At 63.1% G+C, this 113,271-nt stretch carries 100 protein-coding genes and 1 other RNA gene (2 of these 101 only partly in view); 69 read left to right on the forward strand and 32 right to left on the reverse strand.

The annotated features are described in order from the left end of the window. Positions 1–299, forward strand: the 3' portion of a protein-coding gene (locus tag ACK2SD_RS05500) for a four helix bundle protein (protein WP_029612122.1). 43 nt of this gene lie to the left of the window's left edge; only the last 299 of its 342 coding nucleotides appear in the window; its start codon lies off the left edge, out of view; its stop codon occupies positions 297–299. A 53-nt stretch (positions 300–352) separates the two neighbouring features. Further along, the gene (cysN, locus tag ACK2SD_RS05505) at positions 353–2,254 is read left to right on the forward strand and encodes a sulfate adenylyltransferase subunit CysN (RefSeq protein ID WP_295487469.1); all 1,902 of its coding nucleotides are present in this window, start codon (positions 353–355) and stop codon (positions 2,252–2,254) included. Positions 2,255–2,449: 195 nt separating this feature from the next. Here cysN and ACK2SD_RS05510 read toward each other — a convergent pair whose 3' ends face one another. Then, positions 2,450–2,929 carry an Lrp/AsnC family transcriptional regulator gene (locus tag ACK2SD_RS05510; RefSeq protein ID WP_412461573.1) on the reverse strand — a complete coding sequence of 160 codons (480 nt, stop codon included), beginning with the start codon at positions 2,927–2,929 and terminating at the stop codon, positions 2,450–2,452. 127 nt (positions 2,930–3,056) lie between these two features. Between ACK2SD_RS05510 and ACK2SD_RS05515 the strand changes: the two genes are divergently transcribed. Then, positions 3,057–4,253: a methionine gamma-lyase gene (locus tag ACK2SD_RS05515; RefSeq protein ID WP_412461574.1), complete on the forward strand. Its 1,197-nt coding sequence runs from the start codon at positions 3,057–3,059 to the stop codon at positions 4,251–4,253. Between the two features lie 63 nt (positions 4,254–4,316). On the opposite strand, the gene ACK2SD_RS05520 is transcribed toward ACK2SD_RS05515, so the two are convergent. After that, complete coding sequence (locus ACK2SD_RS05520) at positions 4,317–4,754, reverse strand: YhcB family protein (RefSeq protein ID WP_029612124.1); 438 nt, start codon at positions 4,752–4,754, stop codon at positions 4,317–4,319. A 135-nt stretch (positions 4,755–4,889) separates the two neighbouring features. Between ACK2SD_RS05520 and ACK2SD_RS05525 the strand changes: the two genes are divergently transcribed. From ACK2SD_RS05525 to zapE, 3 genes are all read left to right on the forward strand, one after another. Next, positions 4,890–5,525, forward strand: coding sequence for an alpha/beta fold hydrolase (locus tag ACK2SD_RS05525; protein WP_029612125.1), 636 nt, complete (start codon positions 4,890–4,892; stop codon positions 5,523–5,525). A 25-nt stretch (positions 5,526–5,550) separates the two neighbouring features. Next, positions 5,551–6,900 (forward strand): tryptophan--tRNA ligase, encoded by a 1,350-nt coding sequence (locus ACK2SD_RS05530; protein ID WP_412461575.1) that lies wholly within the window; start codon positions 5,551–5,553, stop codon positions 6,898–6,900. Positions 6,901–7,056: 156 nt separating this feature from the next. Further along, positions 7,057–8,151 (forward strand): cell division protein ZapE, encoded by a 1,095-nt coding sequence (gene zapE / locus ACK2SD_RS05535; protein ID WP_029612127.1) that lies wholly within the window; start codon positions 7,057–7,059, stop codon positions 8,149–8,151. Positions 8,152–8,270: 119 nt separating this feature from the next. Here the strand turns inward: zapE and ACK2SD_RS05540 are convergent, their stop codons facing one another. Together ACK2SD_RS05540 and ACK2SD_RS05545 are read right to left on the reverse strand one after the other, a co-directional pair. Next, positions 8,271–9,167: a GlxA family transcriptional regulator gene (locus ACK2SD_RS05540; RefSeq protein ID WP_162889598.1), complete on the reverse strand. Its 897-nt coding sequence runs from the start codon at positions 9,165–9,167 to the stop codon at positions 8,271–8,273. 322 nt (positions 9,168–9,489) lie between these two features. Then, positions 9,490–10,530, reverse strand: a complete 1,041-nt coding sequence (locus tag ACK2SD_RS05545; RefSeq protein ID WP_412461576.1) for an NADP(H)-dependent aldo-keto reductase — start codon at positions 10,528–10,530, stop codon at positions 9,490–9,492. A 261-nt stretch (positions 10,531–10,791) separates the two neighbouring features. Here ACK2SD_RS05545 and rplM point away from each other — a divergent pair, with 261 nt between their 5' ends. The 7 genes from rplM to ACK2SD_RS05580 all read left to right on the forward strand — a co-directional run bounded on the left by rplM (position 10,792) and on the right by ACK2SD_RS05580 (position 15,663). After that, complete coding sequence (gene rplM / locus ACK2SD_RS05550; RefSeq protein WP_029612130.1) at positions 10,792–11,220, forward strand: 50S ribosomal protein L13; 429 nt, start codon at positions 10,792–10,794, stop codon at positions 11,218–11,220. 14 nt (positions 11,221–11,234) lie between these two features. Then, the gene (rpsI, locus tag ACK2SD_RS05555; RefSeq protein WP_029612131.1) at positions 11,235–11,627 is read left to right on the forward strand and encodes a 30S ribosomal protein S9; all 393 of its coding nucleotides are present in this window, start codon (positions 11,235–11,237) and stop codon (positions 11,625–11,627) included. Positions 11,628–11,888: 261 nt separating this feature from the next. Then, positions 11,889–12,482 (forward strand): ubiquinol-cytochrome c reductase iron-sulfur subunit, encoded by a 594-nt coding sequence (gene petA, locus ACK2SD_RS05560; RefSeq protein WP_412461577.1) that lies wholly within the window; start codon positions 11,889–11,891, stop codon positions 12,480–12,482. Beyond that, on the forward strand, positions 12,482–13,693 hold the full coding sequence (locus ACK2SD_RS05565; RefSeq protein ID WP_029612133.1) for a cytochrome b: 1,212 nt from the start codon (positions 12,482–12,484) through the stop codon (positions 13,691–13,693). Before petA ends, ACK2SD_RS05565 begins: the two co-directional genes overlap by 1 nt. Continuing rightward, on the forward strand, positions 13,693–14,472 hold the full coding sequence (locus ACK2SD_RS05570; protein ID WP_039579871.1) for a cytochrome c1: 780 nt from the start codon (positions 13,693–13,695) through the stop codon (positions 14,470–14,472). The genes ACK2SD_RS05565 and ACK2SD_RS05570 overlap by 1 nt, the downstream gene beginning before the upstream one ends. Before the next feature lie 122 nt (positions 14,473–14,594). Next, positions 14,595–15,218 carry a glutathione S-transferase N-terminal domain-containing protein gene (locus tag ACK2SD_RS05575; RefSeq protein ID WP_029612134.1) on the forward strand — a complete coding sequence of 208 codons (624 nt, stop codon included), beginning with the start codon at positions 14,595–14,597 and terminating at the stop codon, positions 15,216–15,218. 10 nt (positions 15,219–15,228) lie between these two features. After that, positions 15,229–15,663 (forward strand): ClpXP protease specificity-enhancing factor, encoded by a 435-nt coding sequence (locus tag ACK2SD_RS05580; protein ID WP_029612135.1) that lies wholly within the window; start codon positions 15,229–15,231, stop codon positions 15,661–15,663. Between the two features lie 47 nt (positions 15,664–15,710). Here the strand turns inward: ACK2SD_RS05580 and ACK2SD_RS05585 are convergent, their stop codons facing one another. The 5 genes from ACK2SD_RS05585 to ACK2SD_RS05605 all read right to left on the reverse strand — a co-directional run bounded on the left by ACK2SD_RS05585 (position 15,711) and on the right by ACK2SD_RS05605 (position 19,453). Then, the gene (locus ACK2SD_RS05585) at positions 15,711–15,929 is read right to left on the reverse strand and encodes a YgdI/YgdR family lipoprotein (protein WP_029612136.1); all 219 of its coding nucleotides are present in this window, start codon (positions 15,927–15,929) and stop codon (positions 15,711–15,713) included. A gap of 78 nt (positions 15,930–16,007) precedes the next feature. Then, complete coding sequence (locus tag ACK2SD_RS05590) at positions 16,008–16,586, reverse strand: BON domain-containing protein (RefSeq protein WP_039579865.1); 579 nt, start codon at positions 16,584–16,586, stop codon at positions 16,008–16,010. Continuing rightward, the gene (locus ACK2SD_RS05595; protein WP_029612137.1) at positions 16,583–17,176 is read right to left on the reverse strand and encodes a phosphoheptose isomerase; all 594 of its coding nucleotides are present in this window, start codon (positions 17,174–17,176) and stop codon (positions 16,583–16,585) included. Before ACK2SD_RS05595 ends, ACK2SD_RS05590 begins: the two co-directional genes overlap by 4 nt. 88 nt (positions 17,177–17,264) lie before the next feature. Then, the gene (locus ACK2SD_RS05600; RefSeq protein WP_029612138.1) at positions 17,265–17,636 is read right to left on the reverse strand and encodes a YraN family protein; all 372 of its coding nucleotides are present in this window, start codon (positions 17,634–17,636) and stop codon (positions 17,265–17,267) included. Then, a complete protein-coding gene (locus tag ACK2SD_RS05605) occupies positions 17,636–19,453 on the reverse strand; it encodes a penicillin-binding protein activator (RefSeq protein ID WP_412461578.1) in 1,818 nt (605 codons plus the stop codon). The genes ACK2SD_RS05600 and ACK2SD_RS05605 overlap by 1 nt, the downstream gene beginning before the upstream one ends. Positions 19,454–19,721: 268 nt before the next feature. Here ACK2SD_RS05605 and rsmI point away from each other — a divergent pair, with 268 nt between their 5' ends. The 18 genes from rsmI to lpxC all read left to right on the forward strand — a co-directional run bounded on the left by rsmI (position 19,722) and on the right by lpxC (position 39,059). Beyond that, a complete protein-coding gene (rsmI, locus tag ACK2SD_RS05610; RefSeq protein ID WP_412462271.1) occupies positions 19,722–20,516 on the forward strand; it encodes a 16S rRNA (cytidine(1402)-2'-O)-methyltransferase in 795 nt (264 codons plus the stop codon). Between the two features lie 67 nt (positions 20,517–20,583). Continuing rightward, an RNA gene (rnpB, locus tag ACK2SD_RS05615) (RNase P RNA component class A) lies at positions 20,584–20,943 on the forward strand. Positions 20,944–21,253: 310 nt separating this feature from the next. Next, positions 21,254–21,709, forward strand: a complete 456-nt coding sequence (mraZ, locus tag ACK2SD_RS05620) for a division/cell wall cluster transcriptional repressor MraZ (RefSeq protein WP_029612140.1) — start codon at positions 21,254–21,256, stop codon at positions 21,707–21,709. Then, positions 21,706–22,653 (forward strand): 16S rRNA (cytosine(1402)-N(4))-methyltransferase RsmH, encoded by a 948-nt coding sequence (rsmH, locus tag ACK2SD_RS05625; protein WP_412461579.1) that lies wholly within the window; start codon positions 21,706–21,708, stop codon positions 22,651–22,653. Before mraZ ends, rsmH begins: the two co-directional genes overlap by 4 nt. After that, positions 22,650–22,943, forward strand: a complete 294-nt coding sequence (gene ftsL, locus ACK2SD_RS05630) for a cell division protein FtsL (RefSeq protein WP_029612141.1) — start codon at positions 22,650–22,652, stop codon at positions 22,941–22,943. The genes rsmH and ftsL overlap by 4 nt, the downstream gene beginning before the upstream one ends. Then, positions 22,943–24,673, forward strand: a complete 1,731-nt coding sequence (locus tag ACK2SD_RS05635) for a peptidoglycan D,D-transpeptidase FtsI family protein (protein ID WP_162889597.1) — start codon at positions 22,943–22,945, stop codon at positions 24,671–24,673. Before ftsL ends, ACK2SD_RS05635 begins: the two co-directional genes overlap by 1 nt. Beyond that, entirely contained in the window at positions 24,673–26,160 is a 1,488-nt protein-coding gene (locus ACK2SD_RS05640) for a UDP-N-acetylmuramoyl-L-alanyl-D-glutamate--2,6-diaminopimelate ligase (RefSeq protein WP_039579853.1), read from the forward strand. The genes ACK2SD_RS05635 and ACK2SD_RS05640 overlap by 1 nt, the downstream gene beginning before the upstream one ends. After that, positions 26,153–27,520 (forward strand): UDP-N-acetylmuramoyl-tripeptide--D-alanyl-D-alanine ligase, encoded by a 1,368-nt coding sequence (locus ACK2SD_RS05645; RefSeq protein WP_412461580.1) that lies wholly within the window; start codon positions 26,153–26,155, stop codon positions 27,518–27,520. The genes ACK2SD_RS05640 and ACK2SD_RS05645 overlap by 8 nt, the downstream gene beginning before the upstream one ends. Next, positions 27,520–28,602 (forward strand): phospho-N-acetylmuramoyl-pentapeptide-transferase, encoded by a 1,083-nt coding sequence (mraY, locus tag ACK2SD_RS05650; RefSeq protein WP_342650641.1) that lies wholly within the window; start codon positions 27,520–27,522, stop codon positions 28,600–28,602. Before ACK2SD_RS05645 ends, mraY begins: the two co-directional genes overlap by 1 nt. Positions 28,603–28,608: 6 nt before the next feature. Beyond that, on the forward strand, positions 28,609–29,955 hold the full coding sequence (murD, locus tag ACK2SD_RS05655) for a UDP-N-acetylmuramoyl-L-alanine--D-glutamate ligase (RefSeq protein ID WP_412461581.1): 1,347 nt from the start codon (positions 28,609–28,611) through the stop codon (positions 29,953–29,955). After that, positions 29,952–31,166, forward strand: a complete 1,215-nt coding sequence (ftsW, locus tag ACK2SD_RS05660) for a putative lipid II flippase FtsW (RefSeq protein ID WP_039579846.1) — start codon at positions 29,952–29,954, stop codon at positions 31,164–31,166. The genes murD and ftsW overlap by 4 nt, the downstream gene beginning before the upstream one ends. Further along, on the forward strand, positions 31,156–32,235 hold the full coding sequence (murG, locus tag ACK2SD_RS05665; RefSeq protein ID WP_412461582.1) for an undecaprenyldiphospho-muramoylpentapeptide beta-N-acetylglucosaminyltransferase: 1,080 nt from the start codon (positions 31,156–31,158) through the stop codon (positions 32,233–32,235). Before ftsW ends, murG begins: the two co-directional genes overlap by 11 nt. Further along, complete coding sequence (gene murC, locus ACK2SD_RS05670; protein ID WP_412461583.1) at positions 32,228–33,682, forward strand: UDP-N-acetylmuramate--L-alanine ligase; 1,455 nt, start codon at positions 32,228–32,230, stop codon at positions 33,680–33,682. Before murG ends, murC begins: the two co-directional genes overlap by 8 nt. Continuing rightward, on the forward strand, positions 33,679–34,635 hold the full coding sequence (locus ACK2SD_RS05675; protein ID WP_412461584.1) for a D-alanine--D-alanine ligase: 957 nt from the start codon (positions 33,679–33,681) through the stop codon (positions 34,633–34,635). The genes murC and ACK2SD_RS05675 overlap by 4 nt, the downstream gene beginning before the upstream one ends. A gap of 5 nt (positions 34,636–34,640) precedes the next feature. Further along, complete coding sequence (locus tag ACK2SD_RS05680) at positions 34,641–35,510, forward strand: cell division protein FtsQ/DivIB (RefSeq protein ID WP_412461585.1); 870 nt, start codon at positions 34,641–34,643, stop codon at positions 35,508–35,510. 14 nt (positions 35,511–35,524) lie between these two features. Further along, positions 35,525–36,781, forward strand: coding sequence for a cell division protein FtsA (gene ftsA, locus ACK2SD_RS05685; RefSeq protein WP_039579839.1), 1,257 nt, complete (start codon positions 35,525–35,527; stop codon positions 36,779–36,781). 57 nt (positions 36,782–36,838) lie between these two features. Beyond that, a complete protein-coding gene (ftsZ, locus tag ACK2SD_RS05690) occupies positions 36,839–38,035 on the forward strand; it encodes a cell division protein FtsZ (protein ID WP_029612151.1) in 1,197 nt (398 codons plus the stop codon). Positions 38,036–38,147: 112 nt separating this feature from the next. Further along, a complete protein-coding gene (lpxC, locus tag ACK2SD_RS05695) occupies positions 38,148–39,059 on the forward strand; it encodes a UDP-3-O-acyl-N-acetylglucosamine deacetylase (RefSeq protein WP_412461586.1) in 912 nt (303 codons plus the stop codon). Between the two features lie 59 nt (positions 39,060–39,118). Here lpxC and ACK2SD_RS05700 read toward each other — a convergent pair whose 3' ends face one another. After that, positions 39,119–39,574 (reverse strand): DUF721 domain-containing protein, encoded by a 456-nt coding sequence (locus ACK2SD_RS05700; RefSeq protein ID WP_412461587.1) that lies wholly within the window; start codon positions 39,572–39,574, stop codon positions 39,119–39,121. 313 nt (positions 39,575–39,887) lie between these two features. Here ACK2SD_RS05700 and secA point away from each other — a divergent pair, with 313 nt between their 5' ends. From secA to ACK2SD_RS05720, 4 genes are all read left to right on the forward strand, one after another. Further along, positions 39,888–42,623 carry a preprotein translocase subunit SecA gene (secA, locus tag ACK2SD_RS05705; protein WP_412461588.1) on the forward strand — a complete coding sequence of 912 codons (2,736 nt, stop codon included), beginning with the start codon at positions 39,888–39,890 and terminating at the stop codon, positions 42,621–42,623. A 168-nt stretch (positions 42,624–42,791) separates the two neighbouring features. Further along, a complete protein-coding gene (gene argJ / locus ACK2SD_RS05710) occupies positions 42,792–44,009 on the forward strand; it encodes a bifunctional glutamate N-acetyltransferase/amino-acid acetyltransferase ArgJ (RefSeq protein ID WP_412461589.1) in 1,218 nt (405 codons plus the stop codon). Between the two features lie 54 nt (positions 44,010–44,063). Next, on the forward strand, positions 44,064–44,696 hold the full coding sequence (locus ACK2SD_RS05715; RefSeq protein ID WP_412461590.1) for a glutathione S-transferase family protein: 633 nt from the start codon (positions 44,064–44,066) through the stop codon (positions 44,694–44,696). Then, positions 44,693–45,637 carry a Nudix family hydrolase gene (locus tag ACK2SD_RS05720; RefSeq protein ID WP_039579828.1) on the forward strand — a complete coding sequence of 315 codons (945 nt, stop codon included), beginning with the start codon at positions 44,693–44,695 and terminating at the stop codon, positions 45,635–45,637. The genes ACK2SD_RS05715 and ACK2SD_RS05720 overlap by 4 nt, the downstream gene beginning before the upstream one ends. A gap of 63 nt (positions 45,638–45,700) precedes the next feature. Here ACK2SD_RS05720 and ACK2SD_RS05725 read toward each other — a convergent pair whose 3' ends face one another. The 3 genes from ACK2SD_RS05725 to ACK2SD_RS05735 are packed head-to-tail and all read right to left on the reverse strand — an operon-like array spanning position 45,701 to position 49,247. Beyond that, positions 45,701–46,267 carry a cob(I)yrinic acid a,c-diamide adenosyltransferase gene (locus ACK2SD_RS05725; RefSeq protein ID WP_039579825.1) on the reverse strand — a complete coding sequence of 189 codons (567 nt, stop codon included), beginning with the start codon at positions 46,265–46,267 and terminating at the stop codon, positions 45,701–45,703. Between the two features lies 1 nt (position 46,268). After that, positions 46,269–48,299, reverse strand: a complete 2,031-nt coding sequence (locus ACK2SD_RS05730; protein WP_412461591.1) for an ATP-binding protein — start codon at positions 48,297–48,299, stop codon at positions 46,269–46,271. Positions 48,300–48,329: 30 nt separating this feature from the next. Further along, positions 48,330–49,247: a putative 2-dehydropantoate 2-reductase gene (locus ACK2SD_RS05735; RefSeq protein ID WP_412461592.1), complete on the reverse strand. Its 918-nt coding sequence runs from the start codon at positions 49,245–49,247 to the stop codon at positions 48,330–48,332. A 98-nt stretch (positions 49,248–49,345) separates the two neighbouring features. Here ACK2SD_RS05735 and ACK2SD_RS05740 point away from each other — a divergent pair, with 98 nt between their 5' ends. The 3 genes from ACK2SD_RS05740 to ACK2SD_RS05750 all read left to right on the forward strand — a co-directional run bounded on the left by ACK2SD_RS05740 (position 49,346) and on the right by ACK2SD_RS05750 (position 52,232). After that, positions 49,346–49,831, forward strand: coding sequence for a YajQ family cyclic di-GMP-binding protein (locus ACK2SD_RS05740; protein ID WP_039579816.1), 486 nt, complete (start codon positions 49,346–49,348; stop codon positions 49,829–49,831). Positions 49,832–49,946: 115 nt separating this feature from the next. Next, a complete protein-coding gene (locus ACK2SD_RS05745; RefSeq protein ID WP_295481178.1) occupies positions 49,947–50,789 on the forward strand; it encodes a mechanosensitive ion channel family protein in 843 nt (280 codons plus the stop codon). A gap of 198 nt (positions 50,790–50,987) precedes the next feature. After that, positions 50,988–52,232: an MFS transporter gene (locus tag ACK2SD_RS05750; RefSeq protein ID WP_412461593.1), complete on the forward strand. Its 1,245-nt coding sequence runs from the start codon at positions 50,988–50,990 to the stop codon at positions 52,230–52,232. Between the two features lie 63 nt (positions 52,233–52,295). On the opposite strand, the gene ACK2SD_RS05755 is transcribed toward ACK2SD_RS05750, so the two are convergent. Next, positions 52,296–53,843, reverse strand: a complete 1,548-nt coding sequence (locus tag ACK2SD_RS05755) for an AmpG family muropeptide MFS transporter (protein WP_039579807.1) — start codon at positions 53,841–53,843, stop codon at positions 52,296–52,298. A 43-nt stretch (positions 53,844–53,886) separates the two neighbouring features. Beyond that, positions 53,887–54,240, reverse strand: coding sequence for an MGMT family protein (locus ACK2SD_RS05760; protein ID WP_029614819.1), 354 nt, complete (start codon positions 54,238–54,240; stop codon positions 53,887–53,889). A gap of 151 nt (positions 54,241–54,391) precedes the next feature. Here ACK2SD_RS05760 and ACK2SD_RS05765 point away from each other — a divergent pair, with 151 nt between their 5' ends. The 5 genes from ACK2SD_RS05765 to groL all read left to right on the forward strand — a co-directional run bounded on the left by ACK2SD_RS05765 (position 54,392) and on the right by groL (position 59,044). Beyond that, positions 54,392–55,399 carry a DUF481 domain-containing protein gene (locus tag ACK2SD_RS05765; RefSeq protein WP_412462272.1) on the forward strand — a complete coding sequence of 336 codons (1,008 nt, stop codon included), beginning with the start codon at positions 54,392–54,394 and terminating at the stop codon, positions 55,397–55,399. A 135-nt stretch (positions 55,400–55,534) separates the two neighbouring features. Continuing rightward, positions 55,535–56,266, forward strand: a complete 732-nt coding sequence (locus tag ACK2SD_RS05770) for a DUF2470 domain-containing protein (protein WP_029614821.1) — start codon at positions 55,535–55,537, stop codon at positions 56,264–56,266. Between the two features lie 66 nt (positions 56,267–56,332). After that, positions 56,333–56,794 (forward strand): FxsA family protein, encoded by a 462-nt coding sequence (locus ACK2SD_RS05775; protein ID WP_029614822.1) that lies wholly within the window; start codon positions 56,333–56,335, stop codon positions 56,792–56,794. A 264-nt stretch (positions 56,795–57,058) separates the two neighbouring features. Continuing rightward, a complete protein-coding gene (locus ACK2SD_RS05780) occupies positions 57,059–57,352 on the forward strand; it encodes a co-chaperone GroES (protein WP_029614823.1) in 294 nt (97 codons plus the stop codon). 48 nt (positions 57,353–57,400) lie between these two features. Then, positions 57,401–59,044 carry a chaperonin GroEL gene (gene groL / locus ACK2SD_RS05785; RefSeq protein WP_029614824.1) on the forward strand — a complete coding sequence of 548 codons (1,644 nt, stop codon included), beginning with the start codon at positions 57,401–57,403 and terminating at the stop codon, positions 59,042–59,044. Between the two features lie 377 nt (positions 59,045–59,421). On the opposite strand, the gene ACK2SD_RS05790 is transcribed toward groL, so the two are convergent. Further along, on the reverse strand, positions 59,422–59,577 hold the full coding sequence (locus ACK2SD_RS05790) for a hypothetical protein (RefSeq protein ID WP_412461594.1): 156 nt from the start codon (positions 59,575–59,577) through the stop codon (positions 59,422–59,424). Positions 59,578–59,874: 297 nt separating this feature from the next. Next, entirely contained in the window at positions 59,875–61,938 is a 2,064-nt protein-coding gene (locus ACK2SD_RS05795; protein WP_304483770.1) for a PhoX family protein, read from the reverse strand. Positions 61,939–62,162: 224 nt separating this feature from the next. Between ACK2SD_RS05795 and ACK2SD_RS05800 the strand changes: the two genes are divergently transcribed. From ACK2SD_RS05800 to gspN, 12 genes are read left to right on the forward strand one after another with little or no spacing between them, the layout of a single operon-like run. Next, a complete protein-coding gene (locus ACK2SD_RS05800) occupies positions 62,163–63,803 on the forward strand; it encodes a lipoprotein UxpA (protein WP_412461595.1) in 1,641 nt (546 codons plus the stop codon). Then, a complete protein-coding gene (locus ACK2SD_RS05805; protein ID WP_412461596.1) occupies positions 63,800–64,225 on the forward strand; it encodes a pilus assembly protein PilZ in 426 nt (141 codons plus the stop codon). The genes ACK2SD_RS05800 and ACK2SD_RS05805 overlap by 4 nt, the downstream gene beginning before the upstream one ends. 3 nt (positions 64,226–64,228) lie before the next feature. Beyond that, the gene (gene gspD / locus ACK2SD_RS05810; protein WP_412461597.1) at positions 64,229–66,184 is read left to right on the forward strand and encodes a type II secretion system secretin GspD; all 1,956 of its coding nucleotides are present in this window, start codon (positions 64,229–64,231) and stop codon (positions 66,182–66,184) included. Between the two features lie 38 nt (positions 66,185–66,222). Beyond that, positions 66,223–67,632 carry a GspE/PulE family protein gene (locus ACK2SD_RS05815; protein WP_295485956.1) on the forward strand — a complete coding sequence of 470 codons (1,410 nt, stop codon included), beginning with the start codon at positions 66,223–66,225 and terminating at the stop codon, positions 67,630–67,632. Positions 67,633–67,634: 2 nt separating this feature from the next. Further along, on the forward strand, positions 67,635–68,837 hold the full coding sequence (gspF, locus tag ACK2SD_RS05820; protein ID WP_412461598.1) for a type II secretion system inner membrane protein GspF: 1,203 nt from the start codon (positions 67,635–67,637) through the stop codon (positions 68,835–68,837). Positions 68,838–68,851: 14 nt separating this feature from the next. Beyond that, positions 68,852–69,286: a type II secretion system major pseudopilin GspG gene (gene gspG / locus ACK2SD_RS05825; RefSeq protein ID WP_412461599.1), complete on the forward strand. Its 435-nt coding sequence runs from the start codon at positions 68,852–68,854 to the stop codon at positions 69,284–69,286. Position 69,287: 1 nt separating this feature from the next. Beyond that, positions 69,288–69,725, forward strand: a complete 438-nt coding sequence (gspH, locus tag ACK2SD_RS05830; RefSeq protein ID WP_412461600.1) for a type II secretion system minor pseudopilin GspH — start codon at positions 69,288–69,290, stop codon at positions 69,723–69,725. Then, the gene (locus ACK2SD_RS05835) at positions 69,722–70,090 is read left to right on the forward strand and encodes a type II secretion system protein (RefSeq protein ID WP_029613812.1); all 369 of its coding nucleotides are present in this window, start codon (positions 69,722–69,724) and stop codon (positions 70,088–70,090) included. The genes gspH and ACK2SD_RS05835 overlap by 4 nt, the downstream gene beginning before the upstream one ends. Then, positions 70,087–70,677 (forward strand): prepilin-type N-terminal cleavage/methylation domain-containing protein, encoded by a 591-nt coding sequence (locus ACK2SD_RS05840; RefSeq protein WP_029613811.1) that lies wholly within the window; start codon positions 70,087–70,089, stop codon positions 70,675–70,677. Before ACK2SD_RS05835 ends, ACK2SD_RS05840 begins: the two co-directional genes overlap by 4 nt. Further along, positions 70,674–71,738: a type II secretion system protein GspL gene (locus tag ACK2SD_RS05845; RefSeq protein ID WP_412461601.1), complete on the forward strand. Its 1,065-nt coding sequence runs from the start codon at positions 70,674–70,676 to the stop codon at positions 71,736–71,738. Before ACK2SD_RS05840 ends, ACK2SD_RS05845 begins: the two co-directional genes overlap by 4 nt. Then, entirely contained in the window at positions 71,735–72,121 is a 387-nt protein-coding gene (gene gspM, locus ACK2SD_RS05850; RefSeq protein ID WP_412461602.1) for a type II secretion system protein GspM, read from the forward strand. Before ACK2SD_RS05845 ends, gspM begins: the two co-directional genes overlap by 4 nt. Then, a complete protein-coding gene (gspN, locus tag ACK2SD_RS05855; protein WP_412461603.1) occupies positions 72,118–72,777 on the forward strand; it encodes a type II secretion system protein N in 660 nt (219 codons plus the stop codon). Before gspM ends, gspN begins: the two co-directional genes overlap by 4 nt. 12 nt (positions 72,778–72,789) lie before the next feature. Here gspN and mltF read toward each other — a convergent pair whose 3' ends face one another. After that, complete coding sequence (gene mltF / locus ACK2SD_RS05860) at positions 72,790–74,247, reverse strand: membrane-bound lytic murein transglycosylase MltF (RefSeq protein WP_295485519.1); 1,458 nt, start codon at positions 74,245–74,247, stop codon at positions 72,790–72,792. A 303-nt stretch (positions 74,248–74,550) separates the two neighbouring features. Between mltF and purL the strand changes: the two genes are divergently transcribed. Both purL and ACK2SD_RS05870 read left to right on the forward strand, forming a co-directional pair. Beyond that, entirely contained in the window at positions 74,551–78,450 is a 3,900-nt protein-coding gene (gene purL, locus ACK2SD_RS05865; RefSeq protein WP_412461604.1) for a phosphoribosylformylglycinamidine synthase, read from the forward strand. Beyond that, a complete protein-coding gene (locus ACK2SD_RS05870; protein ID WP_039579771.1) occupies positions 78,451–78,762 on the forward strand; it encodes a YqfO family protein in 312 nt (103 codons plus the stop codon). It abuts the gene before it with no gap. A 90-nt stretch (positions 78,763–78,852) separates the two neighbouring features. Here the strand turns inward: ACK2SD_RS05870 and tatC are convergent, their stop codons facing one another. From tatC to tatA, 3 genes are read right to left on the reverse strand one after another with little or no spacing between them, the layout of a single operon-like run. Beyond that, positions 78,853–79,599: a twin-arginine translocase subunit TatC gene (gene tatC / locus ACK2SD_RS05875; protein ID WP_412461605.1), complete on the reverse strand. Its 747-nt coding sequence runs from the start codon at positions 79,597–79,599 to the stop codon at positions 78,853–78,855. Beyond that, the gene (gene tatB / locus ACK2SD_RS05880) at positions 79,596–79,859 is read right to left on the reverse strand and encodes a Sec-independent protein translocase protein TatB (protein ID WP_029613805.1); all 264 of its coding nucleotides are present in this window, start codon (positions 79,857–79,859) and stop codon (positions 79,596–79,598) included. Before tatB ends, tatC begins: the two co-directional genes overlap by 4 nt. Continuing rightward, positions 79,859–80,062 (reverse strand): twin-arginine translocase TatA/TatE family subunit, encoded by a 204-nt coding sequence (gene tatA, locus ACK2SD_RS05885; RefSeq protein WP_412461606.1) that lies wholly within the window; start codon positions 80,060–80,062, stop codon positions 79,859–79,861. The genes tatB and tatA overlap by 1 nt, the downstream gene beginning before the upstream one ends. 172 nt (positions 80,063–80,234) lie before the next feature. Here tatA and gspK point away from each other — a divergent pair, with 172 nt between their 5' ends. Then, positions 80,235–81,161, forward strand: a complete 927-nt coding sequence (gene gspK, locus ACK2SD_RS05890) for a type II secretion system minor pseudopilin GspK (protein ID WP_412462273.1) — start codon at positions 80,235–80,237, stop codon at positions 81,159–81,161. Between the two features lie 16 nt (positions 81,162–81,177). On the opposite strand, the gene ACK2SD_RS05895 is transcribed toward gspK, so the two are convergent. Continuing rightward, entirely contained in the window at positions 81,178–81,903 is a 726-nt protein-coding gene (locus ACK2SD_RS05895) for a phosphatase PAP2 family protein (RefSeq protein WP_412461607.1), read from the reverse strand. Positions 81,904–82,091: 188 nt separating this feature from the next. Between ACK2SD_RS05895 and colR the strand changes: the two genes are divergently transcribed. The 5 genes from colR (at position 82,092) to ACK2SD_RS05920 (ending at position 85,847) form a co-directional block, all read left to right on the forward strand. Next, complete coding sequence (gene colR, locus ACK2SD_RS05900) at positions 82,092–82,775, forward strand: two-component system response regulator ColR (protein ID WP_039579755.1); 684 nt, start codon at positions 82,092–82,094, stop codon at positions 82,773–82,775. Continuing rightward, positions 82,765–84,075, forward strand: coding sequence for a sensor histidine kinase (locus ACK2SD_RS05905; RefSeq protein WP_029613801.1), 1,311 nt, complete (start codon positions 82,765–82,767; stop codon positions 84,073–84,075). Before colR ends, ACK2SD_RS05905 begins: the two co-directional genes overlap by 11 nt. A 155-nt stretch (positions 84,076–84,230) precedes the next feature. Then, positions 84,231–84,911 (forward strand): class I SAM-dependent methyltransferase, encoded by a 681-nt coding sequence (locus tag ACK2SD_RS05910; RefSeq protein ID WP_039579753.1) that lies wholly within the window; start codon positions 84,231–84,233, stop codon positions 84,909–84,911. A gap of 7 nt (positions 84,912–84,918) precedes the next feature. Beyond that, positions 84,919–85,617 carry a lipopolysaccharide kinase InaA family protein gene (locus tag ACK2SD_RS05915; protein WP_412461608.1) on the forward strand — a complete coding sequence of 233 codons (699 nt, stop codon included), beginning with the start codon at positions 84,919–84,921 and terminating at the stop codon, positions 85,615–85,617. Then, positions 85,617–85,847 (forward strand): hypothetical protein, encoded by a 231-nt coding sequence (locus tag ACK2SD_RS05920; protein WP_029613799.1) that lies wholly within the window; start codon positions 85,617–85,619, stop codon positions 85,845–85,847. Before ACK2SD_RS05915 ends, ACK2SD_RS05920 begins: the two co-directional genes overlap by 1 nt. Positions 85,848–85,944: 97 nt before the next feature. Here ACK2SD_RS05920 and ACK2SD_RS05925 read toward each other — a convergent pair whose 3' ends face one another. From ACK2SD_RS05925 to ACK2SD_RS05965, 9 genes are all read right to left on the reverse strand, one after another. Beyond that, positions 85,945–87,045, reverse strand: a complete 1,101-nt coding sequence (locus ACK2SD_RS05925; protein ID WP_412461609.1) for a DUF1513 domain-containing protein — start codon at positions 87,043–87,045, stop codon at positions 85,945–85,947. A gap of 2 nt (positions 87,046–87,047) precedes the next feature. Beyond that, on the reverse strand, positions 87,048–88,112 hold the full coding sequence (locus ACK2SD_RS05930; protein WP_029613797.1) for an imelysin family protein: 1,065 nt from the start codon (positions 88,110–88,112) through the stop codon (positions 87,048–87,050). A gap of 18 nt (positions 88,113–88,130) precedes the next feature. Next, complete coding sequence (locus tag ACK2SD_RS05935; protein WP_116888950.1) at positions 88,131–89,555, reverse strand: di-heme oxidoredictase family protein; 1,425 nt, start codon at positions 89,553–89,555, stop codon at positions 88,131–88,133. A 187-nt stretch (positions 89,556–89,742) separates the two neighbouring features. Then, positions 89,743–91,077, reverse strand: coding sequence for an imelysin family protein (locus ACK2SD_RS05940; protein ID WP_116888948.1), 1,335 nt, complete (start codon positions 91,075–91,077; stop codon positions 89,743–89,745). Positions 91,078–91,237: 160 nt separating this feature from the next. Then, a complete protein-coding gene (locus tag ACK2SD_RS05945; RefSeq protein ID WP_412461610.1) occupies positions 91,238–93,289 on the reverse strand; it encodes a putative bifunctional diguanylate cyclase/phosphodiesterase in 2,052 nt (683 codons plus the stop codon). A gap of 430 nt (positions 93,290–93,719) precedes the next feature. Continuing rightward, positions 93,720–95,708 (reverse strand): RHS repeat-associated core domain-containing protein, encoded by a 1,989-nt coding sequence (locus ACK2SD_RS05950; protein WP_412461611.1) that lies wholly within the window; start codon positions 95,706–95,708, stop codon positions 93,720–93,722. A 35-nt stretch (positions 95,709–95,743) separates the two neighbouring features. Beyond that, positions 95,744–99,229 (reverse strand): RHS repeat domain-containing protein, encoded by a 3,486-nt coding sequence (locus ACK2SD_RS05955; protein WP_412461612.1) that lies wholly within the window; start codon positions 99,227–99,229, stop codon positions 95,744–95,746. A 214-nt stretch (positions 99,230–99,443) separates the two neighbouring features. Then, on the reverse strand, positions 99,444–100,040 hold the full coding sequence (locus tag ACK2SD_RS05960; protein ID WP_029613794.1) for a superoxide dismutase: 597 nt from the start codon (positions 100,038–100,040) through the stop codon (positions 99,444–99,446). 201 nt (positions 100,041–100,241) lie between these two features. Continuing rightward, positions 100,242–100,841: a LysE/ArgO family amino acid transporter gene (locus tag ACK2SD_RS05965; protein WP_342650670.1), complete on the reverse strand. Its 600-nt coding sequence runs from the start codon at positions 100,839–100,841 to the stop codon at positions 100,242–100,244. A 125-nt stretch (positions 100,842–100,966) separates the two neighbouring features. On the opposite strand from ACK2SD_RS05965, the gene ACK2SD_RS05970 reads away from it, so the two are divergent. From ACK2SD_RS05970 to ACK2SD_RS05980, 3 genes are all read left to right on the forward strand, one after another. Beyond that, positions 100,967–101,857 carry a LysR family transcriptional regulator ArgP gene (locus ACK2SD_RS05970; RefSeq protein WP_412461613.1) on the forward strand — a complete coding sequence of 297 codons (891 nt, stop codon included), beginning with the start codon at positions 100,967–100,969 and terminating at the stop codon, positions 101,855–101,857. Positions 101,858–101,906: 49 nt separating this feature from the next. Then, entirely contained in the window at positions 101,907–102,902 is a 996-nt protein-coding gene (locus ACK2SD_RS05975) for an NAD-dependent epimerase/dehydratase family protein (RefSeq protein WP_412461614.1), read from the forward strand. An 87-nt stretch (positions 102,903–102,989) separates the two neighbouring features. Then, complete coding sequence (locus ACK2SD_RS05980; RefSeq protein ID WP_412461615.1) at positions 102,990–103,805, forward strand: ATPase; 816 nt, start codon at positions 102,990–102,992, stop codon at positions 103,803–103,805. 12 nt (positions 103,806–103,817) lie between these two features. Here ACK2SD_RS05980 and ACK2SD_RS05985 read toward each other — a convergent pair whose 3' ends face one another. Beyond that, entirely contained in the window at positions 103,818–105,023 is a 1,206-nt protein-coding gene (locus ACK2SD_RS05985) for a DUF2599 domain-containing protein (protein WP_412461616.1), read from the reverse strand. Positions 105,024–105,480: 457 nt separating this feature from the next. On the opposite strand from ACK2SD_RS05985, the gene ACK2SD_RS05990 reads away from it, so the two are divergent. The 3 genes from ACK2SD_RS05990 to ACK2SD_RS06000 all read left to right on the forward strand — a co-directional run. Next, a complete protein-coding gene (locus tag ACK2SD_RS05990) occupies positions 105,481–107,490 on the forward strand; it encodes a hypothetical protein (RefSeq protein ID WP_412461617.1) in 2,010 nt (669 codons plus the stop codon). Positions 107,491–107,542: 52 nt separating this feature from the next. After that, the gene (locus ACK2SD_RS05995) at positions 107,543–112,081 is read left to right on the forward strand and encodes a hypothetical protein (protein ID WP_412461618.1); all 4,539 of its coding nucleotides are present in this window, start codon (positions 107,543–107,545) and stop codon (positions 112,079–112,081) included. Positions 112,082–112,275: 194 nt separating this feature from the next. Continuing rightward, positions 112,276–113,271: the 5' portion of a hypothetical protein gene (locus tag ACK2SD_RS06000; RefSeq protein WP_412461619.1), read on the forward strand. The gene runs 783 nt beyond the window's last position; the window shows 996 of its 1,779 coding nt (coding positions 1–996); the start codon lies at positions 112,276–112,278; its stop codon lies off the right edge, out of view.

Genomic DNA, 113,271 nt, shown 5'->3' on the forward strand with positions numbered 1-113,271 from the left:
TGGCCATTGAGTTGTACCGGATACTGGCTGGGTGTCGTGATTATGGATTCAAGGATCAGGTCACGCGGTCAGCACTTTCCATCCCGTCCAATATTGCCGAGGGCATGGAGCGGCGCGGGAGCAGAGAGAAGGTTTGGTATCTCAGCGTTGCGAAAGCGTCCTGCGGGGAGTTGCGTACACAGCTGATGATCGGTGGTGAGATAGGTTACATCGACGCTGGGCTGGCTAGCGGCTGGATTAATGAAACCCGCGAGCTCTCCAGAATGCTGAGTGGGTTGATCAACAGAATGTCTAACTAGTTGTACGCCGACAGGCTTGCCGCTTGACGCTTACAGCTTGGAGCTCGAATGAAATGAGTCACCAATCCGAATTGATCAGCGAGGATATCCTCGCCTACCTGGCTCAGCACGAGCGCAAAGAATTGCTGCGTTTCCTCACCTGCGGCAACGTCGATGACGGCAAGAGCACCCTGATCGGGCGCCTGCTGCACGATTCGAAGATGATCTACGAGGACCACCTCGAGGCCATCACCCGCGACTCGAAGAAGTCCGGCACCACCGGCGAGGAAGTCGATCTGGCGCTGCTGGTCGATGGCCTGCAGGCCGAGCGCGAGCAGGGCATCACCATCGATGTCGCCTACCGCTACTTCTCGACTGCCAAGCGCAAGTTCATCATCGCCGACACCCCCGGCCATGAGCAGTACACTCGCAACATGGCCACCGGTGCGTCCACCTGCGACCTGGCGATCATCCTGGTCGATGCCCGCTATGGCGTGCAGACCCAGACCCGCCGCCACAGCTATATCGCCTCGCTGCTGGGTATCAAGCACATCGTGGTCGCGGTCAACAAGATGGATCTCAAGGGCTTCGACGAGCAGGTCTTCGAGTCGATCAAGGCCGATTACCTGGCGTTCGCCGAAGCCATCGACCTGAAGCCGAGCAGCCTGCACTTCGTGCCCATGTCGGCGCTCAAGGGCGACAACGTGGTCAACCGCAGCGAGCGTTCGCCGTGGTACACCGGCCCTGCGCTGATGGAAATCCTCGAAACCGTGGAAGTGGCGGCCGACCGCAATGTCACCGACCTGCGTTTCCCGGTGCAGTACGTCAACCGTCCGAACCTGAACTTCCGTGGCTTCGCCGGCACCCTGGCCAGTGGCGTGGTGCACAAGGGCGACGAGATCGTGGTGCTGCCGTCGGGCAAGAGCAGCCGGGTCAAGTCCATCGTCACCTACGAAGGTGAGCTGGAGAACGCCGGGCCTGGCCAGGCCGTGACCCTGACCATGGAAGACGAGATCGACATCTCCCGTGGCGACTTGCTGGTGCATGCCGACAACGTGCCGCAGGTGGCCGACCAGTTCGACGCCATGCTGGTGTGGATGGCCGAGGAACCGATGCTGCCGGGCAAGAAGTACGACATCAAGCGCGCCACCAGCTATGTGCCGGGTTCGATCGCCAGCATCGCCCACAAAGTCGATGTGAACACGTTGGAGAAGGGCGCTGCCAGCGCGCTGCAACTGAACGAGATCGGCCGGGTCAAGGTATCGCTGGACGCTGCCATCGCCCTCGACGGCTACGACAGCAACCGCACCACCGGGGCGTTCATCGTCATCGACCGCCTGACCAACGGCACTGTCGGTGCCGGCATGATCATCGCCGAGCCTGTATTGCCACATGGCGGCGCCGGTCAGCACGGCAAGGCCGCGCATGTCTCGACCGAGGAGCGCGCCCTGCGCTTCGGCCAGCAGCCGGCGACCGTGCTGTTCAGCGGCTTGTCCGGCGCCGGTAAGAGCACCTTGGCCTACGCCGTGGAGCGCAAGCTGTTCGACATGGGCCGCGCGGTATACGTGCTCGACGGGCAGAACCTGCGCCATGACTTGAACAAGGGCTTACCGCAGGATCGCGCCGGGCGTACCGAGAACTGGCGCCGTGCCGCGCATGTGGCGCGCCAGTTCAACGAAGCCGGTCTGCTGACCCTGGCAGCGTTCGTCGCCCCGGATGCCGAAGGCCGTGAGCAGGCCAAGGCGTTGATCGGCAAGGAACGCCTGGTCACCGTCTACGTGCAGGCCTCGCCGCTGGTCTGCCGCGAGCGCGACCCGCAGGGGCTGTATGCTGCCGGTGGCGACAACATCCCGGGCGAGAGCTTCCCGTTCGATGTGCCGCTGGATGCGGATTTGGTGATCGATACCCAGGGCACCAGCGTCGAGGACGGCGTGAAGCAGGTGCTTGAGGTGCTGCGCCAGCGCGGCGCCCTCTAAGCGCTGCGTTAGGACGCGGACTCCAGGTTCCGCGCCAGTTGGGTGATTGGCCGACAGTCACGGGGTTGCGCAGCAGCCCGGTGCTGTCGGCCAAGTCTTTACTGAATCCATACGGGCGCCGATTCGACGCCCGAGCGCCTCACCTAAGTCGTACGCGCCCAAAGCGGCAGAACGTTGGCCGACGGTTGAGCGGGTTTATAACGGTCGCTCCGCCACCGGAATCACCCGCCGCTGCTTCACCGCCTTGTACGAAAAACTCGAGTAGATCTCCTTCACCCCCGGCAGCGTCTGCAGCACTTCGCGGGCGAATTCGCCGAACGATTCAAGGTCGTGGGCCAGGATTTCCAGCAGGAAGTCATAGCGTCCGGACACGTTGTGGCAGGCGACGATCTGCGGAATCGCCATCAGCCGTTGCTCGAACACTCGAGCGGCTTCCTTGTTATGCGACTCCATCATGATGCTGACGAAGGCCGTAACGCCGTAGCCCAGGGCTTTGGGTGACAACGTGGCCTGGTAGCCCGTGATGTAGCCGGCTTCTTCCAGCAGCTTGACCCGCCGCCAGCAGGGTGAGGTGGTCAGCGACACCTGGTCGGCGAGCTCGGCCACGGTCAGGCGAGCGTTGTTCTGCAGCGCGTTCAGAAGAGCGCGGTCGGTGCGGTCCAGAGGCGTTGGCATGTTATGCCCTTTGTTTGATCGATTAAGTGTTTCCATTCCAGGAATTCGTTCAGCGGCGTGACAGTTTGGAATAGTTTCGCCTGTCACCGGGCATAAGCTTAGAACAAACAACAACGAGGCCGATGACATGCGCGCCGCCAGCGACAAGCCAGGATTTTCCACCCGCGCCATTCACCAGGGTTACGACCCTCAGTCCCACGGCGGCGCCTTGGTGCCGCCGGTTTATCAAACTGCCACCTACGCCTTCGCGAGCGTCGAATATGGCGCGGCCTGTTTCGCCGGCGAACAGGCCGGGCACGTCTACAGCCGCATTTCCAACCCGACCCTGGCCTTGCTGGAGCAACGCATGGCCTCGCTGGAGGGTGCCGAGGCCGGGCTGGCGCTGGCCTCGGGTATGGGCGCCATCACCTCGACCCTGTGGACCTTGTTGCGCCCTGGCGATGAGCTGATCGTCGGCGAGACCCTCTATGGCTGCACCTTCGCGTTCCTGCACCACGGCATCGGCGAGTTCGGCGTGAAGATCCGTCACGTCGATTTGAACGACCTCGCCGCCTTCGAGGCGGCGATCACCCCGCAGACGCGCATGATCTATTTCGAGACCCCGGCGAACCCTAACATGCACCTGGTCGACATCCCCGCAGTGGTCGGCGTGGCCCGTCGGCATGAGCTACTGGTGACGGTCGACAACACCTACTGCACGCCTTATCTGCAACGGCCACTGGAGTTGGGGGCGGACTTGGTGGTGCACTCGGCCACCAAGTACCTCAGCGGTCACGGCGATCTCACCGCCGGGCTGGTGTTGGGGCGCCAGGCACTGATCGAGCGCATTCGCCTGCAAGGCCTGAAGGACATGACTGGCGCGGTGCTCTCGGCGCAGGACGCTGCATTGCTGATGCGCGGCCTCAAGACCCTGGCGCTGCGCATGGAACGTCACTGCAGCAACGCGTTGCGCGTCGCGCAGTTCCTCGAGCGCCAGGCGCAGGTCGAGGTGATTCGCTACCCTGGCCTGTCGAGTTTTCCCCAGTTCGGTCTGGCGCAGCGACAGATGCGCCTGCCCGGCGGCATGATCGCGTTCGAACTCAAGGGCGGGCAGCAGGCCGGGCGACGGTTCATGAACGCGCTGCAGGTGTTCAGCCGGGCCGTGAGCCTGGGCGATGCCGAGTCGCTGGCCCAGCATCCGGCGAGCATGACCCATTCCAGCTATACCGCCCAGGAGCGGGCCGAACACGGCATTTCCGAAGGGCTGGTGCGGCTGTCGGTAGGGCTTGAGGACATCGAAGACTTGCTGGCCGACCTGGGTCAGGCGTTACGGGCGAGTGTCTGAAACGCCGTTCCTCACCTTCGTCGAGACCTGAAAAAGGCCGCTGCAAGCGGCCTGGTTCAAGTTTCAGCGCTTCAGGCCGTAGCTCTCGTCCAGCATACCGGGCGAATTCGGGGCTTTCGGCGCGTAGTCCAGCGGCACCTCGGCAGAGTCCTTCGGTGGCGTGAGGCGATCACGCGGGCCGTGGGCGGCATCGGGGTGCAGCGAGGCCAGTAGGCGTTGACGCGTCAGTTCGTCCAGGGCCAGGCGATTGGCGCCGTCGGCCAGATGTTCCTGCACGTCCTGGTAGCTTTGGGTGAGTTTACGCACCAGCGAAGCGGTGCTGTTGAAGTGGGTGACCACTTCGTTCTGGTAATTGTCGAAACGCTGCTGGATATCGTCCAACTGGCGTTGCGTGCTGCTGGGAGCCGCATTGGGAAGCAGGCGGGCCAGGGCGAAACCGACGACGACACCAACGACCAGTGCCACGGTCGGCAGCAACCAAACAAGGAGCGAGTGTTCCACGAGTCCTTCCTCTATAAACGGCTTTGCTTTACGTTAACGGCTCAGACCTGCGCTGTATACCGCGAGCGATCGCAAATCAGAACAGAATTCCCCTCCTAGACGAATCGACCTTTGCCAAGGTCACGGAGTAGTGCCTTGCTTGTCCGCGAAACCCCCTTGTTCATCGATGGCCCCTGCGGTCCTCTGGAGGCGCTGTACCTGGATGTGGCCGACGCCCGTGGCGCGGTGCTTATCTGCCACCCCAACCCAGTCCAGGGTGGCACCATGCTCAACAAGGTGGTCTCGACCCTGCAACGTACCGCCCGTGACGCCGGCTACGTCACCTTGCGCTTCAACTACCGGGGCGTCGGCCAGAGCGCTGGCAGCCACGACATGGGCGCCGGCGAAGTGGCCGATGCCGAAGCGGCAGCGGCCTGGCTGCGCGAGCGCCATCCTGGCCTGCCGCTAGTGCTGATGGGGTTCTCCTTCGGTGGCTTCGTCGCGGCCAGCCTGGCCGGTCGCCTGGAGGCGGCTGGCGTGGAGTTGGCGCACCTGTTCATGGTCGCCCCGGCGGTGATGCGCCTGACCGAGCAGTTCCCGTTGGCGCAGCGCTGCACGCTGACGGTGATCCAGCCTGACACCGACGAGGTGGTCGAGCCTCGGTTGGTCTATGAATGGTCCGACGCGCTGACGCGCCCCCATGAGCTGCTGAAAGTGGCAGAATGCGGACACTTCTTCCATGGCAAGCTGACCGATCTGAAGGATCTGCTGCTGCCGCGTCTTTCGAACTGAGCCAAGCCTGAACAAGCGATCTCCCATGACCACGCGCATTCTCACAGGTATCACCACCACCGGCACCCCGCACCTGGGCAACTACGCCGGCGCCATCCGCCCGGCGATCCTTGCCAGCCAGCAGCCCGGTGCCGACTCGTTCTATTTCCTGGCCGACTACCACGCCCTGATCAAGTGTGACGATCCACTCCGCATCCAGCGCTCGCGCCTGGAAATCGCCGCCACCTGGCTGGCCGGCGGCCTGGATCCGAACAAGGTCACCTTCTACCGCCAGTCCGACATCCCGGAAATTCCCGAGCTCACCTGGCTGCTGACCTGCGTTGCCGCCAAGGGCCTGCTCAACCGCGCCCACGCCTACAAGGCGTCGGTGGACAAGAACCTGGAAGCCGGCGAAGACCCGGACGCCGGTGTGTCGATGGGCCTGTACAGCTACCCCGTACTGATGGCCGCCGACATCCTCATGTTCAACGCGCACAAGGTCCCGGTCGGCCGTGACCAGATCCAGCACGTGGAAATGGCCCGCGACATCGGCCAGCGTTTCAACCACCTGTTCGGCCAGGGCAAGGAGTTCTTCGTGATGCCCGAGGCGCTGATCGAGGAAAGCGTGGCCACGCTGCCGGGCCTGGACGGGCGCAAGATGTCCAAGAGCTACGACAACACCATCCCGTTGTTCACCAGCGCCAAGGACATGAAGGACGCCATCTCGCGGATCGTCACCGATTCGCGCGCCCCGGGCGAGGCCAAGGATCCGGACAACGCGCACCTGTTCACCCTGTACCAGGCCTTCGCCAGCGTGGACCAGGCAGGCGAGTTCCGCGAAGAGCTGCTGCAAGGCCTGGGCTGGGGCGAAGCGAAACAGCGTCTGTTCCAGCTGCTCGATGGCCAACTGGCCGAGAAGCGCGAGCACTATCATCAGCTCATCGCGCGCCCCGCCGATCTCGAAGACATCCTCCTGGCGGGCGCTGCCAAAGCCCGCAAGATCGCCACGCCGTTCCTCGAGCAACTTCGCGAATCGGTCGGCCTGCGTTCGTTCCGCAGCAGCGTTCAGGCCAGTGCCGAAGGCAAGAAAAAGGCGGTCAAAAGTGCGCGCTTCGTTAGCTTCCGCGACGAAGACGGCAGCTTCCGCTTCCGCCTGCTGGCCGCCGACGGTGAGCAGTTGCTGCTGTCCAAGCGCTTCGCCGACGGCAAGAGCGCGGGTGCGGTGAGCAAGCAACTGCAGCAGGGCGGCGACGCTGATGTGCGGGTCGAGGGCCTGGGCTTCTCGCTGTGGCTGGCGGACGAGCAGGTGGCCGAAGGGCCGCAGGCGGTCGATGAGCAGGGTCGCGATGCTGCTGTACAACGTCTGCGCGAGGCGCTTGCGCCACAGGCCGACTGAGTCATTCCCGATCGGGTCAACCTGACCGGGTCATTCCGACCGAGTCAACCTGACCGGGTCAACCTGACCGGATCAATCCGCCGCAACGCTAATTGCCATTATGCGGGCCGCTCGCTACAGTGACGGCCCGTTTTTTGTTGCCTCGCTAACGAAATCATGACGCCCCTAGAACGATACCAAGCAGATCTCAAACGCCCCGACTTCTTCCATGACGCGGCGCAGGAAACGGCGGTGCGTCATTTGCAGCGCCTGTACGACGACCTGATCGCCGCGCAGAACAACAAGCCAGGTATGCTCGGCAAGCTGTTCGGCAAGAAGGAGCAGACGCCGGTCAAAGGCCTGTATTTCTGGGGCGGGGTAGGGCGGGGCAAGACCTACCTGGTCGATACCTTCTTCGAGGCGCTGCCGTTCAAGGAGAAGATGCGTACCCACTTCCACCGCTTCATGAAGCGCGTGCACGAGGAAATGAAGACCCTCAAGGGTGAGAAGAATCCGCTGACGATCATCGCCAAGCGCTTCTCCCAGGAAGCGCGGGTCATCTGCTTCGATGAGTTCTTCGTCTCCGATATCACCGATGCCATGATTCTCGGCACCTTGATGGAAGAGTTGTTCAAGAACGGCGTGTCGTTGGTGGCCACCTCCAACATCGTACCGGACGGCCTGTACAAGGATGGCCTGCAGCGCGCGCGCTTCCTGCCGGCCATCGCCATGATCAAGCAGTACACCGAGGTGGTGAACGTCGACAGTGGCGTGGACTATCGCTTGCGTCACCTGGAGCAGGCCGAGCTGTTCCATTTCCCGCTCAATGAGGCCGCCGAGCAGAGCATGCGCGCCAGCTTCAAGGCGCTGACGCCGGAGTGCACCCAGGCCGTCGAGAACGATGTGCTGGTGATCGAGAACCGTGAGATCCATGCCTTGCGCACCTGCGACGATGTCGCCTGGTTCGACTTCCGCGCGCTGTGCGACGGCCCGCGCAGCCAGAACGACTACATCGAGTTGGGCAAGATCTTCCACGCCGTGCTGCTGAGCAACGTCGAGCAGATGGGCGTCACCACCGACGACATCGCCCGGCGTTTCATCAACATGGTCGACGAGTTCTACGACCGCAACGTCAAGCTGATCATCTCGGCCGAAGTCGAGCTCAAAGACCTCTACACCGGCGGTCGCCTGAGCTTCGAATTCCAGCGCACCCTCAGCCGCCTGCTGGAAATGCAGTCCCACGAATTCCTGTCGCGCGCGCACAAGCCCTAGCGGACAGCGGCAAGCGACAAGCTTCAAGTTGCAAGCTGCAAGAAAAAGCCAGAGCAGAATGCGATCCGCTCTGGCTTTTTCTTGTAGCTTGAAGCTCACAGCTTGCCGCTGCAGGAGGCCTAGGCCTCCTGCATGAATTGCTGGCGATACTGGTTGGGGGACAGTTCAGTGTGCTGGCGGAAGAGACGGGCGAAGAAGCTGGCGTCGTCGTAGCCGACTTCGTAACTGATGGTCTTGATGCTCTTGCGGGTGCTGGAGAGCAGGCCCTTGGCCGTTTCGATGCGCAGGCGCTGCAGGTAGTGCAGCGGTTTGTCGCCAGTGGCGCCCTGGAAGCGGCGCATGAAGTTGCGAATGCTCATGCCATGATTGCGCGCCACGTCCTCGAAGCGGAACTTGTCGGCGAAGTGCTCCTCCAGCCAGTGCTGGACCTGCAGGATGATCAGGTCCTGGTGCAGCTTCTGGCCACCAAAGCCCATGCGTCCTGGGGTGTAGTTGCGCTGCACCTCGTAGAGGATGTCGCGGGCCACGGCGCGCGCCACGTTCGCTCCGCAGAAACGCTCGATCAGGTAGATGTACAGATCGCAGGCCGAGGTGGTGCCCCCTGCGCAGTACAGGTTGTCGGCGTCGGTCAGGTGCTTGTCCTGGTTCAGGCGAATGTTCGGGAAACGCTCGGCGAAGCTGTTGAAGAAGCGCCAGTAGGTGGTCGCCTCCTTGCCGTCGAGCAGCCCGGATTCGGCGAGCCAGAGCACGCCACTGGCTTCGCCGCAGAGCACGGCGCCGCGGGCGTGCTGCTCGCGCAGCCAGGGCAGCACTTGGGGATAGCGGGCGAGCAGGATGTCGAAGTCTTCCCAGAAGGCCGGAAGGATGATCACGTCGGCGTCACCCAGTGCCCCGTCCACGGGCAACTGAACATCACTGAAGCTGTTGACGGGCTGGCCGTCGGGGCTTACCAGGTGAATCTCGAACATCGACTGCAGGCCCAGGCCCAGCTGTTTGCTGTAGCGCAGGCTGGCCAGGTGGAAGAAGTCCTTGGCCTGCATCAGTGTCGATGCGAAGACTTTATCGATTGCCAGGATGCTGACGCGCCGCAATGACGCGGAGGGTTGGGTAAACATCATCGTCGTTGTTCTTATAGGGGAAAGTGGTCAATCACCGGCTGGATCGTCTTATGTTTTCCGGTTGGCTGCAAGCTTTAAGCGGCAAGCGGCAAGCGGCAAGCGGCAAGCGGCAAGCGACAAGCGACAAGCTGCAAGATGAAAGCGATAGTCCACGCACCCACGTCCTGCTTTTTCTTGCAGCTTGCAGCTTGCCGCTTGCGGCTTGCAGCTTGCAGCTTCCTCAAGGGGCAGGGTTGGGTTGCTGCTGGTGCAGGGCTTCGATCGCTGCCAGGAGTTCGTCGCTCAACACCAGATCGGCGCTGGCGAGGTTGCTTTGCAGTTGCTTCAGGTCAGTGGCGCCGATGATGTTGCTGGTGACGAAAGGCTGTCCGGTGACGAAGGCCAGGGCCATCTGTGCGGGGTCCAGGCCGTGCTCGCGGGCCAGTTGCACGTAGCGGCTGCAGGCGGCCACGGTCTGCGGGTTGGAGTAGCGGGCGAAGCGGCTAAAGAGGGTCAGGCGGGCGTTCTCGGGGCGGGCGCCCTCCTCGTACTTGCCCGTCAGCATGCCGAAAGCCAGCGGCGAGTAGGCCAGCAGGCCGCATTGCTCGCGGATCGCCACTTCCGCCAGGCCCACCTCGAAGCTGCGGTTTAGCAGGTTGTAGGGGTTCTGGATCGATACCGCACGTGGCCAACCGCGGGTCTCGGCCAGGTGCAGGAACTTCAGGGTGCCCCAGGGCGTTTCGTTGGACAGGCCGATATGGCGGATCTTGCCGGCGCGCACCTGTTCGTCGAGCACCTCCAGGGTTTCCTCCAGCGGGGTGAACAGGTCATTGGGCTGGTGCTGGTAGCCCAGCTTACCGAAGAAGTTGGTGGAGCGCTCTGGCCAATGCAATTGGTAGAGGTCGATGCGATCGGTCCGCAGGCGTTCGAGGCTGGCATCCAGCGCCGCGACGATGTGCTGGCGGTTGTGCTTGAGCTGGCCGTCGCGGATATGGCTGATGCCGTTGCCAGGACCGGCCACCTTGCTGGCGAGGATCCAGTCGTCACGGTCGCCGTTGGCGCGGAACCAGTTACCGATGATGCGCTCGGTGGCGGCGTAGGTTTCCGGGCGCGGCGGCACCGGATACATCTCGGCGGTGTCGATGAAGTTGATGCCGGCGGCCTTGGCCAGGCCGATCTGGGCGAAGGCCTCGTCCTGGACGTTCTGCTCGCCCCAGGTCATGGTGCCCAGGCACAGGGCGCTGACGTCGATGTCGGTACGGCCGAGCTTGCGGTAATGCATGGGGAAGGCTCTCTGCAGTTGAAATAAGCCATCAAAGCAGGTTGATATTCTCAGCGCAATCTGGATAATGACGACCCTCTCCGTGTGGCGGAAGTGATGCACCACCATGCAGGAGGAACCTTTGTCGAACATTGGACGCGCCGACCCGAGCCCCCACTTAGCGCCCAATGCGAGGCTGCGCGCTTGCCCTTGGCAAGCTGTGCACTATCCAGTAAGATTCGCCGTCTATTTTTCGCTGGGCGGCCTCTGAGGCTTTAGAGAATGAAAACTTTTACTGCTAAACCGGAAACAGTAAAGCGCGACTGGTACGTAGTTGACGCCGCTGGTCAGACCCTGGGTCGTCTGGCTACCGAAATCGCTCGTCGCCTGCGTGGCAAGCACAAGGCAGAGTACACCCCTCACGTTGACACCGGCGACTACATCGTCGTCATCAACGCCGAGCAGGTTCGTGTCACTGGTGCCAAGTCTTCGGACAAGATGTACTACTCCCACTCCGGCTTCCCGGGCGGCATCAAGGAAATCAGCTTCGAGAAGCTGATCGACAAGGCCCCTGAGCGTGTCATCGAGACCGCGGTCAAAGGCATGCTGCCGAAGAACCCGCTGGGTCGCGACATGTACCGCAAGCTGAAAGTGTACGCGGGTGCTGCTCACCCTCACACTGCTCAGCAGCCTCAAGAACTGAAGATCTAACGGGATAGTTCATTATGTCGGCGACTCAAAATTACGGCACTGGCCGTCGCAAGACCGCAACCGCTCGCGTTTTCCTGCGTCCGGGCACTGGTAACATCTCCATCAACAACCGTCCTCTGGACACCTTCTTCGGTCGCGAAACCGCTCGCATGGTTGTTCGCCAGCCGCTGGAGCTGACCGAGAGCACCCAGAAGTTCGACATCTACGTCACCGTCGCCGGTGGTGGTGTCAGCGGTCAAGCCGGTGCGATCCGCCACGGTATCACCCGCGCTCTGATGGAATACGACGAAACCCTGCGTGGCGCGCTGCGTCGTGCTGGCTACGTCACCCGCGACGCTCGTGAAGTCGAGCGTAAGAAAGTGGGTCTGCGTAAAGCGCGTAAGCGTCCTCAGTACTCCAAGCGTTAATACCGCTTCGGCAGTCGAAAAAAGCCCGGTTCTTTGGAACCGGGCTTTTTTTATGTCTGCCATTTCTCCCCAGCGGATTCGCAGGCGCTTGCCACATAGACGTAGATCAAGCAAAGCGCGGGTTGTGTCCTCGGCAGCGCTAATCACCTTGTCAGTGTGTGGACTTGTTTCCTACCATGGCGACCAATTTTTAGCGCCACAGACATTACTAATAGACGCCTGTTGCGACGGGCGAGAAGAAAGCTGATGGGAGAGGATTGAATGAGCAATGACGGCGTCAACGCAGGCCGGCGCCGCTTCCTCGTAGCTGCCACATCCGTGGTGGGGGCTGCAGGGGCGGTCGGGGCTGCGGTACCGTTCGTGGGGTCATGGTTCCCAAGCGCCAAGGCCAAGGCGGCTGGGGCACCTGTGAAGGTCAATATCGCCAAGATCGAGCCAGGGCAGCAGATGGTCGCTGAATGGCGTGGGCAACCGGTGTTCATCGTGCGGCGAACGCCGGAGATCCTCGGGAATCTGCAAAAGCTTACCGGCGAGCTCTCCGACCCGCAGTCCAAGGACTCGGTGCAGCCGACCTACGTCGATCCGCAGGTCCGGTCGATCAAGCCGGAAATCCTCATCCTCGTCGGGCTGTGCACGCACCTGGGCTGCTCGCCCACCTTCCGTCCGGAAGTGGCGCCAGCCGACCTTGGTCCGAAGTGGGTGGGCGGCTATTTCTGCCCTTGCCACGGTTCGCACTACGACCTCGCTGGTCGCGTGTACAAGTCGCAGCCGGCGCCGCTCAATCTGCCCGTGCCGCCGCATTCGTACGAGTCTGACGACATCATCGTCATCGGCGTCGATCAGGAGAACGCATGATGAGCAAGTTCATGGACTGGGTGGATGCGCGCTTCCCCGCCACCAAGATGTGGGAAGAGCACCTGAGCAAGTACTACGCGCCCAAGAATTTCAACTTCCTGTACTTTTTCGGCTCCCTGGCGCTGTTGGTGCTGGTCAACCAGATCGTCACCGGCGTTTGGCTGACCATGAGCTTCACGCCCTCGGCTGAAGAGGCCTTCGCCTCGGTCGAGTACATCATGCGCGACGTCGAGTACGGCTGGATCCTGCGCTACCTGCACTCTACCGGCGCTTCGGCGTTCTTCATCGTGGTGTACCTGCACATGTTCCGTGGGTTGCTCTACGGTTCGTACCAGAAGCCGCGCGAGCTGGTGTGGCTGTTCGGCATGCTGATCTACCTGGCGCTGATGGCCGAGGCCTTCATGGGGTACCTGCTGCCCTGGGGCCAGATGTCCTACTGGGGTGCCCAGGTGATCATCTCGCTGTTCGGTGCCATTCCGGTGATCGGTGACGATCTCACGCAGTGGATCCGCGGTGACTACCTGATCTCCGGCATCACGCTGAACCGCTTCTTTGCCCTGCATGTGGTGGCCCTGCCGATCGTCATTCTCGGCCTGGTGGTGCTGCACATCCTGGCGCTGCACGAAGTGGGTTCGAACAACCCTGACGGCATCGACATCAAGAAGCACAAGGACGAAAACGGCATCCCGCTCGACGGCATTCCGTTCCACCCGTACTACACCGTCAAAGACATCGTCGGGGTAGTGGTCTTCCTCTTCGTATTCTGTTCCGTAGTGTTCTTCTTCCCGGAAATGGGTGGCTACTTCCTGGAAAAACCGAACTTCGAGCAGGCCAACGCCTTCAAGACGCCTGAGCACATCGCCCCGGTATGGTACTTCACGCCGTTCTACGCCATCTTGCGCGCGGTTCCTGACAAGCTCTTCGGTGTCATCGCCATGGGCGCGGCGATCGCGGTGCTCTTCGTGCTGCCCTGGCTCGACCGCAGTCCAGTGCGCTCGATGCGCTACAAGGGCTGGCTGAGCAAGCTGTTCCTGTTGGTGTTCTGCGTGGCCTTCATCATCCTCGGCATCCTCGGCGTGCTGGCGCCAACGCCCGGGCGAACCCTGCTGTCGCAGATCTGCACCGTGCTGTATTTCGCCTACTTCGTGCTGATGCCCTTCTACACGAGGCTCGAGAAGACCAAACCGGTTCCGGAAAGGGTGACTGGCTGATGAAAAAGTTGATTGCAGTACTTTGCCTGGCATTGATGCCTGGCCTGTCGTTCGCTGCTGAGCATGGCGTTGAGCTGGATAAGGTCGATATCGACTTGGCTGACAAGGCCGCGATGCAGGATGGCGCTCGGACCTTCGCCAACTATTGCATGGGTTGTCATAGCGCCAAGTTCCAGCGTTATGAGCGAGTCGCCGACGACCTCGGTATCCCGCATGAGGTAATGCTGGAAAACCTGGTGTTCACGGGCGCCAAGATCGGCGACCACATGAAGATCGGCATGCGTCCCGATGACGCCAAGACCTGGTTCGGCGCGGCGCCGCCGGACTTGACGCTGGTCGCCCGGGTCCGCGGCAACGATTGGCTGTACAGCTACCTGCGCAGCTTCTACCAGGACCCGTCGCGCCCCTACGGTGTGAACAACAAGGTCTTCCCCAACGTCGGCATGCCCAACGTGCTGGTGGGCCTGCAGGGCAATCAGGTGATCGGCTGCAAGCAGATCCAGACCGTGGTCGATGGCAAGAAGCAGTTCGACCCGCTGACCGGCGCTCCGCTGACCCATGAAGCCTGCGATCAGCTGACCGTGGAGCCGAAATCCGGTACCCTGACGGCCGAGCAGTTCGACGAGAAGGTCAAGAACCTGGTGACCTTCCTGGCCTATTCGGCCAACCCGGTCAAACTGGAGAGTCAGCGCATCGGCACTTATGTCCTGCTGTACCTGGCTTTCTTCTTCGTGTTCGCCTACTTGCTCAAGCGCGAATACTGGAAGGACGTGCACTGATCACGCAGTAGTTGCTGGTAGTTGAACGCGCCCTGGGGCGCTGCCATGCGAATGCACGGCAGCCCTCCAGGGCGCGTTTGCATTTGCAGTTTCACACGCATACCCCCGCGAGGAGCCGCTACATGGGCGCAACCAACAGGTTAGCCTGCTATTCCGACCCCGCCGACCACTATTCCCATCGTGTGCGCCTGGTGCTCGCCGAGAAGGGCGTCAATGCGCAGATCGTCGACGTCGTCGCCGATCGGCTGCCGCCCAAGCTGGTCGAAGTGAACCCCTACGGCAGCGTGCCGACCCTGGTCGATCGCGACCTGGCCTTGTACGAGCCGACCGTGGTGATGGAATACCTCGAAGAGCGTTACCCCCATCCGCCGCTGATGCCGGTGTATCCGGTGGCGCGTGGCAACAGTCGGCTGCTGATGCACCGCATCCAGCGTGACTGGTGTGCGCTGGCCGATCTCATTCTCGATGCGCGGACCGGCGAAACCTCGCGCAGCGAGGCGCGCAAGTCGCTGCGTGAGAGCCTGACCGGCGTCTCGCCGCTGTTCGGCGAGTTCGCCTGCTTCATGAGCGAGGAGCAAAGCCTGGTCGATTGCTGTCTACTGCCCATCCTCTGGCGTTTGCCGGTACTGGGTATCGAACTGCCGCGGCAAGCCAAGCCGCTGCTGGATTACATGGAGCGACAGTTCGCCCGCGAGCCTTTCCAGGCGAGCCTGTCCGCTACCGAACGTGAAATGCGCAAGCTTTAAGGAGCCGTTGATGAACTCCAGTCGCCCCTATCTGGTTAGAGCACTGTACGAGTGGATCGTCGACAACGATTGCACGCCCCACATGCTGGTCAATGCTGAGTATCCAGCGGTCCAGGTCCCGCAAGGCTTTGCCAGCGATGGTCAGATCGTGCTGAATATCTCGCCCAGCGCCGTGCGCAACCTGCACATGGACAACGATGCGGTGAGTTTCGAGGGGCGTTTCGGTGGCGTGGCCCATTCGCTCTACGTGCCGAGCGCCGCGATTCTGGGCATCTATGCACGCGAGAACGGCCAGGGCATGGTCTTCGAGCTGGAGCCTGCGCTGATGGAGGATGAGGCGCTCGAGGAAGACGATAGCGTCCAGCCCGATGACGACGGTCCACCGGAAGGTGGAGGTCAGCCACCGCGACCCAGCGGTCGACCAAGCTTGAAGGTGGTCAAGTAACAAAAAAGGCGATCCGGAAGGATCGCCTTTTTGCTTTCAAGCCCGGATTACAGGTCTTTGATGGTGCGGACCTGATCCTTGTTGATGCGGGTCGGCTTGCCATCGAGCTGCTTGAACTCGTAGAAGCCCGAATCGTCATCGAACTTGGGTTTGTCGAGGGTCTGCAGCTCGCGGCCGTCGTTGAGGGTGATCACGCTCGGGGTGGAGCAACCTGCCAGGGCAGCGAAACCGGCGATGGCGATGAGGGACAGCAAAGACTTCTTCATGGCTTTTCCTGAATGGTCAGAAACGAGACGAATTCATGTGCGCGATGGCGCGAGCATCGGTACTGCCGCGCCTGGATGTCAGTCGATGTACTCGAACAGCTTGACGATCTTCTGCACACCCGACACACCTTGTACCACATTGGTGGCCGCATTGGCTTGTTGCTGGGTCACCAGACCCAGGAGATAGACGATGCCATTTTCGGTGATCACCTTGATGCGTGAGCTGGAGACGTTGGGATCGCCGAGCATCTGGGTCTTGATCTTGGTGGTCAGCCAGGCATCGTTATTGCGTGCCAGGATCGACGAAGGCTGCATCACCTGCAGCTCGTTGTGTACCTTCTTGACGCGCTGCACCTGGCTGGCGGTCTGCTCAGCGAGGCTCTTGAGGTCAGCGCGCGGCACTTGGCCGGCGAGCAGGACGATGCCGTTATAGCTGCTGACCACCACGTGCGAGCCGTTGTCCAGGTCAGGACTGGCCTTGGCCACGTTGACCGAGACCTTGGTCTCGATCAGCGAGTCGTCGATCTTGCTGCCGAGGGTGCGGGTGCTGCGGTCATCCTCGATAGGCGAATTGCGGGTCTCGTTCAGCACCGAGCTGCAGCCGGTGATGCCGAGGCACAGGGTCAGGGCCATCAGGCCGAGGCGCTTGGGGATCATTCTTCACTCCCGAACAGTTGGCTGTCGATCAGATCGCACAGGCAGTGGATCGCCAGCAGGTGGACTTCCTGGATACGCGCAGTGACCGTGGCCGGAACGCGGATTTCCACGTCCTCGGGCAGCAGCAGCGAGGCCATGCCGCCGCCGTCACGTCCGGTCAATGCTACGACAATCATTTCACGATCATGTGCCGCCTGGATCGCCTGGATCACGTTGGCGGAGTTGCCGCTGGTGGAAATGGCCAGCAGCACGTCGCCGGGTTGACCCAGGGCGCGAATCTGTTTGGAGAACACCTCGTTGTAGCTGTAGTCGTTGGCGATCGAGGTCAGGGTCGAGCTATCGGTGGTCAGGGCGATGGCCGGTAAGCTCGGCCGTTCGCGCTCGAAGCGGTTGAGCAGTTCCGAGGAAAAATGCTGGGCATCGCCTGCCGAGCCGCCGTTGCCGCAGGCGAGCATCTTGCCCTCGTTGAGCAGGGCATTGACCATGACCAGGCTGGCCTGCTCGATGTAGGGTGCCAGGATGTCCATTGCCTGTTGCTTGGTATCGATGCTGGCCTGAAACAGCCGGCGGATTCGGGATTGCATGTCCATCTGGTGTGACCTTAAGTGCGGCGGAGGCCTGCGCGACGCGCAACAGGGGCCGGCCCGCGAAACATAGAGCAAAGAAATCGGAATGGGTTCAGCATTCGAAGGCGTTTTTCAGCCATTGAAGCGGCCGACCTGCGTGGTGGCTGCCCTGCAGGGCGACGACGTCGAAGCGGCAGGGGCGATGGGCCCAGCGCGACTCCTTCTGCAGGAACTCGGTGGCGGCCAGCGCCAGGCGTTTCTGCTTGCGCCCGTCGATACTCTCCAGGGCGCCGCCGAAGCCCGCATGCAAACGGTAGCGGACTTCGACGAATACTACTGTATCGGCGTCGAGCATGACCAGATCAAGCTCGCCTCCCTTGCATCGCCAGTTGCGCGTCAGCAGCTGCAGGCCATGACCCTGAAGAAAGGCCAGGGCCTGGCATTCCGCAGCAAGCCCGGCGCTGGCGGGCGATGCGTGGTGCATCAGCGTGGCGTGTCCGGCAGGCGTTTGACTTGGCCACCTGCGAATTCTGCCCACGGCAGTTGGCGTTCGACACGCTGGTTGGCGTTGATGCTCAAGCTGCCGGACAGGCCTTGCATGCGGTTATCGGGCAGGGCCTTGAGCTGACCCAGGCGTGGCGCCAGGCTGTAGGCGTCAACACCCATGGCGTACAAGCGTCCGAGGCTGCCACCGGCTTGCGGCCACTGTTGCACTACCTGCTGGCGCAGGCTGTTGCCGGTGTCCAGCAGCCATGGCGTTTCGCAGAAGCGGATGCCGTTCATGTCGTTGTACTGGTTCACATCGCCGCTGGCACTGTACAGGTTGGACGTGGCATAGACCGGCACGTCGCCAGCGTATTGGAAGTTGAGCGTGGGCTTGATCTGCTGCGCTTGTTGTGGCGTAGCGGCGAGGAAGATGAAGTCGATGTCCTGGCGGCGCGACGGTTGGGCTGCAATGTTGCCGCCCACGGCGCTCTGCAGGCTCTTGGCGCGACCTTCGCTCTGGCGCAGTTGGAACAGGTCGGCAATTTGCTGAGCCAGGGCCACGGGCTGGGCGATGCGCTCGGCAGCGAGCAAAATGCCGCCGTTGCTTTCCCAGTCCTGGCGGAAGGCTGCCAGCACACGGTCACCCCATTCGCCGCTCGGCACCAGGGCCACGGCGCGCACCAGACCATCTGCGTGGGCTCGACGCGCCACTTCTCGGGCTTCGTCTTCGGCAGCGAGACCGAACTGGAACAGTTGTGGCGAGGATTTCTGCCCAGCTTCGGCGTAGTTCAGTGCCAAAGTGGTGATGGGCAATTGCGGGTAATCGGCAAGTTTCTTGACCAGCGGCTTTTCCAGAGGTCCGATGACCAACTGCACGCCTGCGGCCTGGGCCTGGCGGTAGAAATCATCCAGCGAGGTGAGGCGCGAGCTGTCGAACACCTGCACGGCCGGAGCTGGCTGACCGGACTGCTGTGCCTGGAAGTGGGCGGCCATGAAGCCGTCGCGCAGGGCGCGGGCCACGCCTGCCAGAGGGCCTTCCTGGGGCAGCAGCAGGGCGATCTTGGTCAGCGGTTGGCTGGCCAGTTGCTTGAGCTTGACCAAGGCTTCAGGCAGTTGCTTGGCGGCGGCGTGGTCGGGATGCTGCTGACGCCAGGCGTCGATGGCCGCCTGCTGTTGTTCCAGGGTGCCGGCACTCTTGACAGCCAGGGCCAGGCTGGTCCAGCCGGCCAGGGTCGCGTCGGCGCTCGGCTGCTGCAGTTGTTCGGCAGGCAGCGAGGCGACCAGCGACCAGATGGCGTCGTTGTTCTTCGCCGCCGGTTCGCCGCTGAGCAGTGGCGCCAGCAGGACGCGCTGTTGGGCGGCGGCCAGGGCCTGACCGTCGGCTTCCAAGGCAGCGGCATGCACGCTGTAAGTACGCACTTGCTGTGGCTCGGGCAGTTCGCCGACATGTTGCAGGCTTGGGTGCGCCAGGGCAGTGAGGGCAGCCTTGGGCTGGTTGCGACTCATCGCCAGTTCGGCAGCGAGGGTGCTGGCGAAGATTTGCTGGGCAGGCTTGAGGCCCTCCAGTGGCACCTGTTCGAGGATGCGCGCGGCGCGCGGGAAGTCCTTCTGCCGGTAGGCCATGTCGGCCGCGCTCAGGCGCAGCAGGGCGGCGTCTTCGGCGGACTTGCTCGACGCGGCCTTCTCGAGCAACTGCTCGATGCTGGCGTCCGGGGTGCGCGGCAACTCGCCCAGGCTGGATGAGGGCGAGCTGGCGCAGGCTGCCAGCAGGGCAGCGAGACAGAAGGCTGAGAGCAGCCGCAGGCAAGCGATCATGTAAGGATCCTGTTACTCGATCAAGGAGGTGGGCGATTGTACCCAAGCACTGGCCGGGGCGCGATGTCGCTGACGGTGAAGCTTCACTATAGGTCGCTTGTCGCGGTCCGAGTTCGAAGTTGTTTGCGCGCTGTTGCAAGTGCTCGGGCTACAATGGCGCCTTTGATCGGCAAGACAGGTGCACGCAGTGACGGATGTTGCAGGGGTTTCACAATCGACCGCCGGGACGCTTTACGTCGTGGCCACGCCCATCGGCAACCTCGATGACATGAGCGCCCGGGCGCTCAAGGTGCTGGCCGGTGCGGCGTTGATCGCCGCTGAGGATACCCGCCATTCGGTACGCCTGCTGCAGCATTTCGGCATTGATACTCCCCTGGCCGCCTGCCATGAGCACAACGAGCGCGACGAGGGCAGCCGCTTCATCGCGCGACTGCTGGCAGGCGATGATGTGGCGCTGGTGTCCGACGCCGGCACGCCGTTGATTTCCGATCCTGGCTACCATTTGGTGCGTCAGGCGCGCGCTGCCGGTATCAAGGTGGTGCCGGTGCCGGGCGCCTGTGCCCTGATCGCTGCGCTCTCGGCGGCCGGCCTGCCCTCGGACCGTTTCATTTTCGAAGGCTTCCTGCCAGCCAAGTCGGCCGGACGTCGCGCTCGCCTCGAGCAGGTCCGGGAGGAGCCGCGTACGCTGATCTTCTACGAAGCGCCGCACCGGATTCTTGAATGCCTGGAGGACATGCAGGCGGTGTTCGGCGATGAGCGTCCGGCATTGCTGGCGCGCGAGCTCACCAAAACGTTCGAGACGCTCAAGGGCTTGCCGCTTTGCGAGCTGCGCGAGTTCGTCGCCGCCGATTCCAACCAGCAGCGCGGCGAGTGCGTCGTGCTGGTGGCAGGCTGGACGGCGCCTCAGGACGAGCAGGCCATCAGTCGCGAAGCCCAGCGCGTATTGGACCTGCTATTGGCAGAGTTGCCGCTCAAGCGCGCAGCAGCGTTGGCGGCTGAAATTACAGGCGTGCGTAAGAATCTTCTTTATCAGGCGGCATTGGATAAACAAAAAAGCCAGTAGTGGCTTAATGATATTATTTAAGTGAAGGCTTGTTCTTGCGCCCGCCTGCCGTTACCCTTGCCGGCGGAGAGTCGATCAGACAGTCGCTGCCTGCTTTTGTTCCGCAAAAGTAGGGGGAGGAAAGTCCGGGCTCCGCAGGGCAGAGTGCCAGGTAACCCCTGGGAGGCGTGAGCCTACGGAAAGTGCCACAGAAAACAACCGCCTAAGCACTTCGGTGCCGGTAAGGGTGAAAAGGTGCGGTAAGAGCGCACCGCACGACTGGCAACAGTTCGTGGCTAGGTAAACCCCACTCGGAGCAAGACCAAATAGGGTTCCTTATGGCGTGGCCCGCGTCGGAACCGGGTAGGTTGCTAGAGGCGTCCAGTGATGGCCGTCGTAGAGGAATGACTGTCCTCGACAAAACCCGGCTTACAGATCGACTCTCCACCTTCCCCTTTCTCTGCTGCAATCGATAGCAGATCCCCTGTGGTAATGCCGAAAAGTTCTTACTCTTAATAAATCACTTTAACTTCACACTCTATCCATTTGAGTGCACGTGATTTTTTCCGTCAATTTTGTCTCCCGGTAGTCTTTCCCCCTTCCTTTGTTGCGCTAAATCTCGGTCCTGTAAGGGTTTTCCTTATGAACGTGCCTTGACGGTGCGGCGGGCGGATTCCTATAGTGTGCGCAAGTGGCAGAAAGTGGGACGAAGTGGGTTTTCTGGCACAAAAACGATAACATTGTGGGGAATCGCAGCCGTGTTTCGCGGAGCCAACGCCGTCAGTCTCGATGCCAAGGGCCGTCTCGCTATGCCGAGCCGGTACCGTGACGAGCTCGATTCGCGTTGCAACGGCCAGCTCATCGTGACCATCGACGCTGTAGATCCTTGCCTGTGCGTTTATCCGCTCGACGAGTGGGAGCAGATAGAAGCCAAGTTGCGTGCCTTGCCATCGTTGCGTGAGGAAAACCGTCGCCTGCAGCGTCTGCTGATTGGCAACGCGGTGGACCTGGAGCTCGATGGCAGTGGTCGTTTCCTGGTGCCGCCTCGCCTGCGTGAGTACGCCCGGCTCGACAAGAAGGCGATGCTGGTGGGGCAACTGAACAAATTCCAGCTGTGGGATGAGGATGCCTGGAACGCGGTTTCGGCAGCCGACCTCGCCGCTATCCAACAACCGGGCGCCATGCCCGACGAACTGCGTGACCTGATCCTGTGACCATAGATAGCGGCTTCAACCACATTACCGTCCTGCTCGACGAAGCTGTCGAGGCACTGGCCTTGCGCGCCGACGGTTGCTATCTGGACGGCACGTTCGGGCGGGGCGGCCACAGCCGTCTCATGCTCAGTCGGCTGGGGCCGCAGGGGCGGCTGCTGGGTTTCGACAAAGATCCACAAGCGATTGCCACGGGGCAAGCGCTGGCGGCCGAAGACGGCCGCTTTGTCATTGTGCAGCGCAGCTTCGCCGAGATGGGCGATGAAGTACGCATGCGCGAGCTGCACGGCAAAGTCAGTGGTGTACTGCTCGATCTGGGCGTGTCCTCGCCACAGTTGGATGACCCTGAGCGCGGCTTCAGCTTCCTCAACGACGGTCCGCTGGACATGCGCATGAACCCCGGTCAGGGCGTCAGCGCCGCCGAATTCATTGCCTCGGCGGCAGAAGAGGACATTGCCCGGGTGTTCAAGGAATACGGCGAAGAGCGCTTCGCCAAGCGCATGGCCCGTGCCGTGGTCCAGCGCCGTGAACAGCAGCCGTTCACCCGCACCGCCGATCTGGCCGAAGTGCTCAAGGTCGCCAACCCCGCCTGGGAGAAGGGCAAGAACCCGGCCACGCGTGCTTTCCAAGGGCTGCGCATCCACGTCAACAACGAACTGGGCGATCTTGAAGCCGGCCTCGAAGCAGCGCTCGACGCATTGGAGGTGGGTGGTCGCCTGGTGGTCATCAGCTTCCATTCGCTCGAAGACCGCATCGTCAAGCTGTTCATGCGCAAGCTGGTCAAGGGCGAAGCAGACAACCTGCCGCGCAACCTGCCGGTTCAGCACAAGGCCTTCGAACCGAAGATCCGCCTGATCGGCAAGGCGCAGTTCGCCTCCGATGAAGAACTCAAGGCCAACCCGCGGGCGCGTAGCGCCGTCATGCGCGTGGCGGAGAAACTGCGGTGAGCCGGCTGTTCGCCAAGCCGCTGCCGGGCGGAAGCTTCCTGATGCTGCTGCTGTTCGTCGGTGTGCTGGGCTCGGCCATTGCCGTCTCCTACAGCGCGCACTGGAACCGCCAACTGCTCAACACCCTTTACAACGAACTCAGCGAGCGCGATAAGGCGCAAGCCGAGTGGGGCCGGCTGATTCTCGAGCAAAGCACCTGGACTGCCCACAGTCGCATCGAGAGCCTGGCGTCGGGCCAGTTGAAAATGCGTGTGCCCAATGCCGACGAAGTGCGGATGGTGACGCCATGATGAAGCTCGAGGGGGCACTGTATCCCTGGCGCTTCCGCGTCGTGGTGGGCCTGCTCGCGCTCATGGTCGGCGCCATCAGTTGGCGCATCATCGACCTTCAGGTGGTCGACCGCGACTTCCTCAAGGGCCAGGGCGATGCCCGTAGCCTGCGTCATATCCCGATTCCCGCACACCGTGGTCTGATTACCGACCGCAACGGTGAACCGCTGGCCGTCAGTACGCCGGTCACCACGTTGTGGGCCAATCCCAAGGAAATGCAGGCTTCCAAGGAGCGCTGGCCGCAGTTGGCCGCGGTGCTCGGGCAGAACCCGCAGCAACTGATCGAGCGCCTCACCCAGCAAGCCAACAAGGAATTCATCTATCTGGTCCGCGGCCTCACGCCGGAGCAGGGGCAACAGGTGCTCGACCTGAAAGTACCCGGTGTATACGGGCTGGAAGAGTTCCGTCGCTTCTACCCAGCAGGCGATGTGACCGCGCACATGGTGGGCTTCACCGACCTGGACGACCACGGCCGCGAAGGTGTCGAGCTCGCCTACGACGAGTGGCTCGCCGGCGTGCCAGGCAAGCGACAAGTGATCAAAGACCGTCGCGGACGGCTGATCAAGGACATTCAAGTGACCAAGAACGCCAAGGCCGGCAAGACCTTGGCGTTGTCGATCGACCTGCGCCTGCAATACCTGGCGACCCGCGAGCTGCGCAACGCCATCGCCGAGCAGGACGCCAAGGCCGGGAGTCTGGTGATCATGGACGTCAAGACCGGCGAGGTGCTGGCGATGGTCAACCAGCCTACCTACAACCCCAACAACCGCCGCAGCATGTTCCCGGCAGCCATGCGCAACCGCGCGATCATCGACGTGTTCGAGCCAGGCTCCACGGTCAAGCCGATCTCCATGAGTGCGGCGCTGGAAAGCGGGCGCTGGAAGCCGACCGACAAGGTCGAGGTGTATCCCGGCAGTCTGCAGATCGGTCGCTACACCATTAAAGACGTGTCCAAGAGTGAAGGGCCGATCCTCGACCTCACCGGCATCCTGATCAACTCCAGTAACGTCGGCATGAGCAAGATCGCCTTCGACATCGGCGGCGAAGCCATTTACCGGGTGATGTCGCAGGTCGGCCTGGGTCAATACACCGGCCTGGGCTTCCCGGGCGAACGGGTCGGCAACCTGCCCAATCACCGCGAATGGCGCAAGGCCGAAACGGCCACCCTGTCGTACGGCTACGGCGTGTCGGTCACCGCGCTGCAACTGGTGCATGCCTACGCCGCATTGGCCAACGACGGCAAGATGGTGCCGCTGTCGATCCTCAAGGTCGACAAACAGCCCGACACCGTCCAGGCCATTCCGAAAGAAACCGCCAAGACCATCCAAGGCATGCTGCAGCAGGTCATCGAAGCCCCGCGCGGCGTGTTCCGTGCCCAGGTGCCGTTCTATCACGTGGCCGGCAAGTCGGGCACCGCGCGTAAGGCTACCGTGGGCTCCAAGGGCTACACCGAAAATGCCTACCGTTCGCTGTTCGCCGGCTTCGGCCCGATGAGCGACCCGCGCTATGCCATCGTCGTGGTCATCGACGAGCCGGGCAAGGGCGGTTACTTCGGTGGCCTGGTATCTGCGCCGGTGTTCAGCAAGGTCATGTCCGGCACCCTGCGGTTGATGAACGTGCCGCCTGACAATCTGCCGCCGGCCAATGCCCAGCAGGCCAGTGCAGTGTCCGCCAATGGAGGGCGTGGCTGATGACGATGCCATTGAGCAAACTGTTCGCCCACGCCAGCCGCGATCCGCTGATCCGCGAGCTGACCCTCGACAGCCGTAACGTGCGCCCCGGCGATCTGTTCCTGGCGGTGCCCGGGGCCAAGCTCGACGGGCGCGTGCATATCGCCGATGCCCTGGCGCGTGGCGCAGCCGCCATTGCTTATGAAGAGCAGGGCGCCACCGTACTGCCGCTGACCGATGTTCCACTGATCCCAGTGAAGGGCCTGATTGGCCAGCTGTCGTCGATTGCCGGGCGCTTCTACGGCGAACCGAGCCGTCAGCTTGAGCTCATCGGGGTAACCGGCACCAACGGCAAGACCAGCGTCACTCAACTGGTGGCCCAGGCGCTCGACCTGCTGGGTCAGCGTTGCGGCCTGATCGGCACCCTGGGTACCGGTTTTCACGGTGAGCTGCAAAGCGGCCGACTGACCACGCCAGATCCCATCGCCGTGCAGTCGACGCTCAACGACTTGAAAAAGGCCGGCGCCAAGGCCGTGGCCATGGAGGTTTCCTCCCATGCCCTCGAACAGGGCCGGGTGGCGGCGCTGGCGTTCGACATCGCCGTGATGACCAATCTATCGCGCGATCACCTGGACTACCACGGCAGCATGCAGGCCTACGAGGCGGCCAAGGCCAAGCTGTTCGCTTGGCCGAGCCTGCGTTGTCAGGTGGTCAATCTGGACGATGACTTCGGTCGGCGCCTGGCCAAGGCCTACGCCCAGCGACCTGCTGCCGATCATATCGAGACCCGATTGCTCAGCTATAGCCTGGAAAACCGGGACGCCTCGTTGTACTGCCGCGAAGCCTGCTTCGACGACGATGGCGTGCGCGCGATCCTGGTCACTGCCCAAGGCGAGCGTACCCTGCGCAGTCAGTTGCTGGGCCGCTTCAACCTGAGCAACATGCTGGCGGCAGTGGCCACGCTGCTGGCGCTGGAGTACCCGCTGGACGACATCCTCAAGGTGATCCCGCAATTGCAGGGCCCGGTGGGTCGCATGCAGCGCCTGGGCGGCGGCGAGAAGCCGCTAGTGGTGGTCGATTACGCCCACACCCCCGACGCGCTTGAGCAGGTGCTGCAAGCACTGCGTCCGCACGCCCGGGGCCAGCTGCTTTGCCTGTTCGGCTGTGGCGGCGACCGTGACCGCGGCAAGCGTCCACTGATGGCCGAAGTGGCCGAGCGCCTGGCCGATCGGGTGCTGGTCACCGACGACAATCCACGCACTGAAGATCCGCTGAGGATCTTCGATGATATCCGTCCCGGTCTGCGCGCCGCCGACGCCGTCGAGTTCATGGGCGGTCGTGGCCAGGCCATTGCCCATTTGATCGCCAGCGCCGCTGCGCACGACGTGATTGTGCTGGCGGGCAAGGGGCACGAGGACTACCAAGAGATCAATGGCGAACGCCTGGCGTTCTCCGATTTGCTCGAAGCCGAGAAGGCCCTTTCAGCCTGGGAGGCTCCACATGCTTAAGCCAATGACACTCAGCCAGCTGACCACAGCATTGGGTGCTCATCTGGTCGGTGCCGACGCAAGCTTTACCGGCGTGAGCATCGACAGTCGTAGCGTGATGCCAGGGCAACTGTTCGTTGCGCTGGCTGGTCCGCGTTTCGACGGCCACGATTATCTGGCCGATGTAAAAACCAAGGGCGCAGTCGCGGCACTGGTCGAGCGTGAAATCGACGGTGTCGACCTGCCGCAGTTGCGCGTCGCTGACTGCCGTCTGGCACTGGGTCAATTGGGCGCGTTGAACCGTGCTGCCTTCGACAAGCCCGTGGTGGCCATTACCGGCTCCAGCGGCAAGACCACGGTCAAGGAAATGCTCGCGTGCGTCCTGCGCACGCGCGGACCGGTGCACGCGACCCGCGGCAACCTGAACAACGACCTCGGCGCACCGCTGACCCTGTTGGAAATCGCCGCAGAGCACACGGCTGCGGTGATCGAGCTGGGCGCCTCGCGGATCGGCGAAATTCGCTACACCGTCGGCCTCACCCAGCCGCAGGTGGTGATTCTGAACAATGCCGGCACCGCCCATGTAGGCGAGTTCGGCGGTCCTGAGAAAATCGTCGAGGCCAAGGGCGAAATCCTCGAAGGGCTGGGCGAGGGCGGTACTGCCGTGCTCAACCTGGACGACAAGGCGTTCCCGATCTGGCACGCGCGCGCCGGCCAGCACAAAGTGCTGAGCTTCGCCCTGAGCGACCCGCGCGCCGACTTCCACGCCAGCGACATCGGTCGCGATGCCCGTGGCTGTCCCTCGTTCACCCTGCACAGCCCGGCGGGCAGCGCGGCGGTGCAACTGAATCTGCTGGGCGTGCACAACGTCAGCAACGCCCTGGCCGCCGCTGCCGCTGCCCACGCTGTCGGCGTGAGCCTGCCGGGCATCGCGGCAGGGCTGGCGGCGGTGCAGCCGGTCAAGGGCCGTTCGGTCGCCCAGATCGCCCCGAGTGGCGTGCGGGTGATCGACGACACCTACAACGCAAATCCCACCTCGGTCTGCGCGGCCATTGATATACTCGCCGGCTTTTCCGGCCGTACCGTCCTGGTGCTCGGGGATATCGGCGAACTGGGCCAGTGGGCCGAGCAAGGCCACCGTCAGGTCGGCGAGTACGCGCAGGGCAAGATCGACGCGTTGTACGCCACCGGTACCAACATGGCCCACGCGGTCCAGGCATTTGGCGCCCATGGCCGCCATTTCGCCACACAAGCCGAGCTGATCGACGCCGTACAGGTCGAGTCCGCCGGCGATACCACTATCTTGATCAAGGGCTCGCGCAGCGCTGCGATGGAACACGTCGTGGCTGCACTGTGCGAGACCAGCGGGGAGAAACATTAATGCTGCTGCTGTTGGCTGAGTATCTGCAACAGTTCTACAAGGGCTTCGCGGTCTTCCAGTACCTGTCCCTGCGCGGGATCCTGGGCGTGCTGACTGCGCTGTCCCTGGCGCTGTGGCTGGGGCCGTGGATGATTCGTACCCTGCAAGTTCGCCAGATCGGTCAGGCCGTGCGTAACGACGGCCCGCAATCGCACCTGTCCAAATCTGGCACGCCCACCATGGGCGGCGCGCTGATCCTCTCGGCCATCGCCATCAGCACCTTGCTGTGGGCGGACCTGAGCAATCGCTATGTGTGGGTGGTGCTGATCGTCACCCTGCTGTTCGGCGCCATTGGCTGGGTCGACGATTACCGCAAGGTGATCGAGAAGAATTCCCGGGGGCTGCCAAGCCGCTGGAAATACTTCTGGCAATCGGTATTCGGCCTGGGCGCTGCGGTGTTCCTCTACATGACTGCACCCACCAGCGTCGAAACCACCCTCATTGTGCCGTTCCTCAAGGACTTCACCATCCCGCTGGGTGCCGGCTTCGTGATCCTCACCTACTTCGTCATCGTCGGCTCGAGCAACGCGGTCAACCTGACCGATGGCCTCGATGGTCTGGCGATCATGCCGACGGTGATGGTCGGCGGCGCATTGGGCATCTTCTGCTACCTGTCGGGCAACGTGAAGTTCGCCGAGTACCTGCTGATTCCCTACGTGCCGGGTTCGGGCGAACTGATCGTGTTCTGCGGCGCGCTGATCGGCGCCGGCCTGGGCTTCCTGTGGTTCAACACCTATCCGGCCCAGGTGTTCATGGGCGACGTCGGCGCGCTGGCGCTGGGCGCTGCGCTGGGCACCATCGCCGTGATCGTCCGTCAGGAAATCGTGCTGTTCATCATGGGCGGTGTGTTCGTCATGGAAACCCTGTCGGTGGTGATTCAGGTCGCCTCCTTCAAGCTCACGGGCAAGCGCGTGTTCCGCATGGCGCCGATTCATCATCACTTCGAACTCAAGGGATGGCCCGAGCCGCGGGTGATCGTCCGATTCTGGATCATCACCGTGATTCTGGTGCTGGTCGGCCTTGCCACCCTGAAACTGAGGTAAACGAGCGTGTCACTGATCGCTTCCGACCAATTCCGCATCGTTGTCGGCCTCGGCAAGAGCGGCATGTCCCTGGTTCGCTTCCTGGCGAGCCAGGGCATCGCCTTTGCGGTCGCCGACACCCGCGAGCAACCGCCGGAACTGGACACCCTGCGCCGTGACTACCCGCAGGTGGAAGTACGCTGTGGTGAGCTGGACGTCGACTTCCTGTGCCGCGCCAGCACCTTGTATGTAAGCCCCGGCCTGGCCCTGTCCACGCCAGCGCTGCAGCAGGCTGCTGCGCGCGGCGTGACGCTGTCCGGCGACATCGAGTTGTTCGCTCGTCAGGCCAAGGCGCCGATCGTGGCGATCAGCGGTTCAAACGCCAAGAGCACGGTCACCACTCTGGTCGGTGAGATGGCGGCCAAGGCCGGTAAACGCGTGGCCGTCGGCGGTAACCTCGGCACGCCAGCACTGGATCTGCTCGACGACAGCGTCGAGCTGTACGTGCTGGAACTGTCGAGCTTCCAATTGGAGACCACCGATCAGCTCAACGCTGAAGTGGCCACCGTGCTCAACATCAGCGAAGACCATATGGACCGCTACAGCGGCCTGCCGGCCTATCACCTGGCCAAGCACCGCATTTTCCGAGGTGCTCGCCAGGTGGTGGTGAACCGTCAGGACGCCTTGAGTCGGCCGCTGCCGGTCGAAGGGCGTCCCTGCTGGACATTCGGTCTCAACGCGCCGGACTTCAAGGCTTTCGGCCTGCGAGAAGCGGATGGCGAGAAGTACCTGGCGTTCGAATTTCAATCGTTGATGCCGGTGCGTGAACTGAAGATCCGCGGTGCGCACAACCAGAGCAACGCCCTGGCGGCGTTGGCCCTGGGTCATGCAGCAGGGTTGCCGTTCCAGCCGATGCTCGAGGCGCTGCGCGAATTCACCGGCTTGGCTCATCGCTGCCAATGGGTGCGCGAGCGCAACGGTGTGAACTGGTACGACGATTCCAAGGCCACCAATGTCGGTGCCGCGCTGGCGGCCATTGAAGGCCTGGGCGCAGACATCGAAGGCAAGCTGGTCCTGATCGCCGGCGGTGACGGCAAGGGTGCTGATTTCGCCGCCCTGCGCGAGCCGACCGGCCGGCATTGCCGCGCCGTGGTGCTGCTGGGTCGTGATGCCCAACGCCTGAGCGAGACGCTTGAAGGCGCGGTGCCGCTGGTGCGAGTCGCCAGCCTGGAGGAGGCCGTGCAGCGCTGCGCTGAACTCGCCGAGCCGGGCGATGCGGTGCTGCTGTCGCCTGCATGCGCCAGCCTGGACATGTTCAGGAATTTCGAAGAACGCGGGCGTCTGTTCGCCCAGGCAGCGGAGGGGCTGGCATGATTTTCGGCATCATCAAGCCGTACCCGTCGCCGCTGATCAGCGGGCGTGGCATCGACCTGGACTTCCCGCTGCTGGCCGGCTGCCTGGCGCTGCTGGGTCTGGGCCTGGTGATGATCACCTCGGCGTCGTCGGAAGTGGCTGCGGTGCAGTCGGGCAACCCGCTGTACCACATGATTCGCCACCTGGTGTACGTCGCTCTGGGCCTTGGCGCCTGCGGCGTGACCATGATGGTGCCGATCGCCACCTGGCAGCGCATGGGCTTCATGATGCTGATCGGCGCTTTCGGCCTGCTGGTGCTGGTGCTGGTGCCCGGCATTGGCCGCGAAGTGAACGGCTCGATGCGCTGGATCGGTTTCAGCTTCTTCAACGTACAGCCGTCGGAAATCGCCAAGGTGTTCGTGGTGATCTACCTGGCTGGTTACCTGGTACGCCGGCAGACCGAAGTGCGCGAGAGCTGGATGGGCTTCTTCAAGCCGTTCATCGTGCTGCTGCCGATGGCCGGCCTGCTGCTGATGGAGCCGGACTTCGGCGCCACGGTGGTGATGATGGGCGCTGCGGCCGCGATGCTGTTCTTAGGTGGGGTGGGGTTGTTCCGCTTCTCGCTGATGGTGGTACTGGCGGTGGTGGCGGTGTTCGTCCTGGTGCAGGCCCAGCCTTATCGGATGGCGCGTCTGATCACCTTCACCGACCCCTGGTCCGATCAGTTCGGTTCCGGTTACCAGCTCACCCAGGCGCTGATCGCTTTCGGTCGCGGCGAGTGGCTGGGCGTGGGCCTTGGCAACAGCGTGCAGAAACAGTTCTACCTGCCCGAAGCGCACACCGACTTCGTGTTCTCGGTACTGGCCGAGGAACTGGGTGTGGTCGGCTCGCTGTGCACCGTGGCGCTGTTCGTGTTCGTCACCATTCGCGCCCTCTACATCGGTCTGTGGGCAGAAAAGGCCAAACAATTCTTCGCTGCCTACATGGCATTCGGCCTGGCGTTCCTGTGGATTGGTCAGTTCCTCATCAACATCGGTGTGAACGTCGGTCTGCTGCCCACCAAAGGCCTGACCCTGCCGTTCCTCAGTTACGGAGGCAGTTCGCTGGTCATCTGCTGCGCCTGCGTAGGGCTGCTGCTGCGCATCGAATGGGAGAGCCGAACGCACCTGGGCAGCGAAGAGCACGAGTTCAAGGAAAGCGATTTTGCCGAGGAGACCAGTCATGGGCGCTGACGGCAAGAACGTCTTGATCATGGCCGGTGGCACTGGCGGGCACGTGTTCCCGGCGCTGGCCTGCGCGCGTGAATTCCAGGCCCGTGGCTACAGCGTGCATTGGCTGGGTACCCCTCGCGGTATCGAGAACGAGCTGGTGCCGCAGGCTGGCCTGCCGCTGCACCTGATCCAGGTCAGCGGTTTGCGCGGCAAGGGCAAGCTGTCCCTGCTCAAGGCGCCGTTTACCTTGGTCAAGGCCGTGCTGCAGGCACGGCGCATCATCCGCGAACTTCAGCCAGTATGCGTGCTCGGTTTCGGTGGCTATGTCACAGGCCCCGGCGGCGTCGCCGCGCGGTTGTGCGGTGTACCGCTGGTGATCCACGAGCAGAACGCCCGCGCTGGTACCGCCAACCGCTTGCTTGTGCCGTTGGCTGCGCGGGTCTGCGAAGCCTTCCCCGACACCTTCGAGGCCAGCGAGAAACGCCGTACCACCGGTAATCCGGTACGCCGCGAACTGTTCCTGGAGTCGCCACGCCTGCCCCTGGCCGAGCGCCGCGCACGGCTGCTGGTGCTCGGCGGTAGCCTGGGTGCGGAACCATTGAACAAATTGCTGCCTAAGGCCCTGTCCGAAGTGTCCGTCGACCTTCGTCCCGAGGTGTTCCACCAGGCCGGCAAGCAACACGCCGAGGTCACCGCCGAGCGTTATCGCGAGGCCGGGATCGAAGCCCAGGTGGAGCCCTTCATCAAGGACATGGCCCACGCCTACGGCTGGGCAGACATGGTGGTGTGTCGGGCCGGAGCCCTGACCGTCAGCGAACTCGCGGCGGCGGGCCTGCCTTCGATGCTGGTGCCTTTGCCCCACGCCATCGACGACCACCAGACCCACAACGCCCAATACCTGGCTCGGGAAGGCGCCGCCTTCCTGCTGCCACAAGCGACAACTGGCGCAGCGCAGCTCGCTGAACGCCTGAACGAGGTGCTGATGCAACCCGAGAAACTCGACACCATGGCCGGCACCGCTCGCCGCCTGGCCAAACCTGCCGCAACCAGCACCGTAGTCGACATCTGTCTGGAGGTGGCCCATGGTTGAAAGCCAGAAAGCCATGCCGCAACCCAAGATGGGCCGCATCCGCCGTATCCACTTCGTCGGTATCGGCGGCGTGGGCATGTGCGGGATCGCCGAAGTACTGCTGAACCTGGGCTACGAAGTATCCGGCTCGGACCTCAAGGCCTCGCCGGTCACCCAGCGCCTGGAGTCCTTCGGCGCCGAGATATTCGTGGGTCACCGCGCCGAAAACGCGGCCACCGCCGACGTGCTTGTGGTGTCCAGCGCCATCAATCCGGCCAACCCGGAGGTCGCCACTGCCCTGGAACGTCGTATTCCGGTAGTGCCACGCGCCGAGATGCTCGCCGAACTGATGCGCTACCGTCACGGCATCGCCGTGGCTGGCACCCATGGCAAGACCACGACCACCAGCCTGCTGGCGTCGGTGTTCGCAGCCGGTGGCCTGGACCCGACGTTCGTCATCGGGGGTCGCCTGACCGCCGCCGGCACCAATGCGCAACTGGGGACCAGCCGCTACCTGATCGCCGAGGCCGATGAAAGCGATGCCAGCTTCCTGCACCTGCAACCGATGGTTGCGGTGGTCACCAACATCGACGCCGACCATATGGCGACCTACGAAGGTGACTTCAACAAGCTGAAGAAGACCTTCGTCGAGTTCCTGCACAACCTGCCGTTCTACGGTCTGGCGGTGATGTGCCTGGACGATCAGGTGGTGCGTGAAATCCTGCCCCAGGTCAAACGTCCGACCGTCACCTACGGTTTCAGCGACGAGGCCGACATTCGCGCCATCAACGTCCGCCAGCAGGGCATGCAGACCCACTTCACCGTGCTGCGCCGCGACCGCGAGCCGTTGGAGGTGTCGGTGAACATGCCCGGCAACCACAACGTGCTCAATGCGCTGGCCACCATCGCCATCGCCACCGACGAGGGCATCAGCGACGAGGCCATCGTCCAGGGCTTGTCGGGTTTCCAGGGCGTTGGGCGACGCTTCCAGGTATACGGCGAACTGCCGGTCGAAGGTGGCAGCGTGATGCTGGTCGACGACTATGGTCATCACCCGACCGAAGTGGCGGCCGTGATCAAGGCCGTGCGTGGTGGCTGGCCGAGCCGGCGCCTGGTGATCGTCTACCAGCCGCACCGCTACAGCCGGACCCGCGATTTGTACGACGATTTCGTACAGGTGCTGGGCGATGCCAACGTGCTGCTGTTGATGGAGGTGTACCCGGCCGGTGAAGAGCCGATTCCGGGCGCCGACAGCCGTCAGCTGTGCCACAGCATCCGCCAGCGCGGCAAGCTCGACCCGATCTACATCGAGCGCGGCGCCGAACTCGCGCCCCTGGTCAAGCCGCTGCTGCGCGCCGGTGACATCCTGATCTGCCAGGGCGCCGGCGATGTCGGCGGCCTGGCGCCACAACTGATGAAAAGCCCGTTGTTCGCTGGCGCCGTCGCCCAGCAGGAGAAATCGCTGTGAGTACCGCGTACGACAAACTGCACTCCACCCTCGACATCAAGGCCTTCGGCCGGGTGGCCGTGCTCTACGGGGGCAAAAGCGCCGAGCGCGAGGTGTCGCTGAAATCCGGCGCTGCGGTGATTGAGGCACTGACGGCAGCGGGTGTGGACGTGGTGGCCATCGATGTCGGCGCCGACCTGCTCGAGCGCCTGCAGCACGAGCGGATCGATCGCGCGTTCATCATTCTGCATGGCCGTGGCGGCGAAGACGGCAGCATGCAAGGCCTGCTGGAGTGCCTGGGCATTCCGTATACCGGTAGCGGCATCCTGGCTTCGGCACTGGCCATGGACAAACTGCGCACCAAGCAGGTGTGGCAGAGCCTGGGCATTCCGACCCCGCGTCACGCCGTGCTCAGCACTGAAAACGACTGTGTCGAGGCAGGCAAGGAACTGGGCTTCCCGCTGATCGTCAAACCTGCCCATGAAGGTTCGAGCATCGGCATGGCCAAGGTGAACAACGTCGAGGAACTGGTCGCTGCCTGGCAGGACGCCGCTCGCTACGATTCCCAAGTGTTGGTGGAGCAGTGGATCCACGGTCCGGAGTTCACCATCGCGGTGCTGCGCGGCCAAGTGCTGCCACCGATCGCCTTGGGTACCCCGCACGTGTTCTACGACTACGACGCCAAGTACGTCGCCAACGACACTCAGTACCGCATTCCGTGCGGGCTGGACCGCCACAAGGAACAGGAACTGATCGACCTGACCGCGCGCGCCTGCGATGCCATCGGCATCGAGGGTTGGGGCCGTCTGGACGTGATGCAGGATGAGCAGGGCCGGTTCTGGCTGCTCGAAGTCAACACCGCACCGGGCATGACCGATCATAGCCTGGTGCCCATGGCGGCCCGCGCGGCCGGACTGGACTTCCAGCAACTGGTGCTGGCGATCCTGGCCGACAGCGTAGCGACGCGAGGTTAATCACCATGCAAGGCGCAATGATACGTCAGCAGCAACCCGTGACCGGCCGTAGCAAGCCGGTGCCGCGCGGTGCCAGCCGACTGGTGGCCGACGAGCCCGTATCGGCGCGCCTGCCTCGGCCGAACTTCGGCGGTCTCAAGCGCCTGCTGTGGCCGGTGCTGCTGGTGGCGGCCGGTTTCGGCGCCTATGAGGGGGCGATCAGGCTGATGCCCTATGCCGACCGGCCGATCACCAAGATCGCCGTGCAGGGCGACCTCAGCTACATCAGCCAGCAGGCGGTGCAGCAGCGTATTGCGCCCTACGTGGCGGCGAGCTTCTTCAGCGTCGACCTGCCGGCGATGCGCACCGAGCTCGAGCAGATGCCGTGGATCGCCCACGCCGAAGTGCGTCGGGTCTGGCCCAACGAGGTGGTGATTCGCCTCGAGGAACAACTGCCTGTCGCGCGCTGGGGCGACGAGGCCTTGCTCAACAACCAGGGCCAGGCCTTCACCCCGCGCGAGCTGGCCAACTATGAGCACCTGCCGCAGTTGTTCGGCCCGCAGCGCGCTCAGCAACAAGTCATGCAGCAGTATCAGGTACTGAGCCAGATGCTGCGTCCCCTGGGGTTCTCCATCGCTCGCCTGGAGCTGCGCGAGCGAGGCAGCTGGTTCCTGACCACGGGTGCGGGTAGCACCGGTCCAGGCATCGAGCTGCTGCTGGGACGCGATCATCTGGTGGAGAAGATGCGCCGGTTCATTGCCATTTGCGACAAGACACTCAAAGAGCAGATCGCCAACATCGCCCGCGTCGATCTGCGGTACGCCAACGGATTAGCCGTTGGCTGGCGGGAACCGATTGCACCGACGACGGCCCAACCCGCCGTTGCGAAGAATTAGAGAGAGGCAGGACCATGGCAAACGCGCATAGCGGCAAAATGATCGTCGGGCTGGACATCGGCACCTCCAAGGTCGTCGCCCTGGTGGGCGAAGTGGCGGCGGACGGCACCCTGGAGATCGTCGGGATCGGTACTCATCCGTCCCGCGGCCTGAAGAAAGGTGTGGTGGTGAACATCGAATCGACCGTGCAGTCGATCCAGCGCGCGGTGGAAGAGGCGCAGTTGATGGCGGGCTGCCGTATCCACTCGGCGTTCGTCGGCGTGGCCGGCAATCATATCCGCAGCCTGAACTCCCACGGTATCGTCGCGATCCGCGACCGCGAGGTCAGCGTCGCCGACCTGGAGCGCGTACTCGACGCCGCCCAGGCCGTGGCCATTCCTGCCGACCAGCGCGTGCTGCACACCCTGCCGCAAGACTACGTGATCGATAACCAGGAAGGCGTGCGTGAGCCCCTGGGCATGTCCGGCGTACGCCTGGAGGCCAAGGTCCACGTGGTCACCTGCGCAGTCAACGCAGCGCAGAACATCGAGAAGTGCGTGCGCCGCTGTGGCCTGGAAATCGACGACATCATCCTCGAGCAACTGGCCTCGGCCTACTCGGTGCTGACCGACGACGAGAAGGAACTGGGCGTGTGCCTGGTGGACATCGGCGGCGGCACCACCGACATCGCCATCTTCACCGAAGGCGCGATTCGTCACACCGCCGTGATTCCGATTGCAGGCGACCAAGTCACCAACGACATCGCCATGGCCCTGCGCACACCGACGCAGTACGCCGAGGAAATCAAGATCCGCTACGCCTGTGCCCTGGCCAAGCTGGCAGGTGCCGGCGAAACCATCAAGGTGCCGAGCGTCGGCGATCGTCCGCCGCGCGAACTGTCGCGCCAGGCCCTGGCCGAGGTGGTCGAGCCGCGTTACGACGAACTGTTCACCCTGATCCAGGCCGAGCTGCGCCGCAGTGGCTACGAAGACCTGGTGCCGGCCGGCATCGTCCTCACCGGCGGTACCGCGAAGATGGAAGGCGCGGTGGAGCTGGCCGAAGAAATTTTCCACATGCCGGTACGCCTTGGCGTGCCGCACAGCGTTCGGGGGCTGAGCGATGTGGTGCGCAACCCGATCTATTCAACCGGCGTGGGACTGCTCACCTACGGCCTGCACAAGCAGACCGAGGACCTGCCCCTGACCGGCAACAGCAGCAGCAACAGCTATGGCGATGAACCGAAGGCCCCGGTGCTTGAGCGCTTCAAGCGCTGGGTCCAAGGCAATTTCTAAGTTTCAAAGCAGTAGTGGTAGGCGCTAAAAAACTAGAGAACTGTAAGGAGAGGGAAAATGTTCGAGCTCGTAGACAACGTCCCGCAAAGCCCGGTCATCAAAGTGATCGGCGTCGGTGGTGGTGGTGGCAACGCCGTCAACCACATGGTCAAAAGCAACATCGAGGGTGTGGAGTTCATCTGCGCCAACACCGATGCACAGGCGCTGAAGAGCATCGGTGCACGCACCATCCTGCAACTGGGTACCGGCGTCACCAAGGGTCTGGGCGCAGGTGCCAATCCGGAAGTCGGTCGTCAGGCCGCGCTGGAAGACCGTGAGCGCATTGCCGAAGTCCTGCAGGGCACCAACATGGTGTTCATCACCACCGGCATGGGCGGCGGTACCGGTACAGGTGCAGCGCCGATCATCGCCGAAGTGGCGAAGGAAATGGGCATTCTCACCGTTGCAGTGGTGACCCGTCCGTTCCCCTTCGAAGGCCGCAAGCGCATGCAGATCGCCGACGAAGGCATTCGCATGCTGGCTGAAAGCGTCGACTCGTTGATCACCATTCCCAACGAGAAGCTGCTGACCATTCTGGGCAAGGACGCCAGCTTGCTGTCGGCGTTCGCCAAGGCGGACGATGTGCTCGCCGGTGCCGTGCGCGGTATCTCCGACATCATCAAGCGTCCCGGCATGATCAACGTCGACTTTGCCGACGTGCGCACCGTGATGGGCGAAATGGGTATGGCCATGATGGGTACCGGCTGCGCCAGCGGTCCGAACCGTGCCCGCGAGGCCACCGAAGCGGCGATCCGCAACCCGCTGCTCGAAGACGTCAACCTGCAGGGCGCCCGCGGCATCCTGGTGAACATCACCGCAGGTCCTGACCTGTCGCTGGGTGAGTACTCGGATGTGGGTAGCATCATCGAAGCCTTCGCCTCCGACCACGCAATGGTCAAGGTCGGTACCGTGATCGATCCGGACATGCGCGACGAACTGCACGTCACCGTGGTCGCTACTGGCCTGGGTGCGCGTATCGAGAAGCCGGTCAAAGTGGTGGACAACACCCTGCAGACCGCGCAACAGGTGTACGAAGCGTCCAATCCGGCACCCGTGCGTCCAGAACAGCCATCGGTCAATTACCGTGAGCTGGAGCGTCCGACCGTGATGCGCAACCAGGCTCACGCCGGTGCTGCCGCTGCGGCCAAACTCAACCCACAGGACGATCTGGATTACCTGGACATCCCGGCCTTCCTGCGTCGCCAGGCCGATTGATGGAATTTATCAGGGCTATGAGGGTGATTGGTGTTCAGCAAAGGCCGGGTCTGCTATCATTCCCAGCCTTTGTTGATACCAATTCGCAATTAGCGCTAAAGCGGCCAATGCCATGATCAGACAACGCACCCTGAAGAATACCATTCGTGCCACAGGTGTCGGCCTGCACTCCGGAGAGAAGGTCTACCTGACTCTGAAGCCGGCACCGGTGGATAGCGGCATCGTCTTCCGCCGTGCCGACCTTGACCCTGTGGTCGAGATCCCGGCACGTGCGGCCAACGTCGGCGAGACCACCATGTCGACGACGCTGGTCAACGGTGACATCAAGGTCGATACGGTCGAGCACCTGCTCTCCGCCATGGCGGGCCTGGGCATCGATAACGCCTACGTCGAGCTCTCCGCCTCGGAAGTGCCGATCATGGATGGCAGCGCCGGACCCTTCGTATTCCTGATTCAATCCGCCGGCCTGGAAGAACAGGACGCCGCCAAGAAGTTCATCCGCATCCTGCGCGAAGTGACCGTGGAGGAGGGCGACAAGCGCGCCACCTTCATGCCCTTCGACGGGTTCAAGGTGAGCTTCGAGATCGACTTCGACCATCCGGTCCTGCGCAACCGGACCCAGAGCGCCAGCGTCGACTTCTCCAGCACGTCTTTCGTCAAGGAAGTCAGCCGCGCACGCACCTTCGGCTTCATGCGCGACATCGAGTACCTGCGCCAGCATAATTTGGCGCTCGGTGGCAGCGTCGAGAACGCCATCGTGGTCGACGAGACCGGTGTGCTCAACGAGGACGGCCTTCGTTACGAAGACGAATTCGTCAAGCACAAGATCCTCGACGCCATCGGCGATCTCTACCTGCTGGGCAACAGCCTGATCGGCGAGTTCAAGGGCTACAAGTCCGGACACGCGCTGAACAACCAACTGTTGCGCAAGCTGATCGCCGAAACCGATGCCTGGGAAGTGGTCACCTTCGAAGATGCCAGCACGGCACCGATCTCCTACATGCGCCCTGTTGCGGCCGTGTAAGTTCGAACACTCTCTAGTTCATTGAGGCCACCTTCGGGTGGCCTTTTTTCATTCTGCGATCAGCTGTTGTCTGGTGCATGGGCGGCCAGACGCTCGAGCGCTGCGCGCAGTTTCGGGTCTTCGATGGCTTCGGCGGTTTCGCGCAGGCTCTGCGCGGCCTGGGGCGATAACTCACTGGCGTGTATCGGTCGTTTCGGCGCTGCCACCGGCGGCTGTACCTGGAAGCGAATGCGCTGCAGGTTGCCGAAGGCGTCCATGCCGCGCAGGGCCGTCAGCAGCCGTTTGTGTTGATAGCGCAGGCGGGTCGCCCAGTGCCCGTCAGTCACCACCAGCAGCAGGCAACCATCGCGCCACGAGGCGACATGGCAATGCTCGCGGGCGGCCGGCTGCAGTTGGCTTTCCAGCAGGCGCTGCAGGTGCTCCAGGCGCTCGGCCTGGTTGAGCAGCAGACGCAGTGGCCTGGCCTGGCGCAGCAGGGTGGCGGGGGGCTGGGCAGAAGGCGGTTTATAGGCCATCGGGGTACGCACGAGGTTACAAGATCGGCAGTCTAACAGATGGCATCGCCGACGTTGTGCGGCGTGCCTCAGCGCACCGATGCACGGGGGCAGGTGCGGCAATCGCAGCTTTCATGATCTGGCGCCTTGAACTTGGAAAAAATATCCCTATGTTAGGTAAGCCCCGCTAAAAGCGCTGTGCCAGCATCGTGGAAATCCACCACTTTCCTCACCATCGTTTCCGGGTAGAATGCTCGTTCGCATGCGGCCCAAGGGCTGCACGGGCGACTCTCGGGGCCGCCCTCCATCCCTAAGTGTGGAAGAACCAGCCGATATGTTTGCGCCTTTGTTGAAAAAACTTTTTGGAAGCAAGAACGAGCGTGAGATCAAGCGCATGCTCAAGACGGTGAGTGCCGTCAATGCCTTCGAAGAGAAGATGGTGGCCCTCTCCGACGAACAACTGCGCGGCAAGACCGCAGAGTTCAAAGAGCGCCTGGCCAAAGGCGAAACCCTCGACCAACTGCTGCCCGAAGCCTTCGCCGTGGCCCGTGAGGCCGGTAAGCGCGTCATGGGCATGCGCCACTTCGACGTCCAGTTGATCGGCGGCATGACCCTGCACGAGGGCATGATCGCCGAGATGCGTACCGGTGAGGGCAAGACCCTCGTCGGCACCCTGGCGGTGTACCTCAACGCACTGTCCGGCAAAGGCGTGCACGTGGTCACGGTCAACGACTACCTCGCCCGTCGCGACGCCAACTGGATGCGTCCGCTGTACGAGTTCCTCGGCCTGACCATCGGCATCGTCTCGGCCTTCCAGCCGCCGGAAGAAAAGCGCGCCGCTTACGCGGCCGACATCACCTACGGCACCAACAACGAATTCGGCTTCGACTACCTGCGCGACAACATGGCTTTCAGCCAGGACGAGAAGTTCCAGCGTGAGCTGAACTTCGCGGTCATCGACGAAGTGGACTCGATCCTCATCGACGAAGCGCGTACCCCGCTGATCATCTCCGGCCAGGCCGAAGACAGTTCCAAGCTGTACACCGAGATCAACCGCCTGATCCCGCGCCTGAAGCAGCACATCGAGGAGGTCGAAGGCCAGGTGACCCAGGAAGGTCACTTCACCATCGACGAGAAGAGCCGCCAGGTCGAGCTCAACGAAGCCGGTCACCAGTTCATCGAAGAAATGCTCACCCAGGTCGGCCTGCTGGCCGAGGGCGAGAGCCTGTACTCGGCGCACAACCTGGGCCTGCTGACCCACGTCTACGCCGGTCTGCGTGCCCACAAGCTGTTCCACCGCAACGTCGAGTACATCGTCCAGGACGGTCAGATCCTGCTGATCGACGAACACACCGGCCGGACCATGCCGGGTCGCCGCCTGTCCGAGGGCCTGCACCAGGCCATCGAGGCGAAGGAAAACCTGAACATCCAGGCCGAGAGCCAGACCCTGGCTTCGACCACCTTCCAGAACTACTTCCGTCTGTACACCAAGCTGTCCGGCATGACCGGTACCGCCGACACCGAAGCGTTCGAGTTCGCCCAGATCTACAGCCTCAACGTGATGGTCATTCCGCCGAACAAGCCGTTGGCGCGCAAGGACTTCAACGACCTGGTGTACCTGACCGCCGAGGAGAAGTACGCGGCGATCATCACCGACATCAAGGAGAGCATGGCCAAGGGGCGTCCCGTGCTGGTCGGTACTGCGACCATCGAGACCTCCGAGCACATGTCCAACCTGCTGCACAAGGAAGGCATCGAGCACAAGGTACTGAACGCCAAGTACCACGAGAAGGAAGCCGAGATCATCGCCCAGGCCGGTGCGCCGGGTGCGCTGACCATCGCCACCAACATGGCCGGTCGCGGTACCGACATTCTGCTGGGCGGTAACTGGGAGGCCGAAGTCGCCGCCCTGGACAACCCCACCGAAGAGCAGATCGCCCACATCAAGACCGACTGGCAGAAGCGTCACCAGCAAGTGCTGGAAGCCGGTGGCCTGCACGTGATCGCTTCCGAGCGCCACGAGTCGCGCCGCATCGACAACCAGTTGCGCGGCCGTGCTGGTCGTCAGGGCGACGCCGGTTCCAGCCGTTTCTACCTGTCGCTGGAAGACAGCCTGATGCGTATCTTCGCCTCCGATCGGGTGAAGAACTTCATGAAGGCCCTGGGCATGCAGTCCGGCGAAGCCATCGAGCATCGCATGGTCACCAACGCCATCGAGAAGGCGCAGCGCAAGGTCGAAGGCCGTAACTTCGACATCCGCAAGCAACTGCTCGAATACGACGATGTGGCCAACGAGCAGCGCAAGGTCATCTACCACATGCGTAACAGCCTGCTGGCCGCCGAGAATATTGGCGACACCATCGGCGAATTCCGCAAGGAAGTGCTGGACGCTACCATCAGCCAGCACATTCCGCCGCAATCGCTGCCTGAGCAATGGGATGTCGCCGGTCTGGAAGCGTCGCTGTCCAGTGACTTCGCCATGAAGCTGCCGATCCAGCAGTGGCTCGACGAGGACGATCACCTCTACGAGGAAACCCTGCGCGAGAAGCTGCTGAACGAAATCACCACCGCCTACACCGAGAAGGAAGACCAGGCCGGGATCGATGCCCTGCGCACCTTCGAGAAGCAGATCCTGCTGCGCGTGGTGGATGACCTGTGGAAAGACCACCTGTCGACCATGGACCACCTGCGTCACGGTATCCACCTGCGCGGCTACGCCCAGAAGAACCCGAAGCAGGAGTACAAGCGCGAGTCGTTCACCCTGTTCCAGGAGCTGCTGGAGTCGATCAAGCGCGACACCATCCGTGTGCTGTCCCACGTTCAGGTGCGCCGCGAAGATCCGGTCGAGGAAGAGGCCCGTCTGCGCCGCGAAGCCGAGGAACTGGCCAGCCGCATGCAGTTCCAGCATGCACCGGCGCCAGGCCTGGAAAGCGAGCCGTTGAGCGAAGAGGGCGCTGAGGTGGCCGTGGCTGCCGTGCCGGTTCGCAACGAGCAGAAGCTGGGTCGCAACGAGCCGTGCTGGTGTGGCTCGGGCAAGAAGTTCAAGCATTGCCACGGCCAGATCGAGTGATCTGATCCTCTCGCGGTGACGTAACATCCGGGGCCGCTTTCGCGCCCCATCGCGGCACAAGGCCGCTTCTACAGGTATTTCAAATCACTGTAGGAGCGGCCTTGTGCCGCGATGGGGCGCAAAGCGGCCCTGCTTTTCGCAATCCATTCATTTCCAAGGAGCGTTCCAATGGCTGTCGGTCTCGGTCCCCTGCCTACCCTGCACCCGGTTCCCGGTTTCGAACTCGGTATCGCCTCGGCGGGCATCAAGCGCCCCGGACGCAAGGATGTGGTGGTCATGCGCTGCGCCGAAGGCTCCAGCGTGGCCGGCGTGTTCACCCTCAACGCCTTCTGCGCGGCGCCGGTGATCCTCTCCAAGCAACGTGTCCACGGTCCTGTGCGCTACCTGCTGACCAACACCGGCAACGCCAACGCCGGTACCGGCGCGCCGGGGCTGGCCGCCGCCGAGCGCACCTGCGCCAAGCTCGCTGAGCTGGCGGGCGTGCCTGCCGAAGCGGTGCTGCCATTCTCGACCGGTGTGATCGGCGAGCCGCTGCCGGTCGAGAAGATCGAGGGCGCCTTGCAGGCGGCGCTGGACGATCTGTCGGAAAACAACTGGGCTGAAGCCGCCACCGGCATCATGACCACCGACACCTTGCCCAAGGGGGCCAGCCGCCAGTTCCAGCATGACGGCGTGACCGTCACCGTCACCGGGATCAGCAAGGGCGCGGGCATGATCCGCCCGAACATGGCCACCATGCTCGGCTACATCGCCACCGACGCCAAGGTCGCCCCGGCCGTACTCAAGGACCTGATGCTCGACGGCGCCAACAAGTCGTTCAACCGCATCACCATCGATGGCGACACCTCGACCAACGACTGCTGCATGCTGATCGCCACTGGTCAGGCCCACCTGCCGGAGGTCACCCAGGCCAGCGGCGCGCTGTTCGAGGCGCTGAAGCAGGCGGTATTTGAGGTGTGCATGGAGGTGGCGCAGGCCATCGTGCGCGACGGCGAAGGGGCGACCAAGTTCGTCACCGTGCAGGTCAACGGCGGCGGTAATCACCAGGAGTGCCTGGACGTCGGTTATGCCGTGGCCCACTCGCCGCTGATCAAGACCGCGCTGTTCGCCTCCGATCCGAACTGGGGGCGCATTCTCGCGGCCGTCGGGCGGGCGGGTGTACCGCAGTTGGACGTGAGCTTGATCGATGTCTACCTGGGGGACGTGTGTATCGCCAGCCAGGGTGGTCGCAGCCCGAGCTACACCGAGGAGCAGGGCTCGGCGGTGATGGCTCAGGAAGAGATCACCATCCGTATCGAGCTGGGCCGGGGCCAGTGCAGCGAGACGATCTGGACCACTGACCTGTCCCACGAGTACGTGAAGATCAACGCCGAGTACCGTACCTGATACACCCGGGGCCGCAGGGCGGCCCCACCTCTTCCGATCGATGGAGCCGACCCCATGAACTATCACCTGATCATCGGCGACAAGCTGTACTCCTCCTGGTCCCTGCGCGGTGCGCTGGCTCTGGAACTGGCCGGCGTGCCTTATGAGGAAACACTCGTCAAACTTAACCAGGCCGATACCTCCACGCGTCTTCTGGCCTATTCGGCCACGGGTAAAGTACCCGTACTCAAGACCGAACACGGCACCATCGCCGACTCCCTGGCCATCGCCGAGTACCTCAACGAACAGCATCCCCAGGCGCAGTTGTGGCCAGCGGACGTGGCCGCGCGCGCTCAGGCCCGCTCGGCCTGTGCGCAGATGCACAGTGGCTTCTTCGCCTTGCGCGGTGCCATGCCGTTCGACCTGTCGCGCAATCAGGCGTTGGACAGTGTGCCGCTCGACGTGCAGACCGACATCGACCGCATGGTCGCGCTGTGGTCCGAGTGCCGCCTGGTGGCCAAGGACAGCGGTCCCTTCCTGTTCGGTCGTGTGAGCCTGGCCGATGCCTTCTTCGCCCCGGTGGCCGTGCGTTTGCGCACCTATCGCGTGGCCGTGCCGGCGGAGGCTGCGGCCTACATCGAGACGATCTACAACTGGCCGGCCTTCCAGGCCTGGCAGCAAGCCGGTCTGGCGGAGCGTGCCGGATGAAGCGGGTGCATGTCGCGGCAGCCGTGATTCGCGGCGAGGATGGCCGCATCCTGATCGCCCGGCGTGCCGACTCCCAGCATCAGGGCGGCTTGTGGGAGTTTCCCGGTGGCAAGGTCGAATCGGGTGAAGACGTCGAGACGGCGCTGGCCCGTGAGCTGCGCGAGGAACTGGGCATCGAAGTCGGCGCTTCGCGTCCGCTGATCCAGGTCAGTCACGATTATCCGGACAAGCAAGTGCTGCTGGATGTGCGTGAGGTCACCGCGTTCAGCGGCCAGCCCCACGGTGCCGAGGGCCAGCCGCTGGCCTGGGTGTCGCCGCGCGAGTTGCCGCAGTACAGCTTCCCCGAGGCCAACACACCGATCGTCGCTGCAGCGCGGTTGCCCGACCGCTATCTGATCACCCCGGACGGCCTGGAAACACCGCAACTGTTGCGCGGTATTCAAAAGGCGGTGGCTGATGGCATCCGCTTGATTCAACTGCGTGCCCCGGACATGTACGACCCGCAGTACCGCGATGTGGCGGTAGATGCGGTAGGACTGTGCGCGGGCAAGGCGCAGTTGATGCTCAAGGGGCCGTTGGAGTGGCTGGGCGACTTTCCTTCCGCTGGTTGGCACCTGACTGCGGCGCAGTTGCGCAAGTACGCCGCCAAAGGTCGTCCGTTTCCCACCGACCGTTGGCTGGCGGCCTCGTGCCATGGCGCCGAGGAGCTGGAACTAGCCCGGCAGATGGGGGTGGACTTCGTCACCCTGTCGCCCGTGCAGCCGACGCAAACGCACCCCGACGCGACGCCAATCGGTTGGGGCGAAGCGCAGCGGTTGATCGCTGGGTTCGAGCATCCGGTGTTTCTGTTGGGTGGCGTCGGTCCTGAGGACCGAGCGCGTGCCTGGCAGGTGGGCGGGCAGGGTGTCGCAGGCATTCGGGCGTTCTGGCCTGAGGTCTGACGAGTTTGGCTCTGGTGCAGCAGGGCCGGGCCGCGCTGCGGCCCACGTTCTGCCGCCGCCTGCCTATCCCTGCGGTTTCTCCGCCGCTTGCCACAGCACTTCAGCAACACCCTGTCGTCTTCCGATAATCCTTGCCGCCACGAACAGCAGATCGGACAGCCGATTGATGTACGCCAACCCCACCCCTTCCAACGGCTCCAGGGCGTTGAGCTGCTGACACCGCCGCTCGGCGCTACGGGCCTGCGCCCGGCACACGTGGGCCTGGGCCACCAAGGCCGAGCCGCTGGGCAGGATGAAGTTCTTCAACGGTCCCAGTTCGTCGTTCCAGCGGTCGATGGCCGCTTCAAGTCGGCCCACCTCCGCCTGGTTCAACGCCTGGTAACTGGGCATCGCCAGTTCGCCACCGAGGTCGAACAGCCGGTGCTGGCAAGGTTCGAGCACCTCGCTCAGTTCGACCAATCCGTGTTCAGCCAGTCCCGCCAGCAGCAGGCCCAACTGGCTGTTGAGCATGTCCACCTCGCCGATGGCCTCGATGCGCGGGTGGTCCTTGGGCACGCGGCGGCCATCGCCCAGGCCGGTTTCGCCCTGGTCACCGGTGCGGGTGTAGATCTTCGACAGGCGATAGCCCATGTCATGCCTCCGTCTGCTGCGAGCGGTGCGCGCCCGCTTGACTGAGGGGCAGGCGCAGGGTGAAACAGGTGCCCTGGCCCGGGGTGGAGTGCACCTCCATCTGCCCCTTGTGGTTGTTGGTGATGATGAAGTACGACACCGACAGCCCCAGGCCCGTACCCTGGCCGATCTCCTTGGTGGTGAAGAACGGCTCGAAAGTGCGCTTGCGCACCGACTCGGGCATGCCCACGCCGTTGTCTTCCACCTGGATCTCGGCCCACGGGGGATTGAGCCGTGTGCGCAACACGATGCGCCCCGGCTCGCTGGGCGCCGGGCGCTGGTGAATGGCCTGGGCGGCGTTCTTCAGCAGGTTGAGCAACACCTGCTCCAGTTCGTTCGCCGTGCACGGTACTGGCCCCAACTCGGGATCGAACTGGCGGACGATGGCCTGGCCTTTGAAGTCGAAGCCGCCGGTCAGGTCAAAGTCGTTGCCGGCAATTTCCAGCGCTTGGTCGATCAGGGCGGGCAGGTCGCAGGGCGCCAGTTGTCGATCGCTGCGGCGGCTGAAACTGAGCATGTGGGTGACGATCTTCGCTGCGCGCGCGCCTGCCTGACGAATACCTTCGAGCAGTTGCGGCACCTCGCGGCTGTCCAGGTAGCGGTTGACGGTAGCCAGTTCGATGCCCAACTCCTCGGCCTGCTGCTGATTGCGCGGCAACTCCGGCGACAATCGCCGGCGGATGTTCTGCACGTTGTGCAGGATCGCGCCAAGCGGGTTGTTGATCTCGTGCGCCATGCCCGCCGCCAGACCGCCCACCGAGAGCATCTTTTCCGATTGCACCATCATTTCCTCCAGCGACAGGCGCTGGGTGATGTCGTCGATTCGGATTACCACGCCGCGTCCGCCGCCGCCGGTCAGGGGATAGAAGGTCAGGGCGTAGTGGCGCGGCTCGTCGTCCTTGGGCCAGGTGACCCGGTCGATCTTGGCCACCCGGTGCTTCTGCACGGTGTCCTTGAGTTGCGGCAGGAACGGCTTGAGTGGCTCGAAGGCGATGAAGATCGGCTGGTTCAGCGCCTGGTGCAGCGGCGTGCCGGAGAGCGCCGTGGCCTCCTGGTTCCACTGGGTGACATAGAGCTGCTCGTCGAGGGCGATAAGCGCCGAAGGCATGGAGTCGATGATGCTGTTGAGGTAGTTCTGAAAGCCGGTGAGCTTCTTCTCGATCTTGCTGCGCACCTGCACTTCCAGCTCCAGCTTGCGGTTGGTGTGGCGGGTCTCCTCAGCCAGGCCCTGAGCTTGGTCATAGGCCGACTGGAACTCGTCGCGGGCACGCTTGAGCTGGTCTTCGCGCGCCTCGATGCGCGACAGCATGGTATTGAAGGCTGCGGCCAGGCTGCCGATCTCGTCGTCGTTGCCGCGCTGGGCGCGCAGGGCGTAGCTCTCTTCGCGGGTGACCTGGCGCGACAACTCTTCCAGACGGTTGATCGGCTGGGTGATCAAGCGTTTGATCTGCCGGGCGATGACCAGCCACAGCAGCACGCTGAATACCAGGATCGCCAGGCTCGCCGACAGGGTGCCGGTGTAGAAGGCCATCGGCAGCTCGCTGCTGGCCACCAGCAGCAGGTGCGCGGGCGGGTTGCCGGGGCGCGGCAGGGCGATCAACTGGGTATTGCGAAATTCGGTCAGGCGCCAGCCGTCGATGTTGCGGTAGCGCTTGGGCAGGCTCAACGGTTGGCCATGCTGGAGCTGGGCGAGCAGCTTGCCATCGCTGCCGTAGACAACTGCGGCGCGCAGTGGCGTGTAGCTGTCCAATTCCTTGAGCAGGGCATGGGCGTCCTCTGCGGATTCGCTGGCCTGCGCCGAAAGCTGTGGATTGGCCACCAGGCGGCCGATGGTCTGCAGGGCTTGCGGTCCCATGCTGTCCTGGGTGATCCAGTAGGCGGCGCTGATGAAGGCCAGGTTGGCTACCAGCAGAATGGTCACCAAAAGCACCAGCAGCGCGGCCAGCAATTTCTGCCCGACCGGGAGGTTTTCCAGGCGTTGGCGCAAGGTCATGGCAAGGTCCGTGTGGAAGGGTGGGCGACGTCAGTCGCAGGGCAGGTTGCGCGCCTGCAGCTTATCGACCAGCCGCTGGTGCAGGCGTTCCAGGGCTGGTGTCGCCACGGCATGGCGCTTGGCGACACGGCAGACGTACCCGAGCAGGTAGTGCACCTCGGTGCGGCGTCCGGCCTGCACGTCCTGGTACATGGAAGAATAGTTGGCGGCGGTGGCCAGGATCACCCGCTGCACATCCTCAGCCAGATCCTGCGCGGCCTGGGGTTGGCCGGCCTGTTCGAGCAACTCGCCGAGCTCCCGGCACAGAGTGTCGATTTGGTCCAGGTGCCCGAGCAGGCCGCCGTTGGCGCAGTCGTGCAGCACTGTCAGCGGGTTGATCGCGCAGTTCAGGGCCAGCTTGCGCCACAGGCGAGTGAGGATGTCCACGGTCCACTCGGCGGGGATGCCGGCGTCTTGCAGGTCGACGAACCAGTCCGGTTGGGCTGGATTCAGCGGGTCGCCCAGCCAGTTGAAGCCTTGGCCGGCGAAGCGCACCTGCCAGTCCTGCTCACGGTACGCGCCCTCGGTGCTGGAAGCGAAAATGCAACGCGCCTGGGGGACCAGCGCCGCCACCTCGTCCTGGCTGCCCAGGCCGTTCTGCAACAGGATCAACTGCGCGTCGTTCGCCAGCCGAGGGGCGATGCAGGCGACGGCAGCCGCAGCGTCATACGCTTTGCAGGCCACCAGCGCACGATGGATCGGGCCGCTGTCGTCGCAACACTGCGCGGGAATGGCGAACGAGGTGGTCTGCTGCGCTTCGACCAGCGTCAGCCCACCGGCGGCCCGGTAGGCGGCCAGGCGCTGGTGGTCGCGCAGCAGCAACTGAACGGCTTTGCCCGCCCGCGCCAGGCGGCAGGCCCAGAGGCTACCGAGGCTGCCGGCGCCGAGAATGTGCCAGGTGCTGCTCATCTGCGTTTCGCAACCCGTTATAATGAGCGGGCATTTTAACCGTCAAACCCGACGCGCTCCATCTTCGCATCGAGCGCGCTTTTTTATGGAGAACACCCATGCCGTCGTTCGACGTGGTATCGGAACTGGACAAGCACGAAGTGAAGAACGCGGTCGACAACGCTATCAAGGATCTGGACCGCCGCTACGACCTCAAGGGCAAGGGCACCTTCGAGTTCAAGGACAAAGATCAGACCATACTGCTGACTGCTGAGGAGGAGTTCCAGCTCGAGGCCATGCTGGAGATCCTCCGCTTGGCACTGGTCAAGCGCAAGATCGACGTGAAGTGCCTGGAAACCCAAGACCCCTACGCCTCCGGCAAGGAGAAGAAGCAGGAAGCCAAGTTCCGCGAGGGCATCGACAAGGACCTGGCGAAAAAGATCGTCGCCACCATCAAGGATGCCAAGCTCAAGGTCCAGGCCGCCATTCAGGGCGAGCAGGTCCGCATCACCGGCAAGAAGCGTGACGACCTGCAGGAAGCCATTGCCCTGCTGCGCACCAAGGAATTCGAGATGCCGTTGCAGTACAACAACTTCCGCGATTGATCAGGCTTTTCCCAGGAACCCGATGGCGGCATGAGCGGTCCATCGGTTCCGGGCCGCTGGACGCACGGCGGCCTGCTTCATTCAAGACCTGCCGTCAGGCATTCAGGAGAAGAACATGGATTTGAACGCCGAAGTCGACCAACTGGTTCGCCAGTCCCAGACTTGGATTCCCTTGATCATGGCCTACGGCAGCCGCCTGTTGCTGGCGCTGCTCACACTCGCCATCGGCTGGTGGGTCACCAGCAAGATCAGTGACCGCCTGGGACGGCTGGTGGGCTTGCGCGTCGCCGATCCGGCCTTGCAGGGTTTCATTCGCACCCTGGCCAATATCGCCTTGAAAGTGATGCTGGCGATCAGCGTGGCGTCAATGATCGGCATCGAAACCACCTCGTTCGTCGCTGCCATGGGGGGTGCGGTACTGGCCATCGGCCTGGCGCTGCAGGGCAGCCTGGCGAACTTCGCCGGCGGCGTGCTGATCCTGCTGTTCAGACCGTTCCGCATCGGCGACTGGATCGAAGCCCAGGGCGTCAGCGGCACCGTCGACAGCATCCAGATCTTCCATACCGTGCTGCGCACCGGTGACAACAAGACGGTGATCCTGCCCAACGGCAGCCTGTCCAACGGCATCATCACCAACACCAACCGCCAGCCGACGCGCAAGGTGGTGTTCGATGTCGGCGTCGATTACGAAGCCGACCTGCAGAAAGCGCGCAATGTGTTGCTGGAGCTGGCCAAGGATCCGCGCGTACTGGCCGATCCTGCGCCGGTGGCGGTGGTGTCGAACCTGGGCGATAGTTCGATCACCGTTTCGCTGCGCCTGTGGACCAAGACCTCCGACTACTGGGACATGATGTTCATGCTCAACGAGCAGGCCCGTGACCGACTCAAGGCCGAAGGCATCGACATCCCGTTCCCGCAGCGGGTGATTCGCGTGGTGCAGGAGGCGGCTGCGCAATAAGCGCGTCTCCAGCGCCGGCGCGTAGCCGGCTTCGCAGCGGCACGAGGCCGCGCTTGCAGGGAATCTTCCCCAGCAAGCGCGGCCTTTTGCCGTCTCAGCAGGGTCAGCGAATCGCACCTTTACACTTGCTCACAACACTGGCCCGCCGTTTATGGCATATAGCCTGGCCCTCCCTTGGCCTTGCCGCGATACCCCACCATGAAACCACTGCTGTATATCACCCCTCTGCGCGCGCTGCTCTTCGGCCTCACCCTGGCGCTGTTCGAGTTGCTCACCTACCTGGCCAGCGACGCCGTGATGCCGGCCATGCCGGTGGTGGTCGACCACCTGCAGGCCAGTCCCGAGTTCATTCCCCATGCGCTGAACCTCTACCTGCTCGGCGGCGTGCTGCTACAGTGGCTGATCGGACCCTTGGCCGACCGCTATGGCCGTCGCCCGCTGCTGCTAGGTGGCTGCATGTTCTTCGGCATTGCCTGCCTGGCGGCCTTCTGGGTCCAGGACATTGGTCTGTTCAACCTGCTGCGCCTGCTGCAGGGCATCGGCCTGGGCTTCGTGGTGACGGTGAGTTATCCGGCGCTGAACGAAGCCTTCAGCGAGGCGGACGCGGTGCGGATGATGGCGCTGCTGGCCAACATCGCCCTGCTATCGCCGTTGCTCGGACCGCTGGTCGGCACCTTGCTGCTGCAATGGCTGGACTGGCGCTGGCTGTTCGTGGCCTTCGCCGTCGGTGCCTTGCTGTGCTGGGGATTGTTGTACCGGCTGATGCCCGAAACCCTGGGCGTGGAACGTCGCGATGGCTCGCGCCTGGCATTCACGCCGATCCATCTGCTGCCGCTGCTGGCCGGCTACGGGCAACTGCTGAAGAACCGTCAGTTCGTTGCTGGCAGCGCGGCATTGGGTCTGGTGGGGCTGCCACTGATTGGCTGGATCGGCTTGTCGCCGGTGCTGCTGATCCATGACGAAGGGCTCAGCACTCTGGATTACGCCCTGTGGCAATTGCCGGTGTTCGGCGGGTTGATCCTGGGCAATCTGATCATCAACCGGATTGCCGACCGTTACCCGCTACCCGCGTTGGTGCGCGGTGCGCTGTGGCCTTACCTGGCGGGTCTGGGGTTGCTGGTGCTGGCGACCTGGCTGCGACCGACGGTGATCAGCGTGGTGGCCGGCATGTCGCTGTACGCATTGGGCCTGGGTGTGGCCAACGCGGTGCTGTACCGTATGACGCTGTTTGCCAGCGAGCAGAGCAAGGGGCTGGTCTCGGCCATGCTGGGCATGATCACCATCGCCCTGCTGGGGCTCGGCGGCGCGTTGCTGGCGATGATCGGCGCTGGCGCCAGCTTGCTGCACTTCGCGCTGGCGGCGGGGATCGCCGGTGCACTGGCGATCTGGCCGCTGTGGTTCATCGTTGGCGGGCGGGGCGGGGAAGGGGTCGTCGCGGGTTGAGGCGCGCGTGAATCGATCGCTGCTGTGCGGCGCCGCGCCTGCCGGGGCCGGCGCGGCGATCGATCAGGGCTGCTCGCTCGTCTGGGTTTGCGCCTCGACCTGCTTGCCGCGTTTGATCTCCTGATGCCAGTGCAGGGCAATCAGGATCAGCGTCGGCACGCCCAGCAGGGCTGTGATGATGAAGAAGTTGTGGTAACCGAACTTCTCCACCATCACGCCCGAGTAGCCGCCGATCAGGCGTGGCAGCAGCAGCATGATCGAGCTCAGCAGCGCGTATTGGGTGGCAGAGAACTTCAGGTTGGTCAGGCTCGACAGGTAGGCGACGAAAGCCGAGGTGGCCATCCCTGAGCTGAAGTTGTCCAGCGAGATGGTCACCACCAGCATCTCCAGGTTCGGCCCCATGTCGGCCAACATCACGAACAGGATGTTGGTGGCCGCCGAGGCGATGCCGCCGATGAACAGGATCGGCAAGATGCCGAAGCGCACGATCAGCAGCCCGCCGACGCCAGCACCCACCAAGGTCATGATCAGGCCGAAGATCTTGCTCACGCTGGCGATCTGATCCTTAGTGAAGCCCATGTCGATGTAGAACACGTTGGCCATCACGCCCATTACCGTGTCCGACATTCGATAGGTAGCGATCAGCCCCAGCAACAGCAGGGCCTGCCAGCGATAGCGGACAATGAAGTCGTTGACCGGCGTCAGCACCGGCGCCAGGCCACGCCGGCCCATGGACGACAGACAGGCCCAGGTCAGCAGCGCGTACAGGATCAGGCGCAGGAAGGCACGGTCTTCGCGCAGCAGGTCGAGCATCGTCGCATTGCCGAACACCACGCTGGCCCAGTCGGTGTTGAACATCTGGGTGAAGCTTGCCGGTACCGACACCAACAGGATGATCAGCACGAACACCGAGGCCAACTGGTGCATCAGGCCATAGCGCGCGGCCGACAGTTGGGTGCGCAGCGGCACCGCCGGTTCGCGCATCACCAAGGTGGTGAACAGCGCGGGCAGCATGAGCACGCCGAACAGGACATAGGTGCCGGTCCAGGCTTTGTGCAGATAACTGAAACCGGTGGAGCCGAACCACTCGGCGAAGAACAGGGCGCCTGCGGTGGCCAGCAGTGCAGCGACCCGATAGCCAGCCATGTAGCTGGCCGCCAAGGCGGCCTGGCGCTGGTCGTCGGCGATTTCCAGGCGGTAGGCATCGACGGCGATGTCCTGGGTGGCCGAGGCGAACGCCACCAGCACCGCCAGGGCAATCAGCCAAGACAGGTGCTTCTGCGGGTCGCACAGGCCCATGCCCATCAACCCCACCACCACCAGCACTTGTGACAGCAACAACCAGGAGCGACGTCGGCCCATGCCGCCCAGTACCGGCAGACGCCATTGGTCCAGCAGCGGTGACCAGACCCACTTGAAGGCATAGGCCAGACCGATCAGGCTGGCGTAGCCGATGGTTTCGCGGGCGACTCCCGCTTCGCGCAGCCACACCGAGAGCGTGGAAAACACCAGCATGTAGGGCAGGCCAGCGGCAAAGCCGAGCAACAACAGCACCAGCGTTGACGGGCTGGCATAGGCAGCGAGCGCAGCGCGCCAGGTTTTACGGGGCATGGGCCAACATCTGCCTCAAATTTGCGAAAACAAAGCGCGCACTCTAACCGCTGTGCTCCATCGGGCGCCAGCCATGGCGCGACATATCCACGCGATTGTTGGCGACATTCACGCCCTCTGCGCGCAGCCTGGCGCGCTGCTCGTCGCCAGAGGGGGTGCCCGGTGCCAGGCTCAGTCGTCCGCCGGCGCCCAGCACACGGTGCCAGGGAAGGCGAGTGTCGCTCGGCAACTGGCCCAAGGTACGCCCGACCCAGCGCGCCGCTCGCCCCAGACCGGCCATTTCCGCCAACTGGCCGTAGCTGACCACCTTGCCTGCGGGCACTTGATCGAGCACCACATAGAGTGCCGTTCGTCGGACTTGAGGGTCGCCATTGTGCGGAATCGATTGTTCCAACATCAGGCTATCCCTGGGTTGGGAAGGAAAGCACCCAAATGAATGAGCGAAATGAGAATTGAACTCGTAGGCATAGGTCTGGTCTTTCCTTGCTCCGATCTCGGGTATCTGGATAATGCCCGACGTTTCCAGTCAATCGAACGCAAATTTGCCTATGTATTCTAGAGCCCTGCTGTGCCTCTTCGCCGCTTCCCTTTCAGCGCCCGTCCTCGCCGATACCGTTTGGATGAAAAACGGTGACCGCCTGACCGGCAAGATCAAGGTCTTCGATGGCGGCAAATTGCTACTGCAGACGCCTTATGGCGGCAACATTGCCTTGGACTGGAAGCAGATCAAAACCCTGGAAAGCGACCAGGAGTTGCTGGTCAAGCAGGATGCCGAGACCGGCGAGAAAGCCAAGTCGCTCAAGCCTGCCGAGTCCGGCAAAGTGATCCTGGCCAACGGCGAGGCGCCCAAGACCGTCGAGCTCGCCAGCATCGAGCAGATCATGAAGCCGCGCCCGCTGGTGGAAGACTTCATGTGGAAGGGCAACGTCGACCTGGCGCTGGACTACAAGCGCGCCGAGAAGAACACCGATGACTACGACATCGACTTCAAGACCACCGCCCGCCACGGCCGCTGGCGGCACACCGCCGAAGGCGAGTACAACCGCGAAACCAAGGACGACGTGACCACCACCAACAACTGGAGCGCCGAGTACGCGCTGGACCGCTTCCTCACCGAGAAGTGGTTCTGGCAGGGTCGCCTGGAGTACAAGCGCGACATGATCGAAGACTTGGCGCGCCAGCGCACGGTCGGTACCGGCCCGGGCTATCAGTTCTGGGACAACGAACTGGGCGCCTTCTCGCTCGGAACGCTGATCAACCGCACCGACTACGAGTACAGCGATGGCGGCAAGGACAACTTCTATTCCGCCGCCGTGAAGTGGGATTACAACCGCTACCTGATCGGCAAGAGGGTCGAGTTCTTCACCAACGGCGAACTCGGCAAGCCGATCGGTTCGGTGGCCGATTACTCGCTGGATGCCGAGGTGGGCCTGCGCTACAAGGTCACCGACTGGGCCTCCCTCAACCTCAAGGCCGAGAAAGACTTGATCCGCGGCACCCGCGACAGCGACCTGGACAAGACCCGCTACACCGCAGGCTTCGGCGTCGCCTGGTAAGGCAGCGGCGAGCCACAAGCGGCAAGAAGAGTGGTGGGGGGGCCGCCGAGGCACGTCCCACGCTTGCTTTTTCTTGCCGCTTGTAGCTAATAGCTTGCAGCTGCTTCCCGTAGCTGCCCGCCAAGGAGACCCGCTGTGAGTACCCACGCCATTCGACCCGCTCGGGAGCTGCTGCTCAAGGAATACCGCGGCGTGCTGTCGACCCTGTCCAAATCCATGCCCGGCTTTCCCTTCGGTTCGGTGGTGCCTTATTGCCTCGATGAGCAAGGGCGGCCGCTGCTCTTGATCAGCCGCATTGCCCAGCACACCCATAACCTGCAGCAAGACCCCAAGTGCTCGCTGCTGGTGGGCGAGCGCGAGGCCGAGGATGTGCAGGCCGTGGGGCGCCTGACGGTGATGGCCGAGGCGCGCAAGCTGGTCGAGTCTGCAGCCATCGAGGCTGCTGCCGACCGCTACTACCGCTACTTCCCCGATGCCAGCGACTACCACAAGGCCCACGACTTCGATTTCTGGGTGCTGGAGCCGGTGCGTCACCGCTACATCGGTGGCTTTGGCGCCATTCACTGGCTCGATCAGGTGACAATGGCCAACCCCTTCGCCGGCGCGGTCGAGGCCAGCATGATTGCGCACATGAACAGCGACCATGCCAGCGCCATCGCACATTATGTCGAGCTCTGTGGTCTGCCGCGCCGTGTGCCTGCCGAACTGGTCGGCATCGACAGCGAAGGGCTGCACCTGCGCATCGGCCATGCGGTCCATTGGCTGGCGTTTCCCAGCATTTGCAATACGCCGACACAAGTACGCGAAGCCTTGGTTTTGCTGGCGCGTGCTGACCGCTGGCCGGTTTACGAAATGAATCGGGGTTGAAATCCGCAGCATCGGCATCCATCTGATGGTCTTACTGGAAGGTTCACTTCCGTCGAGGAATCCTTGATGCGTGCTTTTCTATTGCTGTTCCTGATTTTTCCGGTGCTGGAGTTGTTCGTCTTCGTCAAAGTCAGCGCCGCGATTGGCTTCTTCCCAGCCTTGTTGCTGATCGTTGCCGGCTCGGCCCTGGGGCTGCTGGTGATGCGCATCGCGGGCCTGGCCACGGCGCTGCGTGCCCGTGAGAGCCTGCAGCGTGGCGAGTTGCCTGCCGAAGACATGTTCCAGGGCATGATGCTGGCGGTCGGTGGTGGCTTGCTGCTGCTGCCGGGTTTCATCAGCGACGTGCTGGGTCTGCTGTGCTTGCTGCCCTTCACTCGCCATCTGGCGGCGCGCAAACTGCGCCAGCGTGCCGAGGCCCAGGCCACCCGCCAGCGTGCGTTCCAGGATGACCCGCTGCATGGGCAGCCGCGTGATGGCGGTCATCGCCCCAATGTCATCGAGGGCGAGTACGAGCGCCGCGATCAGTAACCAGGCCCCTGTCTAGCAAGCCCGTGCCATTTCGGTGGCGCGGGCTTGTTCATTTATAGGCGGCTGGGAGAAAAAAATTTCCAGCTTCACCCTTGTAATCGAACTGCGCGGCCTCATGTAGTGGTCACCGCAAGGTTTCTGGTGGCGACACCAGACATGACATGCGGGGCTCGCCCGGTGCGGGCCCCCACCGGCAACGCCGGATAGCTCAACCCGCCGGTGTCACACCGGCCGATGAAAACCACACATTAGGAGAGATCGACAATGAAGCTTCGTCCTCTGCATGACCGCGTCGTCATCCGTCGCAGCGAAGAAGAATCGAAAACCGCTGGCGGTATCGTCCTGCCAGGTTCGGCCGCTGAAAAACCCAACCGTGGCGAAGTCGTCGCCGTCGGCACCGGTCGTGTCCTGGATAACGGCGAAGTGCGCGCGCTGGCCGTGAAAGTGGGTGACAAAGTGGTTTTCGGCCCGTACTCGGGCAGCAACACCGTGAAAGTCGATGGCGAAGACCTGCTGGTCATGGCCGAGAACGAAATCCTGGCCGTCATCGAAGGCTGATTTCCCCGACTTCCCGTTACTCCACAGAATTCCAAGGATTAAACGATCATGGCTGCTAAAGACGTAAAATTCGGCGATTCCGCTCGCAAGAAAATGCTCGTTGGTGTCAACGTTCTGGCTGACGCGGTAAAAGCGACCCTCGGCCCGAAAGGCCGCAACGTGGTCCTGGCCAAGAGCTTCGGTGCACCGACCATCACCAAAGACGGTGTTTCGGTCGCCAAGGAAATCGAACTGAAAGACGCCTTCGAGAACATGGGCGCGCAACTGGTCAAGGAAGTCGCTTCCAAGGCCAACGATGCGGCCGGTGACGGCACCACCACCGCCACCGTCCTGGCCCAGGCCATCGTCAACGAAGGCCTGAAGGCTGTCGCTGCCGGCATGAACCCGATGGACCTCAAGCGCGGTATCGACAAGGCCACTTCCGCTGTCGTCGCCGAGCTGAAGAACCTGTCCAAGCCGTGCGCCGATTCCAAGGCCATCGCCCAGGTCGGCACCATCTCCGCCAACTCCGACAACTCCATCGGTGAAATCATCGCCGAAGCCATGGAAAAAGTCGGCAAGGAAGGCGTGATCACTGTCGAAGAAGGTTCGGGTCTGGAAAACGAACTGTCCGTCGTCGAAGGCATGCAGTTCGACCGTGGCTACCTGTCGCCGTACTTCGTCAACAAGCCTGACACCATGGTCGCCGAGCTGGACAGCCCGCTGCTGCTGCTGGTCGACAAGAAGATCTCGAACATCCGTGAACTGCTGCCGGTTCTGGAAGCCGTGGCCAAAGCGGGTCGTCCGCTGCTGATCGTTGCCGAAGACGTTGAAGGCGAAGCACTGGCTACCCTGGTGGTCAACAACATGCGCGGCATCGTCAAGGTCGCTGCGGTCAAGGCCCCAGGCTTCGGCGACCGTCGCAAGGCCATGCTGCAGGACATCGCTGTCCTGACTGGCGGCCAGGTCATCTCCGAAGAAATCGGCCTGTCGCTGGAAACCGCTACCCTGGAGCACCTGGGTAACGCCAAGCGCGTGATCCTGTCCAAGGAAAACACCACCATCATCGACGGTGCGGGTGTAGACGGCGACATCGAAGCACGCGTCAAGCAAATCCGTGCGCAGATCGAAGAGACCTCGTCCGACTACGATCGTGAGAAGCTGCAAGAGCGTCTGGCCAAGCTGGCCGGCGGTGTTGCCGTGATCAAGGTCGGTGCTGGCACCGAAGTCGAAATGAAAGAGAAGAAGGCCCGTGTCGAAGACGCCCTGCACGCTACCCGTGCTGCCGTCGAAGAAGGCGTGGTGCCTGGCGGCGGTGTTGCCCTGGTTCGCGCCTTGGCTGCGATCGCCGACCTGAAAGGTGACAACGAAGACCAGAACGTTGGTATCGCACTGCTGCGTCGCGCTGTCGAAGCTCCGCTGCGTCAGATCACCGCTAACGCCGGTGACGAGCCGAGCGTGGTGGCCGACAAGGTCAAGCAGGGTTCGGGTAACTACGGCTACAACGCTGCGACTGGCGAGTACGGCGACATGATCGAGATGGGTATTCTGGATCCTGCCAAGGTGACTCGTTCGGCCCTGCAAGCGGCTGCTTCGATCGGTGGTCTGATGATCACTACCGAGGCGATGGTTGCTGATCTGCCGGAAGACAAGCCGGCCGGTGGTGGCATGCCGGATATGGGTGGCATGGGTGGTATGGGCGGCATGATGTAAGGTCCTCCCCACCTTGCTGTAAACGAAGAGCCCCGCCTTGTGTGGGGCTTTTTCGTTTTCTCTGGTTGAGGGATTTCTGGGAGGTGGTTTTGGGTGAATATCCGGATTTTTTGGTGAGGCTTAGTCACCTTTTCGCCCTTACGGCGACCCCCTTTTTTTCTTGGAAAAAAGGGGGCAAAAACCGCTTGCTCCCGCATCCGGCCCCTTCGCTGCGCTGCGGGGTTCCCTCGCGCCGGTGGCACTCCGGGGGTACCGCGCTTAGGGGCCATCCATGGCCCCAAGCGCTTGACGGGCATCCATGCCCGTCAACCCCCCTCCATGCCACCTCTGCTCGGCCTCCTGAGGTCGCGATGGGCGGCGTCTGCACGATGGCGCGCTTAGAAGCAGGGCGGTGGGGCAGATTTATCGGAGCGCTGCGCGATCGAATCGCCGTTGCCGTTGCCGTTGCCGTTGCCGTTGCCGTTGCCGTTGCCGTTGCCGTTGCCGTTGCCGTTGATCTTGATCTTGATCTTAGTGCGCGGTAGCCCAGCCACCGCCAACCGCGACTTCAGGAGGCCGAGCAGAGGCGTTGTGCAGGGAGGTGACGGGCATGGATGCCCGTCAAGCGCTTGGGGCCAGGACGGCCCCTAAGCGCGGTCCTCCCGGAGCAACGCCGGCGCGAGGGAACCCCTGCGCGCAGCGCAGGGGCCGTATGCGGGAGCAAGCGGTTTTTGCCCCCCTTTTTTCCAAGAAAAAAAGGGGGTCGCCGTAAGGGCGAAAAGGTGATTCAGCCTCACCAAAGCCAATGGATAATCACACCCAAAACCCAGAAACCCAAAACCCCAGAAACCTCAAGCCGTCCCAATAACCCCCCCATCATCCCGCTGAATCACCACCGTAGAGGCCCGCGGCCGAACCTTCCCCCCCGCCGGCGTCACATCGGTCGCCTTATCGGTATAAGGCCAATTCCCCGGATGCTGAATATTGATGAACAACGTCTTGTTATCCGGCGTAAAGGTAATCCCCGTCACCTCACACCCATTGGGCCCAACGAAGAACCGCCGCAAGTCCACCTGGTTCTGCGCATTGACCGGCACCTGCTTACCGGCCGCATCGACCAGGTCAGTGGGAATCACCGCCAGCAGTTGATCGTTGGTGTAACTGGTGACACTGCTCTCACCGTTATCGGTCTCGAACCACAACACCCCCCGGCTATCGAAGCTCATGCCGTCGGGACTGGCGAACTGGTTCAGTTCGGTCAGCCCGGACCGGTTGATCTCAGGTGCCCCGCCCGCATTGGCGCCGAACACGAAGATGTCCCAGGTGAAACGCTGGTGATCGTCGCTGTCGTGCCAGCGAATGATGTGCCCGTGACGGTTCGGCCCGCGCGGGTTGGCCGCATCGACCTTGGCCGCAGTACGCGCGCTGTTGTTGGTCAAGGTCAGGTAGGCGTCGCCATTGAGCGGGTTGACCGCAGTCCATTCCGGACGGTCCATGGGCGTTGCGCCCACCGCGTCCGCTGCGCCACGGGTATTGAGGATGATGCCCGGCAGGTCGCCGAACTGCGCGCCCAAGGTGCTGCCAGCGATGGTTGGCGTGGCCACGTCCAGCAGCAGCCAGACACCCGAACCGTCGGCATTGAAGCGCGCCACGTAGAGCTTTCCCTTGTCCAGGTACTTGGCACCGGTGGCCAGGCGGTCGGCGGGCTTGGCGTCCGCCGGATCCCAGACCGCCTCGGAGACGAACTTGTACAGGTACTCGTTGTTCGAGTCGTCGCCGGTGTACCACACCAGCGGCTTACCGGCCACCGGCAGTCCCGGGCAGCAGCCCTCGTGGCGGAAGCGGCCCAAGGCGGTGCGCTTCACCGCTAGCGTGGCGCTGTTGTAGGGGTCGATCTCGACGATATAGCCATAGGTGCTGGCTTCGTTGCGGTAGTCGTCGGTGGCGCTGGCGCCAGTCGGGGTGACATCGAAGCGGGTGAATTCGTCCTGCACTTCACTGGCATCGCCTGCAGCGGTTTCCCAGCGGTACTGGCCCCGCGTGGCACTGACGCCGATGCGCACCTGATCGGCCGGACGCGTGGCCTTGTTGACGAAAATGCCCGGCCAGTTTTCCTCGCAGGTCAGGTAAGTGCCCCACGGGGTGTAGCCGTTGCCGCAGTTGTTGTTGGTGCCACGGGCCTGGGTGCCGGTCGGCGAGAACTTGGTCTTGACGTGATCGGTGCCGCGCATCGGCCCGGCGATATCCATCAGCGAGGCGGTGGTGAAGCGACGGTTGAGCGGGTCGTTCTGCACCACCTGCCAGCGCCCGTTGACTTTGCTCAAGCGCACCACGCCGGCGCCATGGGCGTTGATCTCCTTGCGCACTTCCTCCACCGGCCGCTTGCCGGCGGCATCCACGGTCGGACCGTTCGGGTGCAAGGCGTCGGTTTCGATGTACTCGAAGTTGATCGCCAGCAGGCCGTCGTCGGAGCTGCCATTGATGGGGAAGAAGTGCATGCCGTCATGGTTCATGCCCATGGCATTGGCCTGGTCGGTCGAGGTGTTGCTGCCGTCGGACTTCCACGGGTTGCCATTGCTGTTGAGCGGGGTGCCCCACGGCGCGATCACATAAGCGCTGTAGCCAGCGGCGACCACGCAGGCGTCGGTGCGTGAGCCGGCGATCGACTGGAATCCCAGCTTGAGCTTGGCCGGGGGTTCGGTGGTCGGCGGCGGAGTGGTCGGCGCGTCATGGTGGGAGCTGCCGCCACCCCCGTCGAAGCAGGCGGTCAGGCCGGTTCCTGCGATCATCGCGATGGCCGCCCCGAGGCTGCCGCGCATCACCGTGCGACGACTGAGGTAGGCATCCATCACGCTGGCCATCGGCAGGTTGCTGCTGGGGTTCCGGTCCAGGTTGTCGCCGCTTTCTCGACTCATCAGGGGTTCCTTGTAGTGGTTGAACAGAGGGAACCGCGACTCTAGGCGGCAAGTGTGATGATTCATTGGCAGAAATGTTAATGACCGCTTAAAACCTGGCGCTATTAGTAACAAGATTTGTCTAACCTTTTCGCCAGGCGTGTCCGATTTCTGCCATCAAACTGTCACGCAGCCTGCCCAATATCCGTGGCCCAACATGAAGTGGGTCGAGGATGACGGTGTCGATGGCAAGCAGTATGGGCAGGCGCGAAGTCATGGGGTGGATGGGTGTCGGGGCCTTGGCGCCTTTGCTCGGCGCCTGCTCGGCATTCCCTGGACCGCGCAGCCGTGAGGCTTCGGTGGAGCTGTTGTACGTCGCCGATACCCTCGATGCCCGCGAGCCAAGTCTGCCGGTGGTGCCGGCGACCCGCCTGGGGCCGGTCAGCCACCTGGGCCGCGCACCGTGGATGACCGGTCGCCAGGCCAGCAGCGGTCATGCCGAACTGGCGCCGTTGCTCGACGCCGATCAAGCCGGTCAGACCCCATCGGGCGGTTATGCGGTGCTTGCCGCGTTGCTGGAGCAACTGCGCCGCGAAGCCGGCGACGAGCGCTGCCTGACCCTGGAAAACGGCCAGGGCTGGAACGGCAGCGGCCTGGCCTACCTCACCCAGGGCGAAAGCGGCGTGCAGGGCAGTCGCCTGCTGGCCAGCGACGTGCGGGTGAGCAGCGATGAACGCGTACTGTGGCCTCAACGCTGCGCGGCGCTGTATCGACAATCCTCGGCCGTGACCCTAGGTGCCGGCCTCGCGGCCGAGCAGGCCAGCGCACTGGGCCTGGAGCCGCTGCGGATCTTCCAGCGCGGCGGCGCACGGATCGCCGTGGTCGGCGTGACGGATCCCTACGCCCAGGATCAGAAAGCCTCGCTCAAACAGTGGTATCAATCGCTGCTGCCCAGCTTCGAGCAGGCTCGACGCGAGGCGGATCTGGTGATTGCGCTGGCCGATGTCGGCACCGGCCCAGGTCTGTGGCTGGCCGAACGGATCGGTCAGATCGACGTGATGCTCTGCGCCCGTGGCCAGGACCTGTGGCCCGCCCCGGTGAAGGTAACGCAAGCGTCCGGCCGTCAGGTACCCGTGCTGTTCGCCGGGTGTCGCGCCAGCGGCGTCTATCGCCTGCAATGCCGGCAGCAGGCCGGCGAGTGGCGCTTCGACGCCCGCTTCATCCCCACCTTCTTCAACCAGTTGAATGCTGCCGCCCAGGCCCGGGCCCATCAGTTACGCGCCGCGCTCGAACAACAGCGCGCCGGTCACGCCGCCTGGCTCGACCAGCCGCTGGCCCGCGCGCCTCAAGCCCTGTGGCGGCGCGACACCCGCGGTGGCAGTTGGGACCGCCTGCTGCACCAGGCCCTGGCCGACGATTCGAGCATGCCGGTGCTGTTACCCGGCTTGCGTTACGACTACCCCCTGGGCGCCGGCCAGGCGATCACCCGCGAGCACCTGATCAGTCTCACCGGAGGTTACCCGGCGCCCGTGGTCGAGGCACCGGCGCGCCAGGTGGAACAGGTGCTGGAAAACGCCGCCGAGCAGTTGTTCGGCGACCCGCTGCTCTTGGACAACAGCCAGGATCTGCCGCGTTGGCAGGGGCAGGCCTGGCAGGTCAGCTACAGCCCTTCGGGCAAACGCATCGCCGGGCTGACGACGGTGCAGGGCCTGTGCCGCACCTTCGGCCTGCATTTCGACGCCCAGGCCGGCGAGCCGCTGTGGCAGAAGGTCGAGGCCTGGCTGGCGCGGCAGACGCCGGACTGGCAGTTGGCACCGCTGCAGTTGCCGCAGATGCGCTATGTCCAGGGCCACCCGGGCTGGCACCCCCGTCAGGACGTCGCGTGAGCCTACGCCCGCGACTGACCAGCGTCGTGCTGCTGACCCTCGCCGGTTGGCTCGCGGCCCAGTGCCTGTTGCAACTGAGCCGCGAGCCGCAGCCTGTGACTGCCGTGCGCCAGTCACCCAGCGAACTGCCGGGCCTGCTTGTCGGCCACTGGCACGCGCCGGCGGAGCAGGGGGGTATCCCGCTGACGCGCCTGCCGTTGCAGTACCTGGGTGGGCTCAAGGCCGAGCCACTGTCGGCCAGCGTGGTGGTGCTGCGCTTTGGCCAGCAGGTGCGCACCCTCGGTCGTGGCCAGCGCCTGGCGCCGGGGATCGTATTGCAGGTCATCGACGCCGATGGCCTGATTTTCGACAACCAGGGGCGGCGTGAGCGCCTGCCCTGGCCGCCACGGCCTGCCGTGACCGGCTTCAAGCGGCAAGGGTGAGCGATGATCGCAAGATACTGTGTGGCCAGCGTGCTGAGCCTGGGCCTGTGGTGTGCTTCGGTGTGGGCCGAAGAGCCGGAGGTGGACGACGACGGCGTGCCGCAGTACGAGGTGAACTTCGTCGACACCGACATGGGCGAGTTCATCGACAGCGTCTCGCGCATCACCGGCACCACCTTCATCGTCGATCCACGGGTCACCGGCAAGGTCACGGTGCGCACTGTGGACCGCCACGATGCCGAGGCCATCTACGATATCTTCCTGGCGCAACTGCGCGCCCAGGGCTTCGCTGCCGTCGACCTGCCCAACGGCAGCGTGAAGATCGTCCCCGACCAAGCGGCGCGACTGGAGCCGGTGCCGGTGGAGCATGCCGGCAAACAGGGCAAGGCCAGTGACGGTGTGGCCACACGGGTATTCAATGTTCGCAACGCCGCCAGCGAGCAGATGCTCGGCATCCTCAAGCCGCTCATCGACCCGCGCGTGGGTGTGATCACGCCGTATCCGGCGGCCAACCTGCTGGTGGTGACCGACTGGCGCAGCAACCTTGAGCGTATCGATAAATTGCTGCGTCAGCTCGACCAGGTCAGCGACGAGCCGTTGCAGGTCATGCCCTTGCAGCACGCCAGCGCCACCGACACCGCGCCGCTGCTCACCCGTCTGCTGGCCCGCGAGCAGGGGGGCGACAGCGCCCAGGTGGTGGCCGATCCACGCAGCAATGCCCTGCTGGTGCGCGGCAGCGCCGACAGCCGCGAGCGCGTGCGCGCCTTGCTCGGCCAACTCGACCGGCCCGGCGACAACCTGCGCAGCAGCAACACCCAGGTGATCTACCTGCGCCATGCCAACGCGGGCGAGGTGGTGAAAGTGCTGCGCGGCCTCGGTCAGGACGGCGCAGTGCCCGAGGCGGCGGTGGGCGAGGGCAAGCAGGCGGCCGTTCGCACCACCAGCGATGCAGGGGTCCGCCTGGAATATGAAGAAGGCGCCAACGCCGTGGTCATGGTCGGCCCGGACAGCGAGCTGGCCGCTTACCGCAACATCGTCGAGCAGTTGGACATTCGCCGTGCCCAAGTGGTGGTCGAGGCGATCATCGCCGAGGTCTCCGACAGCAGTGCCCAGGAGCTGGGGGTGCAATGGCTGTTCGCCGACCAGAAGTTCGGCGCGGGTATCGTCAACTTCGGCAGCAATGGGGTGAACATCGCCAATATCGCTGGAGCGGCTGCCGCCGGAGACAACCAGGGACTGGGCAAGCTGCTGTCGGCCACCACCGGCGCGACGGCCGGTATCGGCCACTTCGGTGGCGGCTTCAACTTCGCCATGCTGATCAACGCGCTCAAGGGCAAGACCGGGTTCAACCTGCTGTCCACCCCGACCCTGCTGACCCTGGACAACGCCGAGGCGTCGATCCTGGTGGGCCAGGAAGTGCCTTTCGTCACCGGGTCCGTGACCCAGAACAACGCCAACCCTTACCAGACCATCGAGCGCAAGGAAGTGGGGGTGAAGCTGCGCATCAAGCCGCAGATCAACAGCGACAACAGCGTGCGCCTGGACATCGTCCAGGAGGTGTCGTCCATCGCCGATTCCAGCGCTGCCAGCGATGTGATCACCAACAAGCGCGAGATCAGGACCAAGGTCATGGTCGACGACAACGGCCTGGTGATCCTCGGCGGCCTGATCAGCGACGAATCCACTGCCAGTGACCAACGCGTGCCAGTGCTCGGCGACATTCCAGGCGTGGGCCGGCTGTTTCGCTCCGACAGCCGGCGCAACGTCAAGCAGAACCTGATGGTGTTCATCCGCCCGCGCATCCTGCGCGACGGGCCGAGCCTCGCCGGCCTGAGCCAGGAGAAGTACCGCAGCCTGCAACGCGACACGCCGCTGCAGATGCCCGAACTGGCCGAGGGCGGTGGTCTGTTGCAGGCCTTTCCCGCCAGCCGCGCGCGCCTGGAAGGCGGTAACTGGTGAGGCTGGCCTACCGCGTAGCGCGGCACAGCGGCGTGGCGATGGCGAGCGACGAGCCAGGCTGGCAGCTCTGGCTGCGCGAGGATGCCGACAGCGACCAGGTACAGGAACTGCTGCGCGTGCACGGCCAGCCCAGCGCTGTACAGCACCTGGACCGCGCGGCGTTCGACGAGCGTCTCGGCCAGCTGTACCAGGCCGGCGACTCGGCCACCGCGGCGTTGATCGAAGGCATCGGCGAACAGGTCGACCTCGACGGCCTGATGAGCGAAATGCCGCGCATCGAGGACTTGCTGGAAAGCGACGACGAGGCGCCAGTGATCCGCCTGATCAACGGCCTGTTCGGCCAGGCCCTGCGTCTGCGTGCATCGGACATTCACATCGAGACCTTCGAACAGACCCTGGTGGTGCGTCTGCGGGTCGACGGCCATCTGCGCGAAGTGTTGCGCCCACCGCGTGCGCTGTCGGCGATGCTGGTGTCGCGGATCAAGGTGATGGCGCGCCTGGACATCGCCGAGAAGCGCCAGCCCCAGGACGGGCGCATCAGCCTGCGTGCGGCCGGTCGTGAGGTGGATGTGCGGGTGTCGACGCTGCCGGGCATCCATGGCGAACGCGTGGTGATGCGCGTGCTCGACAAGCAGGCCAGCCTGCTGGCGCTGGACAACCTGGGCATGCCGGCGGCTGCCCTGCACGGGCTGCGCACCTGCCTGGCGCGGCCCAATGGCATCGTGCTGTCCACCGGGCCGACCGGGTCGGGCAAGACCACCACGCTGTACGCCAGCCTCAACAGCCTCAATGACGGCAGCCGCAACATCCTCACTGTCGAAGACCCGGTGGAGTACGCCATCGCCGGCATTGGCCAGACGGCCATCAACCCACGTGCCGGATTGACCTTCGCCAGCGGCCTGCGCGCCATCCTGCGCCAGGACCCGGACGTGATCATGCTGGGCGAGATTCGCGACCAGGAGACCGCACAGATCGCCGTGCAGGCCAGCCTCACCGGGCACCTAGTGCTTTCGACCCTGCACACCAACAGCGCCGTCGGCGCGGTGACGCGGCTGCGCGACATGGGCGTGGAACCCTTCCTGATCGCCTCCAGCCTGCGCGGCGTGCTGGCCCAGCGTCTGGTACGGCGGCTGTGTTCGTGTGCCGAGGCCCGACCGCTACAGCCGGCCGAGCAACGCCTGTGGCCGGAGTTGGCGGCGTTGCACAGCACCCATCATCCGGTGGGCTGCGCGTCGTGCCAGGGCAGTGGTTATGTCGGCCGCCTGGGGCTGTACGAATTCATCGAGCTGGATGCAGGACTGGTCGCGCTGCTGTACGAAGGCGCCAGCGAAGTCGCGATGCAGCACTACCTGGCCTCCCGGCGCCAGAGCCTGGTGGCCATGGCCAGCGACTGCCTGGCGCGCGGCGACACCAGCCTGGCCGAAGTGCTGCGCGTGGTGCAGGGCTGAGCATGCCGACCTATCGCTACCAGGCCGTGGACATGGCGGGCAAGACCCACAAGGCCAGCGTGCAGGCCGACAGCGAACGCCATGCCCGGCAGTTGCTGCGCGACCAGGGCCTGTTCGCGCGGTCGTTGCAGCGTCATCAAGGCGCAGCGCTGCAACCGCGTCGTCAGCGCCTGACCCGTGCCCAACTGTGCGAGCTGACCCGGCAGTTGGCCACGCTGACCGGCGCGGGCATCGCGCTGGTCGACGCCCTGGCCACCCTCGAACGGCAACTGCGTGCCCCGGCGTTGCAGGCGGTGCTGGTGGCGGTGCGCGGCGCCCTCGCCGAAGGCCTCGGCCTGGCCCGTAGCCTGGCCCGGCAGGGTGCGCCGTTCAGCGGCTTGTACTGTGCCCTGGTCGAGGCCGGCGAGCGCTCCGGGCGCCTGGCCCAGGTGCTGACGCGCCTGGCCGATCATCTCGAGCAGGTCCAGCGCCAGCAGCACAAGGCCCGCACTGCGCTGATCTACCCCTGCGTGCTGATGGGCGTGTCGCTGGCCGTGGTGGTCGGCCTGATGACGTTCGTCGTCCCCAAGTTGACCGAGCAGTTCGCCCACTCCGGGCAAGCCTTGCCGTTGATCACCTCGCTGCTGATTGGCCTCAGTCAGGGGCTGGTCAGCGCCGGCCCCTGGCTGCCGGGCGCGGCAATGGCGTCGACCGTACTGGGCGCTTGGCTGCTGCGCAAGCCGCACTGGCGCCTGCGTCGTGACCAGTGGTTGCTGCGTCTGCCGCGGATCGGCGCGTTGTTGCAGGTGCTGGAAAGCGCGCGCCTGGCGCGCAGCCTGGCGATTCTCTGCGGCAGCGGCGTGGCGCTGCTCGAAGCCTTGCAGGTGGCCAGCGACACGGTGGCCAACCAGCGCATCCGCCTGGCCCTGGAGCAGGTGCGCCTGCAGGTGCAGGGCGGCACCAGCCTGCACCGAGCGCTCGATGCCTGCGGCCAGTTCCCGCCGCTGCTGGTGAACATGGTCGGCAGCGGTGAGGCCAGCGGCACCCTGGCCGACATGCTCGAGCGCGTGGCCGACGACCAGGAGCGCGGTTTCGCGCGCCAGGTGGACACCGCCATGGCGCTCTTCGAACCCCTGATGATCCTGGTGATGGGCGGCGTGGTGCTGTTCATCGTGCTGGCGGTGCTGTTGCCGATCATGCAGCTCAACCAGGGTCTGCAACTGTGAAAAGGAGTCCCCTCATGCCCCCACGCGCCAAGCGCCAGCGCGGTTTCACCCTGATGGAAATCATGGTGGTGATCTTCATCATCGGCCTGCTCATCGCCGTGGTCGCGCCCAGCGTGCTGGGCAACCAGGACAAGGCCATGCGCCAGAAAGTCATGGCCGACCTGGCCACGTTGGAACAGGCCCTGGACATGTACCGTCTGGATAACCTGCGCTTTCCCAGCACCGAGCAGGGGTTGGCTGCGCTGGTGAAGAAGCCGACCCAGGAACCGCTGCCCCGCGCCTGGCGCAGCGATGGCTACATTCGCCGTCTGCCCGAAGACCCTTGGGGCACGCCTTATCAGTACCGTATGCCCGGTGAGCATGGCCGGGTCGATGTCTATTCGCTCGGCGCCGATGGCGCGGCCGGGGGCGAAGGGCTGGACGCCGACCTGGGCAACTGGGCGCTCTGAGATGTCGGGCCAACGCGGCTTCAGCCTGCTCGAACTGCTGGTGGTGCTGGCCATCGCCGGGCTGATGAGCGGGCTGAGCATGGCCTGGCTCGACAACGGTCATTCGGCCGCCGAGCAGGCCTTGCAGCGTTTGGCGGCGGCGGTGCGCGAGCAGTCTGGCCTGGCCCGCCACGGTGGGCAGTTGCGCGGCTTGCGCTGGAGCGGCAAACGCCCGGAGTTCGTTCGCCATGATGGCAATGGCTGGAGAGTGGAACCGGTGGCGTTGGGCGAGTGGCCCGCGCAGTTACGCCCGGACTGGTTGGCCGCCGAGGCGCCGCAACTGGTGTTCACCCCCGACGGCTGGGCTCGGCCCGGCACGTTGCAGTGGCGCTGGCCCGAAGGCGCGCAGCGCTGGAGTTGGGCCCGGGACGGGCGTTTGCAGGTGGTGGAGCGTCCATGAAAGCGCGGCAACGGGGATTCACGTTGCTGGAGGTATGCGTCGCGCTGGGCATTGCGGCGGTGCTGGCGGTGATGACCAGTCAGGTGCTGCGTCAGCGCCTGGCGGTGCAGGCGGGCGTGCAGCAGCACCGGCTCGGCGCACTGTGCGCCCGCGAGCTGCTGGCGCGGTTCAGCGTGGAACAGTATTGGCCGTCGAGCGATGTCGGCAGTGGCCAACTGCAGCAGGGCGGGCAGGTGTGCCATTGGCACCTGCAACTGCGCAGCACGGGTGTGCGCGACCTGCGTCGTGGCGAACTACGGTTGTTCGCCGACCGCGATCAGCGTCTGCCGCTGGGGCAATACACGCTGTTCCTGGAGCGTCCATGAAGCGGCGCCAGGCGGGGTTGACCCTGATCGAGCTGATGGTAGCGCTGGCCTTGACGGTGGTCCTCGGCTTGCTGCTGGCCGCCCTTGTGCAGGGCTGGCTCAGCGTGCGCGAGCGCCTGGCCGGACAGTCCGATGACAGCGATGTGCTGGAGTTCTGCCTGGCGCTGGAGCGCCGTTTCGACAGCCCGGTACTGCGTCAGTTGTACGAGCAGCGCTTGCCGCTGGCCACGCGCTGGCTCGACTGGCAGGCCCAGAACCAGCAGTTGCTGTGGGTCGCTGCGGCCGCCTGGCCACAGGCCGAGGGCGGCTCGCGGTTGCAGCGCCAGCGCCTGCGTTTCGACGCCAAGGCGCAACGTCTGCTGGTGGAAACCTCCGCCGACCTGTACGCCGCCGAGCGCCCTTTGTGGGTGCTGCGCGAGCACCTGGAGCGGGTCAGCGAAATGAACATCCTGTACTTCCAGGCCGGCAGTTGGCTGACCTGGCCGGCTGATCAGCCGACGCACCCCGGACGAGGCGTGCGCTTGCATCTGCAACGTGACGGAGCACCGTATGTCTGCACATTCGTTCTGCCCTGGGGGCGCTCATGAAGGTTAAACGCCGCTGGCGGGCAGCGCCGCGTCCCTGGTTGTTGCTGTGTCCCGGCGAGCACGGCTGGCGCTGGCGATTGCAGGAACCTGGTGAAGGACGCGTCGAGGGGCAGGGGCGTGCGCCGCAGATCCCCGGTGCCCGGGTAGCCCTGGTGGTGCCGGGTGAGGCGTGCAGTCATTTCCAGTTGGCGGCGCCGCCTGGGCTCAAGCGTGAAGAATGGCCGCTGCTGCTGGAGGATCGCCTGGTGCAAGACTTGGACGCCGTTGACTGTGCGTGCATCGGCCGGACGGCGGGGCAACTGCGTCTGGTGGTGACCGCTCGCCATCGGCTCGATGAATGGCTGGCGCAGTGCGGGGCCTGGGGCCTGCAGGTCGAGCGCTGCTGGGCCGAATTTCAACTGCCGTCGGCGCCACGGCCAGGGCAGGGCTGGCATTGGCAGCAGGGCACGCAGGACCTGTGCGCGCGGATCTCCCAGGAGGGCCGCGAGCAGTGGCTGGCCTGGCCGCAGGCGCTGGGCGACGTGCCTTGGGACGATGACGGGGTTTTGCGCTTCACAGGCGACTGGCCACCGCACTGGGCGGATCTGGAGCGTTTGCCGAGTCTGCGGCCACTGCGTCGAGCGCGCCGGTCACTGCAATCGACACCGTTGCAGCGCCGTACGCTGATCGCCTGTGCGGCGCTTGCCGTGGTCTGGGCGGGACTGTGGCTGGGCCAGCAGTGGCGTCAGGCCGAGGTCTTTCGTCAACAGGTGCTGGCAGTGACCGGCGCGCAAGCCTCGCCGCGCCAGGCCGCGCAGCGGCTCAGAACCCTGCAGCAGGATGATGATGACGCGGCCTTGCGCCTACGCCGTTTGCAGGTGCTGCAAGAGCAGGTCAACGGTTGGCTGCTTGCTCATCCGCACTGGCGCTTGCGCGCCGTGCGCTTCGATGGCCAGCGCTGGTCCGTGCAACTGGAGGGCGAGGGCGCGGCGCCGCCGTGGCAGGACATGGCCGCTGCGGTCGGTGCCACCGTTCAGGTGCAAAGCCCCGCGGTGGTATTCGATTTGGGGAGCCGCGCATGAGTCTCACCTTCACCCGTGGTCAACGCCTGCTGTTTGCCTGGCTGCTGATCGGCCTGCTGGTCGGTGTGCTGCTGGTGCGCGAGGGTCTGGCCCGCTGGGCCGAGCTGCGCCAATGGCGCGCATTGGCCGAGTCTGCCGTGCGCCTGCAACACGGTTCGCCCATGGGCCTGGACGCGTTGCGCCAATCGGCCGAGAGCCGCGCCATCAGCCTTTGCGAGATCGAACCGCAGGACGGCGACTGGCGAGTGCGCGGTAACGTCGACGACGCGCAGCCGTTGCTGGCCTGGCTGCAGGCCTTGCAGGCCGAAGGTGCGCAGCCGTTGCAGTGGGGGCTGGAGCAGGACGGCAAACGACTGCGCTTCGACCTGCGGTTACGGCCATGAAGGCGCGCGTGCTGCTGTGGCCGCTGTTCGTTTTTGCGCTGACGCTAGTGGCCGAGTGGCCTGCTCGCTGGCTGGCGGCGATGGCTGGGCTACCGGCCCAGGGCGTGAGCGGCAGTCTGTGGCAAGGAGAGGCTGCGCAAGTGGGCGATGCCGGTGCGCTGAAGTGGCAGGTTCAGCCGTGGCGACTGCGGGCGCAGATGCGCCTGGGGTATCAAGGTCAGGATTGGCAGGTGCAGATCGCCGGCTGGCCCTGGCGTTGGCACGCGCAGTTGGCGGCGCTGGAACCTACGGCGAGCGTTGCGGCGGACTATCGATTGGCCGGTCATTGGCAAGGACGGCTGGACATCGACGGTGCCTGGCGCCGCTGCCAACACGCGGCAGGACGGCTGCAGACGCAGTCGCTGGCCCTGGTCGCGCCTTGGTCGATGGCGTTGGGGGAGGGTTGGTTGCAGTTGCAGTGCGACGACGACTGGCGGGTGCAGGGAGCGCTGGCGCTGGCGGGGCAGCACCGGGTCGATCTGGAGGCTTTCCTGGGGGCTCGGCGCGGTCGGCTGACCTTCGCGGTGCAGCCCCAGGCGGCGCTGACACCCTTGCTGCGTGGCGCCCAATGGCTGGGGCCTGAGGCCAGCAGTGGCGAGCGGCAGTGGCGCTGGTAGCGCGGGCGCGGGTTACATCGGCGGCGACTGTTCGGCCGGCTTGTCCTTGTTCACGCCCGGTACATGCAGGTTGCCCTCGGCGACCTGGCCTTCGAGCTGCGGTTGGGTCACCCAGGTGAGGATGTCGTAATAGCGGCGGATGTTGGCCACGAAGTGCACCGGTTCACCGCCGCGGGCATAACCGTACTTGGTCTTGCTGTACCACTGCTTCTGCGACAGGCGCGGCAGCATCTTCTTGACGTCCAGCCACTTGTTCGGGTTCAGCCCTTCGCGCTTGGCCAGGGTGCGGGCGTCTTCCAGGTGACCGGTGCCGACGTTGTAGGCGGCCAGCGCGAACCAGGTCCGATCCGGCTCGGCGATGCTGTCGTCGAGTTGCTCCTTGATCAGCATGAAGTACTTGGCGCCGCCCATGATGCTCTGCCGTGGGTCGAGCCGGTTGGACACGCCCATCGCCTGGGCGGTGCGCTGGGTAAGCATCATCAGGCCGCGCACGCCGGTCTTGGAGGTGACCTCCGGCTGCCACATCGATTCCTGATAGCCGATCGCTGCCAGCAGGCGCCAGTCGACCTGCTCGGTCTTGGCGTAGCTCTTGAAGTGCTTTTCGTACTTGGGCAGGCGTTGCTGCAGGTGCTGGGCGAAGGTGTAGGCGCCCACATAGCCGAGCACGTCGACATGGCCGTAGTAACGGTCCTTCAGGCGTTGCAGGGTGCCGTTCTTCTGCGCCTTGTCGATGAAGTCGTTGATCTGGTTGAGCAGGCTATTGTCTTCGCCGGCCGCCACCGCCCAGCGCTGGTCGCGAGCGTCGCCCAGGTCGAAGGCCACGCGCACGTTGGAGAAGTACACCTGGTTCATCGCCAGCTCGTTGGAATCGACCAGGGTGAGGTCGATCTGGCCCTCGTCGACCATGCGCAGCAGGTCCACCACCTCGACCGCGTCAGATTCTTCGTATTCCAGCGTCGGATACTGTTTTTTCAGCTCGGCCAGTTGTTCGGCATGGCTGCTGCCCTTGAGCACCATGATCTTCTTGCCTACCAGATCCTTGGGTTCGGTGGGACGCGAGCGGCCGTTGCGGTAGATGACCTGAGGCGTGACTTGCAGATACGGATGGGAGAACTTGGCCTGGGTCTGGCGCTGCGCACTGCTGACCAGCCCGGCGGCGGCCAGCACCGGGCCGGCCGGCTTGCCGAGCTGGGCGAAGAGGTCATCGAGGTTGTCGGCGGTCTCGATCTCCAGCTTCACGCCGAGATCGTCGGCGAAACGCTTGACCAATTCATACTCGAAGCCGGTTTCGCCGTTGCGGTCCTGGAAGTAGGTGGCCGGGCTGTTGCGGGTGACCACGCGCAGCACACCGTCCTCCTTCACACGCTCGAGAGTGCTGGGTTTTTCAACACAGGCACCGAGCATCAGGAAGAGTCCGGTTGCGAAAAGCCATCTGGCGCAACGCTGGCGCAAAGCAGTGTGGGCGAACATGGGGTGCAGTATACGCAAAGCACTGCTGGCGCCATATCTCGACAACGACCAGGGAGTCTGATAGCAGCTTGTGAGCTGCAAGCTGTAAGCGGCAAGCTGCAAGAAAAGCGGGCGCGGCACAATTCGCTTTTTCTTGCCGCTTGCCGCTTGCCGCTTGCCGCTTGCAGCTTGTAGCTGCTTTTCTGACCCGAAAGTCCGGTTCAACCGCCCGGCCGGCATGGCGTACAGCGGGTGCCGAAAGCCATTCATTTAGGCTAGAATGCACGGCCTCCAAGTACACCCCTTCCTGAGGCTGTCCCGACGATGTTGATCCTGCGCGGCGCTCCTGCCCTTTCTGCCTTTCGCCACGGTAAATTACTCGAGCAACTGAGCCAGAAAGTCCCCGCTGTTTCTGGTTTGTATGCCGAATTCGCCCACTTCGCCGACGTTGACGGCGAGTTGACCGTCGACCAGCAGCAGGTGCTGGGGCGTCTTCTCAAGTACGGTCCGAGCGTACCGGTACAGGAGCCCAACGGCCGCCTGTTCCTGGTCGTGCCGCGCCTGGGCACCATTTCGCCCTGGGCCTCCAAGGCCAGCGACATCGCCCACAACTGCGGCCTGCAGTCGATCCAGCGCCTGGAGCGCGGCATCGCCTACTACGTCGCCGGGAACCTCAGCGAGGCCGATGCCGCGTGTGTCGCGGCTGAACTGCACGACCGCATGACCCAGCGCGTGCTCGGCCGACTGGAGCAGGCCGCCGACCTGTTCAGCCATGCCCAGCCCAAGCCCATGACCTCGGTGGACATCCTCGCTGGCGGTCGCGACGCCCTGGCCAAAGCCAACGTCGCGCTGGGCCTGGCCCTGGCCGAAGACGAGATCGACTACCTGGTCAACGCCTTCCAAGGCCTCAAGCGCAACCCGAACGACATCGAACTGATGATGTTCGCCCAGGCCAACTCCGAACACTGCCGTCACAAGATCTTCAACGCCAGTTGGGACATCGACGGCCAGGCTCAGGAAAAGAGCCTGTTCGGCATGATCAAGAACACCTACCAGATGCACAGCGAAGGCGTGCTGTCGGCCTACAAGGACAACGCCTCGGTCATCGTCGGCAGCGTCGCCGGCCGCTTCTTCCCGAACCCTGAAACCCGCCAGTACGGCGCGGTGAAGGAGCCGGTGCACATCCTGATGAAGGTCGAGACGCATAACCACCCGACCGCCATCGCCCCGTTCTCCGGCGCCTCCACCGGTTCCGGCGGCGAGATTCGCGACGAAGGCGCCACTGGCCGTGGCGCCAAGCCCAAGGCCGGTCTCACCGGCTTCACCGTGTCCAACCTGCGTATCCCCGGCTTCGAGCAGCCATGGGAGCAGGCCTACGGCAAGCCGGAGCGCATCGTCGATGCCCTCGACATCATGGTCGAAGGTCCGCTGGGCGGCGCGGCGTTCAACAACGAATTCGGTCGTCCGGCGCTGACCGGCTACTTCCGGACCTTCGAGCAGGCCGTCAATACTCCCCACGGTGAAGAGGTGCGCGGTTACCACAAGCCGATCATGCTCGCCGGCGGCATGGGCAACATCCGCGAAGATCACGTGCAAAAAGGCGAGATCACCGTCGGCGCCAAGCTGATCGTGCTCGGTGGCCCAGCCATGCTCATCGGCCTGGGCGGCGGCGCTGCCTCGTCGGTGGCCACCGGCGCCAGCTCGGCCGATCTGGACTTCGCCTCCGTGCAGCGGGAAAACCCGGAAATGGAGCGGCGCTGCCAGGAGGTCATCGACCGCTGCTGGCAGCTGGGCGACGCCAACCCCATCGCCTTCATCCATGACGTGGGCGCTGGCGGCATCTCCAATGCCTTCCCCGAACTGGTCAACGACGGCGGCCGTGGCGGTCGTTTCGAGCTGCGCAACGTGCCCAACGACGAGCCGGGCATGGCCCCGCACGAAATCTGGAGCAACGAATCCCAGGAACGCTACGTGCTGGCGGTCAGCGCCGAAGACTTCGAGCGCTTCCAGGCCATCTGCGAGCGCGAGCGCTGCCCGTTCGCCGTGGTCGGCGAAGCCACCGCCGAGCCGCACCTGACCGTCACCGACAGCCATTTCGACAACACCCCGGTGGACATGCCGCTCGACGTGCTGCTGGGCAAGCCGCCGCGCATGCACCGTTCGGTCACCCGCGAAGCCGAACTGGGCGATGATTTCGACCCTAGCGCGCTGGACCTGGACAACGCCGTCGAGCGCGTCCTGCACCACCCGGCGGTGGCCAGCAAGAGCTTCCTGATCACCATCGGCGACCGCACCATCACCGGCCTCGTGGCCCGCGACCAGATGGTCGGGCCATGGCAGGTGCCGGTGGCCGACTGCGCGGTCACCGCCACCAGCTTCGACGTCTACACCGGCGAAGCCATGGCCATGGGCGAGCGCACCCCGCTGGCCCTGCTCGATGCCCCGGCGTCCGGGCGCATGGCCATCGGCGAGACGGTCACCAACCTGGCCGCTTCGCGTATCGACAAGCTGTCCGACATCAAGCTGTCGGCCAACTGGATGTCCGCGGCCGGCCATCCCGGCGAAGACGCCCGCCTGTACGACACCGTCAAGGCCGTTGGCATGGAGCTGTGCCCGGAGCTGGGCATCACCATTCCGGTCGGTAAAGATTCGATGTCGATGAAGACCCAGTGGACCGATGAAGGCGTCGACAAGAGCGTGACGTCGCCCCTGTCGCTGATCATCACCGGCTTCGCCCCGGTGACCGACATCCGCAAGACCCAGACCCCGCAGTTGCGCATGGACAAGGGCGAGACCGACCTGATCCTGATCGACCTGGGCCGTGGCAAGAATCGCATGGGCGCCTCGATCCTGGCGCAGACCTTCGGCAAGCTCGGAGCCCAGGCACCGGACCTGGACGACGCCGAAGACCTCAAGGCGTTCTTCGCGGTGATCCAGGGCCTGAATGAGGACGGCCACCTGCTGGCCTACCACGACCGTTCCGACGGCGGACTGCTGGTCACCGTGCTGGAAATGGCCTTCGCCGGCCACTGCGGCCTTGACCTGCACCTCGATCCGCTGACCGACAGCCGTAGCGACGTCGCCGCCATCCTGTTCAACGAAGAACTCGGTGCCGTCATCCAGGTACGCCAGGACGCCACCCCGGATGTGCTGGCCCAGTTCAGCGCTGCCGGCATCGGCGAACAGTGCGTGGCGGTGATCGGCAAGCCGGTCAACAATGGCCAGGTGTCCATCAGCCTCAATGGCGAAGTGCTGTTCGACGACGACCGTCGCCTGCTGCAGCGCCAGTGGGCCGAGACCAGCTACCAGGTCCAGCGCCTGCGCGACAACGCCGAGTGCGCCGATCAGGAATTCGACGCGCTGCTCGAGGAAGACAACCCCGGGCTGTCGGTCAAGGTGGGCTATGACGTCAACGAGGATGTCGCCGCCCCGTACATCAAGAAGGGCGTGCGCCCACAAGTGGCGATCCTGCGCGAGCAGGGCGTCAACGGTCAGGTCGAGATGGCTGCGGCCTTCGACCGCGCCGGGTTCGCGGCCATCGACGTGCACATGAGCGACATCCTCGCCGGTCGCGTCGACTTCGAGGCGTTCAAGGGCCTGGTCGCCTGTGGCGGCTTCTCCTATGGCGACGTACTCGGTGCCGGTGAAGGCTGGGCCAAGTCGGCGCTGTTCAACAGCCGCGCCCGCGACGCCTTCCAGGCGTTCTTCGAGCGCACCGACAGCTTCGCCCTGGGCGTGTGCAACGGCTGCCAGATGATGTCCAACCTGCATGAGCTGATTCCCGGCACCGAGTACTGGCCGCACTTCGTGCGTAACCGCTCGGAGCAGTTCGAAGCGCGGGTGGCCATGGTCGAGGTGCAGAAGTCCAACTCGATCTTTCTGCAGGGCATGGCCGGTTCGCGCATGCCCATCGCCATCGCCCACGGCGAGGGCCATGCCGAGTTCGCCAGCGAAGAGGCACTGTTGGAAGCCGACGTGTCCGGTTGCGTGGCCCTGCGCTACGTCGACAACCACGGCAAGGTGACCGAGCAATACCCGGCGAACCCGAACGGATCGCCCCGGGGTATCACCGGCCTGACCAGCCGCGACGGCCGCGTGACCATCATGATGCCGCACCCTGAGCGGATGTTCCGTGCCGTGCAGAACTCCTGGCGCCCGGACGAGTGGCAGGAAGATGCCGCGCTGATGCGCATGTTCCGCAATGCGCGGGTGTGGGTGAACTGAGTGTTCAAGCTGGCCTTCTTCGTGCCTGCCAGCCATGTCGAGGTGGTCAAGGCCGCTGTGTTCGCCGCCGGTGGCGGGCGTATTGGCGACTATGACCACTGCGCCTGGCAAACCCTCGGCCAGGGCCAGTTTCGCCCGCTGGACGGCAGCCAGCCGTTTATCGGGCGAGCCGGTCAGGTCGAGGCGGTGGAGGAGTGGAAGGTCGAGCTGGTGGTGGCCGATGAGCATGTCGCTCAGGTGGTCGCCGCACTGAAGCACAGCCATCCTTACCAGACGCCGGCGTACGAGGTCTGGCCGCTGGCCGACTATTAGCGTCGTCGCGCTCGCGGTGACCCGCTGCAATCGACAAGCCCCGTCAGTCTTCTGTCGGGGCTTGTCGTTTTCTGCGGGTCAGTCGAACCCTTAGGCCGGGCTGCGTCTGGTCACGCCGACGCTTGCGCAGGCCAGCAGGCCCGCCTCGAACAGCAGCCACATCGGCACGGCCAGCAGGGTCTGGGAAAACACATCGGGCGGCGTCAGGATCATCCCGGCCACGAAGCACCCGACGATCACGTAAGGGCGACTGCGGCGCAGGCTGGCGACATCGGTCAGCCCCGCCCAGACCACGATGAAGGTGGCCACCGGGATTTCGAATGCCAGGCCGAACGCCAGAAACAGCGCCAGGATGAAATCCAGGTACTGGCCGATGTCGGTCATCATCGCCACCCCGTCCGGTGTCACGCTGGCGAAGAACGCGAACATCAGTGGAAACACCAGAAAGAACGCGAACGCCATGCCGCCGTAGAACAGCAGGATGCTCGACACCAGCAGCGGCACGGCAATGCGTCTTTCCCGCCGGTACAGACCCGGGGCGATGAAGCCCCAGACCTGATGCAGCAGCAGCGGCATGCTGATGAACACGGCGCACATCGCTGTCAGTTTGAACGGCGTGAGAAAGGGCGAGGTAACGCTGGTGGCGATCATGCTCGCGCCTTCGGGCAGGTAGCGCCGCAGGGGTTCGGAGACCAGGGTGTAGAGCGTCTGGGCGAAGGGGAACAGCGCGGCGAACACCAGCGCCAGGGCCAGCAGCATGCGCAGCAGGCGCCGGCGCAGATCGCGCAGGTGCTCGGTCAGCGGCAGGGCCCTGTGTTCGGGCAGGGCCAGGCTCATGGCGTGGGCTCCTTGGCCGGGGCCTCGGTCAGGCGCACGCCTTCACGGATCTCCTGTTCGAGCGCGCGCAGCGGCGCGCTGTCCAGTGTCGGCAGGTCGATCTCCCGCTCGACCTGAGCGCGCAACTGGTTCATCGCCCGGCGCGCCTGGCCCAGACCGCGACCGACGCTACGCAGCGCCACCGGCAGTCGCTCGGGACCGAGTACCAGCAGCGCGACGATGCCCACCAGCAGCAGCTCGCTGAAGCCGACCTCGAACATCAGCCCTGGCGTTCCGTCGACTGTTGCGCCTGAACCTGGGTGTCGGCTGCAGCTTTGCTGTCGCTCTCGCTGCCCATCGACTTGCGAAAGCCCTGGATGGCCTCGCCGACATCGCTGCCCAGGCCTTTGAGGCGCTTGGTGCCGAACAGCAGGAAGACGATCAACAGCACGATCACCAGTTGCCAGATGCCAATACCACCCATGTGCGAAAACTCCGTCAGGTCGCGAAAAGAGCGCCAATCCTGCCTGGCTCAGATGACGCTCAGGTGACGGCTGCCATCTCTCTGCAACACCCGCCCTGTTGACTGTCGCCTTCGATGGACGACGAGGTGCCCTGTGAACAGTGCCGAACGACAACGGGGCGTGGCCCTGCTGATGGTGATGCTGGCATTGGGCATGCTGGCGGCGGGTCTGGCCTGGCTGGTGGAGGAGGGACGGCGCCAGGTGGACGAAACCCGCTTGCTGCGCCAGCGCGTGCAGATCCGCGCCATGGAACAGGCGGGCCTGGCCTATGCCAGCCAGGCCTTGCGCGATCCAGCCTGGCGCGCCAGTCCGCTGTTCTGGCAGGCCCTGCGCGGTCAGGCGCTGAGCTATGACTTCGGTGCAGGCACGGCGCGCTTGCAGGTGCGGGACCAGCACAGTTGCTTCAATGTCAACGCGCTGCTCGGCGAGGATGCCGAGCGCGCCGAACGGCAACTGCGGCGTCTGCTCGGTGACGACCTGGCGGCCGAGCGGCTGGTCGATGCCTTGGCCGACTGGCTCGATGCCGACAGCGACAGTCGCCTGCAAGGCGCCGAGAGTGCGCAGTACCTGCGTCAGCGCCCGCCGCGCCTGGCCGCCAACCAGCCCATGCTCGATATCAGTGAGCTCAACCTGCTGCTCGAGCCCGATGCGCTGCGCCAGGCGCGCTACCCGATGCTCTGCGCGCTGCCGCTGACCGGCGCTTGGCGATTGAATGCCAACGCCCTCGACCTGCAACACCTGCCCTTGCTCGAAGCACTCTACGAAGGCCGCTTTTCACGCGCGTTGCTGAGCCGGATCGTCAGCAATCGTCCGCCTTCTGGGTATGTCGATGCTTCGGCGCTGCGTCAGGCCCTGGGGGCGGTGGACGACGAGACCTTCACCCGGCTCAGCGAAGGGTTGCTGCTCAACAGCGGGCATTTCCTGTTGCAGTTGTCCTTCGAGGAAGCGGGGCAGGTGGTGCGCAGCCAGTTCCAGGTGGAGGCGCTCGGCGTGGTGCAATGGCATGCCCGGGTACCGGCGCAGCAGGTACGGGTCAGGGCGCGCGAGCCCCTGCCCTGAGTGAGTCGGCCCGGCGTCACGCCAACCGGCGTTCGGCCAGCGCGGCTTGCGTCGACCCATGGCGATACAGCAGCAGGTAATAGCAGCTCAGGCCGATCAGCCAGCAGAACACCGCCGTCCAGACGTTATGCGAGAGGAAATGCGCGCCCTGCATCATCCTGCCCAGTGACAGCACGATGCCCAGGCCTGCGGCCAGGCCGAATGCGGCGCGGGCCAGGCGTGGCTTGCGGTCGCGCAGCACGAAGAACAGGGCGAACAGGCTGAAACCGGTGGTGGCATGCCCGCCCGGCCAGCACAGGCCTGGCTTGTTGGTGGCCGGACGGGTTTCGAGCAGCTTGCTATAGGTTTCCTTGCCGCCGAATTCGGTGAGGCTCCATGGGCATTGCACGCCCGTCAATTGCTTGAGCGGGGTGACCATGCCGGTGGAGATGGCCAGCGCCAGCACCAGGCAACCCAACTCGCGGCGCCAACTGGAAAGGCCCGACCAGAGGAAGCTGAGGATCAACGCACCGACCGAGAGCAGTCCTACGCCAATCACTGCCTGCTTGACCCAGTCGTGCAGCACGGTCTCCAGGAAGTAGCTGCGCCGCCCGATGAATTGACCGGCCGAGGGATCGAACATCAGCTTGGCCAGGTCCATGTCCAGGGAGGTGAGTTCGAGCAACAGCAGCGCCACCGCGACCGCCAGCGGAACACCCAGGTACAGCCAGAGATTGATCGGACGGGGACGGGTGGGGTGCATGGCGGCTCCTGAGGCACGGGCTCGAGACAAAAGATCGGGCATTCTCGGGCTGTCGCTATGCTGGGTGCGTGAAGCTTGCGTGAAAAAAACGTCAGTTGCCTTGAATGTTCGTCAAGGCTGGCGATGCCTGGCCATTGGCCGTAAGCTGCGCCTGCCGCGCACAGCGAAGCGCCGCACAGGAGACCCCGATGCGCATTCTACTGGTTGAAGACAACCGCGATATCCTCGCCAACCTGGCCGACTACCTGGGCATGAAAGGCTATACCGTCGACTGCGCCCAGGACGGCCTGTCGGGCCTGCACCTGGCCGCCACCGAACACTACGACCTGATCGTGCTCGACATCATGCTGCCGGGCATCGATGGCTATACCCTGTGCAAGCGCCTGCGCGAAGACGCCCGCCGCGACACCCCGGTGATCATGCTCACCGCCCGCGACCAGTTGGACGACCGCCTGCAGGGCTTCCGTTCCGGGGCCGACGATTACCTGCTCAAACCGTTCGCCCTGTCCGAGCTATCGGCGCGCATTGAAGCGGTGCTGCGTCGCGCCCAGGGCGGCGGGCGGCGCACCTTGCAAGTGGCCGACCTGAGCTACGACCTGGACACCCTGGAGGTAACCCGGCAGGGCAAGCTGCTCAAACTCAACCCCGTGGGCCTGAAACTGCTGGCGGTGCTCATGCAGAAAAGCCCGCACGTGCTGCGCCGCGAGGTGCTCGAAGAGGCCCTGTGGGGCGATGACTGCCCCGACAGCGACAGCCTGCGCAGCCACGTGCACCAGTTGCGCCAAGTGATCGACAAACCGTTCGAAAAACCTCTGCTGCATACCGTCCATGGCGTCGGCTATCGCCTCGCCGAGGGTCGCGATGGAGTTTAAGCAAAGCCTTGCCCAGCGCATCATCATCGCCTTCGCGTTGATGAGCGCGCTGGTCGCCGGGGCGTTCGCCTTCGGCATCGTCGCCACCGTCCACCTGGTCGAAGAGCGGCTGATTTCCTCGGTGCTCGGTGGCGATCTGCAGCGCCTGCTGCGCATGGACAGTGTCAGCGACTGGAGCCATCGCCCGCGTCCGGACCAGTTGTTCTACTTCGACGGCGGGCGCGACGATTTCGAGTTGCCCAAGGACCTGCGCCATCTGGAAGCCGGCTTCCATGAGGTATTCCGCGACCAACTGTCCTACCACGCCATGGTCGAGGTGGTGGACGGCCGCCACTACGTCCTGCTGCAGGACCAGAGTGACTTCGAGGAGCGCGAACGGGTGCTGTTCGCCGTGGTGACCGTGGGCTTCGTGCTCAGCCTGGCGCTGGCGGCCTTCCTCGGCTGGCTGCTGGCGCGCCGGGTGATGGCGCCGGTGATCCGCCTGGCTCGCCAGGTGCGTCATCGCGATCAACTGCTCGGCCTGGCACCGCCGCTGGCACCGGACTACGCGGCCGATGAAGTCGGCCAATTGGCCGTGGCCTTCGACGACACCCTGGGTCGGCTGCGCGATGCGTTGACCCGCGAGCGCCTGTTCACCAGCGACGTCAGCCATGAGTTGCGTACCCCGCTGATGGTGCTGGCCACCTCGTGCGAGTTGCTGATGGAAAATCCAGGGTTGGACAGCCGGTCACGCAGCCAGGTGGAGCGCATCGCACGGGCCACCGAGGAAATGCGCGAGCTGGTCAAGACCTTCCTGATGTTGGCGCGTGCCCAGCGCGACGAAGGGGCGGTGGCCTCGCGGGCGAGCCTGCGCGAGGTGGGCGACGACCTGATCGGTGTCTGGCGCGACACCATCGAGCAGAAAGGCCTGACGCTGTACTACGACGGTCGGGTCAGCGCCAGTGCGACCCTGTACAACGCCACCTTCCTGCAATCGGTGATGGGCAACCTGCTGCGCAATGCGGCGCACTACACCGACAGCGGCTATATCCGCCTGAGCCTGGAAGCCAATGGCTTCAGCGTCGAGGACAGCGGTGTGGGCATTCCGGAGGAACAGCGCGAGGCCATGTTCAAGCCCTTCGTACGCGGGGACGAGCGGCGTGGCGAAGGGCTCGGCCTGGGCCTTTCGCTGGTGCAGCGGATCTGCGATGACCAGGGCTGGCGGGTGACCCTCACCGCGACCTCGCCCCACGGCTGCCGCTTTCAGGTCGATCTCAGCCAGGGCAGTCCGGTGCTCCAAGAGCAAGAGCCGGCCCAGTAACAGCGCGGGGCTGTTCAAGCCCCGCTGATCTAATACCCTTTTCTACATATCTCGTAAGACCTATCTCCTTGGTGTGACAGATTTTTCACACGGTCATGACCTGATGCCGACGCTTGCCCGCCTAAGGTGGCCGGCATCGATTCAGGAGATCGTCCATGCGTAGCCCTATCAAACTCGCGTTTTCCGAAAAGTACGACCAGCAACACGCGCGGGAGTACTTGCTCAAGCACCAGGAAGGACTGGCCCGGCGTCTGTCTCACACTCGCGACGAGCAACTCGCCCGACGCGCCCTGACGCTGGCCGGTGAACCGGGTCTGGTGCTCGATTTGCCGTGCGGTGCCGGCCGCTTCTGGCCGTTGCTGGCGGAAAAGCCCAACCGCGTGATCATTGGCGCCGACAACTCGGCGGCGATGATCGAGACAGCCTGTGCCGCGCAATCGCCAGAGGTCGTCGCGCGGGTACGACCTTTGCAGACTTCCGCCTTTGCCATCGATTTGCCTGACAACGCGGTTGACAGCATCTTCTGTATGCGTCTGCTGCACCACATCGGCGATCCCGCTCACCGCAAGCAGATTCTTTCTGAATTTCAGCGGGTTAGTCGCGACAGCGTGATACTTTCGCTGTGGGTGGATGGCAACTTCAAAGCCTGGCGCCGGCAGAAGCTCGAGGCACGCCGCCGCGCCAAGGTGGAGCAGGACAGTTACCAGAATCGCTTTGTGTTACCTGCTGCTACGGTTGAGCAGGAATTTGTTTCGGCAGGCTTCAGGATTCAGGAACGACTGGACTTCCTCCCGTTCTATGCCATGTGGCGAGTTTACGTATTACGCAAGGGGTAACGGTTTCATGGCAACAGTTCGGGATCAGACGTCGCGGTTCGACTATTACTGGCAGCAGCAGGGCGAGTGGGTCGAAGCGCCTAACCAGCGCCGCGGTGGCGAAAGCGGCGTTCAGCGCCTGGACGATGGCAGCGGTCAACTGCTCTACGCCAAGCGTCAGGTAGGGCATATCTATCGCAGCCTGTTACATCCGTTCGGCCGTCCGACAGTGTTGCGCGAGCTGGATGCGCTCACCAGTTTCGAACAACTGGGGGTACGAGTCCCGCGCATCGTGTTCGCCGGTGCCGAGCGCGACGCCGACCAGCAATGGCGTGCGCTGTTGGTCAGCGAGGCGCTGGACGGGTTCGTCGACCTGGATACGTGGCATGCCGAGGGCGCCCGTGAGCGTTACCCGCAGGTGCTGCACGAGCGCATGCTCGAAGAACTGGCGGCTAATCTGGCGCGCATGCACCTGGGGCATTGGCAACACGGCTGCCTGTACGGCAAGCATGTTTTTGTAAAGGTGATCGGCGAGGATGATCAGATGCGCGCTGAAGTGGCGTTGCTGGATCTGGAAAAATGCCGCCGACGCATCAGTTGTCAGCGTGCTGCCTACAACGACTTGCGCCAGCTTCGGCGCCATTCGTCGCTGAACACGGCAGAATTTGAAACTCTGCTCTACTTTTATCAGAGTGCGTTTGGCAGCGCTGTCAAAGGGTTAGGGTAATGAAACTAGAAATAGCTCGAGCTTTGTTCCTGGTAGGGGCGTTGGGTGTGACCACTGTCGCTGCTGCCTCTTGGGGCGAAGCGCGGCCCACGGTGTTCAGCAAGAGCGATGCTGCCGGCCAGTGCGCGTTGCCGCGTGTGGCCAAGGCGGAGCAGGGGCAGGCGAAACCGGATAATGATCTATTGCTGTTTCTGTTCGGCATGCGCCAAGGCTTGAGGCCGTTTGGCTGACGCCTGGATTTTCCAGCACTTCAGGGCCGCGTCGCGGCCCTTTGCGTTTTTGCCGAAAAACATGCTGTTTCAGCAATGTGGCCCGGACAGGCCTGGATCATCCCACCAGATGCAGGTGGTTATCCCACAATCCTGAAGGCAGATTCAGCGGCTGACCCACCAGCTCGCGCTGTCGGCAGTCGTAGAACCGGCAACGCCCTTGCCCGGAGGTCACCACAAAACCGTCTGCGACCGCACCAACGCCGGCACAGTCAGGCATCGGCGCATCGAGTTTCACCGCGCCGCTGTCCATGTCCCAGATGAACAGTCGATTGGCCCGCGGCGCGGTCAGCGCTACCAGGCGAAGGTCGCTGTGCACCGCGACGCTGGCGGTGTACTGGGCCATCGATTGCAACTGCCGATCCGCTACCGGAAACGCTTGGAACGGCTGACCGGGGCGCTTGATCGCCAGTAGCTCGGCGGTCTCCTCGGCACCGCCCATGAACTGCTGGCAGGCCAGGATGGTGCCGTCGGTGCCCACCGCCAAATGGCGCACGCTGTTCATCTGCTGGGTCAGGGTTTCCTTGCTCAGCAGCGTGCCGTCGCGTTGCATCAGCACCAGGCTCGGTTCCATGGCATCAAGGTTCATTTCCACCCGGCTTTCGGCCTCGGTGCGAATGCCGCCGTTGGCCACCACCAGGGTTTCGCCGTCGGGCATCCAGGCCACCTCGTGAGGGCCAATACCGTGGGTGGACAGTTCACCCGTGTACACCAGACGCTCGCCCTCGAACCGATACACCCCCAGTACGCCACGTCCAGGATCGCGGGTGTCATTCTCGGTGGTGTACAGCCAGTGGCCGTCCTTGTGGATGACCGCGTGGCCATAGAAATGCCGGTTCGGCTGCGAGGCGAGGGTTTGCAGCAGGCGTCCGTCGCGCAGGTCGATCAGGTAGCTCTCGGTGCCGGGACGGCGGGCCACGAACAGCGCGATCGGCTGTTCGGGGTGATGGATGATGGCATGGCAACGCTGGGCCACTTGGGTGGCGAACACTTGGGTGCCGTCGAGGCGATAGGCCACGGCATAGTGGCCGCCCTCGGCATCGTCGCGCGCCGATAGCAACAGCGGCTCGCTGCCCTTGTTGCGCATCAGCGTCCAGCCGCCGAGCGTCAGGGCGCTGAGCAGTACGCTACCGAGTTTGAGGGCCTGGCGTCGCAGCATGATCAGTCACCGTCGTTGGCATTGAAGCCCAGCTGAATGTTCAACGCCTTGGCCAATTCGCCTTCGTGCAGGCGGTGGACAACGTTGAGGCTGTCGTAGATCTGGTTGAGGGTTTGCTTGCCGGTATCGTCGGCGAGCAGTTCGCCCAGGGTCTTTTGATTGTCGGCCAGCAGCTTGGCTGATGTGGCGTAGGCATCGTCGATCTTTTGTGCCAGCGCGCTCTGGTCCTTGCCCAGCAGTCCGCGCAGGCCCTTGTTGTCGACGCCGGTCCAGACCGTTTCAGCCGCCTTGAGCGACGCTTCCAGGCTCTTGAGCGAGGAATGGCTGCGCCAGGCCTCGGCTTGCAGTGGCTGGACGATGCCTTTGCTCTGGCGACCCATGGGTGCACCGAGTTTCTTCTTCAGCGTGTCCAGTGCGGTGACCTGGGCCCGCAGCAAATCGGCGATGGCCTCGTGGGAATCGGCGTAGCGCTGGTTGGGGAACTTGGTCATCTGCGAGAGCATGCCGTCGGTGCTGTTCCAGCTCTTGAGGATCTCCTCGGCCAGGGCTTTCTGGTGCTCGGCGATGGCCACCAGCAGCGGGCAGTAGCGCGCCTTCTGCTCGGCGCTGGCGATGTCCGGCTTGCTGTCGAAGAGAATGTACTCGTAGGCCGACAGGCCACGCACCACCACGCTGGCCTTGCTCAGCGCCTGGGCATCGACCGGCGTGTCGCCAGCCACCAGTTGCTCGACCTGGCGACCGACCAGGTTCTTCTTGTCTGGCCAGAATTGCACTTGCCAGGCGCGGTTGCCTTCGGCCAGCGGTCCGACCAGCAGCGGCTGCAGTTCAGCCCAGGCTTTCTGCGCGTTGAGGAAGTCGGCGCGGGCGCTGTCCAGGCTCTCTTTGCCTTCGCAGTAGGCCAGCGCGCTGGCGGCCAGCTGACGGTCGGCTTCGACCCAGCGGCTGTAGGTGGGCAGGATCACCTGCTGGGCGATGGCGGCCGAGGTGACGGCTTGCGGATCCTGCGGCGAGCAGGCGCCCAGGGCGATGGCGGCGAGGCTGGTGAACAACAGTTTGGGTCGGAACATGCCCGGCTCCTTGCGCGATTACAGTGAGTTCAGGAACGCCAGCAGCGCGGCGCGCTGCTCGGCATCGAAGGTCAGTACGTGACGGCGTGCGGCCTCGGCTTCGCCACCGTGCCAGAGCACGGCTTCGAGCAGGTTGCGCGCGCGGCCGTCATGCAGGAACTGGGTGTGGCCGCTGACGGTTTCGCTCAGGCCGATGCCCCACAGCGGCGGGGTGCGCCAGTCCTGACCACCGGCAGCGAACTCGCTGCGGTTGTCGGCCAGGCCCGGCCCCATGTCGTGCAGCAGCAGGTCGCTGTAGGGGCGAATCAGCTGATTGGCCAACTCCGGCTCGCTGTTGCTGCCGGTGGTGAATTGCGGGGTGTGGCAGCCTTGGCAGCCCGCTTGGAAGAACAAGGTCTTGCCGGCCAGAACCTGGGGTGCGTCGACCTTGCGCCGCGCGGGCACGGCGAGGTTGCGGGTATAGAAGGTGAGCAGCCGCAGGATGTTGTCGCTGACTTCCTTCTCGCCGTTCTGGCCGTCACCGTTGGGCGCGGCCAGGCACTCGACCTGCGCTGCTGTGCAGTCGTCCTCGGGCTTGAGGGTGCTGGTCAGGCCCATGTCGCCGGCCAAGGCGTGCACGTTCTGTTGGTTGACGTTCGGTTGCCCGGCCTTCCAGCCGAAGCGGCCGACCACGGTCTTGCCCTGGGCGTCGTCCCAGACCCGATTGGCGCGGCCACGAATGCCGTCGCCGTTGCGGTCCTGCGGGTCTTCGTTGGCCAGGATCGCGGCTTCGGGAATGGCTTCGAGCAGGCCGAGGCCGATCATCGGCGGCGCGATGCGCGCGGAGAAACGGGTGTCGGGGTGCATCGGGCCGTACCCGAGTTGGGTGATCTGCAGGCGCGGGCGGCGTAATTCGACCTGATAGCCATCCTCGAAAGTGACCGGCTCGACGCTGTAGTCCACTCGCACCTTGGCCTCGGGGCGCACGCCGGGAATGGCCATGTCCTGCAATTGAGTGCCGTAGACCGGCTCGGGCACCACGCCCAGGCGCTGGATTTCCTTGACGTAGGCGGGTTGGTCAGGAATCGACACGCGCACCAGCATCGACACAGCATTGTTCGAATCGGCCTCGGGCGGGTGCCCGCGACCGTCGCGCACATGGCAGTTCTGGCAGGCGTTGGTGTTGAACAGCGGGCCCAGGCCGTCGCGTGCGGTGGTGGTGGACGGCGCGATGACCCACGGATTGCGGAAGAAGCTGTTGCCGACGCTGAAATCCAGGCGCCGTTCGGGTGTGAGATTGGCCGATGGCATGGAATAGGCATTGCGGTCGCTGCGCAGCACCGTCGCCTGGCCGCCGGACAGGGCTTCGCCGGGCTCGGCCTGGGTGAAACGCGGGGCGTCGTCACAGGCGGCCAGGACGCTAGCCAGCAGCAAGAGGGGCAGTCGGGACAGCGGCGAGGACATCGACAATCCTGAGCATGAGCGAAAAACCGGCGGCAAGCTTAGCAAAACGGGGATGTTTGAATAAGAGCAATTTGCAACTACCGGGTGAAAAGCCTGCGGCCAGTGCACTGGAGCAGGATCGCCCGCCACGCCTGCTCCATGAAAAAGGGCGACCCGAAGGCCGCCCTTTTTAGTCACCTTGCCCGAATCAGAACTCGTGGTCTGCAGTATCCGGGTTCAGGTTGTCGATGCCCAGCTTGCCGGCGGCCTGCTCGATGGCGCCGGTCTGCTTGACCAGGGCGGCGATGGCGTCGCGCACGATCTGATTGCCGGCGGCATTGTCGGCGGCGATCAGTTGGTCGTAGTGCTCGCCCTTGAGCGCGTGGTCGACGATCACCTGGATCTTCGCCTCAGTGTCCTGCAGGTCGGCCTTGAGCGTGGCGTCGGTGGCCGGGTCGATCTTGGCCACCAGCGACGACAGGCTCGGGCCGCTGACCTTGGAGCCGTCGGGACGGGTGTACTCGCCCAGATAGACGTTGCGGATGCCCTTGGCGTCGTAGAAGTGCGACCAGTGGGTGTTGTCGCTGAAGCAGTCGTGCTCGTCTTCAGGCGAGTTGGCTTCCAGCGAGACTTTCATGCGCTCGCCCGCCAGTTCGCCCAGCGACAGGCTGCCCATGCCGAACAGCATCTTGCGCAGGCCGTCCTTGACCGGCTCGGCTTCCAGCGAGGCGCGGTAGTTGTCGGCGACGTTCGGTGCCCAGTTGTCGACCATCTCCTGCAGGTCGCTGACCAGCAGATCGGTCACCGCCTTGAGGTAGGCGCGGCGACGGTCGTTGTGACCTCCGGTGGCGCCTGGACCTTCCAGGTAGTCCGACGCTGGACGGTTGCCGGCGCCAGGGCCGGTGCCGTTGAGGTCCTGGCCCCAGAGCAGGAATTCGATGGCGTGGTAGCCGGTGGCGACGTTGGCCTCCGAACCGCCGAGCTCGTTCAGGCTGGCGAGCTTCTCGGGGGTGATGTCCTTGACGTCGATCTTGTCTTCGCCCACCTGGATTTCCGGGTTGGCGATGATGTTGGCGTTGGCTGCCGGGTTGCCCAGGGCGTGCTCGTAGCTCTTGTCGACGTAGTCGATCAAGCCTTCGTCCAGCGGCCAGGCGTTCACCTGACCTTCCCAGTCGTCGATGATGGTGTTGCCGAAGCGGAAGGCCTCGCTTTGCAGGTACGGAACGCGCGAATCGACCCAGGCCTGCTTGGCGGCCTTGAGGGTGTCGTCGTTGGGTTGGGCGAGGAATGCGTCGATGGCGGTTTGCAGGTGCTTGGCGGTGCTCAGCGAGTCGCTGTAGACCGCGTGGACCATGTCGGCATACTGCTTGACCACGGCCTTGGCCGCTGCCTCGTCGACCGCTGCCGGCGCGCTGGCAGCGGTGCTGGCAGCCGGTGCCTGGGCTTGCGGGGCGGCAGCCTTGTCGTCCTTGCCTTCGCCGCAACCGGCGAGAGCGATGGCGATGGCCAGCAGACTGGCGGAGGCCAGAGGCATTCGAATCATTGTGAGTATCCCTGCGTCGTGTGGTTGGACCATGTAGTGCGGCCGGTGCGTGATGGCACGCTGAACCGGCACATGATGCGAAAGATTTGCATTTGATGTAAAGCGTCAGTCGCGCTTTTCGCGAAAATGGCGTTGCCGCGACCTTCGAGGTCGCTGCCGATCAGAGCACCGACATCTGGTTGCGCTGGGCCTGCTTGAGGAAGGCCGTGAGTTCACGCGCCGGCAGCGGTTTGCTGTAGTGGTAGCCCTGACCTTCGTGACAGCCTTGGGCGATGATGTAGGTTTCCTGCTCGGCGGTTTCCACGCCTTCGGCGATGACCTGCATGCCCAGGCTCTTGCCCAGTTGGATGATGGCGCGAACGATGGTGGCGTCGTCATCGTCGTCGAGCAAATCCTGGACGAAACTCTTGTCGATCTTGATCTTGTCCAGCGGCAGCGACTTCAGGTAACTGAGCGAGGAATAACCGGTGCCGAAGTCGTCGATGGCGATCAGCGCGCCGGAGCGGCGCAGACTGAGCAGGTGCTGGGCGGCGGTGCTGATGTCTTCCATCAGGCCGGTTTCAGTGACCTCCAATTCCAGGCTGCGCGGCGGCAAGCGATAGGCCTGCAACAGGTTGTTGACCACCCGTGGCAGCTCGGCGTGGTGCAATTGCACGGTGGACAGGTTGACGGCCATGCGCAGGTCACTGAAGCCCAGGTCGTGCCATTCGCGCAGTTGACGGCAGGCCTGGTCGAGCACCCATTCGCCAATGCTGATGATGTTGCCGTTCTGCTCGGCCAGGGGAATGAACTGGTCCGGCGGCACCATGCCCAGCTCTGGATGCTGCCAGCGCAGTAGCGCCTCGACGCCCACCACGCGGTTGTCGCGGTAGCTGATCTGCGGCTGGTACACCAGGTACAGCTGGTTACGCGGCAGCGCCTCGCGCAGGTCCTTTTCCAACTCGCGGCGGCGGCGCATTTCGCTGTCGACGCTGGCGATGTAGAACTGGTAGCGATTGCGCGAGCGGGCCTTGGCCAAGGTCATGGTCTGCTCGGCTTTTTGCAGCAGCTTTTCGGTGCTGTCGCCATCTTCGGGGAACAGGGTGATGCCGATGGTGGCGCGCAGGCGGATTTCCTGATGGTCGAGGGCAAACGGGGTGTCCAGGTCGTCGAGAATGCTCTGTGCCAGTTCCGCCGCTTCGTAGGGCTGTTCGATATTGGCCTGGACCAGGGCGAACTGGTCGCCGCCCAGGCGCGCCAGGGCACCGAGCCGACCGCTGTGGGCACGCAGGCGGTCGGCCAGGGCCAGCAGCAATTGGTCGCCCACTTGGTAGCTGAATTGCTCGTTGATGCCTTTGAAGTCGTCCAGTCCCACGCACAGCACCGCCACCCGGTGCTGCAGACGTCCGGCATCGGCCAGGATCTTGTCCAACTGCTGCTGCAGTTGCTGACGATTGGCCAGGCCGGTCAGGAAGTCGTACTGAGCCATGCGCTGCAGGCTGGTCTCGGCTTCGTGGCGCAGGTGGGTGTTGCGCTCGATGGAGGCCAGCAGTTGGTTGGCCGTGTCGACCCACAGCCCCAGTTCATTGCGTTCATGGCCCTTGAGCTGGGGAATCTGGTGCTGACTGGGTCGATCCGGATTGATCTGGGTGAGGTGCTCGATGATCCTCGACAGCGGTTTGGTCAACAGCCAGTGGTAGACCAGATAAAGCACCAGGCCCATGGCCAGGGCGCGTAGCACGCCGGAGATGAAGATGATCACCGCATTGACCAGGAAGCCCTCGCCATAACTGGCGGTGTCGAGGGTGATGCTGAGGTCGCCGTAGTACTCGCTATAGGGGCCACGGCCGACCAGTTGCGTGGTGTAGGTGCGTTCCTGACCGAGGATCAGGTCGGTCAGCCAGCGCAGTGGCATGTCCTGCAGCGGGCGGGATTTCTGCGCGAGCATGGTCTCGTTGGGGTGGCCGATGGAGGCCATGCGCACCGACTGGTCCTGGAACAGACCTTCCATGACCTGCATGCCCATCTCTCGGTCGAGACTATAGACCGCCTGGGTGGACGGGTCGCGGAACATGTCGAGGATGCGCTGGGCGTCGTTGTCGACGGCCTGGCGGGTCTTGTAGGTGTCATAGACGATCTGCGCGCAACTGAGCACCACGCCCACCGCGAGCGCCGCCAGCAGCACGACCCTGAGCAACTTGACGGACAAGCTGTTCCGAAATTCCAGCTTCAAAGGGGGTTCCTTAATCCATGCGCATGCCATTATTTTGCCATCAACCCTGGCAATACACTATCGACCGATTGCCGCGGCAGGCGAGGAGCCCGTCGCTGGATGCACCCTGGTGATTGTATCGGTTAAGCGACCCGGGGACTTGAATGTCCTGCGTCAACTTTCCAGATGGTTGATGTTAGCGCGCTATGGGCGCGGGGCAAGCGCTGGAGGGCAGGATCATGCAGGCGTCAACCTTCGTGCATGGTGCAAGGGCACGGATCGAGCATGGGGCAGGTTGGAGAAATCCAAAGAATAGCCCGTTGCTGAAGCAGCGGGGCGAGGAATGGCCCCGAACGGTTCTGTCCTTACGGCCCAAGCACTCCGGGGGAGTGTTTGGGCCGTCGAAGCGACCGAGGTCACCAAGCGCGGCACACCAGCCTTGGCACAGGCCCTAATCGATATAACTGATCACGGGCGGTAATCCGTACTCGTGCAACCAGCGTTCGTCGTTTCTTGAGTAACAGAAACCTCCGATATGATGCCCGGGTTTCGACTCCAGGACCTCAAGATCTTCCACTGTTATCCCTTTTCCGTCCGCCCCCCGCAGATCATGAATATGAATCTTGCGTTTGCGCAGATTCTGCCGAATCTGCCGGTAATCATCGTTGGTGTTTCGGATTGCGTTGTAAAAGTCCACTTCCACCTCCGAGACCAGTCTTCGGGTTCGATGGCGGATAATAGAGTGACCGTAGACGCCAGTATCATCTGCAAAAAATTCACCAGCGTTCAGGTAAGGGTCTCGCCGGACCGTGACCTTGCCCGAGGCATTTTTATAGCTCGTCCAGTTGTTGCCGACTTTATCACCATGAACGCCCGAATAGAGGTGGATATCGCTCATGGAATTACGCCGCGCGATGCGGATCAATGGCTCCTGAACATCGGCTTGAACGATGGCCATATCCGAGCCCCACAGCGTTTTCGCCTGGGGTCCTGTTACGGCCACTTCATGCCACTGAGGAATTCGCTGGAACTTGGGTAGCTTGACGGTCGTTACAGTGCGCGACAAGTGACCGAAGCGCTTCAGGCCTTTCGTCTTGGCGCCTACGTTGCCCGGGAGAATGGGACGCTTCGTGAGCGCTGAGCGACTGGCCATTGAGCGTGTGGCTATCCGGGTCGCCGCCCGTCCCGTGATGAGCGCACCCACCGCCGCTCCTGAGAGACCAATGCCGAGTGATAGATAACCCAAGGTTTGTGAGAGCTGCGGGTCACTGTCTTCCAGAACCAACGACGCAATCTCGAATCCAGACGAGACCAGCGCAAGTCCGGTAACTGCCAGCGCCAGACCCAAGGAGGTGCCGCCGGTGAAGGGTGCGGTCATGACACCGACCGCTGCCATCGCGTAACGAAACTCCTTACTTTCCAACAAGGTGCCGGATACCTTGCGAGAATACTGGGCGACCCGTTGATGGCCGCTGGGATCGTGGAAGTTGATGGGGTCGGCACCGCAGTAGGCATACGCGGCCGGCCCCCCTGGGCCGAAAGGACTCAAGCTGTCCGGGCTCTGGAACGACAAGTACTCAGGGTTGTAGAGCCGGTAGTTGCCCAGGTAGTAAGTGCCGTCTGGCAGCATGGGCTCGCCTTTGAACCCGAGCCAGACATTGGACCGGCTTTGAAACGCTCGATATCCGTAGGGCGAATAGGTGTGATACTCGAGGGTATCGCCGTCGCCGAAACTGGCGAATATCGTGCCACTGGCATCGCGCATTTCGAAACTCGAAGAGACGAGCTCGCCGTCGGTCCAGCGCTGTTGTCTGTAACAGCCTGGGCTGTCGTTTACCAAGACGTGGTAGTCGCGAACCGGCGGTTTTTTGGAGTCAACCTTCCTGACTTTGGAGCGTGCGTAAACCCTACCAGCGAAATAATGAAACTGGTAACTCTCGGAAAAATTACTGCTGGAGTGTACGCTGCGTAGTCTGCCCAGGTCGTCGTAACCGTGTGCATAGGTGACCGTATCCTTTACATCGAAGGAGCCCGACTTTTTAGGTTGGCCGTTACCGTAGAAGCTGGCATCTCTTCCTAGCCAGCGGCCGAGATTATCGCTCTTGATCGTTTGAGTGCCGTGTTTGTGCAATAACCCCGGCTTTTGCGGCACGTAGGATCTTTCGAATACAGGGCTCCATCGAGAAGTGCCGGGCCCCCAATCTTTTTCGATGTATTGAGTGCGGGTGACATTGCCGAGCAGGTCATAGTCAAAAACCTGTTCGACCATGGCCCCTTCATGGAACATGAAGTGTTTTCCACTGCCCGACCACTTGATCAGCCGTCCATGTGCATCATAAACATAGCGGTCGCTCGAGTGTTCATCGTTCCCGACCTTCAGCGTGCTGCTGGTCAGTTGGCCGTCCGCCGAGAGCGTGCGGCTCAATACATGAGTTGCCATGCCCGGGCATGTAAAGGTGCGTGATACTTCGTTACTCAGGGCATCGTAGGCATAGTGAACGGAGAGCGTGCGTTTTTTCCAACGTCTTCTATGCATTCCTGGGACAGCAGACCATCATCCTGGTAGGTGAAAGTCGTTTTGCAGACGTCATTGACTTGCTCGGTGACCCGACCAAACGCATCGTAAGTAAAAGCGGTGGTCTGGCCGACGATGTCTGTCTTCTTCAGGATCTGGCCCCGTAGGCTGTAAAGCGTGCGGGTGTTCAACGATTCGATGATCTTTCCATCCAACTCATAACTCACTGGACACAGAACGTCCAGTGTCCGAGTGGCGTTGTCCCAGGTCGATGAAAATGCTTTTAGGGGTGGGGGCGATTCGTCGGTAGAGGTGTCATTCGATGCCGTGAACGACTCGACGACTCCATTGACCGTCCGGGTACGCAGTTGGCCTAGGGCATCGACCGTTTGTGAACCGAGCACAATAGGGTTTGATGTTTTTTCGTTAGTGCCAGTGCTAACCCGCGTCAGTGTTGCCTCGTTGGCGAGCGAGGAGTGATTATCGGCGGAGTATCGGTTTTCGATGATCAAGCCGTTTTCATTCTGCTTGATCAGTCTGCCGTGTTCATCGTATTCAAATGTTTGCTCGAATGATTGCCCGCCCGCTTTTCGGTGCACGCCAGCGAGTAAGCCATCCTCGGAGTAGCTCAACTGAGTAGCGCTGAGCAGGGCGGCGTTTTTCACATCCAGTCTGCGCGACTCGATGGATGTCTTGCGGCCCTGAGCATCGAATACCGAGTTGATCTGCAATGTGCCTCGATTGGCCTTGTCCAGGCCCGACTCCTCCGTCAGAGTGCCTGTTATCGGATCCCATCTAGTTGCATAGCTGAAATTGCCGTGCACGGCTTTTCTGGAATGGGCGCTGTAGGTGATGTCGACCGACTTGCTATCCAGTACGTTTTCTGCGGCATCTTTGAGTCTTGAGGTGGTGGTATGACCTGATTGGTCTTGGAGAAAGGTATACAGCGTTTCCAACTGATGCAGGCATTGGTGTCCCGCATCGTAATCGAAGATCCTCGTCGCACACTGGCGGCCCAGATCATCGTAATCGGCTGACGCCATCAGCAACCAGTTTTTACCATCGTAGGTGATCGAGGTTTCCAGGGCTCGTCCCTGCGCATCGACGGTCAGACGACTGGCCAGTGTGGTTCCGGTCTCATGAACCTCATGCTGCAAATACCCTGATGCAAGCTGCGTGCGCGTATGCGTCGTTTCATGGACCACTGCTCCAGCCCGGGTGGACTTGACGTTCGTCAGACACCCGGTTTTGTCGTACGTCCACTGGGTATCGGTGCCCTCGGCATCGACTCGATTCAGCAAGGTATTGGTCAGCGTCGATAGCGTGCTGCTGGACACACTGGGCTCGTTCTCGGGGGATACCACTTTCACGAGTCGGGTCAGTGCGCGCGGATGTCCCTGCGGTTGACTGTAGGTCACAGAGGTAATGACTTTGGTAGAGGCAATCTCTGCCCCTTCACAATCGAGGGCATACAGGGTATTTGTAGTGACTCGACCAAATCCCGGCTTTTTCTTGTCGGTTTCGTAGAGCAATTCCTCGACCTGCATCGCGTCTGCCGCCCACGGCTTTTTCAACTTGAATCCTGTCGAGTTCTGTTTACTCTGCCACGCCAAAGACTTATCCAGACTGGCCATCATCTCCTTGAATGCACTACGCTCTTCTTCATCCTGTGAGGCCTTTAGTTGCGCTTTCAGACTGTCGACGTAGGATTTCGCCCAGCGTTTGGCGATGTTCAATTGCAGTTCCGTGATATCCGTACGTTCGAATGCTGGCTCGAATATGGTCAGCTTTCGGGACGGCACCAAGACGTGCGCTCTGTTCACGTGGGGCTGCTGGATAGGCGTCAGCTTCGCATAGCCATAGAAGTTCAGCCTCTGCGCATGCAGTGTGCCCTGCTTGCGTACAAACACCAGTTCTGACTCAGGGTGGGATGAGAACCCTGCGCTGCTACCGGGATACTTCAGTTCGATAGGGAGCTGGAACGCGCTTTGTGCGTAATCGGTGCCCGTGTGGGATAAGGTCACGGTGGTGTGCGCGACGGTATACCATGTCAGGCCCTTGTTACCAAAGAAGTAAAAGCCCAAGCCTACCGGATTGGCGTAATCCACTGCAGCGAGGTGCCACTTACTCAACCAGTTTTCGAGGTCGATCTCTGACACTCTCTCATTTTCTTCCTTGATATTGTAGACTTCGTAGTCGTTGTAGTATGTCCATTCGGTGAGCGTGTCGGCATCTTCATATGCCACCAAATTCCCGTAGGCATCGAATTGCCAAGTCACTTTTCCATCTTCTTGGCCATCCTGTGAGCGGGTCGTCGTAATTTGGCTTCGATTCTTATGTTTGACGACACTGAGTTCGTGCGTAGTCTTTACTACGCTGCCGTCCACTTCGAAGGTAGACGAATTGAGCCAGCCTCCCTCGTACACGTAGGTATATTTACCCAGCGTATGGGGTTTGGATGTTCCATCGTTGTCGACCCACGTACCTTGCGTGCAGGTTACGGTCGTTGTGCTGGTGTTATGCTTGCTGTCATCGGCGTAACGATAGGCGGCTGTGAATCGATTGGCGTGCGTTTGGCCGTGTAGCAGCAGGCTGTAGCTGGCCACCGCTGATTTGTTGTACGTCAAGAGTGCCGTATCCGTCAGTGGGTGGTCACCGCGTTCATCGTAGGTACGGATCACTTCGAGTTTTTCGACACGCTGGCCCGTGAGGGCCAAGCGATAGATTTTCTTGGTGGCGTATGTGCCTGCACCGCTCAACGCGAGTTCGATACTGTCTGTTTCATGTTTAGCGTGGATCGTCATCGCCTGGTCGGTGTCTGGATAGACCCGCAGCTGACTGAGTTTGTCCGCCTGCCATTTTACCTGCAGCAAATCGCCTTGCGCGTCGCTGACTGCGGCTAACCGAGGCTGTGTAGACTTGTCGATCCAGGTGAGCTCTACCGACTGACCGGTGGGCGCCACCACTTGGGTCAGTAGAACGTTGCCCAACGCGTTCTTCCCAGTGCTCACCAATTCATACACTTGAGCGACGCCATTCTTCAGCATCACGCAGATATGTTTCTCGTGGGTGTCTGATTTGTAGTTGTCATTTTCTTCGACATTGGCGACGCGGGCTTTGGTGAAGGCGCTGGCATCCAGCAGATAATCATTGCCGCGTACAAATCCGTGCATATCGACCTGGCAGGAAATTCGCTGCTCATTGATGCAAGGCAGGTCGTTGAGGCTCAAGCGTGAGGTCGAATTGCCCAGTCCTCCCCAGTAAAGCGACCACGTGCCATAGCCGAAAAGCCGTAACGCCATATCCGTCAGGCTGCCGGTCACTTCAAGTGTGAAGGCAGGTCCATCGCCGATATCCAGAAAACTTGCGATCGGCAATTGGAAGTGTCCGCGGCCCGTGCGCTCATCGATCGTAATGCAGTCGAATCCACCAAAGTCTTCGCTCATGAGTCTCTCCTCGACTGTTTCACACCGGTGAAAAGTGGGTGATATAGGCGCTCAAAGAGTCGGCCGATCCATGCACATCTGGCAACTGACAGAAATATCAGGGGGCTTGAAAATGAAAAGCCCGATGCCTTTTGAGGGGCATCGGGCTTGAGCGGCTTGGCTCAGACCAAGGGGATTCAGTTCATCCTCCGGTCCGGAACCACTTCAGGCTCGGTCAGGCCTTGAAGGTCTTGCCTTCGAACTGCTCGGCCACGAAGGCCCAGTTGACCAGGTTCCAGAACGCCTCGACGTACTTCGGACGCAGGTTGCGGTAGTCGATGTAGTAGGCGTGTTCCCAGACGTCGCAGGTCAGCAGCGGGGTGTCGCCGCTGGTCAGCGGGTTGCCGGCACCGATGGTGCTGGCCAGGGCCAGGGAGCCGTCAGCCTTCTTCACCAGCCAGCCCCAGCCGGAGCCGAAAGTACCGACCGACGTCTTGGTGAATTCTTCCTTGAACTTGTCGAAGGAACCGAAGGCAGCGTTGATGGCATCGGCCAGGGCGCCAGTCGGTTGGCCGCCGGCGTTGGGCGCCAGGCAGTTCCAGTAGAAGGTGTGGTTCCAGACCTGCGCGGCGTTGTTGAAGATGCCGCCCGACGACGTCTTGACGATGTCTTCCAGCGACTTGCCTTCGAATTCGGTACCTGGGACCAGGTTGTTCAGGTTCACGACGTAGGTGTTGTGGTGCTTGTCGTGGTGATACTCCAGGGTTTCCTTGGAGATGTGCGGCTGCAGGGCATCGTGGGCGTAGGGCAGCGGCGGCAATTCAAAAGCCATGGTGGATCTCCTGATTCAGGTCTAGTTCGCGGTTTGCGCAGGGCCGATCACGGGCGGCCCTTTGTACGTCGGCGAGTCTTTACTCTTTGCGACGTAAGCGTTCGATCATAGCACCGGCCCCCGCGCATAACCACGCAACAACTATAGGGATTAAGGGTTCCGGCGCGAGGGTGGCGACAGCGACAGGAGGCCGCGTGGCGATCAGCCGAGAATCAACTGCGCTGCCACCGCGAACATCATCACCGCGACCATCAGGTCCAACAGTCGCCAGGTCGTCGGGCGCGCCAGCCAGGGCGCGAGCCAGGCGGCGCCCAGCGCGAGGGTGAAGAACCACACCAGCGAAGCGCTCGCAGCCCCTGCCACATAGGCGCCGGGGACGCTCTGCTGGGCGCCCAGCGAGCCGATCAGCAGCACGGTGTCGAGGTACACGTGGGGGTTGAGCAGGGTCACCGCCAGGGCGCTGAGCAGTACCGCGCGCCGTGAGCGCAGGCCCTGGCCCTCCTGCTGCGCCAGGCTCTGTTTCGAGCAGGCGCGCTGCAGCGCCTTGGCGCCGTACCAGATCAGGAACAGCGCGCCGCCCCAACGCGCCGCTGCGAGCAACATCGGGTTGTGGGCCAGCACGGTGGCCAGTCCGAACACACCTGCGGCCACCAGCAGCGCGTCGCAGGCCACACACAGCAGCGCCACGGGCACATGGTGTTCGCGGCGCAGACTCTGGGCCAGGACGAACGCGTTCTGCGTACCGATGGCCATGATCAGGCCGAAAGCCACCAACATGCCGTTCATATAACTTTGCCACATGGCCATAGACTCCAAGAGCGCCACTGCAAGGTGCGACGCGGGTTGCCTGAGAAGAGGCTGGCCATTGTGCTGAGCGCAGAGGTATAAGAAAAACAAATAAAGCTGATCAGGCATTAGTGAAATCGATGTTCGACTATAAATCGCTCGCCGCACTGGCGGCCGTCATCGAGCAGGGTGGGTTCGAGCGGGCCGCCCAGGTACTGGGCCTGTCGCAATCGGCGGTGTCGCAACGCATTAAACTGCTCGAGGCGCGGGTCGGTCAGCCAGTGCTGGTACGCGCCACGCCGCCAAGCCCGACCGAAGTCGGGCGGCAGTTGCTCAACCATGTCCAGCAGGTGCGCCTGCTCGAGCGCGACCTGCAGCGTCAGGTGCCGGCACTGGACGAGCAGGGCATCCCTGAGCGCCTGCGTATCGCGTTGAATGCCGACAGCCTGGCCACCTGGTGGGCAGGTGCGGTGGGCGATTTCTGCGCTGGCCAGCAGGTGCTGCTGGACCTGGTGGTGGAGGACCAGGACGTCGGCCTGCGGCGCATGCGCGCCGGCGAAGTGGCGGCGTGCCTGTGTGGCAGCGAGCGGCCAGTGGCCGGCGCACGCAGTCTGGCGCTGGGAGCGATGCGTTACCGCGCGCTGGCCAGTCCGGCCTTCATGGCCCGGTATTTTCCTCGCGGCTTCGAGATCGCGCGCCTGGCCCGCGCACCCGCCGTGGTCTACGGCCCCGACGACTTCCTGCAACACCGTTACCTTGCGTCCCTGGGCCTGGACGAAAGCTTCATCCATCACCTGTGTCCATCCTCCGAGGGTTTTCTGCGTCTGACCGAAGCGGGGCTTGGCTGGGGACTGGTGCCTGAGCTGCAAGCGCGCGAGCCGTTGGCCAGCGGCCAGTTGATGGAAATCTGCAGCGATACCCCCATCGACGTACCGTTGTACTGGCATCATTGGCGCAATGGCGGGCAACTGCTCGCCGATTTGACCGAACACCTGCGCCAGGCGGCGCCGGCGTGGCTGGTGCCCTTGTAGGCACGGGCAGCGTCAACTGCATCTGTAATCTGGCAAGGCGGAGTCTTACATGCGAATTCTGGTCACCGGCGCAAGCGGCTTCATCGGCGGGCGCTTTGCGCGCTTCGCCCTGGAGCAGGGCCTGCAGGTAAGGGTCAACGGCCGTCGCGCCGAGGGCGTCGAGCATCTGGTCAAGCGCGGCGCCCAGTTCATTCCGGGTGACCTGGGCGATGCCGAGGTCGCTCGGCGGTTGTGTCAGGGCGTCGAGGCGGTGGTGCATTGCGCCGGGGCGGTGGGCACCTGGGGGCGTTATCAGGACTTTCATCACGGCAACGTGGTGCTCACCGAGAACGTGGTCGAAGGTTGTTTGAAAGAGCATGTACGGCGCCTGGTGCACCTGTCCTCGCCGTCGATCTGCTTCACCGGCCGCTCGCGTCTGGAGGTGCGTGAGGACCAGGTGCCGCGGCGCTTCCACGACCACTATGCGCTGACCAAGCACCTGGCCGAACAGAAGGTCTTCGGTGCCCAGGAGTTCGGTCTCGAGGTGCTGGCCTTGCGCCCGCGCCTGGTCACCGGGGCCGGCGACGCGAGCATCTTCCCACGGCTGATGCGCCTGCAGCAGAAGGGGCGCCTGGCGATCATCGGCAATGGCCTGAACAAGATCGACTTTACCAGCGTGCACAACCTCAACGAGGCGTTGCTCAGCGCCCTGTTCGCCGACGCGCCGGCCCTCGGCCAGGCCTATAACATCAGTAACGGCCAGCCGTTGCCGGTGTGGGATGTGGTCAATTACGTGATGCGCCAGATGCAACTGCCGCAGGTCACCCGCTACCGCTCCTACGGCCTTGCTTACAGCATGGCCGCCGTCAACGAGGCCGCCTGCCTGCTCTGGCCCGGCCGCCCGCAACCCACCCTGAGCCGCACGGCGGTGCAGGTGATGAGCCAGGATTTCACCCTCGATATCAGCCGCGCCCGGCATAATCTGGACTATCGCCCCAAGGTCAGTCTGTGGACCGCCCTGGATGAATTCTGCACCTGGTGGCAGCACCTGCCGGGCTCGCGCTGAATCTGCCGAACCGGTCACGGTCATCACGACGTCGCCTGCTCTGTTTATAATGTGCCTTTTTTGCTATCAGTTCGGTCGAACCTACCCATGCGCAACGATGCCCACGACGATTTCGATGACGTCCCCGTTCTCAGAGCCGGTACGCCCGACGATGACGAACTGCTGCCGACCCATGTGGCCCGCGTGCGCCAGAAGGCCGAACGTCCCGCCAGCAGCGGGCCACTATGGGCGCTGCTGGTGGCTTCGTTCGTCGCCCTCGGCGGTCTTGGCTGGTGGAGCTATCAGCAGATTTCGCTGATGGAGCAGCAACTGGTCGCCACCCAGGAAAGCTTCGCCCGCATCAGCGAAGAAGCGGCGGGTCGGTTGCAGGTGATCAGCGGCAAAGTGGCGGCGAGCGAGTCGAACAACAGCTCTGGTAGCGAAGCCCTGAAGCAGCAGATCAGCCAGTTGCAGGCAGCGTTGGCCGAGCAGGGCAAGCAGCAGGAAGGTGTCGCTGGTCAGGCGGGTGATATGGGCAAGCGTCTGGAGCAGGTGCTGGAGCAGACCGCCGCGCAGCAGAAAGCGCTCACCGAGATGCAGGCCCAGTTGCAGGAGCAGCTCAAGGCGGTGAATGGCGAGCTGGCGGCGCTCAAGTCGGGTCAGGTGGACGGTGGCAAGCTCGATGGTCAGCTCAAAAGCCTCAGTGGCGAAGTGGCCAACCTGAAGAAGCAAGGCGCGGCCATCGACAGCCTCGCCCAGGATGTGCTGGTGCTCAAGAGCCAGGCCGACAACCGTCCGGCCGCGCAGGCTGCGGGGGCGTCCGTGCAGGAGTTCGATGCCTTCCGTGGCCAGACCACCCGCAGCCTCAACACCTTGCAAAGCCAAATTCAAAACCTTCAGCAGCAGCTCAACGCGCGACCTTGAGCGAACCGCGTTTCAACGCAAATTGCAGCCGGCTCTGAGGTAGTCCTCCAGCGGCCGGTTTGGGCGGAAGGGTTCAAGGTTCCATTCCGGTTTGTCATGGGCAATACGCATGTGGCAGACCATCTGTTGGGTCATGCCGCCGTTGTCATTTTGCACCCACTGCCAATCGCTGCTGAATTTTTCACGCATTTCTCGATCCGCAGCATTTTCCGCATCCGCTGACGGGTTCGCCTTCACTGCCCGGGCGCAATCTGTCGGCACCAGGCCAAGTGCCCATTCCCTCTTAGGTGGATTGACATCGCTGCGCTCGAACCAGTGGCCGGACACGAAGTAACGTGCGCAGATCACATCACCGAGCTTGGCCTGGGACGCTTCGACATAGTCGAAACGGGCATCGCGCCCAGGTTGTGGCAGTGTCAGGGTAATGATCGGGACGAATGTTCCGGTCTCCTGATAGAACCTGCGTTGAGCCTGCTGCGCTTTGGGCAACCCCAACGGCCTGTCGTGCAGATAGAAAAATGCCTGGATCGGCAGACGGGTCGGGATATCCATGTCCCAGGTCTCTGCACGCAATTCGTTGTTCTGTTTGTAGGGTGTGGCCGGCAGCAGTGCCGTGGCCCCCACTCCAGCGTTGAAGCCGCTTACCGCGACCTGCCCCAATCCGCTGACGACCGAAAAGCCGCATTGTCGGCCGGGATGATTGCCGTAGTTGGCAAGCCAGCCTTGGGCTGTGCTGATGCCCTGCAAGTGGCAGGCTCGACTGCTGGCTCCGCCCACTTGTGACGGCCCACAGCCCTGCTCGGAGCGTGTTTGCTGCCCTCCATCGGCTGGAAAGAAGCACAGCACCTGCAAGGCTTGGATACCTGTCGGTCGGTCGTCACCGGGGTAGATGATATAGCCGTCGGTATCGTTGAAGGCCAGGCGGTTGAAAGTGGCATTTTTGGCCAGATACATGTAGGCCGTGCCGCCGTTGGCGCGCTCTTCGGGTGAGGGGTTCCAGCTTTTTTCCTGATTCAGGTGGGTCGTGCCTCGAAGGATCACGCCGGCGCACAGGAACCGAGGTTTATTGCTGCTGCCGCAGTTGACGGGGGCGTCATCGTAACGCGCCTGCAGCGCCGTTGCCGTTTCCGGCCCGGAGGACGCCACTGCCACCGTGTGGCCAAGAGCCAGGCTTACTGCAAGCACGCTCAGCTTCAGTATGACGGGGTATGGATACATGGCGGATCCCTTGCAGGGTTGATGGTGTCGTTAGCGCCCTGTCAGCGCGGCGCCCGAGCGGCGCTGCACCGACCGTAAGTAAATGTGCCTAGGGCGGCAACTGGTAAAAATGTCAGCTGAAGCTCAGGGCCGATCTGCCGAGTCGACCTATCAGTTTTGTCAGGTGTGCGGTGCGTCCATTCTTGCTAAGTTTTTTTGCAGCACTGCGATAGCGAACGAACAGGTGAACCCTAAACAGGGTGCCCTCGAGGCTGAGGGGTACTGTTTTGGCCGAAGAGTTACACACCCTGGCCGTCCGGATCGCTTTGCAAGTTTTCCGAATAACGAGTTCGCTAATTCATGCGCTGCATGAATTCGCCCGCGAGAACGTGTGCCTGTGATTTGATAACTTCAGCGGTTATTCAAATAGCACGTGCAAGGTTACTTCAAAGGTAAGCTGACACTACGGAGTTCTACCATGACCGCAGATAATACAGTGATTCAACGCAGCAGTGTTCAGGTGAAGCCCGGTGCGCGCTCGATCAAACTTACCCAGGATCCAGGCATTCTCGACCTCCCCGAGATGAAGATTTCTGGTCTGATCGACGATGTAATATTGCCGGTGGCTGATCAGGATAAAGACCTCCAGGTGGTTATCCCCAATTGGCCTAGTAGCGAAGAGGACTACATACTCGTTCTGACGTGGAATGACCAGGAGCTCACTGGCCCAGAGGCACAACATCAAATTACTGCCGCTGAGAAAGCGGATCCTGACTTCGAATTCGTGTTGACCTTTCTCGCGTCTAATTGGGACTCGGTCGCGGAGGGGCACGATGTCACCTTCACGCTCGGCTATAACAGTATTCCTTTCCCGGACCCTGACGGTGATCCTGGTCCTACCCGCCTGCTGCGCATCGATAAGCTGCCACCGGGTGGCAACACTCCTGAAACACTTGCAGCTATCGAGTTCCCTCGTTCGGTCGAGGCCAGTAATCGAATTCTCCTCAGTGATTTCGTGGCAGACAAGTTGCCGGTACAGATCAAAGGGTACGTCAATCAAGAATCAGGAGACCTCATTACCGTCACCGCCAGTGACGGTACCCAAGACGTGACATTCGGACCGTTCACCGTCACGAATTCGGGCCGATATACAGACGCAGAGTTTGAACTTTCAAAACTGCAAGCGCTGCCGGACTTGGCGCCTATCACCTTCACCTATGAGATCGTCGATAAAGCCGGCAATCGTTCGATCGTATCGCAGCCGCGTGTACTGGAGCTTTTGCTGAAAAATGTTCCGGTCAACCCTCTGCCTACGCCGATCGTACCGATCTTCGACAGTGAAGGTCTGATTCTGGACGAGCATGCCCGAGCTGGGGTCGTGGTCCAGATTCCTCTGTTCCCCGAGGCCTCGGTCGGTGACCAGATCACAGTGATTTGGAGTGGGCAACGGGCCGATCCGGCGCAGATTACCACCATCCCCATTGTCGAGCCTTTGCTTGAAGTGATGTTGCTCTACAACCTGCTCATCCTTGGCAAGCATACTGGCTCGGTCGACGTCACCTACGAGCTCTGGCGCAGTGGTTCTCTTATCGGTACACCCACTGTACCCGCTGTGGTCGAGGTCGAACTGCGGGTTCCGGGAGGTACGGATCCTGATCCAGAGACCCCAGAACACGAAAAACTCAAACCGGCAGATATCGTCGGCGGCGATTCGAAAGTAAAGAATGAGCTCTCGCCTGAAGACTTGAAAATTGACGCCACACTGTTCATTTCTCCTGAAACGGTCGATGGCAATGTTCTTTTCGAGGCTGGCGACCGCTTGGCCTTGCTATGGGGCTCACAAACACCTCACCCGCTTGACTCAGTCACGGCGGGCGAAGCTTCGGGGGCCGTTGATCTAGAGCGCCCCGTACCTTCGGCTCTACTGTTGGCCGAAGGCAGTGGCGAGGTGTCGATGAGCTATACGGTCACCCGGCCATTCGGCGCTGGCGGGGAGACGAACACTTCGCTCTCGCCCGCTCAGACTGTGAAGGTGCTCAGTGGCGCCGATCTGCCTGGCGGGGGAACTCCACCCGCAAAACCGGTTTTCACGCGGCTGAACGCAAACGGTGCCATTGGACGCGCGGAAGCCGCATCGGACCTGCCGTTGCGAATCGACGCGTACATCAATATGGCGGTCGGCGACATCGTCGTGATTTATTTGAGGGCGGACGATTCACCGAACAGTAGACCAGGGACGGATATTCCGGCGGCGACCGATACCTTGCCGCCGATCACCGTCGTGCAGAAACATATCGATCAGGGCTATATCACGGCTGAGGTTCGGCGAGCATGGGCGTTCATAGTGTGCCGCGGCTCTGCCACGCCTTATTACACCGCCACCAATCCAAAACTCACACCCGTGACGCCGGTGAAGTCGGAGGCGAATCGGACGCCTGTAGCCGTCCGGGAAAGTTCATCGCCCACCTGCCCGATCCCTACGCGTTGAATCGATTGTCTCCTGCGTAAACGCCTTCCAGGCTTGTGCAGGTCACCGCTCGATGAACGTATCTGACAACGCGGCCGCCGGTCGAGCCGGCGGCCAGCGTCAGGAGCTGAACATGAACCATGATCGACCACTCTCGTCGGTGCAGGCTACACGCAGGGCGCCTCCCCGTCTCCCACCGCCCAGCATCCCTGCCGCCCATGAGGGCCGCGGCGTGGGCCAGCACCTGTTGGACGATGAGCGACGCCCGCTCGCGGTGACGGTGCTGGCGGTGCATCTGGAGCCAGACGACATCATCACGCTGTATTGGAACGGTGTGCTCCTGGAGAGAAAGATTTACCTCCCCGCGGATGGGTCGCAAATGACATTTCTGGTCGCACCGTCGCGTATCCCCGAGGGCAGCGGCCGCGTGCACTACACTTGGGAAGATCCATTGGCCCCCATACCCGATGAGTCCACGCCGCTGGATGTCATGGTCAAGCGCGAGGTTCCGGGCGGCGTCGATCCTGACCCTTTCACTGAGATAAACGAAAACCTCACAGCGCCCGGGGGCATCCCCCCAGTGATCGATGCCAACCAGGCAGCCAAAGGCGTGGATGTCATCATCGACTCTTACGAGAACCGACAGGTAGGAGACATCGCCTGGCTCAGTTGGCACGGCGAGATGGTGCGGGTGGACGTTCCCTCGGGTGTTCAGTCTTTCACGATTCACGTCGATCAGGACGTCATCGCGCGGGCGGGCGATACCGACCAGTTGGTGGTGCGCTATGAGATCCGCGATGAGGTCAACAACCGCTCGAAATGGTCACCCTCGGCCGGTGGCGTGGTGGATCTGGGCGGTGGGACGCTGGATGCGCCTCGCGTTCCCAGTGCCGACGACCAGGGGCGTGTGGACTATGAAGCGTTGACTGGCGACTTGGACGTGGTGTTGGGACCCTATCCGGGTATCAAGCTCAATGATGTGTTGATTCTCACCTGGAAGGGCGAAAGTGCAGGCGGCGGGACGCTGCCAGACTTCAACCTCCTGCATACCGTAGTGGCCCAAGACTTGATCACTGGCGCAGTCGTAAAGGTGCCGAAAGACGAGGTGGCCGCAGTGCTGCAGGGGCAAGCGCGGCTCAGATACCGGCTCCTCGCAGGCGCCAACCCGGTATCTCGAAGCACGAGCATCCGGGTGGTTGGGCGCATTTCGCTCGCGGCGCCCAGAGTGCTGGAGGCCGACAATTCGACATTGGACCCTGTCGCGGTACCGGCGCACGGGGCCAGTGTGAGGATTGAGCGGTACGCCAGCATGGCAGCAGGTGACCTATTGCTCGTTGAATGGATAGGCAAGACCCGCTCTGGAGGCGTCAGTTATCACAACCGAACTGTCACCGTGAAGGAAGTTCAGGTGGGCAAGCCCATCGAGCTGCTGTTTGACAAGGCCGTTGTCCAGCATATCGCCGGAGGCTCGCTCGAACTCTACTACACGCTCACCAGTATCGGTGGCGCCATCTCGATGTCTGGCAAGCAGAGCCTGACGGTGAAAGAGAGTTCACCCATGCCACGTCCTGAGGTACGCGATGCTAAGGGCGATGTGCTGGATCCCAAGGATGCGCCCAACGGCACGACGGTGATCTGCCGCAAAGGTTTGTTCGCGGCGGGTGACGAGCTTGAGATGTGGTGGGAAGGCCTCACACAGACTGAGGGTGATGATACCTATCGTGAGCAACGATCCCTTACCGGTAATCAGGCTCAACAGGATCAGGCGTTCGAGATCGATCCGAAGTACATCACCCGCAATATCGAGAAAGACGTCAAGGTCTATTGCCGGATGCTCAACCGGCCATTGGACTCCGATATCTTCACGCTGAAGATTCGAGCATTGTCCTCCGAATTGGCGGCCCCGACAGTCAAGGAGGCTGCCGGTAGCCTCCTAGACCCCATGCAGGCGCGCAATGGCGCACACGTGACGGTGAGCTACCCAGGTATGCAAGTGGGTGATCTTATCGAGGTCAGATGGCGAGGGGTCGATGCGCCACCCGTGCAACCGGTCTCTGGAGAGGCTTCGGGTTCCGTTGACGTCCTGATTCCGGTCGCCACGGTGGGTAAGAGTATTGGTCGATCGGTCCAGGTTAGTTTCATCCGCACCCGAGATGGGATTGCCACTGCATCGCAGGTGCTGGAGTTGGTAGTCGATGACCTCGATAAGAACGTGCTGAGCGAGCTACGACTCGATCATGTCAACAATGGGCAATTGGATCTGGATTCGTTTACGGGCAGCCCTTTGCTGCGTGTCGAGCCTTGGCCCTTCATCGCGACAGGTCAGCGTTATTGGCTGGTAGGAACTGGCGAGAAAGCGGACGGCAGCGCTTATCGCTACGAGTTCAGGTCGCATATCCCCGTCGTCGCAGCACAGGTCAGCGATGGACTGGCGATGGAGGTCTATCGAAACGAACTGGAGACGCTGGCGTCCGGTAAGCCGTTCACCTTGAACCTCATGGTCAATTTCCAAGGCGAAAACGATCCATTCAACGCCCAGGCGTTCGAGCCCTGTGAGGTAGTGGTTACAGGCGGGGTGGGGGTGGGCGATCTGCCTGAACCGGTCGTAACCGGTAGTACCGGCAACGTGCTGGACCCGATTAACGCAAGGACAGGTGCGCGGGTGCGGGTCTCCTATCCGCAGATGACGGCCAGTGACCAGATCACACTCAGTTGGAAGGGCGTAGCGGGGGCCGGAACGCCATCGATCAGTCCAGTCCCTGGCAACACCCGTGGCTACGTCGATATCGACGTGCCGGCCAGCGCGGTCGGGGCCAACATCGGCAAGAGCGTCGAGGTGAGTTACATCAGGACGCGTAGCGGCTCCACACGTAATTCGCAGGTGCTGAGCTTGCGTATCCAGTATCTCAATGCCCGGAATCTGGAGCGCCCCACGCTCGATGAAGCACGCGAAGGTAAACTGGATCTGGACCGCTTCGTGGGGAATCCCACATTACGCGTCAAGCCCTGGCCATTCATCGCTGAAGGACAGCGTTACTGGCTTGTGGGCACCGGCACGCTCAAAGGCGGCGGCGACTTCGATCACGTGTTCCGCCAGAACGTCTCGGTTACAGCGGCTGAAGTGAGTGCTGGCCTGGTCATTACTCAAATCGAACGATCAGAGCTTGAAAAGCTCGAGCTCGACAAACCTCTGCGTCTGACACTCAAGGTCAACTTCGCGGGCACCAATGATTTTGCGCAGACGCAGGGCTTTCCGGTGCTGGAGGTACTTGTCACCGATGGGGCGGGCGCTGGCGATCTGCCTGAGCCTGAGGTTGACGGTGCGCCAGCTGGGGTACTCAACCCGATACTTGCCAGGGCCAAAGCGGTGGTGAAAGTTGCGTATCCAGCAATGGTGCAAAGCGATCAGATCACGTTGCAGTGGGTGGGGGTCTCAGGGCCTGGTACTCCGACCATCGCGCCTGTCGCAGGGCGCTCGGCGGGTTTCGTCAATATCGATGTGCCGGCCACGGCTGTAGGCGCCAATATTGGCAAGACCGTGGAAGTCAAGTACACACGCAGTCGGGGTGGCAATGACCGGGACTCAGGTGTACTGCCGCTGAGAATTCAGTACCTGCAATCGACCGACCTGAAAACAGCCGTACTGGTGCAGGCGGTCAATGGCGAGCTTGACCTGAAGAGTTTCACCGGTGATGCCCAATTGCGCGTTGAGCTCTGGCCATTCGCCGCGGTGGGGCAGCGCTACTGGCTCGTAGGGCGTGGCACGCTGAAAACGGGCGGGGATTATCTGCACGCATTCAGGACCAACGTGACCCTCAACGCCGATGATGTCAAAAACGGAAAACTCGAGCTCCCCATCCAGCGAAGCCAGTTGACCTTGCTCAAGATGGGTGAGCAGTTGAGCCTGACTTTGCAGGTGAACTTCGAAGGCGTCAACGACTCGTCCAATGTGCAGAACTTTCCGCCGACGCGGGTCACAGTCGTGGAGAAGAGTCTGCAAGTTCCAGAGGTCCAGAAAGCCACTGGTGCAAACAAAGACCGACTGGATATGAACGATTTCTACTCCGCATCCAGTGTCAGGGTGACGGTGCGCAGATATGCCGGCATGGCTGCTGGCGACACGGTGATGTTGCGCTGGCTTAATCCACGCTCGGCGTGGCGCTCTGAGATTGTCACCGTGGGGGCGCTGATCGATCTCATTTTCCAAGTGCCAAGAATGGAGCTGATCGACTCGATCGGACAGACCGTACCGGTCAATTACACCGTCCTGCGCAGTGGCGGTGCAAGCCGGGAGTCTTCCGATGTGTTGTCGTTGGTTGTTGCGCGACAGCCGATTCTGCTGGAGCCACCCAGCTATGCCGCAGCCAGCCGCACCGTCACGGTGCGCTATGCCCAGGCTGCTGCGAATCACACGGTCAAGGTCCGTTGGGATGGCGTACAGCTCAGGGAAACGGATATCAAGTTGGTAAACCCTAACGGTACTGAGTTCGTGATCAATCAAGCCTGGGTCACCGAAAACGCAGGGAAAACGGTGCTGGTGAACTACAGCATCTATCGCCAACTGCCCACGGAGCGCTTGCTTTTCTCGCAGGTGCTCAGGCTGAAGCTGTAAGCGCACGTCAATCCGAGGCGACTCATCCGTCCTGATCCTGTTCGGGGCCAGGACGGGATGGCACTCAAGGAGCTTTCATCATGAACATAAGGTCATGCGTTCGGAGCGTGCTCTTGCTAGTGAGTATCTTGACGCTCGGCGCTTGCAGCACCCTTCGCACTGCGTCTGATGACACCCAGGACACAGGTGTCACCATGACTACCAGCGGTATCTCCGCGGCCGACTTCACCGTTCCGGCACCACTGCTGGTCCAAGGGCAGGTCATCAACCGTCAGCATACGCTGGGGCTTAACAATTTCACCGACTATGTGACGGTTCACGTCAGCTATCCCGATATGGCAGTCGGTCACGTGGTCGGGTTGCGCTGGAAAGGGGCGGGCGAGTTCAGTGCTCCGACGCAACGGGTCAGCAAGATTGGCACTCTGGTCTTCAGGATACCCAAGGCGGAGATTGCCAAGGATACTGGTCGTACGGCCCGATTGACGGCCAGCGTGGGGGGAGAAGGTATACCTTCGCTGATCATTTCCGATCCGCTGACGGTAGCGGTACAGGATGATTTGGCCCTGCCGATCCCCACGCCTGTGGTAACAGGGCTCAATGCCGAGGGTGAGTACGATCTGAGCCAGGGCGATGCACGGGTGGTTGTCGATTACCCCACCATGAAAGTGGGAGACACTATCAGGGTGCTCTGGAAAGGCAAGCTGTCTCATTGGAGTCCTGTGTTCACGGTGCAGCAGGTAGGGCCCGCGACGCTGAGAATCTCCACCGCTCAGATGGCCGATGACGCCGATAGCGCCGCGGTAGTGAGTGCCAGTGTAGGCGCGGGCGGGCCTTTGCTGATTTCCCAAGGGGTGAGCGTCAAGGTGGTGGGAGAGCGGCTTACCATCGCTGCACCCACGGTGACCGAAGCGACCCCGGGACGACTGGATCTCAACGATGTGGCGGACAAGGTGACGGTGGTCTTCGACGATCCGGGAACGATTGCAGGTTCGACGATACGCGTCCTGATCAAGGGTAAGACGGAGCATCTGACGCCCATCGTCACGGCCGCCGGCCCGGGTCCGGTGACCTTTCAGGTCGATCGCAGCGTGTTTCTCCAGGACAAAGATGGGGAAGTCCGGTTGACGGCTAGCCGTGGGGGCAACGGGACACCGATCGTGGTCTCGCCGCCATTGACAGTGGCAATCGTT

The sequence above is a fragment of the Pseudomonas sp. SC11 genome (genome assembly GCF_047039205.1).
Taxonomy (GTDB): Bacteria; Pseudomonadota; Gammaproteobacteria; order Pseudomonadales; family Pseudomonadaceae; genus Aquipseudomonas; species Aquipseudomonas boreofloridensis.

Excerpts from the sequence above, each read along its gene's own strand:
- cysN (WP_295487469.1), top strand. The coding sequence starts at position 353 with ATGAGTCACCAATCCGAATTGATCAGCGAGGATATCCTCGCCTACCTG.
- ACK2SD_RS05510 (WP_412461573.1), bottom strand. The coding sequence starts at position 2,929 with ATGCCAACGCCTCTGGACCGCACCGACCGCGCTCTTCTGAACGCGCTG.
- ACK2SD_RS05515 (WP_412461574.1), top strand. The coding sequence starts at position 3,057 with ATGCGCGCCGCCAGCGACAAGCCAGGATTTTCCACCCGCGCCATTCAC.
- ACK2SD_RS05530 (WP_412461575.1), top strand. The coding sequence starts at position 5,551 with ATGACCACGCGCATTCTCACAGGTATCACCACCACCGGCACCCCGCAC.
- zapE (WP_029612127.1), top strand. The coding sequence starts at position 7,057 with ATGACGCCCCTAGAACGATACCAAGCAGATCTCAAACGCCCCGACTTC.
- ACK2SD_RS05545 (WP_412461576.1), bottom strand. The coding sequence starts at position 10,530 with ATGCATTACCGCAAGCTCGGCCGTACCGACATCGACGTCAGCGCCCTG.
- rplM (WP_029612130.1), top strand. The coding sequence starts at position 10,792 with ATGAAAACTTTTACTGCTAAACCGGAAACAGTAAAGCGCGACTGGTAC.
- rpsI (WP_029612131.1), top strand. The coding sequence starts at position 11,235 with ATGTCGGCGACTCAAAATTACGGCACTGGCCGTCGCAAGACCGCAACC.
- petA (WP_412461577.1), top strand. The coding sequence starts at position 11,889 with ATGAGCAATGACGGCGTCAACGCAGGCCGGCGCCGCTTCCTCGTAGCT.
- ACK2SD_RS05565 (WP_029612133.1), top strand. The coding sequence starts at position 12,482 with ATGAGCAAGTTCATGGACTGGGTGGATGCGCGCTTCCCCGCCACCAAG.
- ACK2SD_RS05570 (WP_039579871.1), top strand. The coding sequence starts at position 13,693 with ATGAAAAAGTTGATTGCAGTACTTTGCCTGGCATTGATGCCTGGCCTG.
- ACK2SD_RS05575 (WP_029612134.1), top strand. The coding sequence starts at position 14,595 with ATGGGCGCAACCAACAGGTTAGCCTGCTATTCCGACCCCGCCGACCAC.
- ACK2SD_RS05580 (WP_029612135.1), top strand. The coding sequence starts at position 15,229 with ATGAACTCCAGTCGCCCCTATCTGGTTAGAGCACTGTACGAGTGGATC.
- ACK2SD_RS05585 (WP_029612136.1), bottom strand. The coding sequence starts at position 15,929 with ATGAAGAAGTCTTTGCTGTCCCTCATCGCCATCGCCGGTTTCGCTGCC.
- ACK2SD_RS05590 (WP_039579865.1), bottom strand. The coding sequence starts at position 16,586 with ATGATCCCCAAGCGCCTCGGCCTGATGGCCCTGACCCTGTGCCTCGGC.
- ACK2SD_RS05595 (WP_029612137.1), bottom strand. The coding sequence starts at position 17,176 with ATGGACATGCAATCCCGAATCCGCCGGCTGTTTCAGGCCAGCATCGAT.
- ACK2SD_RS05600 (WP_029612138.1), bottom strand. The coding sequence starts at position 17,636 with ATGCACCACGCATCGCCCGCCAGCGCCGGGCTTGCTGCGGAATGCCAG.
- ACK2SD_RS05605 (WP_412461578.1), bottom strand. The coding sequence starts at position 19,453 with ATGATCGCTTGCCTGCGGCTGCTCTCAGCCTTCTGTCTCGCTGCCCTG.
- rsmI (WP_412462271.1), top strand. The coding sequence starts at position 19,722 with ATGAGCGCCCGGGCGCTCAAGGTGCTGGCCGGTGCGGCGTTGATCGCC.
- ACK2SD_RS05635 (WP_162889597.1), top strand. The coding sequence starts at position 22,943 with ATGAAGCTCGAGGGGGCACTGTATCCCTGGCGCTTCCGCGTCGTGGTG.
- ACK2SD_RS05640 (WP_039579853.1), top strand. The coding sequence starts at position 24,673 with ATGACGATGCCATTGAGCAAACTGTTCGCCCACGCCAGCCGCGATCCG.
- ACK2SD_RS05645 (WP_412461580.1), top strand. The coding sequence starts at position 26,153 with ATGCTTAAGCCAATGACACTCAGCCAGCTGACCACAGCATTGGGTGCT.
- mraY (WP_342650641.1), top strand. The coding sequence starts at position 27,520 with ATGCTGCTGCTGTTGGCTGAGTATCTGCAACAGTTCTACAAGGGCTTC.
- ftsW (WP_039579846.1), top strand. The coding sequence starts at position 29,952 with ATGATTTTCGGCATCATCAAGCCGTACCCGTCGCCGCTGATCAGCGGG.
- murG (WP_412461582.1), top strand. The coding sequence starts at position 31,156 with ATGGGCGCTGACGGCAAGAACGTCTTGATCATGGCCGGTGGCACTGGC.
- murC (WP_412461583.1), top strand. The coding sequence starts at position 32,228 with ATGGTTGAAAGCCAGAAAGCCATGCCGCAACCCAAGATGGGCCGCATC.
- ACK2SD_RS05680 (WP_412461585.1), top strand. The coding sequence starts at position 34,641 with ATGCAAGGCGCAATGATACGTCAGCAGCAACCCGTGACCGGCCGTAGC.
- ftsA (WP_039579839.1), top strand. The coding sequence starts at position 35,525 with ATGGCAAACGCGCATAGCGGCAAAATGATCGTCGGGCTGGACATCGGC.
- ftsZ (WP_029612151.1), top strand. The coding sequence starts at position 36,839 with ATGTTCGAGCTCGTAGACAACGTCCCGCAAAGCCCGGTCATCAAAGTG.
- lpxC (WP_412461586.1), top strand. The coding sequence starts at position 38,148 with ATGATCAGACAACGCACCCTGAAGAATACCATTCGTGCCACAGGTGTC.
- ACK2SD_RS05700 (WP_412461587.1), bottom strand. The coding sequence starts at position 39,574 with ATGGCCTATAAACCGCCTTCTGCCCAGCCCCCCGCCACCCTGCTGCGC.
- secA (WP_412461588.1), top strand. The coding sequence starts at position 39,888 with ATGTTTGCGCCTTTGTTGAAAAAACTTTTTGGAAGCAAGAACGAGCGT.
- argJ (WP_412461589.1), top strand. The coding sequence starts at position 42,792 with ATGGCTGTCGGTCTCGGTCCCCTGCCTACCCTGCACCCGGTTCCCGGT.
- ACK2SD_RS05715 (WP_412461590.1), top strand. The coding sequence starts at position 44,064 with ATGAACTATCACCTGATCATCGGCGACAAGCTGTACTCCTCCTGGTCC.
- ACK2SD_RS05720 (WP_039579828.1), top strand. The coding sequence starts at position 44,693 with ATGAAGCGGGTGCATGTCGCGGCAGCCGTGATTCGCGGCGAGGATGGC.
- ACK2SD_RS05725 (WP_039579825.1), bottom strand. The coding sequence starts at position 46,267 with ATGGGCTATCGCCTGTCGAAGATCTACACCCGCACCGGTGACCAGGGC.
- ACK2SD_RS05730 (WP_412461591.1), bottom strand. The coding sequence starts at position 48,299 with ATGACCTTGCGCCAACGCCTGGAAAACCTCCCGGTCGGGCAGAAATTG.
- ACK2SD_RS05735 (WP_412461592.1), bottom strand. The coding sequence starts at position 49,247 with ATGAGCAGCACCTGGCACATTCTCGGCGCCGGCAGCCTCGGTAGCCTC.
- ACK2SD_RS05740 (WP_039579816.1), top strand. The coding sequence starts at position 49,346 with ATGCCGTCGTTCGACGTGGTATCGGAACTGGACAAGCACGAAGTGAAG.
- ACK2SD_RS05745 (WP_295481178.1), top strand. The coding sequence starts at position 49,947 with ATGGATTTGAACGCCGAAGTCGACCAACTGGTTCGCCAGTCCCAGACT.
- ACK2SD_RS05750 (WP_412461593.1), top strand. The coding sequence starts at position 50,988 with ATGAAACCACTGCTGTATATCACCCCTCTGCGCGCGCTGCTCTTCGGC.
- ACK2SD_RS05755 (WP_039579807.1), bottom strand. The coding sequence starts at position 53,843 with ATGCCCCGTAAAACCTGGCGCGCTGCGCTCGCTGCCTATGCCAGCCCG.
- ACK2SD_RS05760 (WP_029614819.1), bottom strand. The coding sequence starts at position 54,240 with ATGTTGGAACAATCGATTCCGCACAATGGCGACCCTCAAGTCCGACGA.
- ACK2SD_RS05765 (WP_412462272.1), top strand. The coding sequence starts at position 54,392 with ATGTATTCTAGAGCCCTGCTGTGCCTCTTCGCCGCTTCCCTTTCAGCG.
- ACK2SD_RS05775 (WP_029614822.1), top strand. The coding sequence starts at position 56,333 with ATGCGTGCTTTTCTATTGCTGTTCCTGATTTTTCCGGTGCTGGAGTTG.
- ACK2SD_RS05780 (WP_029614823.1), top strand. The coding sequence starts at position 57,059 with ATGAAGCTTCGTCCTCTGCATGACCGCGTCGTCATCCGTCGCAGCGAA.
- groL (WP_029614824.1), top strand. The coding sequence starts at position 57,401 with ATGGCTGCTAAAGACGTAAAATTCGGCGATTCCGCTCGCAAGAAAATG.
- ACK2SD_RS05795 (WP_304483770.1), bottom strand. The coding sequence starts at position 61,938 with ATGAGTCGAGAAAGCGGCGACAACCTGGACCGGAACCCCAGCAGCAAC.
- ACK2SD_RS05800 (WP_412461595.1), top strand. The coding sequence starts at position 62,163 with ATGGCAAGCAGTATGGGCAGGCGCGAAGTCATGGGGTGGATGGGTGTC.
- gspD (WP_412461597.1), top strand. The coding sequence starts at position 64,229 with ATGATCGCAAGATACTGTGTGGCCAGCGTGCTGAGCCTGGGCCTGTGG.
- ACK2SD_RS05815 (WP_295485956.1), top strand. The coding sequence starts at position 66,223 with ATGGCGAGCGACGAGCCAGGCTGGCAGCTCTGGCTGCGCGAGGATGCC.
- gspF (WP_412461598.1), top strand. The coding sequence starts at position 67,635 with ATGCCGACCTATCGCTACCAGGCCGTGGACATGGCGGGCAAGACCCAC.
- gspG (WP_412461599.1), top strand. The coding sequence starts at position 68,852 with ATGCCCCCACGCGCCAAGCGCCAGCGCGGTTTCACCCTGATGGAAATC.
- gspH (WP_412461600.1), top strand. The coding sequence starts at position 69,288 with ATGTCGGGCCAACGCGGCTTCAGCCTGCTCGAACTGCTGGTGGTGCTG.
- ACK2SD_RS05835 (WP_029613812.1), top strand. The coding sequence starts at position 69,722 with ATGAAAGCGCGGCAACGGGGATTCACGTTGCTGGAGGTATGCGTCGCG.
- ACK2SD_RS05840 (WP_029613811.1), top strand. The coding sequence starts at position 70,087 with ATGAAGCGGCGCCAGGCGGGGTTGACCCTGATCGAGCTGATGGTAGCG.
- ACK2SD_RS05845 (WP_412461601.1), top strand. The coding sequence starts at position 70,674 with ATGAAGGTTAAACGCCGCTGGCGGGCAGCGCCGCGTCCCTGGTTGTTG.
- gspM (WP_412461602.1), top strand. The coding sequence starts at position 71,735 with ATGAGTCTCACCTTCACCCGTGGTCAACGCCTGCTGTTTGCCTGGCTG.
- gspN (WP_412461603.1), top strand. The coding sequence starts at position 72,118 with ATGAAGGCGCGCGTGCTGCTGTGGCCGCTGTTCGTTTTTGCGCTGACG.
- mltF (WP_295485519.1), bottom strand. The coding sequence starts at position 74,247 with ATGTTCGCCCACACTGCTTTGCGCCAGCGTTGCGCCAGATGGCTTTTC.
- purL (WP_412461604.1), top strand. The coding sequence starts at position 74,551 with ATGTTGATCCTGCGCGGCGCTCCTGCCCTTTCTGCCTTTCGCCACGGT.
- tatC (WP_412461605.1), bottom strand. The coding sequence starts at position 79,599 with ATGAGCCTGGCCCTGCCCGAACACAGGGCCCTGCCGCTGACCGAGCAC.
- tatB (WP_029613805.1), bottom strand. The coding sequence starts at position 79,859 with ATGTTCGAGGTCGGCTTCAGCGAGCTGCTGCTGGTGGGCATCGTCGCG.
- tatA (WP_412461606.1), bottom strand. The coding sequence starts at position 80,062 with ATGGGTGGTATTGGCATCTGGCAACTGGTGATCGTGCTGTTGATCGTC.
- gspK (WP_412462273.1), top strand. The coding sequence starts at position 80,235 with ATGGTGATGCTGGCATTGGGCATGCTGGCGGCGGGTCTGGCCTGGCTG.
- ACK2SD_RS05895 (WP_412461607.1), bottom strand. The coding sequence starts at position 81,903 with ATGCACCCCACCCGTCCCCGTCCGATCAATCTCTGGCTGTACCTGGGT.
- colR (WP_039579755.1), top strand. The coding sequence starts at position 82,092 with ATGCGCATTCTACTGGTTGAAGACAACCGCGATATCCTCGCCAACCTG.
- ACK2SD_RS05905 (WP_029613801.1), top strand. The coding sequence starts at position 82,765 with ATGGAGTTTAAGCAAAGCCTTGCCCAGCGCATCATCATCGCCTTCGCG.
- ACK2SD_RS05910 (WP_039579753.1), top strand. The coding sequence starts at position 84,231 with ATGCGTAGCCCTATCAAACTCGCGTTTTCCGAAAAGTACGACCAGCAA.
- ACK2SD_RS05915 (WP_412461608.1), top strand. The coding sequence starts at position 84,919 with ATGGCAACAGTTCGGGATCAGACGTCGCGGTTCGACTATTACTGGCAG.
- ACK2SD_RS05920 (WP_029613799.1), top strand. The coding sequence starts at position 85,617 with ATGAAACTAGAAATAGCTCGAGCTTTGTTCCTGGTAGGGGCGTTGGGT.
- ACK2SD_RS05925 (WP_412461609.1), bottom strand. The coding sequence starts at position 87,045 with ATGCTGCGACGCCAGGCCCTCAAACTCGGTAGCGTACTGCTCAGCGCC.
- ACK2SD_RS05930 (WP_029613797.1), bottom strand. The coding sequence starts at position 88,112 with ATGTTCCGACCCAAACTGTTGTTCACCAGCCTCGCCGCCATCGCCCTG.
- ACK2SD_RS05935 (WP_116888950.1), bottom strand. The coding sequence starts at position 89,555 with ATGTCCTCGCCGCTGTCCCGACTGCCCCTCTTGCTGCTGGCTAGCGTC.
- ACK2SD_RS05940 (WP_116888948.1), bottom strand. The coding sequence starts at position 91,077 with ATGATTCGAATGCCTCTGGCCTCCGCCAGTCTGCTGGCCATCGCCATC.
- ACK2SD_RS05950 (WP_412461611.1), bottom strand. The coding sequence starts at position 95,708 with ATGGCAACTCATGTATTGAGCCGCACGCTCTCGGCGGACGGCCAACTG.
- ACK2SD_RS05955 (WP_412461612.1), bottom strand. The coding sequence starts at position 99,229 with ATGAGCGAAGACTTTGGTGGATTCGACTGCATTACGATCGATGAGCGC.
- ACK2SD_RS05960 (WP_029613794.1), bottom strand. The coding sequence starts at position 100,040 with ATGGCTTTTGAATTGCCGCCGCTGCCCTACGCCCACGATGCCCTGCAG.
- ACK2SD_RS05965 (WP_342650670.1), bottom strand. The coding sequence starts at position 100,841 with ATGTGGCAAAGTTATATGAACGGCATGTTGGTGGCTTTCGGCCTGATC.
- ACK2SD_RS05970 (WP_412461613.1), top strand. The coding sequence starts at position 100,967 with ATGTTCGACTATAAATCGCTCGCCGCACTGGCGGCCGTCATCGAGCAG.
- ACK2SD_RS05975 (WP_412461614.1), top strand. The coding sequence starts at position 101,907 with ATGCGAATTCTGGTCACCGGCGCAAGCGGCTTCATCGGCGGGCGCTTT.
- ACK2SD_RS05980 (WP_412461615.1), top strand. The coding sequence starts at position 102,990 with ATGCGCAACGATGCCCACGACGATTTCGATGACGTCCCCGTTCTCAGA.
- ACK2SD_RS05985 (WP_412461616.1), bottom strand. The coding sequence starts at position 105,023 with ATGTATCCATACCCCGTCATACTGAAGCTGAGCGTGCTTGCAGTAAGC.
- ACK2SD_RS05990 (WP_412461617.1), top strand. The coding sequence starts at position 105,481 with ATGACCGCAGATAATACAGTGATTCAACGCAGCAGTGTTCAGGTGAAG.
- ACK2SD_RS05995 (WP_412461618.1), top strand. The coding sequence starts at position 107,543 with ATGAACGTATCTGACAACGCGGCCGCCGGTCGAGCCGGCGGCCAGCGT.